At 35.0% G+C, this 108,001-nt stretch carries 97 protein-coding genes and 1 pseudogene; 14 read left to right on the forward strand and 84 right to left on the reverse strand.

Annotated features, from left to right (window positions below; translation table 11 throughout):
* Nucleotides 1–171 precede the first annotated feature (171 nt).
* The 6 genes from murC to pepA form a co-directional block, all read right to left on the reverse strand.
* Nucleotides 172–1,500, reverse strand: a complete 1,329-nt coding sequence (murC, locus tag J7E16_RS01195) for a UDP-N-acetylmuramate--L-alanine ligase (protein WP_214887758.1) — start codon at nucleotides 1,498–1,500, stop codon at nucleotides 172–174.
* Between the two features lie 411 nt (nucleotides 1,501–1,911).
* The gene (locus J7E16_RS01200; RefSeq protein WP_214887761.1) at nucleotides 1,912–4,773 is read right to left on the reverse strand and encodes a DNA translocase FtsK; all 2,862 of its coding nucleotides are present in this window, start codon (nucleotides 4,771–4,773) and stop codon (nucleotides 1,912–1,914) included.
* A 200-nt stretch (nucleotides 4,774–4,973) separates the two neighbouring features.
* The gene (gene ytpR, locus J7E16_RS01205; RefSeq protein ID WP_214887764.1) at nucleotides 4,974–5,582 is read right to left on the reverse strand and encodes a YtpR family tRNA-binding protein; all 609 of its coding nucleotides are present in this window, start codon (nucleotides 5,580–5,582) and stop codon (nucleotides 4,974–4,976) included.
* Nucleotides 5,575–6,069, reverse strand: a complete 495-nt coding sequence (locus J7E16_RS01210) for a universal stress protein (protein ID WP_214887766.1) — start codon at nucleotides 6,067–6,069, stop codon at nucleotides 5,575–5,577. Before J7E16_RS01210 ends, ytpR begins: the two co-directional genes overlap by 8 nt.
* 34 nt (nucleotides 6,070–6,103) lie before the next feature.
* A complete protein-coding gene (locus J7E16_RS01215; RefSeq protein ID WP_214887980.1) occupies nucleotides 6,104–6,385 on the reverse strand; it encodes a thioredoxin family protein in 282 nt (93 codons plus the stop codon).
* A 60-nt stretch (nucleotides 6,386–6,445) separates the two neighbouring features.
* Nucleotides 6,446–7,525, reverse strand: coding sequence for a glutamyl aminopeptidase (pepA, locus tag J7E16_RS01220; RefSeq protein WP_214887770.1), 1,080 nt, complete (start codon nucleotides 7,523–7,525; stop codon nucleotides 6,446–6,448).
* A 176-nt stretch (nucleotides 7,526–7,701) separates the two neighbouring features.
* Here pepA and J7E16_RS01225 point away from each other — a divergent pair, with 176 nt between their 5' ends.
* Entirely contained in the window at nucleotides 7,702–8,040 is a 339-nt protein-coding gene (locus J7E16_RS01225) for a PepSY domain-containing protein (RefSeq protein ID WP_214887774.1), read from the forward strand.
* Between the two features lie 53 nt (nucleotides 8,041–8,093).
* Here J7E16_RS01225 and trmB read toward each other — a convergent pair whose 3' ends face one another.
* From trmB to J7E16_RS01250, 5 genes are all read right to left on the reverse strand, one after another.
* Nucleotides 8,094–8,738, reverse strand: coding sequence for a tRNA (guanosine(46)-N7)-methyltransferase TrmB (trmB, locus tag J7E16_RS01230; protein ID WP_214887776.1), 645 nt, complete (start codon nucleotides 8,736–8,738; stop codon nucleotides 8,094–8,096).
* A 122-nt stretch (nucleotides 8,739–8,860) separates the two neighbouring features.
* Nucleotides 8,861–9,661 (reverse strand): phosphotransferase family protein, encoded by an 801-nt coding sequence (locus tag J7E16_RS01235; RefSeq protein ID WP_214887779.1) that lies wholly within the window; start codon nucleotides 9,659–9,661, stop codon nucleotides 8,861–8,863.
* Nucleotides 9,662–10,076: 415 nt separating this feature from the next.
* Nucleotides 10,077–10,937, reverse strand: a complete 861-nt coding sequence (gene dat / locus J7E16_RS01240) for a D-amino-acid transaminase (protein ID WP_214887782.1) — start codon at nucleotides 10,935–10,937, stop codon at nucleotides 10,077–10,079.
* A gap of 107 nt (nucleotides 10,938–11,044) precedes the next feature.
* Nucleotides 11,045–12,271: an ABC transporter permease gene (locus J7E16_RS01245; protein WP_214887786.1), complete on the reverse strand. Its 1,227-nt coding sequence runs from the start codon at nucleotides 12,269–12,271 to the stop codon at nucleotides 11,045–11,047.
* Nucleotides 12,268–13,005 carry an ABC transporter ATP-binding protein gene (locus tag J7E16_RS01250; RefSeq protein WP_214887789.1) on the reverse strand — a complete coding sequence of 246 codons (738 nt, stop codon included), beginning with the start codon at nucleotides 13,003–13,005 and terminating at the stop codon, nucleotides 12,268–12,270. The genes J7E16_RS01245 and J7E16_RS01250 overlap by 4 nt, the downstream gene beginning before the upstream one ends.
* Before the next feature lie 194 nt (nucleotides 13,006–13,199).
* Here J7E16_RS01250 and J7E16_RS01255 point away from each other — a divergent pair, with 194 nt between their 5' ends.
* From J7E16_RS01255 to J7E16_RS01265, 3 genes are all read left to right on the forward strand, one after another.
* Nucleotides 13,200–13,631, forward strand: coding sequence for an HIT family protein (locus J7E16_RS01255; protein ID WP_214887792.1), 432 nt, complete (start codon nucleotides 13,200–13,202; stop codon nucleotides 13,629–13,631).
* Nucleotides 13,631–13,978: a YtxH domain-containing protein gene (locus tag J7E16_RS01260; RefSeq protein WP_034548006.1), complete on the forward strand. Its 348-nt coding sequence runs from the start codon at nucleotides 13,631–13,633 to the stop codon at nucleotides 13,976–13,978. Before J7E16_RS01255 ends, J7E16_RS01260 begins: the two co-directional genes overlap by 1 nt.
* Nucleotides 13,979–14,250: 272 nt before the next feature.
* On the forward strand, nucleotides 14,251–15,192 hold the full coding sequence (locus J7E16_RS01265) for a peptidylprolyl isomerase (RefSeq protein WP_214887794.1): 942 nt from the start codon (nucleotides 14,251–14,253) through the stop codon (nucleotides 15,190–15,192).
* A gap of 98 nt (nucleotides 15,193–15,290) precedes the next feature.
* Here the strand turns inward: J7E16_RS01265 and J7E16_RS01270 are convergent, their stop codons facing one another.
* From J7E16_RS01270 to J7E16_RS01290, 5 genes are all read right to left on the reverse strand, one after another.
* Nucleotides 15,291–16,256, reverse strand: coding sequence for a 3'-5' exoribonuclease YhaM family protein (locus tag J7E16_RS01270; RefSeq protein WP_214887799.1), 966 nt, complete (start codon nucleotides 16,254–16,256; stop codon nucleotides 15,291–15,293).
* Between the two features lie 34 nt (nucleotides 16,257–16,290).
* Nucleotides 16,291–19,137: an ATP-binding protein gene (locus J7E16_RS01275; RefSeq protein ID WP_353049846.1), complete on the reverse strand. Its 2,847-nt coding sequence runs from the start codon at nucleotides 19,135–19,137 to the stop codon at nucleotides 16,291–16,293.
* Nucleotides 19,118–20,362, reverse strand: a complete 1,245-nt coding sequence (locus J7E16_RS01280; protein ID WP_214887802.1) for a metallophosphoesterase family protein — start codon at nucleotides 20,360–20,362, stop codon at nucleotides 19,118–19,120. Before J7E16_RS01280 ends, J7E16_RS01275 begins: the two co-directional genes overlap by 20 nt.
* A gap of 120 nt (nucleotides 20,363–20,482) precedes the next feature.
* Nucleotides 20,483–20,827, reverse strand: a complete 345-nt coding sequence (locus J7E16_RS01285) for a YlbF/YmcA family competence regulator (RefSeq protein WP_214887806.1) — start codon at nucleotides 20,825–20,827, stop codon at nucleotides 20,483–20,485.
* 115 nt (nucleotides 20,828–20,942) lie between these two features.
* Nucleotides 20,943–23,075 carry a PBP1A family penicillin-binding protein gene (locus tag J7E16_RS01290; RefSeq protein ID WP_214887809.1) on the reverse strand — a complete coding sequence of 711 codons (2,133 nt, stop codon included), beginning with the start codon at nucleotides 23,073–23,075 and terminating at the stop codon, nucleotides 20,943–20,945.
* 492 nt (nucleotides 23,076–23,567) lie between these two features.
* On the opposite strand from J7E16_RS01290, the gene J7E16_RS01295 reads away from it, so the two are divergent.
* Nucleotides 23,568–24,905 carry a hemolysin family protein gene (locus tag J7E16_RS01295; RefSeq protein ID WP_214887812.1) on the forward strand — a complete coding sequence of 446 codons (1,338 nt, stop codon included), beginning with the start codon at nucleotides 23,568–23,570 and terminating at the stop codon, nucleotides 24,903–24,905.
* 94 nt (nucleotides 24,906–24,999) lie between these two features.
* Here J7E16_RS01295 and J7E16_RS01300 read toward each other — a convergent pair whose 3' ends face one another.
* The 35 genes from J7E16_RS01300 to J7E16_RS01470 all read right to left on the reverse strand — a co-directional run bounded on the left by J7E16_RS01300 (nucleotide 25,000) and on the right by J7E16_RS01470 (nucleotide 68,279).
* Nucleotides 25,000–25,950, reverse strand: coding sequence for a DHH family phosphoesterase (locus J7E16_RS01300; RefSeq protein WP_251006011.1), 951 nt, complete (start codon nucleotides 25,948–25,950; stop codon nucleotides 25,000–25,002).
* 12 nt (nucleotides 25,951–25,962) lie between these two features.
* Nucleotides 25,963–27,294 (reverse strand): DRTGG domain-containing protein, encoded by a 1,332-nt coding sequence (locus tag J7E16_RS01305; RefSeq protein WP_214887815.1) that lies wholly within the window; start codon nucleotides 27,292–27,294, stop codon nucleotides 25,963–25,965.
* Nucleotides 27,295–27,309: 15 nt separating this feature from the next.
* Complete coding sequence (locus J7E16_RS01310; protein WP_214887818.1) at nucleotides 27,310–27,999, reverse strand: metal-dependent hydrolase; 690 nt, start codon at nucleotides 27,997–27,999, stop codon at nucleotides 27,310–27,312.
* A gap of 102 nt (nucleotides 28,000–28,101) precedes the next feature.
* A complete protein-coding gene (gene dinB, locus J7E16_RS01315; protein ID WP_214887821.1) occupies nucleotides 28,102–29,235 on the reverse strand; it encodes a DNA polymerase IV in 1,134 nt (377 codons plus the stop codon).
* A 172-nt stretch (nucleotides 29,236–29,407) separates the two neighbouring features.
* The gene (locus J7E16_RS01320; protein ID WP_034547978.1) at nucleotides 29,408–30,319 is read right to left on the reverse strand and encodes a metal ABC transporter permease; all 912 of its coding nucleotides are present in this window, start codon (nucleotides 30,317–30,319) and stop codon (nucleotides 29,408–29,410) included.
* Nucleotides 30,320–30,321: 2 nt separating this feature from the next.
* Nucleotides 30,322–31,233: a metal ABC transporter permease gene (locus J7E16_RS01325; RefSeq protein ID WP_214887824.1), complete on the reverse strand. Its 912-nt coding sequence runs from the start codon at nucleotides 31,231–31,233 to the stop codon at nucleotides 30,322–30,324.
* On the reverse strand, nucleotides 31,234–32,004 hold the full coding sequence (locus J7E16_RS01330; protein ID WP_214887827.1) for a metal ABC transporter ATP-binding protein: 771 nt from the start codon (nucleotides 32,002–32,004) through the stop codon (nucleotides 31,234–31,236).
* Nucleotides 32,005–32,030: 26 nt separating this feature from the next.
* Nucleotides 32,031–32,963 (reverse strand): metal ABC transporter solute-binding protein, Zn/Mn family, encoded by a 933-nt coding sequence (locus J7E16_RS01335; protein WP_214887831.1) that lies wholly within the window; start codon nucleotides 32,961–32,963, stop codon nucleotides 32,031–32,033.
* Between the two features lie 14 nt (nucleotides 32,964–32,977).
* On the reverse strand, nucleotides 32,978–33,625 hold the full coding sequence (locus tag J7E16_RS01340; protein ID WP_214887834.1) for a metal-dependent transcriptional regulator: 648 nt from the start codon (nucleotides 33,623–33,625) through the stop codon (nucleotides 32,978–32,980).
* Between the two features lie 154 nt (nucleotides 33,626–33,779).
* Complete coding sequence (adhE, locus tag J7E16_RS01345; RefSeq protein WP_214887836.1) at nucleotides 33,780–36,407, reverse strand: bifunctional acetaldehyde-CoA/alcohol dehydrogenase; 2,628 nt, start codon at nucleotides 36,405–36,407, stop codon at nucleotides 33,780–33,782.
* Nucleotides 36,408–36,637: 230 nt separating this feature from the next.
* Entirely contained in the window at nucleotides 36,638–36,925 is a 288-nt protein-coding gene (locus J7E16_RS01350) for a post-transcriptional regulator (RefSeq protein WP_214887839.1), read from the reverse strand.
* Between the two features lie 154 nt (nucleotides 36,926–37,079).
* Complete coding sequence (gene yajC, locus J7E16_RS01355) at nucleotides 37,080–37,412, reverse strand: preprotein translocase subunit YajC (protein ID WP_214887841.1); 333 nt, start codon at nucleotides 37,410–37,412, stop codon at nucleotides 37,080–37,082.
* Nucleotides 37,413–37,512: 100 nt separating this feature from the next.
* Nucleotides 37,513–38,658 (reverse strand): tRNA guanosine(34) transglycosylase Tgt, encoded by a 1,146-nt coding sequence (gene tgt / locus J7E16_RS01360; RefSeq protein WP_034547960.1) that lies wholly within the window; start codon nucleotides 38,656–38,658, stop codon nucleotides 37,513–37,515.
* 256 nt (nucleotides 38,659–38,914) lie between these two features.
* Nucleotides 38,915–39,511 carry a TetR/AcrR family transcriptional regulator gene (locus J7E16_RS01365; protein ID WP_034547958.1) on the reverse strand — a complete coding sequence of 199 codons (597 nt, stop codon included), beginning with the start codon at nucleotides 39,509–39,511 and terminating at the stop codon, nucleotides 38,915–38,917.
* A gap of 481 nt (nucleotides 39,512–39,992) precedes the next feature.
* Complete coding sequence (queA, locus tag J7E16_RS01370; RefSeq protein ID WP_214887844.1) at nucleotides 39,993–41,024, reverse strand: tRNA preQ1(34) S-adenosylmethionine ribosyltransferase-isomerase QueA; 1,032 nt, start codon at nucleotides 41,022–41,024, stop codon at nucleotides 39,993–39,995.
* A 10-nt stretch (nucleotides 41,025–41,034) separates the two neighbouring features.
* Nucleotides 41,035–42,048 (reverse strand): Holliday junction branch migration DNA helicase RuvB, encoded by a 1,014-nt coding sequence (gene ruvB, locus J7E16_RS01375; RefSeq protein ID WP_034547952.1) that lies wholly within the window; start codon nucleotides 42,046–42,048, stop codon nucleotides 41,035–41,037.
* A 32-nt stretch (nucleotides 42,049–42,080) separates the two neighbouring features.
* Nucleotides 42,081–42,695 carry a Holliday junction branch migration protein RuvA gene (gene ruvA / locus J7E16_RS01380; RefSeq protein ID WP_214887846.1) on the reverse strand — a complete coding sequence of 205 codons (615 nt, stop codon included), beginning with the start codon at nucleotides 42,693–42,695 and terminating at the stop codon, nucleotides 42,081–42,083.
* 185 nt (nucleotides 42,696–42,880) lie between these two features.
* Nucleotides 42,881–43,318, reverse strand: coding sequence for a peptide-methionine (R)-S-oxide reductase MsrB (msrB, locus tag J7E16_RS01385; protein ID WP_034547947.1), 438 nt, complete (start codon nucleotides 43,316–43,318; stop codon nucleotides 42,881–42,883).
* An 82-nt stretch (nucleotides 43,319–43,400) separates the two neighbouring features.
* Entirely contained in the window at nucleotides 43,401–45,371 is a 1,971-nt protein-coding gene (gene mutL, locus J7E16_RS01390) for a DNA mismatch repair endonuclease MutL (protein WP_214887848.1), read from the reverse strand.
* 28 nt (nucleotides 45,372–45,399) lie between these two features.
* Nucleotides 45,400–48,024: a DNA mismatch repair protein MutS gene (gene mutS, locus J7E16_RS01395; RefSeq protein ID WP_214887850.1), complete on the reverse strand. Its 2,625-nt coding sequence runs from the start codon at nucleotides 48,022–48,024 to the stop codon at nucleotides 45,400–45,402.
* Nucleotides 48,025–48,079: 55 nt separating this feature from the next.
* Nucleotides 48,080–48,886 carry a TIGR00282 family metallophosphoesterase gene (locus J7E16_RS01400; RefSeq protein ID WP_214887852.1) on the reverse strand — a complete coding sequence of 269 codons (807 nt, stop codon included), beginning with the start codon at nucleotides 48,884–48,886 and terminating at the stop codon, nucleotides 48,080–48,082.
* Between the two features lie 165 nt (nucleotides 48,887–49,051).
* Nucleotides 49,052–50,611, reverse strand: coding sequence for a ribonuclease Y (gene rny, locus J7E16_RS01405; RefSeq protein WP_214887854.1), 1,560 nt, complete (start codon nucleotides 50,609–50,611; stop codon nucleotides 49,052–49,054).
* 305 nt (nucleotides 50,612–50,916) lie between these two features.
* On the reverse strand, nucleotides 50,917–51,963 hold the full coding sequence (gene recA / locus J7E16_RS01410; RefSeq protein ID WP_214887856.1) for a recombinase RecA: 1,047 nt from the start codon (nucleotides 51,961–51,963) through the stop codon (nucleotides 50,917–50,919).
* 139 nt (nucleotides 51,964–52,102) lie between these two features.
* Nucleotides 52,103–53,383: a competence/damage-inducible protein A gene (locus J7E16_RS01415; RefSeq protein ID WP_214887858.1), complete on the reverse strand. Its 1,281-nt coding sequence runs from the start codon at nucleotides 53,381–53,383 to the stop codon at nucleotides 52,103–52,105.
* A 193-nt stretch (nucleotides 53,384–53,576) separates the two neighbouring features.
* Complete coding sequence (gene pgsA, locus J7E16_RS01420) at nucleotides 53,577–54,158, reverse strand: CDP-diacylglycerol--glycerol-3-phosphate 3-phosphatidyltransferase (RefSeq protein WP_214887860.1); 582 nt, start codon at nucleotides 54,156–54,158, stop codon at nucleotides 53,577–53,579.
* A 90-nt stretch (nucleotides 54,159–54,248) separates the two neighbouring features.
* Nucleotides 54,249–55,115, reverse strand: coding sequence for a helix-turn-helix domain-containing protein (locus J7E16_RS01425; protein ID WP_353049847.1), 867 nt, complete (start codon nucleotides 55,113–55,115; stop codon nucleotides 54,249–54,251).
* An 81-nt stretch (nucleotides 55,116–55,196) separates the two neighbouring features.
* Nucleotides 55,197–55,922 carry an elongation factor P 5-aminopentanone reductase gene (gene ymfI / locus J7E16_RS01430; protein ID WP_214887862.1) on the reverse strand — a complete coding sequence of 242 codons (726 nt, stop codon included), beginning with the start codon at nucleotides 55,920–55,922 and terminating at the stop codon, nucleotides 55,197–55,199.
* Entirely contained in the window at nucleotides 55,919–57,220 is a 1,302-nt protein-coding gene (gene yfmH / locus J7E16_RS01435) for an EF-P 5-aminopentanol modification-associated protein YfmH (RefSeq protein ID WP_214887864.1), read from the reverse strand. Before yfmH ends, ymfI begins: the two co-directional genes overlap by 4 nt.
* Entirely contained in the window at nucleotides 57,220–58,482 is a 1,263-nt protein-coding gene (gene yfmF, locus J7E16_RS01440; protein WP_214887866.1) for an EF-P 5-aminopentanol modification-associated protein YfmF, read from the reverse strand. Before yfmF ends, yfmH begins: the two co-directional genes overlap by 1 nt.
* Nucleotides 58,483–58,592: 110 nt before the next feature.
* Complete coding sequence (locus tag J7E16_RS01445; protein ID WP_214887869.1) at nucleotides 58,593–59,552, reverse strand: ABC transporter permease; 960 nt, start codon at nucleotides 59,550–59,552, stop codon at nucleotides 58,593–58,595.
* A 1-nt stretch (nucleotide 59,553) separates the two neighbouring features.
* A complete protein-coding gene (locus J7E16_RS01450; RefSeq protein ID WP_285439360.1) occupies nucleotides 59,554–60,621 on the reverse strand; it encodes an ABC transporter permease in 1,068 nt (355 codons plus the stop codon).
* Complete coding sequence (locus J7E16_RS01455) at nucleotides 60,614–62,161, reverse strand: ABC transporter ATP-binding protein (protein ID WP_214887991.1); 1,548 nt, start codon at nucleotides 62,159–62,161, stop codon at nucleotides 60,614–60,616. The genes J7E16_RS01450 and J7E16_RS01455 overlap by 8 nt, the downstream gene beginning before the upstream one ends.
* 252 nt (nucleotides 62,162–62,413) lie before the next feature.
* The gene (locus tag J7E16_RS01460) at nucleotides 62,414–63,466 is read right to left on the reverse strand and encodes a BMP family lipoprotein (protein ID WP_214887872.1); all 1,053 of its coding nucleotides are present in this window, start codon (nucleotides 63,464–63,466) and stop codon (nucleotides 62,414–62,416) included.
* Between the two features lie 258 nt (nucleotides 63,467–63,724).
* The gene (locus tag J7E16_RS01465) at nucleotides 63,725–66,073 is read right to left on the reverse strand and encodes an FtsK/SpoIIIE family DNA translocase (protein ID WP_353049849.1); all 2,349 of its coding nucleotides are present in this window, start codon (nucleotides 66,071–66,073) and stop codon (nucleotides 63,725–63,727) included.
* Between the two features lie 127 nt (nucleotides 66,074–66,200).
* Entirely contained in the window at nucleotides 66,201–68,279 is a 2,079-nt protein-coding gene (locus J7E16_RS01470) for a DNA topoisomerase 3 (RefSeq protein ID WP_214887997.1), read from the reverse strand.
* A 306-nt stretch (nucleotides 68,280–68,585) separates the two neighbouring features.
* On the opposite strand from J7E16_RS01470, the gene J7E16_RS01475 reads away from it, so the two are divergent.
* The gene (locus J7E16_RS01475) at nucleotides 68,586–68,861 is read left to right on the forward strand and encodes an acylphosphatase (protein WP_251006012.1); all 276 of its coding nucleotides are present in this window, start codon (nucleotides 68,586–68,588) and stop codon (nucleotides 68,859–68,861) included.
* A gap of 68 nt (nucleotides 68,862–68,929) precedes the next feature.
* On the forward strand, nucleotides 68,930–69,853 hold the full coding sequence (gene yidC / locus J7E16_RS01480) for a membrane protein insertase YidC (RefSeq protein WP_214887878.1): 924 nt from the start codon (nucleotides 68,930–68,932) through the stop codon (nucleotides 69,851–69,853).
* Nucleotides 69,854–69,895: 42 nt separating this feature from the next.
* Here yidC and J7E16_RS01485 read toward each other — a convergent pair whose 3' ends face one another.
* The 3 genes from J7E16_RS01485 to gnd all read right to left on the reverse strand — a co-directional run bounded on the left by J7E16_RS01485 (nucleotide 69,896) and on the right by gnd (nucleotide 73,870).
* Complete coding sequence (locus tag J7E16_RS01485; protein WP_214887881.1) at nucleotides 69,896–71,293, reverse strand: sensor histidine kinase; 1,398 nt, start codon at nucleotides 71,291–71,293, stop codon at nucleotides 69,896–69,898.
* A gap of 146 nt (nucleotides 71,294–71,439) precedes the next feature.
* Entirely contained in the window at nucleotides 71,440–72,132 is a 693-nt protein-coding gene (locus tag J7E16_RS01490) for a response regulator transcription factor (protein WP_214887884.1), read from the reverse strand.
* Nucleotides 72,133–72,436: 304 nt separating this feature from the next.
* Complete coding sequence (gene gnd, locus J7E16_RS01495; RefSeq protein ID WP_214887887.1) at nucleotides 72,437–73,870, reverse strand: NADP-dependent phosphogluconate dehydrogenase; 1,434 nt, start codon at nucleotides 73,868–73,870, stop codon at nucleotides 72,437–72,439.
* Between the two features lie 281 nt (nucleotides 73,871–74,151).
* On the opposite strand from gnd, the gene J7E16_RS01500 reads away from it, so the two are divergent.
* The 3 genes from J7E16_RS01500 (at nucleotide 74,152) to J7E16_RS01510 (ending at nucleotide 76,037) form a co-directional block, all read left to right on the forward strand.
* Nucleotides 74,152–75,108: a magnesium transporter CorA family protein gene (locus tag J7E16_RS01500; RefSeq protein ID WP_214887890.1), complete on the forward strand. Its 957-nt coding sequence runs from the start codon at nucleotides 74,152–74,154 to the stop codon at nucleotides 75,106–75,108.
* Nucleotides 75,109–75,160: 52 nt separating this feature from the next.
* Nucleotides 75,161–75,313: a DUF4044 domain-containing protein gene (locus tag J7E16_RS01505; RefSeq protein ID WP_143298351.1), complete on the forward strand. Its 153-nt coding sequence runs from the start codon at nucleotides 75,161–75,163 to the stop codon at nucleotides 75,311–75,313.
* Nucleotides 75,314–75,467: 154 nt separating this feature from the next.
* Nucleotides 75,468–76,037: a peptide-methionine (S)-S-oxide reductase MsrA gene (locus tag J7E16_RS01510; protein ID WP_251006013.1), complete on the forward strand. Its 570-nt coding sequence runs from the start codon at nucleotides 75,468–75,470 to the stop codon at nucleotides 76,035–76,037.
* 87 nt (nucleotides 76,038–76,124) lie between these two features.
* Here J7E16_RS01510 and recN read toward each other — a convergent pair whose 3' ends face one another.
* The 20 genes from recN to J7E16_RS01610 form a co-directional block, all read right to left on the reverse strand.
* A complete protein-coding gene (gene recN, locus J7E16_RS01515; protein ID WP_214887893.1) occupies nucleotides 76,125–77,840 on the reverse strand; it encodes a DNA repair protein RecN in 1,716 nt (571 codons plus the stop codon).
* Between the two features lie 34 nt (nucleotides 77,841–77,874).
* Complete coding sequence (gene argR, locus J7E16_RS01520; protein WP_034547908.1) at nucleotides 77,875–78,324, reverse strand: arginine repressor; 450 nt, start codon at nucleotides 78,322–78,324, stop codon at nucleotides 77,875–77,877.
* Nucleotides 78,325–78,463: 139 nt separating this feature from the next.
* On the reverse strand, nucleotides 78,464–79,291 hold the full coding sequence (locus J7E16_RS01525; RefSeq protein ID WP_214887896.1) for a TlyA family RNA methyltransferase: 828 nt from the start codon (nucleotides 79,289–79,291) through the stop codon (nucleotides 78,464–78,466).
* Nucleotides 79,292–79,309: 18 nt separating this feature from the next.
* The gene (locus tag J7E16_RS01530) at nucleotides 79,310–80,209 is read right to left on the reverse strand and encodes a polyprenyl synthetase family protein (RefSeq protein WP_214887900.1); all 900 of its coding nucleotides are present in this window, start codon (nucleotides 80,207–80,209) and stop codon (nucleotides 79,310–79,312) included.
* Nucleotides 80,210–80,224: 15 nt separating this feature from the next.
* Nucleotides 80,225–80,461 (reverse strand): exodeoxyribonuclease VII small subunit, encoded by a 237-nt coding sequence (locus J7E16_RS01535; protein WP_214887903.1) that lies wholly within the window; start codon nucleotides 80,459–80,461, stop codon nucleotides 80,225–80,227.
* Nucleotides 80,458–81,798: an exodeoxyribonuclease VII large subunit gene (gene xseA, locus J7E16_RS01540; protein WP_214887906.1), complete on the reverse strand. Its 1,341-nt coding sequence runs from the start codon at nucleotides 81,796–81,798 to the stop codon at nucleotides 80,458–80,460. Before xseA ends, J7E16_RS01535 begins: the two co-directional genes overlap by 4 nt.
* A gap of 39 nt (nucleotides 81,799–81,837) precedes the next feature.
* The gene (locus tag J7E16_RS01545) at nucleotides 81,838–82,704 is read right to left on the reverse strand and encodes a bifunctional methylenetetrahydrofolate dehydrogenase/methenyltetrahydrofolate cyclohydrolase (protein ID WP_034547898.1); all 867 of its coding nucleotides are present in this window, start codon (nucleotides 82,702–82,704) and stop codon (nucleotides 81,838–81,840) included.
* Nucleotides 82,705–82,962: 258 nt separating this feature from the next.
* Entirely contained in the window at nucleotides 82,963–83,406 is a 444-nt protein-coding gene (gene nusB, locus J7E16_RS01550) for a transcription antitermination factor NusB (RefSeq protein ID WP_214887910.1), read from the reverse strand.
* On the reverse strand, nucleotides 83,406–83,831 hold the full coding sequence (locus tag J7E16_RS01555; protein ID WP_214887913.1) for an Asp23/Gls24 family envelope stress response protein: 426 nt from the start codon (nucleotides 83,829–83,831) through the stop codon (nucleotides 83,406–83,408). The genes nusB and J7E16_RS01555 overlap by 1 nt, the downstream gene beginning before the upstream one ends.
* A 52-nt stretch (nucleotides 83,832–83,883) precedes the next feature.
* Nucleotides 83,884–84,441, reverse strand: coding sequence for an elongation factor P (gene efp / locus J7E16_RS01560; protein WP_214887916.1), 558 nt, complete (start codon nucleotides 84,439–84,441; stop codon nucleotides 83,884–83,886).
* 89 nt (nucleotides 84,442–84,530) lie between these two features.
* Nucleotides 84,531–85,562: a M24 family metallopeptidase gene (locus J7E16_RS01565; RefSeq protein WP_251006025.1), complete on the reverse strand. Its 1,032-nt coding sequence runs from the start codon at nucleotides 85,560–85,562 to the stop codon at nucleotides 84,531–84,533.
* A gap of 165 nt (nucleotides 85,563–85,727) precedes the next feature.
* Nucleotides 85,728–86,117: a hypothetical protein gene (locus J7E16_RS01570; RefSeq protein ID WP_214887919.1), complete on the reverse strand. Its 390-nt coding sequence runs from the start codon at nucleotides 86,115–86,117 to the stop codon at nucleotides 85,728–85,730.
* Nucleotides 86,110–86,616 carry a competence type IV pilus minor pilin ComGF gene (gene comGF / locus J7E16_RS01575; RefSeq protein WP_214887922.1) on the reverse strand — a complete coding sequence of 169 codons (507 nt, stop codon included), beginning with the start codon at nucleotides 86,614–86,616 and terminating at the stop codon, nucleotides 86,110–86,112. The genes J7E16_RS01570 and comGF overlap by 8 nt, the downstream gene beginning before the upstream one ends.
* Entirely contained in the window at nucleotides 86,561–86,911 is a 351-nt protein-coding gene (locus J7E16_RS01580; RefSeq protein WP_214887925.1) for a type II secretion system protein, read from the reverse strand. The genes comGF and J7E16_RS01580 overlap by 56 nt, the downstream gene beginning before the upstream one ends.
* A complete protein-coding gene (comGD, locus tag J7E16_RS01585; RefSeq protein ID WP_214887928.1) occupies nucleotides 86,889–87,326 on the reverse strand; it encodes a competence type IV pilus minor pilin ComGD in 438 nt (145 codons plus the stop codon). The genes J7E16_RS01580 and comGD overlap by 23 nt, the downstream gene beginning before the upstream one ends.
* On the reverse strand, nucleotides 87,326–87,646 hold the full coding sequence (gene comGC / locus J7E16_RS01590) for a competence type IV pilus major pilin ComGC (protein WP_034547878.1): 321 nt from the start codon (nucleotides 87,644–87,646) through the stop codon (nucleotides 87,326–87,328). Before comGC ends, comGD begins: the two co-directional genes overlap by 1 nt.
* Nucleotides 87,643–88,701: a competence type IV pilus assembly protein ComGB gene (gene comGB, locus J7E16_RS01595; RefSeq protein WP_214887930.1), complete on the reverse strand. Its 1,059-nt coding sequence runs from the start codon at nucleotides 88,699–88,701 to the stop codon at nucleotides 87,643–87,645. Before comGB ends, comGC begins: the two co-directional genes overlap by 4 nt.
* Nucleotides 88,655–89,722 (reverse strand): competence type IV pilus ATPase ComGA, encoded by a 1,068-nt coding sequence (comGA, locus tag J7E16_RS01600; RefSeq protein WP_214887933.1) that lies wholly within the window; start codon nucleotides 89,720–89,722, stop codon nucleotides 88,655–88,657. The genes comGB and comGA overlap by 47 nt, the downstream gene beginning before the upstream one ends.
* A 161-nt stretch (nucleotides 89,723–89,883) precedes the next feature.
* Complete coding sequence (locus J7E16_RS01605; RefSeq protein WP_214887936.1) at nucleotides 89,884–90,609, reverse strand: YebC/PmpR family DNA-binding transcriptional regulator; 726 nt, start codon at nucleotides 90,607–90,609, stop codon at nucleotides 89,884–89,886.
* A gap of 102 nt (nucleotides 90,610–90,711) precedes the next feature.
* The gene (locus tag J7E16_RS01610; RefSeq protein ID WP_214887939.1) at nucleotides 90,712–91,242 is read right to left on the reverse strand and encodes a VanZ family protein; all 531 of its coding nucleotides are present in this window, start codon (nucleotides 91,240–91,242) and stop codon (nucleotides 90,712–90,714) included.
* A gap of 213 nt (nucleotides 91,243–91,455) precedes the next feature.
* Between J7E16_RS01610 and J7E16_RS01615 the strand changes: the two genes are divergently transcribed.
* A complete protein-coding gene (locus J7E16_RS01615) occupies nucleotides 91,456–93,267 on the forward strand; it encodes a M3 family oligoendopeptidase (protein WP_214887942.1) in 1,812 nt (603 codons plus the stop codon).
* A 41-nt stretch (nucleotides 93,268–93,308) separates the two neighbouring features.
* Here the strand turns inward: J7E16_RS01615 and J7E16_RS01620 are convergent, their stop codons facing one another.
* The 3 genes from J7E16_RS01620 to J7E16_RS01630 all read right to left on the reverse strand — a co-directional run bounded on the left by J7E16_RS01620 (nucleotide 93,309) and on the right by J7E16_RS01630 (nucleotide 96,627).
* Nucleotides 93,309–94,217 carry a diacylglycerol/lipid kinase family protein gene (locus tag J7E16_RS01620; protein ID WP_214887945.1) on the reverse strand — a complete coding sequence of 303 codons (909 nt, stop codon included), beginning with the start codon at nucleotides 94,215–94,217 and terminating at the stop codon, nucleotides 93,309–93,311.
* A gap of 253 nt (nucleotides 94,218–94,470) precedes the next feature.
* Nucleotides 94,471–95,943 (reverse strand): C40 family peptidase, encoded by a 1,473-nt coding sequence (locus J7E16_RS01625; RefSeq protein WP_214887948.1) that lies wholly within the window; start codon nucleotides 95,941–95,943, stop codon nucleotides 94,471–94,473.
* 138 nt (nucleotides 95,944–96,081) lie between these two features.
* Entirely contained in the window at nucleotides 96,082–96,627 is a 546-nt protein-coding gene (locus J7E16_RS01630) for a DNA-3-methyladenine glycosylase I (RefSeq protein WP_214887951.1), read from the reverse strand.
* A gap of 151 nt (nucleotides 96,628–96,778) precedes the next feature.
* On the opposite strand from J7E16_RS01630, the gene trhO reads away from it, so the two are divergent.
* Nucleotides 96,779–97,744 (forward strand): oxygen-dependent tRNA uridine(34) hydroxylase TrhO, encoded by a 966-nt coding sequence (gene trhO / locus J7E16_RS01635; RefSeq protein WP_214887954.1) that lies wholly within the window; start codon nucleotides 96,779–96,781, stop codon nucleotides 97,742–97,744.
* 41 nt (nucleotides 97,745–97,785) lie between these two features.
* On the opposite strand, the gene J7E16_RS01640 is transcribed toward trhO, so the two are convergent.
* From J7E16_RS01640 to J7E16_RS01650, 3 genes are read right to left on the reverse strand one after another with little or no spacing between them, the layout of a single operon-like run.
* A complete protein-coding gene (locus J7E16_RS01640) occupies nucleotides 97,786–98,589 on the reverse strand; it encodes an ABC transporter ATP-binding protein (protein WP_034547853.1) in 804 nt (267 codons plus the stop codon).
* On the reverse strand, nucleotides 98,586–99,476 hold the full coding sequence (locus J7E16_RS01645; protein ID WP_034547851.1) for an ABC transporter permease: 891 nt from the start codon (nucleotides 99,474–99,476) through the stop codon (nucleotides 98,586–98,588). Before J7E16_RS01645 ends, J7E16_RS01640 begins: the two co-directional genes overlap by 4 nt.
* Before the next feature lie 26 nt (nucleotides 99,477–99,502).
* Nucleotides 99,503–100,489: an ABC transporter substrate-binding protein gene (locus tag J7E16_RS01650; RefSeq protein WP_214887956.1), complete on the reverse strand. Its 987-nt coding sequence runs from the start codon at nucleotides 100,487–100,489 to the stop codon at nucleotides 99,503–99,505.
* Between the two features lie 580 nt (nucleotides 100,490–101,069).
* Here J7E16_RS01650 and J7E16_RS01655 point away from each other — a divergent pair.
* Nucleotides 101,070–103,916: a transglycosylase domain-containing protein gene (locus tag J7E16_RS01655; protein WP_214887959.1), complete on the forward strand. Its 2,847-nt coding sequence runs from the start codon at nucleotides 101,070–101,072 to the stop codon at nucleotides 103,914–103,916.
* 92 nt (nucleotides 103,917–104,008) lie between these two features.
* Here J7E16_RS01655 and ccpA read toward each other — a convergent pair whose 3' ends face one another.
* On the reverse strand, nucleotides 104,009–105,019 hold the full coding sequence (ccpA, locus tag J7E16_RS01660; RefSeq protein ID WP_034547845.1) for a catabolite control protein A: 1,011 nt from the start codon (nucleotides 105,017–105,019) through the stop codon (nucleotides 104,009–104,011).
* A 229-nt stretch (nucleotides 105,020–105,248) separates the two neighbouring features.
* On the opposite strand from ccpA, the gene J7E16_RS01665 reads away from it, so the two are divergent.
* Complete coding sequence (locus J7E16_RS01665; protein WP_214887962.1) at nucleotides 105,249–106,343, forward strand: M24 family metallopeptidase; 1,095 nt, start codon at nucleotides 105,249–105,251, stop codon at nucleotides 106,341–106,343.
* A 90-nt stretch (nucleotides 106,344–106,433) separates the two neighbouring features.
* Here the strand turns inward: J7E16_RS01665 and J7E16_RS01670 are convergent, their stop codons facing one another.
* The 3 genes and pseudogenes from J7E16_RS01670 to J7E16_RS11605 all read right to left on the reverse strand — a co-directional run.
* A complete protein-coding gene (locus J7E16_RS01670) occupies nucleotides 106,434–107,072 on the reverse strand; it encodes a YtxH domain-containing protein (protein WP_214887965.1) in 639 nt (212 codons plus the stop codon).
* 58 nt (nucleotides 107,073–107,130) lie between these two features.
* Entirely contained in the window at nucleotides 107,131–107,565 is a 435-nt protein-coding gene (locus tag J7E16_RS01675; protein WP_214887968.1) for a DUF948 domain-containing protein, read from the reverse strand.
* A 277-nt stretch (nucleotides 107,566–107,842) separates the two neighbouring features.
* A pseudogene (locus tag J7E16_RS11605) lies at nucleotides 107,843–108,001 on the reverse strand (IS30 family transposase); the annotation flags it as partial.

Consider the following 108,001-nt stretch of genomic DNA (forward strand, 5'->3'; position numbering starts at 1 on the left):
CCAACTATTTTAGTCTGTTCTTTTTTTAAAATCTATTTTCTGATCTTACTTAGCGTTATTATTTTAACAAAAAAACAGGCAGATAGCCAACACGCTTGAAATCATCTTCAGCCAAAAAAAACAGAAAAATATTGTTTAAACAATATTTTCCTGCTCTCATTTTTTATTTCATTAATTTGTTAATGATGAATGGCTTAACAATGTTTCATAGGCCAATTCAAATTTTTGAACATCTCCAGCACCCATAAAAATAGCTACTGCATCATGGTGTTCCAATAATGGTGACATATTTTCTTCACTTAATATGACCGCTCCATTATCGATTTTATCAACCATATCTTGAATTGTAATATCTCCTTGATTTTCGCGTGCTGATCCAAAAATATCACATAAATAAATCGAGTCGGCCAAATTCAGTGACTCCGCAAATTCACTCAGCAATGCCACTGTCCTAGTGAATGTGTGTGGTTGGAAAATAGCGATAATTTCTTTATCTGGATATTTTTGACGAGCTGCATCAATTGTTGCTCGAATTTCAGATGGATGATGTGCATAATCATCAATGATCACCATATCCAACATTTGTTTTTCAGTAAATCTGCGCTTAACGCCTTTAAATGTCTTTAAATTTTCTATTACACCCTCTTTATCAATATTTTCATATTGACAAATAGCTATCACACTAAGTGCGTTTAATATATTGTGTTTACCAAATATAGGGATATCAAAATGTCCGTAGAACTCATCTCGTACATAAACATCAAAAGTAGAGCCCGTTGTTGAACGAGTCATATTTTTGGCTTGAAAATCATTATGATCTCCAAAACCATAGTATAGAATTGGCACATTAGCTTGAAGTTTTTCAAGTTGTTCATCGTCTCCACAAGCTACTATAGCTTTCTTCACTTGATTAGCCATTGATTGGAAAGCATCAAAGACATCATCGATACTGCTATAGTAGTCAGGATGATCAAAATCAATATTTGTCATAATAGCATAATCTGGTTGATAGGCTAAAAAATGACGACGGTATTCACAGGCTTCTAATATAAAGAAATCTGCATCAGGTACACCATGACCTGTTCCATCTCCTATTAAATAACTTGTGTTTTTAAGTGAACTTAACACATGCGCCAATAAGCCTGTAGTACTTGTTTTACCGTGTGAACCAGTAACAGCAACACTATTGAATTGACCAATAAACTGTCCAAGAAAATCATGGTAACGTATAACAGTTAAACCTATTTCATTTGCCTCAACAATTTCTTCATGGTCGTCTGAAAAGGCATTTCCAGAAATAACGGTTAAGCCTGGCTTGATATTTTCTTTACTAAAATTTAAAATTGGAATTTCAGCTTCTTCTATATTTTTTTGAGTGAAGAAATATTTTTCTATATCAGAACCTTGAACTTTGAATCCTTTATCGTGCAAAATCAAAGCAAGAGCACTCATACCTGAACCTTTAATACCAACGAAATGATAAATTGTTTCTTTATTCATTACTTTATTTCCTCCATATTCGTAAATTCAACTTTTTCTTTCTGACTGCTACCATTTAAGAGCATTTTTTTTGTGTAACGCCCCAGTTTGTTCTTTTAAGTTTGCGTAAAAAGATGCAATAAAATAAATTTCCATCTTGTTTCATAAATTGATGGCTAAGCTGAACCACTTGTTATTAGTCAAAAAAGACAAAATTACAACGAATTTAGTATACCATGAAATAATTTAATAGCACACTTTAAACCTTTAATTCCTCTCACTCTTAATAGAATGAAATATTGTGAACGGATTCAATTAAATAATTGACATATCTTTTTAATATAATTTTTATAACTGAAATTTAGTACACTTATATTTAAAAATGACAAATAAAGGAGAAAAAATTAATTTTCTCACCTTTACTTAACTTATTTATAGAAATTTTTCTTCATAATCTACCTTAGTCAAAAATACTTCTCGCGGTTTTGATCCTTTATGTCCTGATATAAGATTCTGGCTTTCTAACGACTCAATCAAATTAGCTGCTCGATTGAATCCTATTTTAAATTTACGCTGAAGTGCTGAAGCCGATACCTGCCCTTCTGAAACAATATATGGCAGTACATCTTCAAACAAATCATCTTTACCTTCTACTGATTCTAATTTTGCCATCAGAGATTCTGGTTCAAAAAGATACCTTGCGGGCCGTTGATCTTTTACATGTTTGACGATTCGTTCTATTTCTTTTTCAACATACGTACCTTGCACACGTATTGGACGCCCTGAACCATTTTCTTGGAACAACATATCTCCTCTACCAAGTAGTTTTTCAGCTCCACCAGTATCTAGAATGGTGCGTGAATCTACTTGGCTAGATACCATAAAGGCTACTCTAGTTGGAATATTATTTTTTATTGTACCCGTAATGACATCCACGCTTGGACGTTGTGTGGCTACAATTAAATGAATACCTGCTGCTCTAGCCTTTTGCGTAATTCGTGCAATAGAATCTTGCACATCGTTACTAGCAACCATCATTAAATCGGCTAACTCATCGATGACAATCACTATATAAGGCATTTTCAAACCAAATTCTTTATGTTCTTTCGCTTTTTCATTAAATCGTTGAATATTTCGAACACCGGCTGCAGCTAATTTTTGGTAACGCTCTTCCATTTCATTTACTGCCCATTTTAAAGCTTCACTTGCTGCTTTAGGTTCAGAAATAACCGGTGAAAGTAAATGAGGAATTTCATTATAAGGAGCCAACTCAACTGCTTTTGGATCAATTAAAATTAATCTCACTTCACTTGGCGTAGCTTTATACAGTAAGCTTATTAAAATTGAATTTATAAAGACACTTTTACCTGAACCAGTTGCACCAGCAATCAGTCCATGAGGCATCTTATCAATAGTAGAAACTACCGCATTTCCTGCAATATTAACCCCGATGGCTACCGTTAAAGGAGAATCACTTTCTTTAAACTCTTTACTTTCCATAACTTCTGATAGCATGACCGGTCTAGATTTTTTATTTGGAATTTCAATGCCTACTGAACTTTTTCCTAAAATTGGAGCTTCAATACGAATATCTTTTGCAGCTAATGCAAGTTTCAAGTCGTCCGATAGGTTTGTTATTTTATTAACTTTTACACCACGACCTAATTGAAGTTCGAATTGAGTAACTGCTGGTCCAATCGTCCAACCGATAACTTGAGCATGAATATTGAATGCATCTAATGTTTCATTCAATATTTCTGCTTGACCTAACACCCAGTCATCAATTGCATTCGGTTCGAGTTTCACAGGGCGAAGTAAAAGATCTACTGATGGAAACATATAATTCTCATCATATATTTCTTCACTCATCTCTATTGATTCATTGCTACTTCCCACTATATCTTCTATCTCTTTCTCGGCTGCTATTACTTCTACACTAGCACTAGTAATATGATTTTCTTCTTTAACTATTCCGATAAGAGTTTCAGCCATATCATTTGTATCCATTTGTACTTCTGGTTGTACTTCTGGTTGTACTTCTGGTTGTACTTCTGGTTGTACTTCTGGTTGTACTTCTGGTTGTACTTCAATTGACTGCTCTAGTTTTTCTGATTGTTCTATATCATCGCTCGGAAATGTCTGCTTATCTAGATAATTCATTCGACTTAAAGCAGCCATTAGTTCCATGTTTTCAATTTCTTCAGAATTCTCAGGCCTAATTTTATTAGAAATCCGAGTTGGACTAATAGGTTGTCTGACTTTTTTTGGTATAGCGGTTCCTTCACCAAAATATCTTGCAATATTTTTCCCACGGTTAAGGCGAATGTTTTGCTCGTCCTCAATCATACCTGCTAATGAACGAGATAATCCACGCTTTTTCTTAGCAGGACGTAAAGTTTTAGTTGGAACTATTAATTTAGACTTATTGACAGTATCTTCTTCATTTCCTGAAATTTCATCCATTTTTTTAATTTCTTTCGGTTCTGATTCTTGTAACGCTTCTGCTACTTGGATAACTTCCGATTCTTCTACTTCTTCTGTTTCTTGGATAACTTCCATTTCTTCTTCTTGCATGACTTCCAATTCTTCTGCTTCTTCTGTTTCTTGGATGACTTCCATTTCTTCTTCTTGTATAACTTCAAATTCTTCTACTTTTTCTGTTTCTTGCATGACTTCAAATTCTTTTACTTCTGCTACTTCTTGGATGACTTCTATTTCTTGTACCGCTTCTTCTTTTTGATCAAAAAACAAATATTTTTTATCTAATAGATATTCTTCAAATAATAACCGATCTTCCGGCTCTTTTTCTAACTCTGTAAGAATTTCCAAATAATCCGTTTCTTCATCCTTTTCAGTTGATCTTTCTTGAAAACCATAATAAGGAGAAGGAACCTTTTGAACTTTAAAAGGAGTCGAACTTCTTCCTTCTTGAAAAGGTGTAGCCACATGTTTTAAAGATTCTTTTGAATAAGTCGTTTGCTTAATTCTTTTTTCAAATTGCTTTTTTTGTTTTTTCAGTTCATTCTGTTTCTTTTGTTCCTCTCTGCTAATGGTGGAGAGGTAATTTCTAACGGACGTGTTGTCTTTTTGAAAAGTTATAAAATCAACTTCCGAACTTTTTTTATTCTTTTCTATTAATTGTTTAGTTGACTGAATGTCATTATTTTTTAAATGGGAAGTTTTAAAAGACTCTTCCTCACTTTTTACTTTCTTTACGTCACGATAGAAAGGAAATTTGAATTTTTTTTGACTATCTTTATTATTTTGATAACTAGGTCCATCATATTTAGGCATGATGACCCTCCTTTCCTACCTCAATCCAAATCTTAGTTTACCATAAAAAATAAAGTGATTATAGGTGCATTCTTTAAGAAACATACAATATTCTTTCAATTTACTCATAAAAAAAGACATTATAAAAAGCTATCTTTCAAAAAATACATTTCTATTTTTTGAAAGATAGCTTTTCAAGTCTTTTTATAGACTAATTCGAGTTAATTTATTTGAAATATTTCACCTGTGGTAACAGAATCTGGCAGAACTAAAATACCTTTTTCCCCTGAAGTATTTTTCACATTCAATTCTTGAGCTGAACAAATCATACCATGACTCGGCTCTCCTCTTAACTCGCCATCCCAGATAGCCATCCCGTTAGGCATCATAGCACCCACTTTGGCAACTACAACTTTTTGGCCTTGAGCAATATTTGGTGCTCCACAAACGATTTGAAGAATCTCCCCATTATCTACCTCAGTTTGTGTAATTGATAAATGATCTGAATCGGGATGTGGAACACATTCTTTCACTTCACCGATAACAAACTTGGGGGATTGCTCCGTTTCTAAAACATCAGAGAATCCCGCAGAAATAATCGCTTCATTTATTTTTTTTGCTTGTTCTTCAGTCAGGCTAACTTGTCCAGTTCTAACATCAATTAAATTTGAACAATTAAAAAAATTATATCCAACTGTTTGATTTGTCTCTTCTTTAAAAATTCGAACGATATCATTTTGTTTTTCAAAATTTTGTTCTTTAGATTCACTAGTATCTAACATGACAATAAGTGTATCCCCAATACCTTCTTTATTATAAATGCTAATCATTATTATCTTCCTCATCTTGTGTTTTATTTCTTACTATTAAGACATCACATGGAGCATTGCGAATTATATATTCACTTACACTGCCCATCATCCATCTTTCAACAACATTCAAACCTGTTTGTCCAACCACGATTAAATCAATATGGTATTCATCAGGTATTTCTTTTGCTAGAATGATTTTTGGCTTTCCTTGTGCCATAATTGCTTGAACGTTTTCTATGTTATATTCTTTAGCTTTTAGTTTGTGTTCTTCTAACATTTTTCCCATTCTTTTCCTATCAATATCTATTACTGTTGCATCTAGCGCACTTATCCCTACATTGTCTATCATCCCTAAAGCATAGGCATTCACATCAAATACATGAGCAATAATCAATTCGCCCTTGTTTCTTTCGGCTATCTTAACGGCCTTAGTAAATGCATTTTCTGAAGATTCACTTCCGTCTAGTGCAATCAAGATACGTTGGTATTGTTGTGTATCTAACATAATAACATCTCCTTTTATTTTTTTAGGTAATCAATCAAAGGGTAGCTATAAATTTTTGTATTTCTTCTTTCGTTTTACGGTTTTTACTTACGAAGCGTCCAGCCTCTTCTCCGTTTTCAAATGCCACAAAACTTGGTATTCCATAAATTGATAAATCACCGCATAAATCAATAAATTTATCACGATCGACTTCTACAAAATCGATTTCAGAATGATTTTCGATAATTTCAGGCATAACGGGTTTGATAAATTGACAATCTCCGCACCAATCTGCTGTAAAGAAGAAAATCACCTTTCTTGTGCTTTCTTTACTCATTATATAAAATTCTTCAATCGTACTTAATAATTCCAATTTATTTCCCCTTTCTATTTCTAATTAATTATTTTTCATTATTGTTTCAAATGCACTTCGATCTAGCGTACGGGCAACTTGAATGACCATTTCTTTTGCAGCAGCATAATCATCAATGTGAAAAACGGTTTGATGAGTATGGATATAACGAGCACAGACTCCGATGACTGCACTTGGTACTCCATTGTTCATTTGGTGAGCTGCTCCAGCATCTGTGCCGCCTTTAGAAACAAAATATTGATAGGGGATATTATGTGTTGCTGCAGTATCGAGTAAAAACTCGCGCATTCCTTTTAGCGTAATCATTCCTGGATCTTGGATCCTTAATAAGAAACCTTCTCCAAGATGGCCAAATTTAGTTTCATCTCCTGTTAAATCATCTGCAGGTGAACAGTCTACAGCGAAAAATAAATTAGGTTTGAATTGGTGAACAGCACCTTTCGCTCCACGTAAACCTACTTCTTCTTGAACATTAGCACCGGCAATCAGGGTGTTTGGCAATTCTTCACCATGTAATTCTTTTAAAGCTTCGAGAACAACTGTCGTTCCATAACGATTATCCCATGCTTTACTTAAGATTTTCTTGCCATTCGCCATTTTAACTGTTTCAACTGATGGAACAATTGCGTCACCTGGACGAACACCAAAAGACTCGGCTTCTTCTTTAGAATCAAAACCAGCATCAAATAAAATATCAGCGATATCTAATTTATTATTCTTACCATCTTTATCTCTTAATAAGTGTGGTGGAACAGATGAAGAGACGCATGGATAATCTCCTTTAGCTGTTTGAAGAGTGAATCGTTGTGCCGATACAACGTATGGATTCCAACCGCCTAATGGAACCACTCTAAACAAACCCTGTTTTGAAATACTAGCTACCATGAAACCAACTTCATCCATATGAGCCGCTAACATGATTTTTGGTGCATTTTCAACTTTACTTTTACGTATCCCAAAAATACCTCCAAGTCCATCTTGTACGACTTCATCTACTAAAGGAGTTATTTCTTTACGCATAATTTCTCGTATGCGTTGTTCAAATCCACTTGTCCCTTGCGCTTCGGTTAATTTCTTTATCAAATCAAATGTTTTATCTTCCATTATTGTCTACCCACATAGTTTTTTTGTTGCTGCCTATGTGATCTATCCCCCTTATAAGCTTTATTTATTCCATTATACCTTAAATCATGCTAATTTTAATTGGGAATGCTTTAATTTCATTTATTTTTAAACATGGTATACTATAAAAAAATATATTAAATAGGGGAGTTTATCATATGGCTTGTAAAACTAAAGAAACAACACCTTATATTTTAGCTAGCGGCTTACTTTTTGGAGCAGGATTAACCTGTGGTTATTTTCTTCATAAGCTAATCACTAAAAAGAAAACCATCCATGGAGACACCATTTTAAAATACGTTAAACAGTTATTTTTAAAAGAAGGCCCAATAGAAGGCTCTTGGATCGAGTTGCAAAAAGTCCCTTTACAAAGATTCGCTCTTAAAACTGATGTTTATTATGGTGGTATTTCAAGAATTGAAGAAGACCAATTGATTCAATATGAATTCATTGCGGATGCTTACACTGGAAGCATTTTAGATTTATACCGTGTCTAACATAAAAAGCGTTAAAACAAGAAAATCTTCTTGTTTTAACGCTTTTTTTTACTTTATTTTTTAGGGAATTTCGCAACTACGCGATAAATTCGACTGCCGCGAGAAGAAAATTTCTCTTCATACTCAGTCATAACATTCCCTTCAAAATCACTTTCATGCAAATTTAGCCATACTTGTTCAAGTATCATACCATATTTTGAGAAACTAACTAAAGAATATTCGAATAATCCCTGATTATCTGTTTTAAAATGGATCTCTCCTTCAGGAACAAGAATTTTTTCGTAGCTTTCTAAAAAGCTTTTATACATTAACCGTCTTTTTTCATGACGTTTTTTTGGCCACGGATCAGAAAAATTCAAGTAAACTTGATCAACTTCTCCTTCTGCAAAATATTGTGTCACTGAACCTCCATTAACATGCAGCAATTGAAGATTTGGCAATTTTTCTTCAACCAATCTGTCTAACGCAACAACTATGACACTCATTTGAATTTCAATACCAATATAATTGATTTCTGGATGCAGCTTTGCCATTTCAGTAATAAAACGTCCTTTGCCTGTACCAACTTCTATATGGATTGGACGGTCATTGTCAAATCTTTCTTGCCATTTACCTACCCAATTATCGGGTTGTTCTGGTATATATTGAGGGAATTCAGCAATTTTTTGTGGTGCATTTGGTTTATGTCTTAAACGCATGTCTTAATTCTCCATTCTGTTTGTCTGTTTATTTTTGCATTACTCTTTTCACCGTTTTACATAGAAAAATCCTCTTCAAAAACAGAAAGAGGATTTAAATAACTGCAAGAAACTTCTAAGTTTTATCTTTTCTCAAAAAAATTCTTCCCTTGATAAAGACTTTGTAACATGATGATATCCTTATTCATTTCATGAAACCAAGTGTCTTGATGGTGTTTTTTTGTTTGAAGCAAATAATTCATTAAAGCATACCATACTATACGGTTTTTTAACTCTTCAGTCATTTCCGTATCATAATGTTCTAACCAGTCTACCCAACTATCTTTTGAGACATATTGGCAAAGTAACATGCTTACATCCATAGCTGGATCGCAAAGCATAGCAGAATCCCAATCGACTAAATAAAGTCGATTTTGATCTGATAGAAGCCAATTCTTCCGGTAAATATCTCCATGACAGACTTTTGTTTCAACTGTGCTCATTAAATCTACTTCACTTTTTAATTTTTTTAAGATAACTGATAATAAAGGATGATCTTGTAGATCTAATGATAGTTTTTCTTCATATTTTTGAATTAACTGTTTTGGTGTAACAACTTCGCCGCCTACACGGGCGAGCATTCTTCTTAATGTCGCAGAATTATGTATTCGACCAATGAGTTTTGCTACCTCTGGTGAAGACATTTCTTTCTTTGTAAGAACTCTTCCATTCAACCACTCTTGAGCGGTCAGCACATCGCCATTGCCAATACGTTTCGTCCACATTAACCTTGGAGTAATTCCTTCAACAGATAATGCAGCTAAAAAAGGTGAAGAATTTCGCTTTAAAAAAAGCTTTTCTTCTGCCCTTGTACCCATATAAGCTTGACCAGTGTCACCACCAACGGGATGCAACTTCCATCCAGAATCTATTTCAAAATCCATACCGAATCATTCCTTGCTTTATATTCTGAAACATTTCTACACAGACATGAAAAGCAGAACGGGATCGTAAAGTCCTTTTCGAAAAACAAAAAGCTTAGACCCGTCAAACTAATAGAACTAAATTCTTATTTAGTCTACCTGCAACTTAAGACAAAAAAAGGATAGATATCACAAAAGACATCTATCTTTCTGTTCCTTTTCTATTTTAGATAGATTTTCTTGATACGTCAAGCGTATATACGTTCTTTTTCTACAAATACTTATTTGATTTTCTAACAACTGATGGTACGAACCCACAGAAGCAGTTTTCGACGTATTTTATTTCATATTTCTAAATTTTTATTTTTATTAAATTATAATTTTTTCATAAAAAATCAGCCAAACAGAATATTTGGCTGATTATCTTAGTTGTTTTCTATCTTATTTTTCCACACTGTTCTTCTACAGCATCTACATATAATTGTTGCAGTCTTTCTACTACTGATCCGCGTTTTCCTTGTCCTACAGGATTCCCATCTATAAAGGTTATCGGCATTGCTTCCATAGTAGTACTAGATGCAAATACTTCATCTGCTTTCTTCAGATCCTCAATAGTAAAAGCTTCTTCTTTAACGGATAGTCCTGCTTCTCGAGCAACCTTTAACAACATTATTTTGGTAATACCCGGTAAAACAAGATTTCCATCTGGGTGAGTATAAATCGTATTATCTTTGATCATCCAAACATTTGAAGAGGAGCATTCTGTAACTACTCCATCACGATGAAGGATCGCTTCGTCCCCACCCTTTTTATGCGCCTCATGCTTAGCCATAATATTTCCAAGCAAACTGATCGACTTAATATCGCATCTCAGCCATCGCATATCAGGTACGGTAAAAGCAGACATTCCTCGATCCATTTTTTCTTGATCTCGCGGAACAATTGTAGTTGTAGCTGTAAAAACTGACGGAACTAACTCAGGATCAGGATATGAATGATTTCTTGGAATCCCAATACCTCTAGTTAATTGCATGTATATATTGCCAATATCGATATTGTTTACTTCGATCAATTTGGTTAACAACTGTTTCAATTTCTCTTTTGTGAAGGGTAAAATCAAATCGATTTTTTCAGCACTGGAAAATAATCGATCTACGTGTTCATTTAAAGTGAAAAATTCACCATTATAAGCTCGTACAACATCATAGATCCCATCCGCAAATTGGTAGCCTCTATCTTCCATATCGATCTTAACTTCACTACGTTCAACGATTTCATTGTTCCAAATTACTTTCATTTTTTTTACCTCTTTCTTCAAACTAAATAGATTTATTTTTTTTCTATCATATCAAAAAAAAGTGCATTACGCATTTGAAATTTTAACTGATTGTCTTATTTGCTCTACTATTGCTGTGATTTCATCATTTTATTTATTCGAATAGGCAAATAAAATTGGCAAAATCCTAAATTGAAAACTACGCTACTTATCAATAAGACAAGCACTTCTATAAATGATAAGTGTATAGCAGATGTAGCGGTAATCAATAATCCTTCGAACATCATTAATAATGACAATAGTTTTTTAAGTGATTGAAGTTTATCATTTTGTTTTATAGGATATAACACAGCTGACGATAAGTTATCAAAATGAAAATATAACGGCAATAATTGAAAACCTGTTAAATACAAAAAGATTGCTGTGAAGAAAACACTTAATATGAAGGAACTGCCTAAACCACTAAGTAACATAGCAATCCCAACTAAACGAATGTACAAGCCACTGTATTCAGTACCTCTCAAAAAGGCTCTAGCATAGAGATAGTAAAATACATTGCTCTTGTTTTTTTGGATCTTTTTCAAAAAACCATCCAAGTAAGCCCTTCTTTTAACAGAACCTTTTAATGCTGGAATATCTGTAAATAAGTTAATAAATTGGTAAATTCTTTTCATTCTATTCGATTCATCTTTTAGCATCTTTTCCCATTGATAGGTTTGAGCATTACTTTTTCGACTGAGTGCTGCTCGATAACTTACAGTCACAACAACAGCTCCTACTAGTCCCATTATAGGACTGATTAAAAGAGCAAAGCCCGACACAATAAAATAAATCCCGAATAAAAGAAGGCGTATTTTGATCCACTCTTTTGATTCTTTTATTTTTAAATTTAGAACTTGAGCGTTGAGATCTGTTTCCTTTAAAATAATTAACATTAGAACAAAATAAAACATATCGGAAAACGCAAAGCCAGACATTGCAACTAGTAATGGCATTAACACACCAACAGTTACTATAATGATAAAACTAGGCAGCCACAAACTTCTCCATTTTGCTTGTTCAAAATACGCTCCCATAGCTTCTTCTTTAGGCAGCATAAATACAGCATCAGCTGCTTGAATAATTGTAGCTAACTTTCCAATACTTAGTACTCCTGTAAAAATAATTATTCCTATTAATTGACCTTTTACATCATAAGACGTTATTGTTTTCAAATAATTTGAATAGGCGTATCCCATAGCCCCGACTAAAAATAAACAAACAATTACAAAATGATCATTAAATATATACTTTAAATATTTCATCATTTTCTTTTGGTGTTGTCTAACTCGTCGCTTCCATAATTCTATCATCATTTGCTATCCTCTTCTTTTGTTAATTGAATATATAGTTCATCTAACGTTGCATTTGGCATGTTAAAAGTCATTCGCAAATCTTCAAGAGTACCTTCAGCTTTAACTTTACCATCATGCAATAAAACAAATCCATCACACTGTCTTTCAGCCGTCGCTAAAATATGAGTAGACATCAAAATAGAAGCTCCCTGTTTTTTCATCTCTTCCATTAATTCCAAAAGCGCATTAATACCTAGTGGATCTAAACCTACAAAAGGTTCATCTATAATGTATAAGCTTGGTTCTACCAAAAAGGCGCAAAGAATCATAACTTTTTGCTTCATTCCTTTAGAAAAATTAGCTGGAAACCATTCTACTTTATTTTCCAATCTAAATTTTTTTAATAATTTTTTTGCACGCTCATGAGCAATTTCAATTGGTATATCATAAGCCATTGCTGTAATTTCAATGTGTTCTTTTAATGTGAGTTCTTCATATAAAACAGGCGTTTCAGGGATGAACCCAAATTTTTTCCGGTAGGCTTCTTTATCCTTACCTAGTGTCAAACCGTCTATATTGATTTCCCCTTTTTGAGGTTGCAAAAGTCCAATAATATGTTTTATTGTCGTACTTTTACCAGCCCCATTTAAGCCAATCAACCCAATCAATTTTCCATCACCTACTTCAAACGATACCTCTTTTAATACAGGAATTTGGCTATAGCCTCCTGTGATATTTGATACTTTTAAACTCATAATTATTTTAGTCCCTTCTGCACAAGTTATTGTAGTTATTGTACCATAAGAATTGGAGAGAATCTTTTCTCTTTTAATGCGTTACTGTTTCACTTTCTTTAACTTTTATGATACATTTATTAAACAAGAGAACCTATTTCTCTGTTCACTTTACCTTATATATAAAGATTTAATAGTAGAAAGAAGGATACTAAATGACAGATTGTATTTTTTGCAAAATTATCAATAATGAAATACCAAGCAGAAAAATTTATGAAGATGATGATGTAGTAGCCTTTTTAGATATTACTCAAGTTACACCCGGTCATACACTAGTGGTCCCAAAAAAACATGTATCCGATATTTTTGAAGTCGATGAAGTTTTAGCAGCTACTGTTGCTGGTAAGATCCCAAAAATTGCAAAAGCAATCAAGAAATCCAATCCTAAAATCAAAGGAATGAATATTATAAATAATAATGGTAAAGTAGCTTACCAATCTGTTTTCCATTCACATATACATATCTTGCCTCGTTTTGATGAGCAAGATGATTTTTCTATTCACTTCGGTGATCATTCTAAAAATTTCACATCTGAAGAATTAGATAGCATAGCGTTAACAATAAAAAGCAAATTGGAGGGGTATTAATGTCTAAACACTTTATGAATGGCCTATTTTTAGGAGCTGCTGCTGGAGGAATTTACGGTCTACTTAAATCTCCACATACTGGTAAAGAAAACAGAGTTGTATTAAAATCTTATATCGATGACACGACGGTACTCGTAAATGATGTTTCAAAAAGTGTCAATGACTTAAAAGGAGCTATTGCTCAATTAACAAATGAAGGAAAAACACTGGCTGAAGAATTTACACAGGATATAAAAGAATCTGTTGATGAATTTTCATATGAAGCTGAGCCTCGTATGCACCGCATCCAAGAACATACTGAAAAGTTAACAGCTGATATGGAAGATTTAACCCAAAGTATGAAATAAAGTAGCACTATTGTATTATTTTTTAGTCGGATTGGGATATTAGTCTCAATCTTTTTTTCGTCTCCTGATGCAATTCTGGTCCAATTTATGAAAAAATCTCATGATCATCTGCGATTTATTCAGGTTTATGATTTTTGTGTGATTTTTAATTGACTTTAAATTAAATATTGGAATTTTAGTTTTTTTTATGCAAATGAGTATGGTATATTTATAGCTGTTATTATGAAAAATTTATTTTTACAGTAAATCAAAAGAAATGGATGTGTTAAGGAATGAAAAAATCATTACTAGTTACAATTACTATCCTAGCAGGACTTACAATTGCAGGATGTTCTGATAGTACTGTTGCATCTTCAACTGCAGGAAAAATCACGGAAGACGATTTTTATGAAGCAATGAAAGAAACTGTTGGAACAAGCATGTTGCAACAATTAATTATAGAAGATGTTTTAACAGATCTATATGGTGACGTTGTTACAGATGAAGTAGTAGATAAACAATATACTACTGAAGAAAAAGCTATGGGTGGAGCTGATGCATTTGAAAATATTATGCTACAACAAGGTTACACCCCCGATAATTATAAAGATACGATCCGTTTAAATCTTTTAATTGAAGAAGCAGTAAAAGACAAAACTAAATTATCTGAAGAAGAAATAAAAGCCGCTTATGATGCTTATACACCTGCAGTCACTGCAGCTCATATTCTTGTAGAGGATGAAGAAACAGCAAAAGACCTTATTACTCAATTAAATGATGGTGCTGATTTCGCAGAACTTGCTACTGAAAATTCAACAGATACTGCTAGTGCAGCTAATGGCGGAGAAGTGACTTTCTCATCCGGTGAAATGGTTGCTGAATTTGAAGAAGCCGCATTTGCTTTAAAAGAAGGCGAAATAACAACTGAACCAGTTGCTACAGAGTACGGTTACCATATTATCAAAATGATCGAAAAACCTGAAAAAGGAACACTTGAAGAAGAAACAGATACAATCGAAGATCAATTATTAACAACTAAATTAGCTGATAGTGCATATATTCAAGAAGTTATTTCAGGAATTATGCAAGATGCTAACATTATCATCGAAGATAAAGACTTGTCTACTGCAATGGACACTTACTTGGTAACTGAAGAAGAGTCTGCTACTGAAGAGTCTGCTACTGAAGAGCCTGCTACTGAAGAGTCTGCTACTGAAGAGTCTGCTACTGAATAATCAGTCAGGTCTTTGGCCGCTCAATGAAACAATCAATTATATTAAATAAGCAAAAAGGGTTTAGGACTAATGTCCTAAACCCTTTTTGCTTTAGCTATTTAATTTTCATTTGCCTTTTCAGATTCCTTAGGCTTATAAAAAGAACGATTATCTAAACCAAAAATTCTCTCTGTAAACAAACCTGGTTCTGTTCTACTCAACGTAGAATTCAACATAGTGATAGTCGCATCCAAATTATCGATCATAAATAAAATTTCAGCTTCTCTTAACTTTGGTCTGACTGGTGAACCATATTCAAGTTGTCCATGATGGGCTAAAACCATATGTTTTAAAAGGAGTACGTCTTCATTTTTTTCATCAATCTTAAGTGCCATACATGCTTTTGTGATTTCTTCATCTACTATAACAATATGCCCTAAAAGATTTCCTTCTAGAGTATATTCAGTAGCGATTGCTCCAGAAAGTTCAATAATTTTACCTAAGTCATGCAAGATAACTCCCGAATAAAGTAAAGGTTTATTGATTTCTTCGTATTGATCGGCTAACGTTTTCGCAATCCTTAACATTGATATAGTATGAAAAGCTAACCCACCAGTAAAAGCATGATGGAACCTTTTTGCTGCTGGATGCTGAAAGAAAGATTTTTGATATTGATTTAATAAATAACGTACAATACGATTCATGTTAGCATTCGTTATTTCAAATAAGGTATCATTTATTTCTTCCATCATATCTTCTTTTTTTAATGGGGCCCTTTCAACATACAAATCTGGATTATCTGAATCGCCTGATTTTATTACTGAAATTTTAAACACTTTGATTTGAGGGTTTCCTTGGTATAATTCTCGTTTTCCTGAAACCTTCACAACTTTTCCAGCAGTAAAGGCAGCAATATCTCCCTCTGGTGCGTCCCAGTATTTACCATCCATTTGACCACTTTTATCTTGAAATGTAAAAGCAATAAATTTTTTACCATTTTTTGCAACCCTAATATCTGCCGATTTAATTAATAGATAGATTTCAAATGTCTCATCGTTCGTATACTCAAATAATTTTTTTTCCATTCGAATCCCTCTTTCTATTCAAAACTTTTCTTTATTATAACATTTCTACCTGTTCTTTTCGAAAAATATCTGTAACAGATTCATCAAATGTAAAATAAAACACCTGCACATCTTCACTAATTTTTTCTAACAGTTGGTACATCTCTTTTTTACGTTGTTTATCAAAATTCACAAAACCATCATCGACCAATAATGGCAATTGAATTAAGTCGCTAGCATTTTTTACAAATGAAAAACGTAAAGCGACATAGAGTTGTTCAGCCGTTGCTTGAGACAGTTCAAAAGCTTCGAATAAAGTACCATCTTTACGTTGAACCGTAATTGCCTGATCTTTTAGGAAGACCTTCTCATAATTACCTTGTGTTAAGATATTGAAAAAATATGTGGTATCTCGAATAGTAGCTGGGAAACGATCTTTCCTGGCTTTAGTTAATGTTCGCTCAACGAGTTCAGCCGCTATCTTGTATTTAGTCCATTCATCGACTAGCGTTTGTATTTCGCTTTTTAAATTAGCGTATTCTTGCAATAATTCAGAATACGCTCCACCAACTTCTAGATTTTTCAAAGCGACGTCTATTTTAATTTTTTTGTTTAATTTACTTTCAATTGTTTCTTTTAAGTGTTGAAGTTTAATTTTCATACTTTGAATACTTTCCAGTAAAGCAGCCTTGTCGCGATACGTTTCGAGTAACTCACTGTACTCGCCAACTTGCTGTTCTAATAGATTTAATCGAGCTATTTTTTTTGTAAGTTCTTCATTTAAAACATATTTCTTACGAAATTCCTCTTCAGTTTTTGCTTTAACAGAATGTAACAGACGGATACGTTTTTGTTCAAATTCTTTTTGTTGCATAATAAATTGTTCAATATATTGGTGTACTGCTTTTTGCTGTTTTGCACTAGTTCTGATTCTTTCTTCATCAGCTGTAGCTTCTTTGAAAAAATGTTTTATTCCTTCAATCAACTGTTCATGGTTAGTCCAATCAACAAAAATTACAGGTTCCAAGTAAGTGACTTTCTCTTTCCAAATAGCAACTCTTTTTTCTTTTTTTCTTAATTGTTTTTGTTTTTCATGTATGCTGCTAGCTTTTTCTCTTATCCCTTCAAAGACATCAACTTCTTGTACTAATTCTTTTATTAAATAATGTGATGGATAACCATATTCCTGTTTCAATAATCGAAATTCATTTTCATTATTGGCTTTTTCACTCTCAGTTTTTTCACTTTGAGCCTGTTTTTCATTTGATTCAAGAATCACTTGATCAATTTCTGCAAGCTTTTCTCTCCATTGTTTTCGAATCTCCGTTTGCTGAATATATTCTTCAAATGAATATGAAGACTCTCTAATTTCTTCTATTTTATTCACAATTCCACTCTTTTTAACCATTGACCATATACTGTATAAAACTGATCCTAAACCGGCTGCTACGAGAATCAAACCAATTTCATTAGAAAGATATTGACCTAATACGCTTATAAGCAATCCAACTATCAATCTAACAAGATTTTTTTTGCTTAATGGCCTTACTGTTTTCTTTGCTACTTTAGTATCCGCACGTTGGTCAAGATTACTTTTTTCTAATTGATCATTTACTTCTTGATAAGTTTGATTATTCCATAATCGTTTTTCTAATTTATCAAGTTGATCTCCTAATGATTCTTGCTGAAAATTCAAAAATGCTATGCGCTCAGTTAACTGTTTTTCTCTTAAAATAACTTGATTTTGTTTATCTTGTAATCGATTTAATTTATTTCGACAGTCTTCAGTTAGAACAGCAGGTATATCTTGCTGCTCTTGCAGTCCTAATTGTTGCTTTTCACGTAAAAATTGATGTCGAGTCTCTAAAAGGTTTTTTTTAATAAACTCTGCCTCTTGTAACGTTGCTTGGATATCATCTAACTCATGCATCAATGAAGCAATTTCATCCCTATGTTCAATCAAGACTTTCAGCAGTCGTGTTTCTTCAGTCTTGTTATTAAGATAATTCAGTCTTTCTTGTTGCTGATTAATGGTTAATTTTAGTTGATTAATTTCTTGATTATAGTGGTTCAGCTGATATAATCCATCTTTAGGCAGTTCCACAGTCTGTTCTTTATTTATTTGACGCTGAATATCTTGCATTTCACTAAAAAGTATCCAGTTAACTTCTAATTGGTTTAACTTAATCAATTTATCTTCGTAGTGCGTTCGTTGTTCTCTTAAGCTAACTAACCTTTTTTCTAAATCATCTTTTTCAAGAAGCCAATCCATGTACTGACTGTTTTTTTCTTTAGCTATTTTCATTTGTTTTCTTTTTGATTCAACTTCAGCCATTTTTTTATTAATAACCGTCACTCGTCCATTAGGTTTAAATAACTTGCTTGCTTCTGTTTGAAACTTATCTGCAACCTTTAATAACTGCTCGTTTCCAATTGTTCCTACACTTAAAAAATAGCGATTTAATTTTTCACGATTTAATTGTTGTACTTTTTGAAGGCCAGCTAGGTTAAAAGAAAATAAAGCTTGATACGTTGCTTTATCCAATCCAGATAAGATTTTTTCAAGATATTCTTCTCCACCCGTTTCCCCGTTAGCAAAAGTTATTGTTACGTTTCCATTAGCCTTTCCTCTCACGCGTTCAATTTGGACATCCCCATATTGTGTTCCAGTTAAAAAGAGCCTTCCACCATACTGGCTGCTGCTTTTAGGCTCGTATCTTAACTCAGAACTTATTTTAGAAGGGAAACCAAAAAGAATGCTATGAACAAATGACATAATGGTTGTTTTTCCTGCTTCATTTTTCCCATAGAATAATTGCAACTTATTTATATTGTCAATTTTATAATCTACCCATTTTCCATAGCCATATATCTCAATTGATTCAATCTTCAAGGTTATCACTTCTTTCAAATCCTAGTTGATTACGGACCAATTCTATAGCTTCCAGTACAATCTTTTTCCGATACTGTTCTTCACGCGTTTGTACAACGTCTTCCATTCCTGGAAAATCAAAAAGAGCATTGGTTGAATCGTTAAATAAGTCCTCTTTTTCAATTTCACTCTGAACTTTATTCCATTCATCTGGAAAGAGCTTCTGGATGGCTGGTATCTGATTCTCAACTATTGTTTGCAACTCTATCTTGTGGACCCAAACAAAAGTATCTGTTTTCGAGATTTGCTGCAGAGCTTCCAGTAACTCACCCTGCTTAATTTTCTTTATAACCCCTTCGAGTAACTGTTCATTGTCCGTTAAATGGATTGAAAGAAAAAGACTGTGATCCTCATTTTTTTGTTCTTCAATAGTTGTTCTCAATGCTTTATAGACTTCATCTAAATTTTTCATTTCTTTGACAGAGAGTTCAATGGTTCTCCATTGAATTGCTGCAGTAGAACAAAATTCAGCTGCCACACCAGATTCGGTCAACTTTACTAATTCAAATCCTTTTTCTCCACTTTCTTTGCTGCTTCTTCCTTGAGTATTTCCAGGATAAATAATCGGAGGGTTTTCACCTAATTGCTGTCTTTTATGAATATGACCCAAAGCCCAATAATCATATTTTTTGCTTCTTAACTCAGATAATGTGAAAGGAGCGTAATTTCCATGTTCTGAATTTGATCCTTCTGAGAAGCCATGTAATAATCCTATATGATAAGTTGCTCGTGGATGTTTTTCAGGGTAATCTTTGATTTTCCTTTCAAGAACCCATCTTTTATCATAACTAAAACCAGTGATGGCAATTTGTTCATCTTCCTTAGTAGTAAACCATTTTGTTTCCACCATTTCATTAAATAAAACAACATTTTCTGGCATGTCTAAATGCAATCCAGTATTTTCTATGTAATCATGATTGCCATGCAATAGATAAACTGGTATTTTCATTTTATTTAACCGTTCCATTTCATTTCGCAAATAAGCTTGAGCTTTAACACTTCGTTCATCATTATCATAAATATCGCCAACTAAACAGACAAAATCCACGTTTTTTTGAATCGCTTTATCCACTATTTTAGTTAAAGCTGAAAATGTAGATAGATAAATAGCATTCCAAATAAATTCGGGTAAAGTTTTTAAGCCTATAAAAGGGCTGTCTAAATGTAAATCAGCTGCATGAATAAATTTAACCATTTTGGTCATTCATCTCCTTTCTCATATATTCCATTTAAAAGGGCACATACGTTCCGTTAACACCAGAAAAAAAGAACTCACCACTCTTTATAATAGTGAGTTCTTTTTGATCATTCATCTTTATCCTTGGTATACATCTTGAACAGGTTTCATAATGATACGGTTTAAGTCTTCAATCAATGTGCTTAAACGTTGTTCAGACTCCATTAGCGCCTTGATAACTTCATTATCACCAGAAGTTTGAGCTAAGTTTTGAGCTTCAGTAATTTCCTCTTCAGTAATTTGTTCGCCTGCCATTTGTTTTTGTTGTAATTTCATTTGAACTTCTTGAAAATCATGGTACATTTTGCTGGCTGATTCATCTTTTTTCACTTCACCAAAAGCTGCTACTAATGTAACATATTCTTCACTATCTCTTAATTCTTTTTCTAAATTATTAGCTGTATCATAAATATTTGTACTCATAATAAACTTCACTCTCCAATTCGAATTTTGTTCTCATCCTAACTAACTATATCATTTTATACATTTTTTTTCCATTATTCTTGCCTGAATTATTAGAATTTTTCTGTTGTGGTACTCAATTTGTAAATCCATCCAATAAACTTCCAACCTTATCCTTCAAAATATCTGATCCTTCTTTGACCTTCCCACCTATTGAATCAACTGTATCTTTTATTTCTTGCTTCCAATCATTAGAACCTGTTGCATTCTCTTCTTCTGCAGCGACAATTTTTTCAGCACTTTCTGTATTAAAAGCTGTTGATTCTGTGTATGGTAGAATGTTTTCCATTTGTAGTTTAAACAATGGACCTACACCTGTAGAGCTGCCTGTCGCCATATAATGTTCCTCGTCTGTCGGATCAAATCCCATCCAAGTTGCAATCACGATATCAGGTGTGTAACCGACTGTCCATTGATCCGTTGTACCGCCTTTGTCATTAAAGGATACTTCGGTACTCCCAGTTTTACCAGCTATTGTGTAACCTGATGGATCATTGTTTCGTGCTGTTCCATTTGAAAATACTCCCATCAGCATACTAGTCATTTGATCTGCCACTTCTGGCGTAGTAACTTTGTTCTTTTCAGGCTCAGTATTATCAACAATCACTGCGCCTGTAGCATCAACGATTTTAGTAATAAAGTGCCCCTCACTCATGAATCCTTCGTTTGCAAACGTTGTGTAAGCACTCGCCATCATGAGTGGCGATACACCTTTACTCAAACCTCCTAATGCCAACCCTAAGTAGCCATCCCCTTCAGGGCCCTCAACAAGAGGTATACCGAATTCTTCAACTTTTTCAAATCCATTATCTAGTCCAATTTCATCTAGAAGCCATACCGCAGAGGTGTTTTTGCTTTCTGCCAATGCTTGATACATAGGAACTTCGCCTTCATACTGATCATCAACATTTTCAGGAGTATAATTATCCTCACCATATGAAAGCGGCTCATCAACAAGCATCGAATCAATCGTATAACCTTGTTCCAAAGCCTCGGTGTATACGGCTAAAGGTTTCATAATAGAGCCTGGCTGTCTAACAGTTTGAGTAGCGTAATTGAAACCTCTAAATGTGTGCTCTTTCCGTCCTCCATAAATTGCAAAAACGCCGCCCGTCTCTGGGTCTAAGGCAACAGAACCACTTTCTAGAAGTGTTGCATCTGATGCGTCTTGGAATAGATAATCATTTTCATAGGTTGTATCCATTGCTTGTTGATAATCTTGATTTAATGAAGTATAAATTTTATATCCTTTATTTAAAACTTCTTCTTCACTCAAACCGTATGTGTAGATTGCTTCATTTACTACCGCATCGAAGTAAGAAGGGTATTGATACCCTTCTCTGTCCGAATAAGTATCTACTAATATCAACCCTTTAGCTTTTAATGCATTAACTTCTTCTTGGGTCACAATTTCATTTGTTGCCATTAGATCCAAGACTGTATTTCTTCGAGAAATAGCATCGTCGTAATTATCGATAGGATTATAATTTGTAGGTGCTTTTAACATTCCAGCTATTGTTGACGCCTCTGATAGAGTAATATCTACTGCGGACTTTCCAAAATATTTTTGAGAAGCATCTTCCACACCCCATACTCCATTTCCAAAGTAGGAATTATTAAGGTACATTTCTAAAATTTCATCTTTTGTATAAACTTTTTCGATTTCGATAGCCAAAAATAGTTCCTTCAATTTTCGAATAACAGTTTGATCTAGCGTTAAATAAGCATTCTTAGCTAACTGTTGGGTAATTGTGCTCCCGCCCCCAACAATATTCCCACCATTAATAACATATCCAACAGCTGCTCTTGCAATACCGATCGGATCGAATCCTGAGTGTTTATAAAAACGTTTATCTTCAGTTGAAATAACAGCTTGTTCGATTGATCCGGATATCTCTTCAATTGAAACGAACGTTCCTTTTTGTGAATAAAGTGTCCCAGCCTCTTCGTCGTTAACATCATAGATCGTCGTTGTTTGTTCCAAACCTGCTTTTAGTGTAGAAACATTTGCTGTTTTTGCTAAAAACAATAAATACGCACTTGCAACTAAAGCTATAGTCAACATAGCCAAAATGATTAGTTTATTGACATGGTACCTTTTCCAAAATCTTTGCCGTTTTTGATGGAACTTTATTAAATAGGGTTTAGCCCATTTCCAAAATATAAGCAGAATTTTTTTTATCTTAGTTAAAAAAGAGGATTCATCCATTCGCATTCATTCCTTAATAATATTTTTTTAAATTGACCATTATTTTACCTAGTGTAGCAAAAAAATAATGAAGACACATCCTACTTAGGTAGGACATGCCCGAGATCAATTAGTTTGAAAGTAGACAATTTAATCAGTTTTTATACTTTTTTCTTTATCATTTTACCATATTGATGTAGAGTAAAGTTAAAGACTTTATTAAAATAAAAAATGGAATTTTAATGTTTAATACAAGTTTTATACATTAAGGATGAGGTGAGACCTTGGGACAGAAAATAAAATATGGGTATTGATCTATCAAAAGAATAGTTTAGTCTATAAAGCTATTTCTTTTGGTCTTTTTCAGCCTTGTATTCCCTCTCATCCTGAGGATATTACTGTTTGGCCACTGAAATAATCTTTGTATAATCAACAATTATTAGCACATATCATTTAGAAACTATATTATAAGGAGGTGAAGTCTACGTTACCTTATTCAACGTAGACAACAATTTGTCAATTATAACCGGAATTATTGTATTCTTTATTATTTTATTTCTTGCGTCACTATTCGTGATGTCAGAATTTGTACTGGTTCGTATCCGCCCGTCAAGGCTGGATTACTTGATTGAGAATGGCAATAAAAAAGCGATTTTATTAAAAGAAATGACTCAAAAATTAGATACTTATCTCTCAGCTACCCAATTAGGTGTGACGATAACTTCATTAGCTATTGGTTGGTTAGGAGATCCTACCTTTGGTCGCTTATTTAAACTTATGTTTTCATCTTTTGCTATCCCCTCTTCTGTCTCAACGGTTGCTTCAATTATTTTATCTTTTACCATTTTAACTACTCTTCAAGTTATTATTGGGGAATTGGTACCTAAAAATATCGCAATCAATAAAACAGAACAAATCGGGCTATTCATTGCTAAACCACTACAGATGTGGTATCGCATCATGTATCCTCTAGTTTATATATTGAACCGTACTGCAAATGGTGTTTCACGCCGAATCGGTATGAAAAATATCAGTGAACCTGAAGAAGGTGTCTCTGAAGAAGAACTGCGCATCATCATGGGTGAAAGCCTAAAAAGTGGTGAGATCAATCGTGATGAATACCAATTTGTAGAAAATGTATTTGCATTTGACGATCGAATGAGTCGCGAAATCATGGTACCTCGTACGGAAATGGTGACCGTATCAACGTCAATGACCCTAAGAGAAATAGCGCAATTGGTTAGTAAAGAACGCTTTACACGTTATCCAGTAATCAAAGATGGCGATAAGGATATTGTCTTAGGCATCATAAATACAAAAGAAATTTTTGCCGTCTATGTAGATGCCGTAGAAGCGAAGCTATCTGAGACATTTAGCTTTGCAGAATACATTAGACCCATTATTTCAGTTATTGAAACGATCCCTATCAAGGAACTTTTAGTGAAAATGCAAAAAGAACGCAATCAAATAGCCGTTCTTGTAGATGAATATGGTGGAACTAGCGGTATTATTTCAATGGAAGATATTGTAGAAGAAATCGTCGGAGATATTAGCGATGATTATGAAGTTGTTGGTGAACCAGAAATCAAAAAAATTGGCGACCATCATTACCGCGTGAGTGCAAGAATGTTGATCGATGATGTAAATGACATTTTTGGTCTTTCTATTGAAGAAGAAGATGCCGATACCATCGGTGGTTGGATGATGAACCAAAAATACGATATTTCTATCGGTGAAGAACTAACCTATAATAATCACGGATTTATCGTTATCACAGCTGGAAATGGAACACTTGAAGTCATTGATATTATAAAGAAAACGCCACAAGTTGCTACGAATGAAATAGATTGATTTATTTTCAAATAGACAAAAGAGCACAGCNNGCTGTGCTCTTTTGTCTATTTTATAGCTAACAATCTTTCTCATTACTATCTTTTAGCCTTCTTTAGCGTTGTTCAGCTACTTGGATCAATTGTTGGATAATTTGATTCACTTCATGTAAATCTTTTGCATTGGCTCCACTCGCTAGCGGATGCCCGCCGCCATCATGTTCTTTAGCTACCTCATTTATAATAGGCCCTTTAGATCGCAATCGGCAACGATAATGACCATCAGGCTGTTCGACAAATATGCCCCACAAAACAATTTCTCCTAATGCACTAGGTAAAGAAACAATTGCAGAAGTTTCAGAATCTGTTACCCCAAATTGTTCCATAATAGCTTTAGTAAGAACAACTATTCCTACACCAGAGGGATGGATATCTATATTTTGTAAAACATACCCTGATAACTGTGCTACTTTTTGCGACATCTCGGTCATCTTACGATTGATTTCATCAGGCTTAAAAGAAAATTCCATTAAATCAGCAACGATCCGCATGGTTTTAGGTGTAGTAGCTGGGTATAAAAATCGGCCAGTATCTCCTACTATACCTGCATACAATAATTTAGCAGCTCTAGTTGTCATTTTTAATTCTTCTTTATGATAAAAACAAAAATCTGCAATTATTTCACTTGAACTACTAGCATTCGTATTCACTAATACAATATCCCCATAAGCATCATCATTTGGATGGTGGTCTATTTTAACTAATATCTTTCCTTTACTATAACGCTCATCACTAATACGGGGTGTATTAGCTGTGTCCATCACGATCACTAAAGCTTCTTGATAGGACTCGTTTGGAATATCATCCATTTCAGCTAAGTAGCCTAAATCACCTACTGGACCACCTGCTTTTAAAACGTTTTTAGTTGGAAAACTAGCTTTTATAATTTCTGATAATCCACCTTGAGATCCAAGAGCGTCTGGATCAGGATTTTTATGTCTATGAATAATAATCGTTTCCGATTCTTTAATTGCCTCAAGTATTTGATTGTATAATTTTATAACCATTCTCTCTCTCCTTTAGGTTTTTTGCATCAACTGGCAGGCTACTGTTGCTTTCGCTACTAAAACAGTATCTGTGTAAACTTCAATATCCAATTTTGCAGTCCTTCTGCCTATTTCAAAGACACGAGGCCTGATTTCTATTTCACTTCCAAGTTGAACTAATTTCAAATAATATAGATTCATTTGTTCAAGTATAGCGTTCTTTTTTTGAAAAACCACTAACGTATTCTTTGTCACAGTAGTGATAACTTCACTCAATAATCCAAATGAAAGTGTTCCAACATCATCGGTCATCTGTGGGGTTACTTTAAATTTATAATAAGGAATGTCAGAACAATCAGATTTTGAAGAAAGTGCTGAAACCTCTATATTTTCATTGATTTGATCAGACAACGTATCCCCCATCTGTGGTTGATGTTGAGAGGATTGCATAGATTTCATGACATCCTGCCTTGAAACAATCCCCATAAGTGTTAAATCGTCTTCAACGATAGGAATAACTTCTAAACCATCCCAAATCATCAAGTGTCCAACACTTGCCACACTCATATGCGTTTTTGCAAATGTAGGATTTTTTGTCATTACACGTTCAATACTGACATGGTCTTGCTTACCAATAATATCTCTAGCCGTAACCATCCCTATCAAACGATTCTTTTTATTTACTACTGGAAAGCGTGTATGCTGGCTCTGATCATTTAGCTTACGGTAATCTAAAACTAATTGATTAGCCGTTAAATAAAGTGTTTGATCAGCTTTTGTATAAATATCATCCACAAGCATAATTTCTTTTTTGATCAGTTGATCTGTGATTGCTCTGTTGATCAATGTCGCTACAGTAAAAGAATCATACGTTGTACTTAATACAGGCATTTTTAATTTATCTGCTAATAAAATAATTTCTTCGTTTGTCTTAAAACCACCAGTGATCAAGACTGCAGCACCGTATTCAAGAGCTAGTTTTTGTGCGTTTTCGCGATTCCCTACGATCATCAAAGAACCTGGTGTGATATAACGAACCATTGCTTCCTCGGTCATGGCCCCAATAATAAACTTACTTAGATCTTTATCTAATCCTTCTTTACCGCCCAAGATATCGCCATCTATGATCTTCACGACTTCTCCATAAGTCAACGTTTCAAACGTTTCTTTTATTTTACGTTCAATACGAATGGTCCCAACTCTTTGGATTGTTGAAACTAACCCGTTTGTTTCGGCCTCTTTAATAGCTCGATAAGCCGTTCCTTCACTCACACTTAAATTTTTTGCGATCGATCGAACTGAAATTTTTTCTCCAACCGGTAACGTTTCAATATATGCTATGATTTGGTCATGTTTTGTAGCCATTCTCTTACCTCCATACTACACATAAGATACATCGAATACCTCTCCTACTTTTAATAATAGCCCCTGATTTTCCGGTAAACTGATACAAAATTCTTCAGCATTCTGTTTAATTAACGGGAATGTATCATAATGAATGGGAACAACTTTTTTTGCTTGAACGTAGCTTGCAGCACTAGTTGCATCTTCTGGTCCCATAGTAAAATTATCGCCGATCGGCAAAAAGGCTACGTCTATCATCTTATAAGCTCCAATTAACTTCATATCAGTAAACAAAGCTGTATCCCCTGCGTGGTAAATCGTTTGTCCATCTACACTAAAGACGATTCCAGCAGCAAGTCCCAAGGTAAGGGCTTCTCCTTCTATCTCATAAGTAGAACCATGGATAGCTTGTGTCATTTTGACTTCACCAAAATCAAATTGATGTTTTCCACCCATCTGCATACCATGCGTTTTAAAACCTCTTCGTTTAAAAAAAGTCGCGATTTCTACGTTCGCAACAATTAATGCTCCTGTTCTTTTTGCAATAGGTTCTGTGTCCCCTATGTGATCATTATGTGCGTGTGTCAAAAATATCACATCTGCTTTAACAGTATTAGGATCTAAATCACTTTTAGGATTTCCAGTAATAAAAGGATCAATCAAAATAGTAACTCCTGAATTTGTCTGTATTTGTACACAAGACTGTCCGTGCCAAGAAATCTTCATATTTTTGTTCCCCTTTCATCATTAACTACAAGTTAACAGCAGATAATTTTATTATACAGTTGAGAAAAAGAGATTGCAATTGGTGTTGTTATATAACAACAGTCAATAACTAATCTCTTTATCCCATAATGGTAAGACGATATTTTCGTAGGACAATGGATCCAAATTGGTTACTGTAATGCCTAATAATCGTATACCTCTGTCCATTATTCCAATTTCATCCCAAAGATTCTGAGCATGAAAAAAGATTTCTTCGCCATCTTTAACATAATTGGGTAATGTTAGACGCTTCGTCACCGTTTCAAAATTAGAATACCGCACTTTTAATACAACCGTTTTACCGTGCTTTTGATTTTTTTGGAGCGATAGTTGGACTTTATTTGCAATAAATCTTAATTCACTTAAAATTTCTTGTACTGTTGTTAGATTTTTCCCATAAGTCAGCTCTCTGCCAACCGATTTTCTCTCACGACTTACTTGGACCGGGGAATTATCTATTCCTCTAACTTTACGGTAAAGAGAATATCCCATTCTTTTGAACCCTTGAATCAGTTCCATTTCATTTTTTTGATACAAGTCTTCTCCTGTATAAATAGCTGCTTCATGCATTTTCTCAACCGTCTTTTTCCCTACTCCATAAAATTTTTCAATGGGCAGCTCTCGTAAAAAAGCTAAGGCCTTATCAGGAGGGATAACCGTTATTCCAGCAGGTTTATGGTAATCAGAAGCCAGCTTAGCGATGAATTTATTATATGATACTCCAGCTGAACTAGTTAATTGTATTTCTTGCCAGATATCTCTTTGAATGAGTTTAGCGATACGCGTTGCACTTGCTATTTTTTTTTTATTCTCCGTAACATCTAGGTAAGCCTCATCTAGAGAGAGAGGTTCAATTATATCCGTATATCTCTCGAATATTGCACGGACTTCTGCTGATACTTCTCGATACAATTCATAATGACCAGAAATAAAATTCCCATGCGGACATAATTCAAAGGCTTTTTGAGCACTCATTGCAGAATGAACACCAAATTTACGAGCCTCATAATTTGCTGTCGCGACAACTCCTTTTCCACCTGTTTCTTTTGGATGTCGCGCAATGATCACAGGTTTTCCTTTTAGATCAGGATTCTCTCGTTCTTCTACTGAGGCAAAAAAAGCGTCCATGTCAATGTGTATGATTTTCCTCGTTGTGTCTCTTTTTGGTTCATCAAATCTTACTACACCAATGTCCATCCCTTTCACCTCCTCCAATCCATTATAAGGGAACACACATTCTGAATCAAGATTTCTAATCAATAAGGTATAAATAGCGCACGTCTTGAATCTTTTATTAGAACACATATTAAACTAACGATTTGAATATAAAGAAGGAGCTGAAGTAATTTCCTCAGCTCCTTGAATTTTTTTAGTTTAAATTATTTTCCAACGCTTTTTTCAATATTTTTTGCTGCCTTTTTTTACGATGCATTTCATTAATAAGTCCATTTTTTGGAGAAAAAACAAAAATCACTGCAAATGTTAAACCAGTAGTGACTGCAATCATACCAGCTATGGAGACGTCAAAGTACATCGATAATTGAAAACCAATCAAACTATTAAAAGCTCCTAAAGCAGCACTGATTCCCAACATGTAACTTAGTCGATTTGTTAAAAGGTACGCTGAGACTGGCGGTCCTACCATGAAGGCTACTACCAATATTGATCCAACTGCCTCAAATGCTCCTACTGCTGTGACGGATACTAAAGACATTAATGCATAATGTAGTAAAATAGGCGAAAAACCTAACGATGCTGCCAATAAAGAATCAAATGAAGTCAGTTTGAGTTCTTTGTAAAAGAATCCAATGAACAAAAGTAGTATAACAAGTATGATAGACATTGAATACACAGCCTGCGGACCAATATCGATCCCAAATAGAATCAATCGGTCAAAAGGAGCAAATGCTAATTCTCCCAATAACACTGAATCTGTATCTAAATGCACATCACCCGCATACCGAGTAATCAAAATGATAGCTATACTAAACAATAAAGGAAAAATAATCCCAATAGAAGCATCTTTATCCAGTAATTTTGTTTGATGGATCAATTCAGTTAACCACACAGTAAGAATCCCTACAAATGCAGCACCTAAAATCAGGAACGGCGAATTTAAATCTTGGGTAATAAAGAAAGCTACGACGATCCCCAACAAAATCGTATGAGTGATGGCATCTGCCATCATGGCCATCCCGCGTATCACCAGAAAGACACCTGGTAATGCACAAGCTACAGCAACTAAAACTGCAATGAGCTGTATTTCAAAAACAGGGTTCATACTTATCCGCCTTTCTTTAATTGCATCGCAAATTCTTTTTCACGTCGTTTATTTTTAACTACTTTCCAAATGATCCCTCTATTTGGGGAGAACAAAATACTGACTAGCACAATCAAGCTGATCACTAATACAATTGTTGGGCCCGTTGGAATTTGTTGGCCTAATGAACTGATCATCGTTCCGATGATCCCGGAAAGAGAACCAAATAATGCTGCCAATCCGACCATGATTGATAAATGATTAGTCCATTGTCTAGCGGCTACAGCTGGTCCAATCAAAAGAGAACTCATTAAGATAACTCCTACTGATTGTAACCCCATTACGATAACGATCACCGTTAGTGTGGCTAAAAGACTATTCAACCAATAGACCGGTAGTCCAATACTTGTAGCAAATGTTTGATCGAAAGCCATTAGTTTGAATTCTTTCCAAAATGCACCTACTAGGATCAACAGTACAACTCCTGCTAAGAACATAATTCTCACATCACGCTCTAAAAGAGTCGACGATTGCCCAAAAATAAAACTTTCTAAACCAGCTTGATTAGAGTTTGGACTTTTTTGGATAAAGGTCAGCAAGACTAAACCAAGCCCAAAGAAAATTGCCGTGGTCAGCGCTAGTGCACTGTCAAATTTAACTTTAGAGTGTTTGACAATCACCATGATCAACCAAGTAGCAAGTAAGCCTGAAATAAGCGCCCCGAGTAAAAGAATTTCCATTTGTTTGTTTGAGGTAAGGATAAATGCCAAACAGATTCCTGGCAAAGCTGCATGACTCACTGCATCGCCAAGTAAACTCTGTTTGCGTAAAACAGTAAAACTTCCAATAACACCGCTTAATAGACCTAAAATACTCGAACCAAACACGACTACTTGAAAAGTATAATCAAAGAAAAGAGTCTTTAGTACATCCATTTACTCTTCCTCCCATGGTTTTGTTTGATTTTGGCGGTAAGTTTTAGCAATCAATTTTTTAGTAAAAGTTGTTTCAACTGGTCCACTTCCAATCAATTCACGATTAATTAAAATAACTTCATCAAAGTATTCTGGAACAGTTTGTAAATCATGGTGGACAACGACTATTGTCTTTCCCTCTATTTTCAATTCCTTTAATAATTGAATAATAATTTTTTCGGTTTGGGCATCCACACCTTGAAAAGGTTCGTCCATCAAGTAAATTTCTGCTTCTTGAACCAGTGCACGAGCTAAAAATACCCGCTGTCTTTGTCCACCCGATAATTGACTGATTTGTTTATGTTTGAAATCCGCCATACCTACTTTTACAAGCATCTCATTTGCTAAGGCTTTATCTTTCTTCTTGGGCCTTTTAAACCATCCTAAGTGACCATATCTTCCCATTACAACCACATCTAAAACAGTTGTTGGGAAATCCCAATCTACACTTCCATTTTGAGGTACATACGCAACTAAATTTTTATTTTTCCCATACTTTTCATCTGTTGTCTGCTCAAAAGTAAAATCTACTTTACCAGCAACGGGTTTGATCAAATTGATCAAAGATTTGATCAATGTCGATTTACCCGCCCCATTCGGTCCAACGATTGCGGTCAATGTACCTTTAGGAATATCAACTGAAATATTCCACAAAACCGGCTGTGCTTCATACGCTACCGTTAATTGATTTAAACGTATTGCAGTTGTTTTTTCTATTCGCTCGATCTCCATACATTATGCACTCCAGTCTCTTTGTTTTATTTCAATGCATCTACAATAGTATCTACATTAGATCTCACTGTTTTTATATAAGTTTCGGTGTCATTTTCTTGATCTCCTAAAGAATCAGAATAAAGCTCTCCACCAATTTCAACATCAAAACCTTTTGCTTTAGTAGCCGCCTGTAAGGATTCTATGGTCCTTGTTGGAACAGAAGACTCAATAAAAATAGCTTTTATACCATTCTCTACAATAAAATCTGCTAATTGGCTAATATCGCCTGTACCAGCTTCAGCTTTTGTATTTAATCCTTGAAGTCCAATGACGTTAAAACCATACCCTTTACCAAAGTAACTAAAAGCATCATGAGCTGTTACTAATATCCGATCTTCTTCTGGTATTTCATTTACACGATTGGTTACATATTGATTTAATTCTTCTAATTCAAGCAAATAACTTTCTACATTTGACTGATAACTCAATTTATTTTCAGGATCAGCAGCGATCAATCCCTTAGATACTTCTATAGCTGCTTTTTTCCATAGCTCTACATCAAACCAAATATGTGGATCAATCGATTTACTGTTTTCTCCAGTAGAAATAACATCATTTTCATTCAAACCATTTTCTAATGCTATAACAATTTTTTTCTGTTTTTCAAGTCCTTGGAATATTTCACCCATTTTCCCTTCAAGTTCTAGTCCACTATAGGCTACTACATCTGCAGATTGCATAAAAATAACATCTCTTGCGCTTGCTTTATATAAATGAGGATCTACCCCTGAAGACATCAGTCCGTTTACATCGACATGTTCGCCACCTATTTCTTTCAATAAATCAGTTAGCATAGTCGTAGTCGCTACAACTTGCAATTTTTCCGAAGCCTGATCCGAGCTAAAATTATAACAACCGACTAAAAAAATTAGTGCAATAAACAATGATCCAAAAAAAATGCGCTTAGTTGTTTTCATCTTTCTCCTACTTTCTATACTGGTTCAATAAAAATATTTTCAGCTGCTTTGTAACTAACTACAAGTTGTTTGCCTTCTGTTTCGAGGGTTATAGGTCCTTCATACGCGCCTATATCAATAATCTTAAATACGTCACCTATATCAACCTCTAAGGATGCTAAATAATCGAGCAGCTCTTTCTCATCAGTTACTCTTTTAATTTTCACTACATCATAAACTTGTTTATCTGCTAAAGTCGGAAGTATCTTTTCATAAACAATTTCTTTTTCAGTTGGGATCATTCCTCCATGAGGACAAACTGTTGGAAAATCTAAGTACTTATCTAAGTGCCTCGCTAATTCAATAGAAGTAACATGCTCCAATACTTCAGCTTCTTGGTGGACCTCATTCCATGCGTAGCCCAAATGATTTACTAAAAAGACTTCCCAAAGTCGATGTTTCCGTACTAATGTGCTTGCTTTTTGGAGTCCCTCTTCGGTCAAATGAATTCCATGATAAGGAATATGTTTAACAAATCCCTCTTTTAATAACTTAGTGATCATTTCGCTTACAGAAGCTGCAGATACTTTAAGTCCTGAAACAAGCTGTTTATTTGTTACTTTTTTAGTTGTTCCACCAAGCTCATAAATCATTTTCAAGTAATCTTCTTTATTTGGCGTCATAATTTTCCCCTACCTTTTTTTAGGCTAACCTAACTTATGTTAAAAGTATACCTTGAAATGAATTAATTACAAGTCTTTAATGACAATTAATCAGATATTCACAATAAAAAAACAGAAACTAAGGCAAGCCTTAGTTTCCGTTTTTTATTTTCTATTATATTTCTTCAAATGCTTCAATGATAATTTGTTTTAATTCACTGATCAATGGTTGTTTTGGATTTGCTGTTGTACATTGATCTTCAAAGGCTAATTCTGCCAAATGATCAACTGTATCATGTAATGTTTCAGAACTTACTCCTTGATCTTTCAAACTCATGTTGATTCCAACATCTTTACCTAATTTGTTGATCTCTTGGACTAATGATTCTACTAACTCTTCTATAGTATTCCCTTTGAATCCCATGAATCGAGCTATTTCAGCGTAATCTTCATGTGCGTGGAAATATTCGTATTTTGGAAATAAAGCATGCTTCGCAGGATCCTTAGCATTATATCGAATAACATGAGGTAACAATATTGCATTGGTACGTCCATGAGGGATATTATATGCAGCTCCAATTTTATGGGCAATGGAATGATTGATTCCTAAGAAAGCATTTGCAAATGCCATTCCAGCCATAGTAGATGCATTATGCATTTTTTCGCGAGATTCCTCTGTAGCATATTCGTACGATGTGCGTAGATTTTCAAATACAAGTTTGACTGCTTGAAGGCTTAGACCTTTTGTATAATCACTAGCCATTACGGAAACATAAGATTCGATCGCATGCGTTAATACATCCATACCTGTATCAGCTGTAACAGATTTCGGTACACTCATTACAAACTGTGGATCGATTATTGCTACATCAGGAGTCAATGCATAATCTGCCAATGGGTACTTGACGTGAGTTTCACTATCCGTTATAACTGCAAATGGTGTAACTTCTGATCCTGTACCAGATGTAGTTGGTATGCAGACAAATTGTGTTTTTGTTAAATTTGGAATTTTATACGTTCTTTTACGGATATCTAAAAACTTCTGTTTAGCCCCAAAGAAAATTGTTTCAGGTTTTTCATAAAATAACCACATTCCTTTAGCAGCATCCATTGCTGAACCACCACCGATTGCGATAATGGTGTCTGGTTGGAAATGATTCATTGCTTCTGTTCCAGCTTTAACAGTATCAGTAGATGGATTTGGTTCTACATCTGAAAAGATTTCAACTTGAACTTTATTTGTTCGTTTCATCAACTCTTGTGTAACCTTATCTGCATAACCAAATTTAACCATACCTGGATCACATACTAGAAATACGCGTTTGATGCCTTCCATTTCTTGTAAATAAGCAAGAGAATTTTTTTCAAAATAAATCTTTGCTGGCAATTTAAACCACTGCATATTATTTCTCCGTTTCGCAATTGTTTTAATATTCATTAAGTTGATAGCTGTAACATTTTTAGAAACTGAGTTTTTACCATATGATCCACAACCTAATGTTAATGAAGGAATCATGTTATTGTATAAGTCACCTATTCCTCCTTGAGCTGTTGGTGAGTTAACTAAAATACGACAAGCCTTCATTTCTTCACCAAATTTTTCTGCTAAAGCATCATTTTGAGTATGGATCGCTGCTGAATGACCTAACCCACCTAATTCTAGCATTTGTTGAGAAAGTTCGAATGCATGTTTAGTAGAATCTGCTTTGATCATAGCTAGAACTGGAGATAACTTTTCGCGAGATAGAGGATATTCTGCACCTACTCCGTTTAATTCTACAACAATCATTTTTGTTTCTTTTGGAATTTCTATACCTGCTAATGCAGCAATTTTGTATGGAGACTGCCCAACAATTCCTGGATTAACAGCAACTTTTGCTTCATTCATTACCGCATTTTCAAATTTCTCTAATTCATTTGGTTTAGCAAAATAAATATTATGTTGTTTGAATTCTTCTTTTATTTCATTGTAAATTTCTTTATCTACAATAATGGCTTGTTCTGAAGCGCATATCATCCCATTATCAAATGTTTTTGATGCAATGATATCGTTTACCGCACGTTTGATTTTTGCGGATTTTTCAATATAGCTTGGCACATTTCCTGGTCCAACTCCTAATGCTGGTTTACCAGTTGAATAAGCTGCTTTTACCATAGCAGCTCCCCCAGTTGCAAGTACGACAGCAACTCCTGGATGTTGCATCAAACTATTTGTTGCTTCTAAAGAGCCTTTCTCGATCCATTGAATGCAATTTTCTGGTGCTCCAGCTTTTATAGCTGCTTCTTTCAAAACAGTTGCTGCAGCTATAGAACATTTTTGAGCACTTGGATGGAAAGAGAAAATAATTGGATTACGTGTTTTCAAAGCAATTAACGCTTTGAACATTGTTGTAGATGTTGGATTAGTAACCGGTGTGACCCCACATACTACGCCCACTGGAGTGGCTACTTCTATCAAATCTGTTTGGCTATCTCTACTAATGATCCCCACTGTTTTATTATCTTTTATCGAATTCCAGATTGATTCTGTTGCAAACATATTCTTGATACATTTATCTTCATAGATCCCTCTACCTGTTTCTTCTACTGCCATTTTAGCTAAAGGCATATGCTGATCCAAACCAGCCATTGCCATTTGATGAACAATAAAGTCGATCTTTTCTTGATCAAAAGTTTCTAAAATACTTAACGCTTCTTTTCCTTGGTTGACCAATAGCTCGATATCATCAGATACACTAGTTTGATTGTTCAAATTACTTTTTTTACTAGTTTTAATTTTTTCTTTAGTATTAACTTCCATCATATTGAACCCTCCTGTTATTGTTATCTATTTCACAATCATCATACTTCATTTTCTTTTTTTTGTAAAGAATTAATTCGTTTTTAATTGAAAAAAAGATGAAAAAGCCTACTAAACAACCATTAAATGATTATTTTTTTTTGATTTTTTTTTCAAATTTTCAATATAATATGATAATAATTTCACATAAAACCACTAAATAAAAGGAATCAGAACAAATCATCTGATCCCCTTTAAAATAAACCTTCGAAATTCATATCATCAAGTGAAGTAACTTTATAAACTTGCGCTTCTACCGCAGCATAATCTAAGTAATGATTGGGCGTAATTTTCATAATATCACTAATTTGTTGATAGTAATGCGCTGGAACATTCCTTTTCCAGCACAAATTAACAACATATTTCCACAAATCTTCTTTATTTATTTGATGGTACCCTAACTGGTTAAACTCTTGAATTTTCAAATTTAACCAAGGTTCATACTTAGCATAGTAAGTAATTGATTCATTGATCAAAAGCATAGCCTCCCTCCTTATTCGAAACTATCTTATTCCCATTTTATTTATATCTGATTACTGTAGAACTTTAAAATAAAACTGAAACACTAAAAAAGGTGCCGCCAGTTTTATTCTGATAGCACCCTTTTTAAGCTCTTGATTGCCTATATTAAAGTTTTTATTCGTTATCTTCTTCTACTGTATGTGATGGCGTGTTCGTGCCAAGATCTTCGACAGCGTTTGAAACATCAGTAGTTACCACACGGGCAATAGCTTTCTTTTCAAATGTTAAAAAGATTCCATCACAATCAATTACGACAGTATTATTAGTAGTGTTTACTTCATCAATAACGCCGTGTAGACCACCAATGGTAACGACAGAGTTCCCTTTTTTCATAGCATTAAGCATATTTTGTGTTTTTGTAGCTGCCTTTTTTTGCGGACGGATCATCATAAAATACATCAAAGCCATAATCGCGATAAAAGGTAGAAAATTAAGAATTATTTCCATTTTTTTCACTCCATTCTTCTTTTAAATCATCTTTTCATTCATTACTTTACCAAAGATTCAGTTTTATTGCTATCTCTTAACAGATAATCTTATAAAACCTTCAGAAATTTCTAGCATTTGGTTTATTAAAACCATATTCTTCAAAGAAACTTTCTCTATATTCTAGTAGATTATCATCCATAATAGCTTGTCTGACTTCTTTCATTACATTTAATAAGAAATACAGATTATGGTAACTTGTCAGGCGTAAGCCAAAAGTTTCATTAGCTTTGATCAAATGGCGTATATATGCTCTTGTATAATTGCGGCAAGTATAGCAATCACATTTAGCATCTAATGGCCCAAAGTCTCTTTCATATTGCGCGTTTTTAATTACAACACGGCCTTTGCTCGTCATACATGTTCCATTACGAGCAATACGAGTGGGTAGCACACAATCAAACATGTCTACTCCTCGAATAACACCATCGATCAGCGAATCCGCAGTTCCTACACCCATCAAGTACCGTGGTTTGTCTTCAGGTATAAAAGGTGTCGTGTACTCTAATACTCTATTCATGCTTTGTTTGGGCTCTCCAACAGATAATCCTCCAATGGAATAACCTGGGAAATCCATTGATACTAAGTCGCGTGCGCTTTGTTGACGAAGTTCCTTGAATCCAGCACCTTGAATGATTCCAAATAGCCCTTGACTATTTGGTTTCCCATGAGCTTTTAACCCTCGTTCAGCCCAACGACTCGTTCGTTCAACTGATTTTTTTACATAATCAAAACTCTCGTCAAAAGGTGGGCACTCGTCAAAACTCATCATAATATCTGGACCCAATTTATTTTGGATATTGATCGCTTTTTCTGGTGACAAGAACATTTTAGAACCATTCAAATGATTTCTAAAATGAACACCTTCTTCTTCAATTTTTCGCATATCACTTAATGAAAATACCTGGAATCCGCCTGAATCTGTCAAAATACCTTTATCCCAGTTCATGAACTTATGAAGTCCGCCTGCTTCTTCTACAATATCTTCACCTGGGCGCAGCCATAAGTGATACGTATTGCTTAAAATAATATCTGCTCCCATTGATTCTAACTCTTCTGGTGCAATACTTTTGACCGTTGCCAACGTGCCAACCGGCATAAACATAGGCGTTTGAAAAGTTCCATGTGGAGTAATAATTTCTCCAAGTCTTGCGCCTGTATGTTTCTCTTTTTTTATTAATCGGTATTTAATTGCTGGTTCTGTCATGCTTCCATTCCTACTTTCGTTCAACTGAGGTTACTCATTTATTTGGATCTATAATTTTTAGTGTTGATAGATTTAATCTAATTGCACTACTTACCTAAAATTTCTAGAGGAATAGACTTGCTTGCGGCCATGTATAAGATTCAATGGCCCCACAAGCAAACCCTCCCATTCCAGAAGAAATTTCCATTTTGAAGTGTCCACACCATTTGATATAGAACCATTTATTTAATTGGTTTTTTAATTACGCTCAATAAAATCAACTCACTGTTTTTAATATCAACTCGATCACATCATCTAAGTGGATCGTCATAGATTGTTCATCATCCGAATATTCTTTTCTAGCTTTATCAACTAGAAGACTCATGATCGCACTATTAAAAATAAAAGCAATCGTTTCATACTGTTGATCTGTTAATGAATGGTCATTTGAGCATTCTTTTAACTTATTGCACAGTTGTTGTTGGATATACTCTTGTTTATAGGTGAAAATCGTTTTTGTTTGTTCATTTCCTACTTCTTTAATAGTCCCAATAACAATTTGTCGATGTTTATCAAAAATAGTTGCAATAAATCGTCCAGATTGGTTCATTAAATCTGTGGTATTTTCAAAACTTTGAGAAAAGAATTCATCTACTTCTTTGGTGATTTGTACAGTATGCTGTTTAAATGCTGTGTCCATCAAAACTTGTTTAGACTGAAAATTTTTAAAAATGGTTGTTTCATTAACTTCGGCTTTCTGTGCAATCATTTTAGTTGTGGTACTTTTATACCCCACATGTGAAACTAAATCTAACGCTGCGTCAATAATTCGTTGTTGCGTATTTGTTACAGCTTCCTCGTTTACGTTTGCCACTTACTTAGACCTCCAAATTCAACATCTCTTAAATCAAGTACGTGCTCACTCAATATAATAGTTTATCACACTATTTTTAGAAAATAAAACTTTTTTTAAATTTCGAGACACATAAATGGTAACCGCTTTCTAAATGTGGTATATTATAGGTGGATAGAGAGATGCTTATAGAAGTGAATTGGTCGAATTTCTTTAGTGTTTAGATTCAGAAAAAACATTTAAAATCAACATTCTGTTTTGAGTTACCAGATTCACTGTCACATTTATTTGAAAAACCAGCTTCAAATTAGTACCGTTAACAAATTTAAAGACAGTTTTAAAAAAGTAGTAAAGAAGCTGTATGTCGTTTTTAGAAGAAGTTCAAATAAAAAGTTTCGTTTCAACGATTCGCTGATTCGCTTCTATCCTCTCTAAAAACCAATAGAAGTTGGCCTAAAAAGCCAACTTCTATTTTTTATTTTGTTTAAGGGAATAAAGTCATTTATTTGATAAACATGGCATCTCCAAAGCTAAAAAAACGATATCTTTTATCAATAGCATGCTGGTAAGCTGATAAAACATTTTCTCTTCCTGCGAAAGCACTGATCAACATCACCAATGTTGATTTTGGCAAATGAAAATTAGTTGAAAAAGCATCAACAACTTTAAATGTATACCCCGGTGAAATAAAAATACTTGTCCATCCGCTATCTGCCTTTATCTCGCCATTAAACTTTGTACCAATCGTTTCCAGTGTCCGAATAGAAGTTGTCCCAACTGCAACTATTCTTCCACCATTATTTCGAACAGCAGTTAAAATAGCTGCTGATTCTTCTGTTAAACGATAAAATTCTGAATGCATTTCATGGTCTTCAAGCGAATCAACACTAACTGGTCTAAATGTACCTAATCCCACGTGTAACGTTAAGAAAACCAACTGTACACCTTTTGATTTGATCTGCTCTAATAATTCTTCAGTAAAATGCAACCCTGCTGTCGGTGCAGCTGCCGAACCATTTTCTTTTGCGTAAACCGTTTGGTATCGTTCGCCATCTTCTAATCTTTCTTTGATATAAGGTGGAAGTGGCATTTCACCTAATGACTCTAAAACTTCTAAAAAGATACCTTCATAAGAAAAATCAACGATTCTTCCGCCATGATTTAACTCTTCTGTTACTGTAGCTTTCAGTCTTCCATCTCCAAAAGAAATAACGGTCCCTACAGTTGCTTTCTTAGCTGGTTTAACAAGTGTTTCCCATTGATCATTTTTTGTATTTTTTAATAATAATAGTTCAATATGTGCACCAGTTTCTGGTTTTATGCCATGCAAACGTGCAGGCAACACGCGTGTATCATTCATGACTAATGCGTCACCTTTGTTCAATTCATCAAGGATGTCCGTAAAGTACTTATCTTCTACTTTACCCATTTCTTTGTCTAAAATTAATAGTTTTGAACTTGATCGATTTGCTAAAGGGGTCTGAGCGATTAATTCTTCTGGTAAATTAAAATCAAAATCTTTTGTCGTTAACATAATCATACTCCTAATCTGTATAAGTAATTGGGTAACCCAAGTGAGCATAGCCTAAACGGGTTACGATTCTTCCACGTGGTGTGCGTTGAAGAAAGCCTGCCTGCAGTAAAAAAGGCTCAACCATATCTTCAATCGTTTCAACTTCTTCTCCAATATTAGCTGCAATCGTAGACAGCCCAACCGGTCCGCCATTATAGTTTTCAATCATCGTTTTCAATAGTTTTTGATCAACGAAATCGAGTCCTTCTTGATCGATTCGCAGCATAGCTAATGCCTCATCTGCTATTTCTTTTTTTATCACACCATTAGATCTTACTTGTGCATAATCTCTTACACGCTTTAATAGACGATTTGCTACACGAGGCGTTCCCCTAGAGCGTCTAGCTATTTCGATTGCTCCTGATTCGATTATTTCAGTATTAAATATATCAGCTGAACGTAAAACAATATCGCTCAATTCTTCTACCGTGTAATATTCCATATGCGATACGATCCCAAAACGATCTCGCAAAGGTGCTGATAAAAGTCCTGCTCTTGTAGTTGCACCCACTAGAGTAAATGGTGGTAAAGGAAAATGGACAGGATGTGCAGTTGGTCCTTGTCCCACGATGATATCCACAAAATAATCTTCCATAGCCGAGTACAACATCTCTTCAATAAGTCTTGGCATCCGATGGATCTCATCGATAAAAAGGACATCTCCCGCTTCTAGTTCATTCAAAAGAGCAACTAAGTCTCCTGCTTTCTCGATTGCAGGGCCGCTAGTCGTTCGTATAGCTACATCCATTTCATTTGAAATAACCATTGCCATAGTTGTTTTTCCTAATCCAGGAGGGCCATAAAGCAAAACGTGATCTAAGGCTTCTTCGCGATTATTTGCTGCTTCTATATAAATCGACAATTCTTTTTTTACTTTTTCTTGGCCAATATATTCTTTTAAATAAAGCGGACGCAACGATTTTTCTAATGACATCTCTTCTGTCGTGCTGCTGTCGCCGGAAATGATTCGTTCTTCTGGATTCATTGTTTTCACCACTTTTCTCATTTACTTATCGGTTATTTCTTCATCAATAGTCGTAATGCTTCTCTTAAATAAGCATCTGTAGATTCTTTATTTAATTTACGGATTTGTGGTTCGATTTTTTTGATTTCTTTTACACTGTACCCTAGCGCTTCTAAAGCCTCGATTGCTTCAGTAACATGACTATAATTCGTTGGTAAAACCAATTCTTGTTGGTAATCGACCGTATTTTCTGATTGTGTATGGGTTAAATCAGCTAACTTCCCTTTCAAATCTAATACAATTTGTGAAGCAGTCTTTTTACCTACTCCTGGAAATTTAGTTAAGTAAGCTGCATCTTCATTTTCAATTGCTTGTACTAAACCTTGATGATCATCATTTGCCAAAATAGCCAATCCGCTTTTTGGACCTATTCCTGAAACACTAAGCAACTTTAAATACAATTGTTTTTCAGTGTAATCCTTGAAACCATATAACGTAATAGCATCTTCTCGAACAGCTTGATGGATATAAACTGTTACTTCTTCGTTTAATTTACTCGAAAAACGAAATGGATTAGCCATAAACAATTGATACCCTATTCCATTCGTTTCAAGGACGATATACGCAGGACTAACAAATGTTACTATCCCCTTAATGTATTCATACATATTATTTTCTCCATTCATTCACTCATTTTACTAGGCGGAAAAAGGCACACCTGTTCGCTTTTTAGTTTACCACATTTGTATAGAAAAAAGGAGTTGCCGCCAAAAAAAGCCTATGTAAAAAAATCATAAGCACTCTTTAGCTGCTTATGCAGCTAGAGAGTGCTTATAAAAATTAACAAAATAGATCAAACAAATAATTTACGGTAACTACCATAACCTTCTTCATCTAACTTATCAACAGGTACGAATCTTAATGCTGCCGAGTTAACACAGTAGCGTAGACCGCCTTTATCTTGAGGGCCATCTGTAAAAATATGTCCTAGATGAGAATTCGACTCTGAGCTTCGCACTTCAGTACGACGCATACCAAATTTAGTATCCACTTTTTCAATAACTTCTTTTTCTTCTATCGGTTTTGTAAAAGATGGCCAACCGCATCCTGCATCGTATTTATCGTTTGAAGAAAATAGCGGTTTTCCACTTACAACATCTACAAAAATGCCGTCTTCATAAAAATCGTCATACTCTCCTGTAAACGGACGTTCAGTAGCTTCATTTTGAGTTACTTCAAATTGAATATCTGTAAGTTTATCTTTCAATTCGTTTTTATCATAGCTATTCATGAAAATCCTCCTTTTTGTATCTAACTTACATTTTACACTTTTTAAGGAATCGCTACAATTTATTGAATTTATTTTAGGTAATTCAATGCGGATCTTGTATCCGTTTGAACATTTTCTCCATATCTTTATTGGTGAAATGGATCACTACCGGTCTTCCATGTGGGCAGTTATAAGGATTTTCCATCTTTTTAAGATCCTTTAGCAGTGCCCTAGCTTCCGCATCATTAAGGTAATGGTTTGCTTTGATCGACCCTTTGCAACTCATCATTATTGCCGTTGCTTCTCTAAATTTAGCAACGCTCACACTTCCATGATCCAACAGTAAATCGATCATCTCGCTTACAATCGTTTCTTCTTCGCCCTGATTAAACCATACCGGATGACTTCTCAACAAAAAACTATTTTGGCCAAACGGTTCTAAGAAAATACCAACCATTTCTAATGCATCGCTATTTTCTTTGATTTTAATGGCATCGCTATTCGGATAATCCAACATAATGGGTACCAATAAATCTTGTAAGTCGGTGCTGACCTCGCCAATTTTTTCCCGGAAATATTCGTATTTTATTCGTTCTTGAGCAGCATGCTGATCCAAAATATACAAGCCTTTTTCATTTTGAGCAAATAAATAAGTGCCGTGCATTTGACCAACGTATTCTAATGTTGGAAATTGATCAATGGATTCTTCAACTGTTGCTTGTTTCTTCATTAGTTTATCCGCTGCCTTTAAAGGGGACTCTTGATGGTAATCGATTAATTCACTAATTGTTTCATCATGAAACTCACTGATCTTATTTTTCTCCGACAGCTCTACAAGTGTATCTTCTTGCTCTTCTTGCAATAAAAAGGGTTCTTTTTCAATTTCATGATCCGTTCCACCTTCAAAAGAAAGAGACTGTTGCTTTGAATAATGGGATTCTGGTAATGGTTGAAAGTTTTCAGATTCTTTTTTTTCTTTTTCAGGAGTTCTTTCTTGCTGGAACCTAAATGTTGTTTGCTCATTCTCTTCCATGGGTAGATTTATTTTCTTTTTAAATGATAAATTTTCTAGTCCATCTGGAATCAATTGTTCCTTACTTAAACAGTCATGGATTGCTGATTCTATCAGTTGCATCAATTCTTTTTCCTTGCTGATCCGAACTTCTTGCTTTGTCGGATGAACATTTACATCTACTAGTAAAGGATCCATATCGATTTTAATAGCAACGATTGGATAACGTCCAACCATTAATTTAGATCGGTAACCTGAAATAATAGCTTTATTTAATAAATAATTTTTAATATAGCGTCCATTAATAATAATTGAAATATAATTCCGGCTGGCTCTCGTAAGTTCTGGTAATGAAATGAACCCAGATACTCTAAAATCCAAATCTTCTTTTTTTATTTCTCTCATTTTTTTGGCTGTAGCTACTCCATAAATTCCTGCAAGTGTTTGTTTTAAATCACCGTTACCAGCTGTTCTTAAAAGTTGATTGCCATCGCTAATTAAACGAAAAGCAATCTTCGGATGACTGATAGCCAATCGATTTATTATATCTGTTACATTCGATAGTTCTGCTTGTAGACTCTTTACATATTTCAAACGTGCAGGTGTATTAAAAAAAAGATTTTCAATAGTGATCTTACTGCCTTTTCTTGCTTCATTTGGTCTTTCTTCGATTATTTTTCCGCCTTTTAGAGAAAGATACGTCCCACGTTCTCCACCAGTTGACGTCTCTAAAACAACTTCTGAAACAGAAGCAATACTTGGTAAAGCTTCACCACGAAAACCTAGCGTACGGATCCGAAAAAGATCGTCTCGTGAATAAATTTTACTGGTTGCATGACGCTTAAATGCATTTTGAACCTCTTCTGGTTCAATACCCATTCCATTATCAATGATCTGTATTTTTTTTAATCCAGCTTCTTCGATAAGAATGTCAATCTGGCTGCTTTCTGCATCAATTGCATTTTCAATCAATTCTTTTACTACAGAAGCCGGGCGTTCAATTACTTCTCCAGCTGCAATTTGATTGGCTAATACATCTGAAAGTTCTAGGATTTTTGCCATCTATTCCATTCCTTTCCACTAACTAAGATCAATTCAATTTTTGTTGCCACTCATTAATGCAATTCATTGCTTCTAAAGGCGTCATCGTTAATAGATTCATTTTCCGAACCGCTTTAACAACTTCGGACTCAGAACCTTCAAGAAGCCCAAATAAAGAAAGTTGACCATCATCCATTGCTTTATTTTTTTCCTTTTGTGAAATCTTGCTTGGAATTTGAACTTCACTAATTGGATCTATTTGACCTATATGATTTAACACAATTTCTTCTTTTTGTTCCAGTTGTTCTAATATAACGGTTGCGCGTGACAATAATTCGTCTGGAAGGCCAGCCAGTTTAGCGACTTGTATCCCATAACTTTTATCAGCAGGACCAGGAAGCATTTTGTGTAAAAAAACTAACTCTCCCTCTTCTTCTACTGCACCAACATGGACATTCTTCAAACGAGGCAAACGTTCATCCAGAAGCGTTAATTCATGGTAATGGGTTGAAAATAACGTTTTCGCATGAACCTTTTCATGAATGTATTCAATGATTGCTTCCGCTAAAGCCATTCCATCATAGGTTGCTGTACCACGACCTATTTCATCAAATAAAATCAAACTATTTTTAGAAGCGTATCTTAGAGCCTCATTCGCCTCCATCATTTCGACCATAAACGTACTTTGTCCGGCAATCAAATCATCTGCTGCACCAATACGAGTAAATATTTGATCGAATATCGGTATTAATGCTTTATCAGCAGGGACAAAACAGCCCATCTGAGCCATAATAACCGTTAAAGCTAGTTGCCTCATATACGTACTTTTACCGGACATATTGGGTCCTGTGATAAGTAAAATCTCATTTTCTCGATTCATTTCAACACTGTTTGGTACATACGTCTGCTGACCTAGTACTTTTTCAACAACTGGATGCCGTCCTTCTATTAAGTCAATTTCTTGACTATTGGCTGCCATAACAGGACGAGTATAGTGGTATTTTTCACTTACTGTTGCAAAACTTTGCAATACATCAATAGCTGCTACTGTTTTTGCTAATTTTTGTAATCGTTCAATATACTGTTTGATTGTTTCTCTAACTTCCGTAAATAAAGTGTACTCTAGAAGCATCGACTTCTCTTCCGCTTCCAGTATTAAAATCTCTTTTTCCTTTAAAGCTGGCGTAATAAATCGTTCGGCATTCGCTAGCGTTTGTTTTCGCTCGTAACGCCCTTCCGGCAAATTGACAAGGTTAGCTTTAGTGATTTCGATGTAGTAACCAAATATACGGTTATATCCAATTTTCAAGTTTTTGATTCCGGTTGCGGCTTTTTCTTCTGCTTCTAACTGAGCGATCCACTTCTTACCATTGCGCATAGCATCCCGGTAAGTATCTAATTTCTCATTGAAACCATCTTTAATGATCCCACCATCTTTTATAGAAAGAGGCGCATCTTCATCTACTGCTAGATCAATTAACTCAACAACTTCAGGAACTTGATCCAATTCGGTGATGAATTGATCCCACTCACCTTTGTTCATCAGCTGTATGACCTCAATCAGCTGAGGGATCTGGCGCAGGGAGGCTTGGAGTTGAATTAAATCACGCCCATTAACATTGCCGAACGCTACCCTTCCAGCTAACCGTTCTAAATCATATACTCTTGTCAAAGCTTCATTTAAATCGGTTCTTTCAAAAAAATGATTGATTAAACTTTCAACAATATTTTGTCTCATAGAAATTTGCTGTTCTTGAATGAGAGGACGATCGATCCACTGCTTTAGAAGTCTTCCTCCCATGGCCGTTTTAGTTTCGTCCAGTAACCACAATAGCGTTCCTTTTTTTTGCCCTGTACGAAGCGAAGAAACCAATTCTAAATTACGCTTAGAATAATGATCCATTTTCAAATAATTGGCAGGAGAATAGACTTCCACTTTTTGAAGATGACCTAGGTTCCTTTTTTGAGTAACGTATAAATAGGACAATAGTAATTTTACAACATTGATCGATTCGCTATTTTCTATCTCATCCGTCAAATAAGAAAATTCTGCACTTTCAACCATCTCTTCTTGCGTTGATACCATGATCCCTAATGTTGTTTTTAATTTCGCTTGTAATTCTATTTCCATTGCTTCTTTAAAAACAACTTCTTTCGTTTTCAAGCTCATCAGTTCACTCATCACAGATTCTATTGAATTTAACTTCGTCGTTTTTAATTCCCCAGTACTTAAATCAGCATAGGCTAAATAATAACCGTCTGTTTCGGTACTCATCAAGGCAGCCAAATAATTATTTGTTTTAGCATCCATTGATTTAGTGTCCATAGCTGTCCCCGGTGTGATCAATTGGACGACTTCTCTCTTCACCATACCTTTTGCTGTTTTAGGATCCTCCACTTGTTCACAAATAGCTACTTTGTATCCTTTTTCTATCAAATTATCAATGTATCCTTTAGCAGCATGATAAGGCACACCACACATAGGGATCGGCTCATCTGCATTGCGATTACGGCTTGTTAATGTTACTTCTAACAGTTGTGAGGCTTTGACAGCATCTTCATTGAACAGTTCGTAAAAATCTCCCAAGCGATAAAATAAAAAAGCATCTGGGTAGTTTGCCTTTATTCCTAGGTACTGTTCCATCATAGGCGTTTGTTTTGTTTTTTGCGGCATCTTTTTCGCCCCTTTGTGATTATTTATTATTCAGCACTCTTTTATTTCTACTAATTTATTCAAATCCGCCATTAAATGGATGATCGTCATTGATAACAATGTTTTCAATTTTTTTAGCTTCGCCAGTAACATCATCAATTTCAATAAAACAACCTGAAAGAATTTTCCGGCCTTCTTTAGGCACTTCAAAACGTGTCGGCATTTGGGTCAAAAACCTTCTTAACACAGCATCGCGGTCCATTCCTAATGCTTCATCATAAGGACCCGTCATTCCAGCATCTGTCAAATAAGCAGTACCATTTGGTAAAATACGTGCATCATTTGTTTGCACATGAGTATGGGTTCCAACCACTGCCGATACTCTGCCATCTAAATACCACCCCATTGATTGTTTTTCACTTGTCGTTTCTGCGTGAAAATCAACAAAAATCAAAGGTGTCCGTTTTAACGCTTCGTCTATTAATTCATCAGCTTTTCTGAAAGGATCATCGACATCCGTCATGAAAACACGCCCATGCAAGTTTATAACGGCCAATTCAAGTTGATTGACTTTTATATAAGAGATTCCTTTACCTGGTGTTCCTTCAGGATAGTTAGCTGGACGAATCATTTTTTTAGCTTCATCAATAAATTCAAAGATATCCCGGTTATCCCATGTATGGTTTCCCATCGTTACGATATCCACACCATCTTGTAAAAAACCTTTATAAATTTTTTCTGTGATCCCGCGACCTGCTGCTGCATTTTCGCCATTTAAAATCGTTACTTGTGGTTTATACATTTTTTTCAGTTTAGGTAAATAATCATGAACCATTTCGCGACCCATCGAACCTACAACATCTCCAATAAATAATAATTTCATACAGTTATTCCTCTTCTCTTTTTCATCTTACTTATTTTAACAATAAATGGTCTAAAATAAAAGCTGGCCTTTTATTTTAGTTAGAATTGATTTTTAAAGATTGCAATAGAAAAACCGATACGAGCCAGATTTATCATTGGCTCGTATCGGTTAGTTCAACTAATCTTATTTAGCATATTCAATTGTTCTTGTTTCACGAATAACAGTTATCTTAATGTGTCCAGGATAATCTAGCTCACTTTCGATACGTTTTCTAACGTCACGCGCTAATTTACTTGCTGCTAAATCATCTAATTTTTCAGGTTTGACCATGATTCGAATTTCGCGACCTGCTTGGATAGCAAAACTTTGTTCAACCCCTTCAAAATCATTAGAAATACTTTCTAATTTTTCAAGACGATGAATATAGTTTTCAAGTGACTCGCTTCTTGCACCAGGACGTGCTGCAGATATTGCATCTGCTGAAGCTACTAAAACAGAAATGACAGATGTTGCTTCAACGTCACCATGATGTGAAGCAATTGAATTCACAACTGTTTCATTCTCTTTGTACTTCATCGCAATTTCTGCACCAATTTCAACATGGGAACCTTCAACTTCATGATCTAGTGCTTTACCAATATCGTGAAGCAAACCAGCTCGTTTAGCTAATGTAACATCTTCGCCTAATTCAGCAGCCATCACACCTGCTAATTTAGCAACTTCAATAGAATGGCTTAAAACATTTTGACCATAACTTGTTCTGAATTTCAGGCGTCCTAAAATTTTGATCAAGTCTGGATGTAACGAATGGACTCCTACATCAAAAGTAGCTTGTTCGCCAATTTCTCTGATTCTTTCATCCATTTCTTTACGTGATTTTTCCACCATCTCTTCAATTCGAGCTGGATGGATCCGTCCATCTTGGATCAATTTTTCAAGAGTCATTCGAGCGATTTCTCGACGTATTGGATCAAATCCACTAAGTACAACAGCTTCTGGAGTATCGTCTATGATTAGATCCATACCAGTCAGCGTCTCTAGCGCTCTAATATTACGCCCTTCACGACCTATGATACGACCTTTCATTTCATCGTTAGGCAAGGTTACAACGGATACTGTTGTTTCTGAAACTTGATCAGCTGCAGAACGTTGAATGGCTAACGCGATTAAATTCTTAGCTTTACGATCAGCTTCTTCTTTTGCTTTTTGTTCAGAATCTTTTACCATTACGGCTACTTCATGAGAAAGCTCATTTTCTGTTTCTTGTAAAATCAATTGTCTTGCTTCTTCTCGTGACAAAGCAGCAACTCGTTCTAATTCACTTTCTTGTTCTTTCACCAATTCAATGGCTTTCTTCTCTAAATCGTCAACATGTAGTTGTCTAGAACTTAATTTTGCTTCATTAGCTTCAAGTGTGCGTTCACGCTTTTCTAAGCTATCGTTTTTGCGATCAATATTATCCTCGCGTTGCAGCAAACGATTTTCTTGTCTTAGAACTTCATTCCTTCTCTCTTTCAGCTCTGCTTCAATTTCAGTTCGATATTTGTGGCTTTCATCCTTCGCTTCTAACATCGCTTCCTTTTTCATGGTTTCTGCTTCTCTTTTTGCTTCTTCCAATATTCCAGTTGCAGTGTTTCTAGCACCAGCTAACTCTTTTTCGTGGGTTGCTTTGCGGATGAGATATCCAACAATAAGACCGACAACTAAAGTAACGATAGCGAAGGTAACACTTCTAAAATCCATTCTTCCACCTCCGTATCATCTATTTAATTTGTCATTTATCATTTATCCATTATTTGGTAGATTATGCATAGCTTTGTACCAATAAAATCTACCCGATATTTAATTGTAAAGTAATAGATAACTTAATTTTAATTGTAGTGACGAGACATGTCAACTTAAATAATGGTTTTGTAGCCCTTTCATAAACTTTCATTAGCCTTGGTTGATTTATTTATGTATCTTTTTCCATTCAATCTCGGAAAAATATTCAAATAAAACCAACAAGCATAGTGCTTATTGGTTTTATTTGATCTTATTTCTTCACTTTAATCTTCTAATGACTCTTTTCCAGACTTTTCTACTTCTGGCTCTTTAGTTCCAGGTTCTCCAAAACCATAAGCAGCACGAACTTTTTTCTCAACTTCAGTTCTTAATTCAGGGTTTTCTTTGAAGAATTTTTTAACATTTTCACGGCCTTGACCAATTCGTTCGCCATTATAAGAGTACCATGCACCAGATTTATCGATAATATCTTTGTCAGAACCCATATCTACTAGCTCTCCTACTTGAGAAATACCCTCTCCATACATGATATCTACTTCGGCTACTCTGAATGGTGGAGCAACTTTGTTTTTTACAACTTTAATTTTTGTACGGTTACCCATGATTTCTGTACCTTGTTTAATTTGCTCAGCTCTTCTAACTTCCAAACGAATCGTAGCATAGAATTTCAAAGCTCGACCACCCGGTGTAATTTCTGGATTACCAAACATTACTCCAACTTTTTCACGAATTTGGTTGATAAATAACGCAATTGTTTTTGTTTTATTGATCGATCCGGATAATTTACGTAAAGCTTGAGACATCAGACGAGCTTGCAGCCCTACATGAGAGTCTCCCATTTCTCCTTCAATTTCTGCACGTGGTACCAATGCAGCAACTGAGTCGATCACAACGATATCTACTGCTCCACTGGAAACCAAAGCGTCTGCAATTTCTAAACCTTGCTCACCTGTGTCAGGCTGAGATAGCAATAACTCATCAATATCTACACCAAGAGCAGCTGCATATTTTGGATCTAAGGCATTTTCAGCATCAATAAATGCAGCTATCCCACCTTGTTTTTGAACCTCTGCGACAGCATGCAATGCTACTGTTGTCTTACCTGAACTTTCAGGGCCGTACACTTCAATAATTCTTCCTCTTGGAAATCCACCTACACCTAATGCTACATCTAACGCTAATGAGCCACTAGGAACGGTTGAAATACGCGTATCTACTTTCTCGCCTAATTTCATAACGGAACCTTTACCAAAGTTTTTTTCAATTTTTTTTAATGCTGCATCTAATGCTTGTTTACGATCGTCTGCCATTAATTAAATCCTCCTCAAGTCTCTTTTATCCATTGATTAATCATTCATAATTTCATCTGCTACAACAAATATCATACCTTTCTTCCATAAAAAAAGCAAGGAAAAAGCGAACAAACATTCGGTCTTTTTTCCTAAATAGTTAATTATTTATTGTTTCAAAAACTTTTTGTTGTATAGGGAGATTTAACAGCACTCTTCTGATCAAGTCTAAACCGGACATGATCGATTTCTCTCGATTGTTGTCGCGTCCTTTACCTAAATGATACTCTTTAGCAAAGGCTGCTTTTCCATTGACCGCAATCCCGATCCAGACCGTACCCACTTCCTTGTTTTCAAGCCTATTAGGACCTGCAACTCCTGTAAATGAAATTGCAAGATTTGTACCAAACATCCGTTGTGCATTTTTTGCCATTTCGATAGCACATTCAGCACTAACTGCGCCAGATTTTTCAATTATTTCTTTAGAAACTCCTAGAACAGCTGTTTTTATTTCGTTGCTATATGTTACAATGCCGCCTTTGAAATAATCACTGGCACCTGAAATACTTGTCATAGAACTTTGAAAGGCACCACCGGTCAGACTTTCGGCAGCTGTAAGAGTCATTTTTTGTTCTTTCAATAAATCAGCAACTACATTTACTAATCGAGTATCCTCTCCATATCCATAAAAATAGCTTCCTATACGCTGTTGTATGATAGCTTCCATATTGTCCAATAATAGAAAACAAGCTACTGCTGTGCTTCCGTTTGCTGTTATACGCAACCTTACTTCATGCTTACCAGCGTAGGTAGCAAGAGTAGGATTTTGCTGATGTTCGATCAAATCATCTAATTCAGCAGCTAATTGAGATTCACCAATATCAAAAAAACGCAACACTCTCGATATGAGATGAATATCTTCTTTGGATTCACCCATTAATAATGGTTTGACCTCATTTATAAACATTGGTTCTAATTCACTGGGTGGACCCGGTAACAAGATAAAAGCTTTGCTTTTTTGTTTTAAAAACATTCCTGCTGCAAGTCCTGTCTTATTTTTTAAAATAGTAGAGCCTTCAATAACCATGGCTTGCAATCGATTATTATCTGTCATAGTTCGTTTTCTATTTTCATGAAAAGTAATTATTTTTTCCATTGTAGTTTCATCTAAAATTAGTTTTTTAGTCAAATGATCGGCTAACACTTGCTTTGTAATATCATCTTTTGTAGGTCCTAAACCTCCTGACAGAATTACTAAATCACTTCTTTGCTCTGCAACCTGTATAACCTCTAATAGTCGTTTCGGGTTATCTCCAACAACTACTTGATGATAGACATCTATTCCTAATAAGGATAGTTCGCGAGACAGAAAAGATGCATTTGTGTTTATTACTTGTCCCATTAATAGTTCTGTTCCAATTGCTATGATTTCAGCATTCATTTGCTCACTCCTATCTTTATAATACGCAAAATTTTTTCTTGATTTTTATTTTGTAGTTTCTTTGAAAAGAGGATAAAAAAGTCCATCGTTCGGTAAATTGATTTTAACATACTTTTATAAGCAAAAAAAAAAAAGAAGGTATTTTGAAATCAACTTCAAAGCACCGTCTTTTCTAATTATTTTTCAATTTTTATTATTTTGGACCTTTAAATACTGCACTGTTTTTCACGAAATAGTCTACACCAGAATAAATAGTAAAGAACAAGCAAATATACAACATGATTGAAGCAAGTGGTAAACCGATTCCTTCAAATGGCAGATTATCAACAAATAATAAAATAATAGCTATCATTTGAGTAGCGGTTTTAATTTTCCCCGGCCATGCAGCAGCCAAAACTGTTCCACCTTGTTCCACTAATAATAATCTTAATCCAGTGACTGCTAATTCTCTACAAACAATAATAGAAACGACCCAAGAAGGAGCTAGATTTTGTCCAACTAAAATAATTAAAGCAGTCATAACTAACATTTTATCAGCTAAAGGATCAGCAAATTTACCAAAATTCGTTACTAATCCTTGCTTGCGTGCAATTTTCCCATCTAGCCAATCTGTGAAACTTGCTAAAGCAAATAACACAGCTCCTATCAATTGAGTAACTTCAATTGTAGAACCTAATAGATGAATAACGCCCCAATCAAATGGTGCTAATACGATGATAACAAATATCGGAATCATAAAAATTCTAAATACAGTAAGTTTATTCGGCAAGTTCAACTTTTTTGCTTCCTCTCTCTAGTGATATATGTTAAATATTTGTAAGGATGTTCCTATCAAAAACTTTTATCAGCCAAGCATTAAAATATTTCATTCAAATTGAAATTCAATTTCTTGTCGAACAGAATTTTCTGATTCTGGAGCGTATGGAACATCTTCCCCATTAAGATTTACCTTCGTTGCAGGCGTATTTCCAATTACAATAACTAAGGATGACGTACCATCTGGAATTTTTGATTCTAAATTAGATCCATCTGTTATTAACTGAGCGTCAATCATTGCCCCGTCTCCTTCAACACTGATCCAAGAATCCCCACCTGTTGCTGTTAATGTCAAAATGCTGCCTTCAGAAGTTCCGGTAACAGAATAAGTTGTAGTCGATCCAGTAGAAGATAAAATTTCTATTCCTTGAGCGTCCTCTTCACTTTCATCGGACTCTACTGATTCCGTTGTTGGCTCTGATTCGCTTTCCGAGATAGATTCAGCACTAGAGACAGATATTGCTTCAGAATCTTTTGTGATCATGGCTTCCTCACCTTGATTACTTGTTTGGATCACAGCAAAATAAATAGCTGCCACAATTGCTACTGCTAGGATACCAATCAAAATTGTAGGCAGATTATTTTGAACTTTTGTCAAGAATTCATTCTCAATATTCTTTCCAGAACGTGTTTGACCCGTGTAAACTTTTTCGACAAATTCTTCATCATGGGCATGTGGCACTGCATCTGTATATTCTTCTAGTAATTGGTCCCCATTTAAGCCAACAGTATCTGCATATTGTTTAATAAATGCACGAGCATAAAATTTCCCCGGCATGACATCGTAGTTGCCTTCTTCGATTGCTATTAGGTAACGTTTTTGAATCTTTGTTATTTGTTGCAAATCATCTAATGTATATCCTTTTACTTTTCTTGCTTCTTTTAATTTTTCACCAATTTCATTCAACTGTCTCACCTACCTATTCTCTTGCTTAAAGAGAAAATCTCATATCATTTGCATTATAACATACCTAATACTTTAGAAACATTAATTTTTCTATTTTAACCAACCACCGCTGATGACCATCGATTGACCTGTCATGTAGGCACTTCTTTTATCGACTAGTTGAAGAACCCAAAAGCTGATTTCAGATATACTTCCTAATCGTCCTAATGGTATCTCACTTTCCAAATCCTTCACTTCTGCTGAAGTGAATTCTTGGTTCATTTTAGTATCAATAGCCCCTGGAGAAATAGCATTTACTGTTATCCCTAAGCTGGCTACTTCTTTGCTATAAGCTCTAACAAAGGCCAGTTGAGCACCTTTTGTTGTACTATAAAGGACTTCCATTGCACTTCCTGTTTCGCCATAAATAGAACTGATAAAAATAATTCTTCCATGTCTCGAACGGGCTAGTTTATCTTGCAACTGTTGAATTAAAATGATGGGGGTTTTAACATGTACTGCCCACATGCGCTCCATATCCATAGAAGACTCTTCTGTCAACAATTGATAAGTCGTGAAGCCGCTAGCAAAAATAACGACATCTACCTGGTAGACTGACTTAAGAAAAAAAGGAATATCTTCTTCCTTAGTCATATCTAAAGATATTGCATAAAAATCTTGTGTATGGTAACGCTCTTGGTAATCCCGCAGCTGAGCTGTAACACTTTCTGTATTCGAATGATAATGCAAATACAGGGACCAACCTTTTTCTGCTAATTCCTGAGCAATCCCTTTTCCAATATCACCGCTTGCTCCCATGATCAAGGCAAATTTCACGCTTCATTCGCCTCTTTTGGTAAAATATGAAAAGTAGTCATATGCTCTTCAATCATAAAATTTTCGGCAGCTTTTTTAATATCTGTCAGTGTGATGCTTTCGATAATGGGAACAACATCAAATAAAGTTGCTTCTCCATAAGAGGGTTGACTAAATTGATTAGCAATATATTCTAACGAATTTAAAGACTGAAGTTCCTGGCCAATCATTCGTTTTTTAACTATCGCTAAATTTTCTTCAGTTAATTCTGAACTATTTTTAGTATCAAGTAACAACTTTTTAATTTCATCACTGAAAATGGCAGAATCTTTTGTATCTCCACTAATATCAACGAAATGGAATGTACGATCCAAACTAAACTCATAAGAGAAACTATCATCTATTATACCCTTATCGTATAGCTCTAAATAATTTGCTGATGTAGGACCAAACAATAAAGTCAATAGTAAATCCATGGTCGTTTTATATTCCAAAGCTTTTATACCATTTGGTATTATATCTATTCCTTTTACTCCAACAATGCTTTTTGGTCGATTAACAGGCATTTTAATAAAGTCATATGCCTTAATATCATGTATGGTTTCTTCAGGAAAGATACGCTCAATTGTTTTGACTGGGAGATAGTTTTTCTTTGCCTGATTTTCTCGAATCAACTGTATCATTTCTTCAGGGTCTAATTTTCCTACTACAAATAAATTCATATTGCTAGGATGATAAAAAGTTGCATGATTCTCGTGCAGCAATTCAGGTGTGATATTCATAATACTATCTACTGTTCCAGCAATGTCGATGTGTAATGGATGCTTCGGGTACATATTACCTAAAATACCAAAATATAAACGCCAATCTGGTTCATCTTCGTACATTTGAATTTCTTGAGTAATGATACCTTTTTCTTTATTAACGGTCGCTTCTGTAAAATAGGGATCTTGAACAAAATCTAATAACGTCTTTAAACTTTCTGAAACATGATCAGTGCTAGAAAAAAGATACGCTGTTCTAGTAAAACTTGTAAAAGCATTAGCTGAAGCACCCAACCGACCAAATGTATTGAATACATCTCCGTCTTCTTTTTCAAATAGTTTATGCTCTAAAAAATGAGCAATACCATCTGGTACAGTGATCATTTCAGTTTTTCCACGAGGGACAAATTGATTATCGATCGAACCAAAATTTGTTGAAAATAAGCCATAGGTTTTATGAAAATCATTTTTAGGCAATAAAGTTACTTGTAAGCCATTGTCTAGCGTTTCTGTATAAATTGTTTCTTGTAATTGTTCGTAATTTTTTTTCTCCATTATTTCGCCTCCGCTGTTAAAAAGAATGTTGCTTTTAACTTTACTTTATTAGCTACTTCAATTATATCTTCTTTAGTAGCTTTCTCAATTCTCGCTACCCATTCATCAATTGAAAGAATCTTTCCTTTAGCTAACTCTAGTGCATAGATACGTTCGATAACGGATCCAGGGTTATCTTCTGATTGGAAGAGTTGGTTCTTTAACATTTCTTTTGTTTGAGAAATCGATTCATCTGTAAAGTTTCCGGCTTGCATTTCTTCCAACTGCAATGCAATAATTTCTCTGACCTGATCTACTTTTTGAACATCGATCCCTGTTTGAACAGTCATCATCCCTCTAAATGTATCCATGGAGCTAGAAGCATAGTAAGCTAGACTTTCTTTTTCACGTACGTTTATAAATAATTTTGAATGCGGAAAACCACCAAATAGACCATTGAATACTTGTGCTGCATAATACGTCGGATCGTGATAAAAAACATTCGTTGTATAACCTAGATTGAATTTGGCTTGGGTAATTTCTTGTTGCTCCGTCTTATTTTCTACTTCACTAGCTGCCGGTTCATCATAAAAACTGCTTGTTTTTATTGATTCACGAGGAGCAAAAGCGAATTGCTCAAAAGCAGACTGAATTTCATTTTCATTAACATCGCCTAGAACATAGATATCGATTTTATCTTGATTTAGTACATCTTGATAATAGTCATGCAATGATGTAGCCGATATTTCTTTTAAGTCTTCTTTTGAACCGACACTTGGTATTTGTTGATCGACACCTTTAAAGAAGAACTCTTGCAAAGAAAGGCTCGCGTATGTTTGTTTGTCATCAAGAAGTGAATCATAATAATCGACTAAATTTTCTTTTTCTCTCTTAAAGGTTTTTTCATTAAAATGACCATTTTCTGCATTTGGTTGGAAGATAACTTCTTTTAAGAAATCAATTCCTTCTTGTAAGACATTATCCCCTTTTGAAAGATATTTTTCATTGACTAGATTTAAACTGATAGAGAAAATATGAGTATTCCCTTTTTTGCTGACAGCTGTTCCAAAGTTAGCTCCATACATATTTGAAAGGGCACTTCTTAAGGCAGTTTGTGTAGGGTATTTTTGGCTGTTTGTTTCTAATAAATTTGCTAGCATAGCCCGTTTTGTAATTGTTTTTTTATTTAATGGGGCACGAAATTTCAACATGATACGGATTGTTTTATACTTTTTAGTGGGGAGTACGTGTAAATGAACTCCTTCATTTAATTGAATAGACATACTTTTATTCCTCCTCTTACTTAAAAAATGTTCATTGTCTATCTTAAAATAAAAAGTGCTAAAAAGAAAGCAACAACAGACATATCCGTCTGTTGTTGCAAAAATAATGCTTATTTTGATTTAATATATGTTTTGCCACCCGCTGCTGGCCCTTCAGATTTACCAATTACTCCAACCAATACAATGATCGTGATAGCATATGGTGCGATTTGCAACCATACACTTGGAATGTCTTGAATAATCGGAATATAGTTTCCAATCACGCCTAGGCTTTGAGCAAACCCAAAGAATATGGCTGCTCCCATTGCACCTAAAGGATTCCATTTACCAAATATCATTGCAGCCATAGCAATAAACCCTTGACCAGCAATCGTTGAAGCTGAGAAACTTAACGAGATAGACTGAGCTTGAATAGCTCCCCCCATACCGCCTAGCAGACCAGATAACATAACACCGGCATACTTCATTAAGTAAACATTAATTCCTAATGTATCTGCTGCTTGAGGATGTTCCCCTACGGATCTTAATCGTAATCCAAAGCGAGTCTTAAAGATCACTACCCAACAGATAACAGCAACTAATATTCCTGCAAAAGCAGGGGCTGAAGTTCCTTTGAAGAAAATATCGCCAATAATTGGGATACGATTTAATAAGGGGACCGTTACTTTACCAAAGCTTTCTGTAATTCGATCTGTTTGTCCAGCACCATTATACAATACTCTTGTAAAGAAAATGGCTAAGGCTGGAGCCATTAAATTAATTACTGTACCAGAGATAATATGATCTGCTCTTAGATTAACTGTCGCTACCGCATGGATCAATGAAAAAATCACACCGATCAGTCCACCAACTAAAGCGGCGATCCAAGGAGTCCAATCACCAAAAACTCCTGCAAATGTTAAATTAAACACAATTGAACTAAATGCTCCTATAACCATTATTCCTTCTAATCCTACGTTAACGATACCACTTCGTTCAGAGAATGTTCCACCAAGGGCCGTTAAGACAAGAGGAGCTGAGTAGACAAGCGATGAGGCAACTATTAATTGAAGTAAGCTTATGATATCCATCCTATTTCACTCCTCCTTTATTCACTCTAGCTCGTTTGTCAATAAAGTAGCGAATTAAGTAATTAGCTCCTACAAAGAAGATAATAGATGAAATAACAATATCAACAACTTCAGTTGGAACTCCTGAGATCATTGGCATACTGTTTCCGCCAATTTTCAATGCGCCAAACAAAATAGCTGAAAAGATGATTCCTACAGGGTTACTTAGCCCTAACAAAGCTACAGCCATACCATCAAATCCAATTGTTGGCATTGCACCTTGTGTAAAGATATTTTGGAAATTTCCCAGTCCTTCCATTACTCCACCTAAACCAGCTAAACCACCACTGATAAGCATAGATATAATAATGTTACGTTTAGAACTCATACCAGCATATTCAGAAGCACTCGGATTTAATCCAACTGTTCTGATTTCAAATCCAGTAGTTGTTTTTTTCATTAAGAACCAAACAACTACCGCCATAACTAATGAAATAAAGATCCCAGCGTGGAGTGTAGAATTACTTGTTAATTCGGTTATCCATCCAACTCGTAAACTAGCACCTTCTGAAATACGCGGCGTTGCATCTGCTGAATCCGTCAAAATATTTCGAATCAAATAATTTGTTGTATAAAGAGCTATATAATTTAGCATGATCGTAACAATAACTTCACTAGTATTAAAATATGCTCTTAAAAATCCAGCGATCCCTGCCCAAAGTGCACCAGCTACCACTCCTCCTAATATACTTAAAGGAAGTAAAATAAATCCTGGCAGATCCGCAAATATATTAGCCACCCAGACAGAACAGAGCCATCCTAGTAAAGCTTGACCTGCGACCCCAATATTAAAGAATCCAGCAGTATAGGCTACAGAAAAACCTAATGCCGTTAAAATAAGCGGTGTTGCTTGCCTCAACGTTTCACCAATATAAAAGGTTGAGCCAAAAGCGCCATTGACCATCGCTGAATATCCACTTATCGGGTCATACCCAAAAATGACCATGATGATAGCACCAAGAATAAATCCCATGACGACAGATAATAAAGGCACTAATAAATTATTTAATGTTTCTCTTTTATTAGTCAATTTTGACACCCTCCTTTCCCTTTTCTTGCTTGATCAAAGAGCGCGCTTTTTCAAGCGATGTACCTGCCATCAATAAACCAAGTTCTTGTTGCGTTGTTTCTTTAGGGTCTACAATGGCAACAATATTTCCTTCATACATAACAGCGATTCGATCAGAAACATTTAAAATTTCATCCAATTCAAAACTCATCATCAATACAGCTTTTCCATTGTCCCGTTGTTCGATCAAACGTGAATGTATGTATTCAATTGCTCCTACATCAAGTCCACGAGTTGGTTGAGCAGCAATCAACAAAGACGGATCACGATTGATTTCTCTAGCAATAATAGCTTTTTGCTGATTCCCACCTGATAGTGATCCGGCAGGAGCAGATTCGCTTTGCGTACGTACATCAAACTCTTCAATCAATTTCAAAGCAAATTTATTTATTTCTTTTTGATTTAGAATCCCATACTGGCTCAAAGGTTTTTTATAGTAGGTTTGCAATACCATATTTTCTTCTAATGACATTGGTAAAACAAGTCCATATTTTTGACGATCTTCTGGAATATGGCCTAATCCTACCTCTGTAATTTTACGTGGTGATTTATTTTGGATCTCTTGCCCGTTTAGTTTGATTTTCCCACTTTCAGTCTTTGTTAAACCTGTTATCGCATGAATCAATTCACTTTGTCCGTTTCCATCGATTCCAGCGATTCCAACAACTTCTCCAGCCCGAACTTCTAAGCTTAGTCCTTTAACGGCCTCTAAACCACGATTTTCCTTTACAACAATGTTTTCGATCGATAACACTGTTTCTTTTGGTTGCGAAGCTTTCTTTTTTGTTTTAAAAGATACAGATCGCCCTACCATCATGTCTGCTAACTCTTGTGGAGATGTGGTGGAAACATCTACCGTGTCAATACTTTTCCCACGACGGATAACTGTACAACGATCTGCAACTGCTTTAATTTCGTCAAGTTTATGTGTAATTAAGATGATGGATTTTCCTTCTTTTGTTAGGGCTCTCATGATATTGATCAATTCATCAATTTCTTGAGGAGTCAACACTGCTGTTGGTTCATCAAAGATCAAGATATCAGCTCCACGATAGAGCGTTTTTAAAATCTCTACCCTTTGCTCCATCCCCACTGAAATAGACTCGACTTTTGCACTAGGATCGATCAACAGACCATATTTTTTAGACAATTCTTTTATGTCTTTTTTTGCCGATTCTCTATCCAAGAAACCATTTTTTGTTTGTTCCATTCCTAAAATGATATTTTCAGTCACAGTAAATTTTTTAACCAGCATAAAATGTTGGTGAACCATTCCAATACCTAATTTATTTGCGACACTCGGTGAACTTATGTTTACTACTTGTCCATTCACTAAAATTTCTCCTGAAGTAGGTTCTAACAATCCTGAAAGAATATTCATTAAAGTCGATTTACCAGCACCATTTTCTCCTAAGAGAGCATGTATTTCTCCCTTTTTAAGCTGCAAATTAATATTATCATTAGCCTTGAAAACACCAAATTGTTTTGTAATGCCCTTCATCTCGATGACATTTACTGATTCTGACACGATAGTTTCACTCCTTTTCTCTTGCTTAGTCCATTATCCATTATAGTTGTTTTACAGACAAGCAATTATCAAATTTTCTCTTTTAATTTTAATAGAAAAAATAAATGCTAACTTATAGAAAATTTCAAACCTCATTTTATAACCCAATAGAGACTAAAAGACCGGTATATAATTACCCGGTCCTTTTATCTTTATCTATTCCTTAAACTATTGTCTACTATAAAATTATGGTTTTTCTGGAACGGTAATATCACCATCAATAATTTGTTGTTTGTAATCTTCAACAGTTTTGATTGCTTCTTCAGATAAAGCACCTTCTGTAATACCTACACTATCTTCAGCTAAACCAAAGTTGCTGACTTCACCGCCTGGGAAGTTTCCTTCCATTGATGCATTTGCGATATCTTGAACAGCTTGACCTACACCTTTAAGTGTTGAAGTAAGAGTTAAGTTTCCACCATCGTATTCACCTTCAGCAGTTTGATCACGGTCAACACCGATTACCCATAATTGTTCATCTGGGTTAGCGTTCATGCGGTCAATAGCTTCAGAAAATACACCATTACCTGTATCTCCAGATGCATGATAAATGATATCTGCTCCTGAACTATACATTGCAGCTGCTAATTGTTTGCCTAAAGCAGCATCTCCAAATGAACCAGCATATTCAACATCAACTTTGATATCTGGGTTAACGGCTGTAACACCTGCTACAAAACCGGCTTCAAAACGGTCGATAACGGCACTTTCTTGTCCACCAATAAATCCAACATGGTCTTTTTCAGTTGTTTCTGCAGCAGCAACACCTGCTAAAAATGCAGCTTCATGATCTTTAAATAATACAGAAGCAACGTTATCTGCTTCAATCATTTCATCAATGATCACAAAATTTTGATCTGGATTTTGAGTAGCGACATCTGTCATCGCTGGTTGTAATTTATATCCAATTCCATAAATCAAGTCAAAATTATTATTTACAGCTGTATTTAAGTTTGTAACAAATTGAGAATCTTCATCAGATTGAATGTAGTTATAACCTTCAGGTCCTTCTTCAAGTCCCTGCTCTTCTCCCCATGCTTGCATACCTTCCCATGCAGATTGATTAAATGATTTATCATCTACTCCACCTACGTCGGTAACCATGACAATTGAATAATCTTTTTCTGAACCTGAAGAAGTTGAGGCAGTATCACTTCCTTCATCAGCACCACACGCTGCCAATGTTAAACTTGACAATAAACCTAGTGTTAATAAACTCTTGAAATTTCTACTCTTCACTCAAAAAACCCCCATTTTTTTTTTAGTATGAATCAATATCTCATTAATCCATCCTCGTATTTATATTACCACCTTTGTTTTAATAAATAAACAACAAAAGTGATTGTTGAAAACGTTTTAGTCGAAAAACGTTCAGTTTTTAATCTACTTTTAATGTACTGCACTCGATTTAGTCTGCATTCGAGCCTTTCATTTGTTTAAAAAGACATTTTCTAAAAAAACATTCTTAAAAAGTTGATTACTTAAATGATACTTTTACTAATGTTGCTCTACTTCTATTTCTGATAATTGATCATCACCGGGAACTTGAGTAATATTTACCTTACGAGGTTTACTTCCTTCAGATGGGCCAACAATACCGCGCATTTCCATTTCATCAATTAACCGAGCGGCTCGATTGTACCCAATTCTAAAGCGACGTTGCAATAAAGAGATGCTAGCTGTTTGCATTTCAACGATCAGGGCTACAGCATCATCATAAACTTCGTCTTGGACCTCACTCTGTGTCGTTTTAGCTTCTTCTGTGGGCATCATTTCCTCAACGTAGTTTGCCCCTTGTTGATCGGTCACAAAAGTAACAATATGCTCAACTTCTTCATCTGAAATAAATGCACCCTGGACACGAACCGGTTTATTTTCTCCCATTGGCAAGAACAGCATATCTCCTCTACCCAACAATTTTTCTGCTCCGCTACCATCTATTATTGTTCTAGAATCTACACCACTCGAAACAGCAAATGCAATACGCGAAGGTACGTTAGCTTTGATAATACCAGTGATGACATCAACACTTGGTCTTTGGGTCGCTAGAATCATATGGATCCCAGCAGCTCTAGCCATCTGCGCTAAACGAATGATGGCATCTTCAACTTCATTACTAGCTACCATCATTAAGTCTGCCAGCTCATCAACGATTACCACTATAAAAGGCAATATCGGATAATTTTCTCCATTTTCTTCATTGTGCGTTTTTAAATGCTGATTGTATCCCGTAATGTTACGCATTCCACTAGCAGCAAATAGTTCGTATCTTCTTTCCATTTCAGTAACTACTTTTTGTAAAGCCTGAGCTGCTTTTTTAGGATTAGTCACAACCGGTGTCAATAAATGTGGGATGCCATTATAGACATTCAATTCTACCATCTTAGGATCTATCATCATTAATTTCACTTCATTTGGCTTAGCTTTCATCAATAAGCTGGTGATAATACCGTTAATACAAACCGATTTCCCACTACCTGTAGACCCTGCAACAAGCAAGTGAGGCATTTTTGATAAATCGGCCATCGTAATATTGCCGGATATGTCTCTTCCAAGAGGCACTTCTAGCATCTTTTCTTCATTATGAACTTGACCTTCAATAACATCCCTAAAAGAAACTAAGCTCACTTCATTATTTGGAACTTCAATGCCAATAAATGATTTCCCTGGAATAGGTGCTTCAATTCGAATATCTTTCGCTGCTAACGCTAGTGCAATATCATCACTAAGGCTGACGATTTTACTTACCTTCACCCCAATAGCGGGCTGAACTTCATATTTTGTCACGGCAGGACCTAAATTTGCTTTAGTAACTTTTGCATCTACTCCAAAACTCTTAAATGTTTTTTCCAATTTTTGAACATTCTTTTGAATAAGAGCGTACTCGTTGGTCTGATCATTTTGCGGTATTTCATTTAACAAATGAGAAGGCGGTAACTGATAATCTATATTTTCTCTTTCAGTTCCTATCTCGAAATCGATTGTTCCTCCTTCAGTATCCTCAAGGCCAACTTCTGCTATTTTCTCTGTCATAGGTTTTTCAACACGACTCTGATAGTTTTCAATCTCTAACTTCAATTGTTCATTTTTATCTTCTTCAACTGATTGATTCCTTGGATCTTTGTTTATTACTGTTTTTATTGTATTTTTCTTTTCTTTCGTTTCTTTCTTATTTTTTTTTGTATCAGCTGTTTCAGATGCTTTTTTTACATATTTTATTTTTTGTTGGATAGCGATTTTGAATTTGCTCGTTACAGACTTAAATTTTTGCCAAATAAATATCGCTATATGACCTAATTTTCTCAAAAATGATTTAAAAGATAATTGAAACAATAGAAAGATTCCAAAAAAGCAGCTGAGTCCTGCGATGAAATACGTACCCCATTGTGAGAATAAAAAATAACTAGCCGCATAAAAAGTGGCTCCGATCATCCCTCCGCCAAGTTGTTGTGTGATTTCATTATTTGCCATATCTGTTATAAAAAAACGAAAAGTAGCAGAGATCACATTAATATCTGAATGGATAATTGGTGCAAACAAACGGGCGTGTAGAACTAACAGCAAACTACTGTAAACAAGGGAAAAACCTATGATTCGTTTATTTCTAAACAGAGGCTCCTTACCTTTAAAAACTAAATAGACTCCATAGATCCCCACTAAAATTGCTGCTATGATAAAAGTATTTCCCACAAAAAAACGGAATAAATTCGCACTAAAAATTCCCGCAAAACCAGTTTGCGAGATTGAAAAAACACTTAAAATAATAAAAATCAAACCAATAATTTCAAAAGAAAGATGGTATTCTGCATTTTTTTTGATTGTTTTATTCTTTTTTTTCACTGCCACGATTTTCTTCCCTCCTTGCATTCCTCTTTGATTATACACAAAATAACGCTCAAACGGAATGCAGTAAACGAAGGAAGGGATAAGACAGCCTTTGCTGCCTTATCCCTTCCTTCATTAAAATTTAATTTTAATCATTCTTTTTCTCCATTGCAGCTTTCATCGCTAAAGCCAATGGACTCTCTACTTCTTCTTGCTGCTTATTTATTTTTTGCATTAATTTATTTGTTTCATGTTTACTAGGTTTTTTACTAGTTTTACCTTCTATTTTTTCAGAAATATTGCAATATTTACACTTGAAATAATTCCCGCTTTTCCCCTCATGGATTTCCATTTTACGGTGACACTGTGCACATCGGTGATTAGAAACTTTTGGGTCTTTTCTCCGTTTATAAGAACACGTTGAGCTACTACAAATAAGCAATTTCCCATCACGACCACTTCGCTCTTTCAGTAATTCACCACAGTCAGGGCATATCTTATTTGTTAATGCATGATCTTTATACGTTTCTGTACTTTGTTTAATTTCTGCTACTAATTGGGCGGTTTCTTTTTTTATTTGTTTTAAGAAATCCTCTTTTTTCAACGTACCTTTTGCAATTTCTTCTAATGACTTCTCCCATTCGCTTGTGAGTTCTGGAGTCACTAGTGCCGGATTTACTAATGTTAGCAGTTGTTGCCCTTTAGGTGTTGTACTTAATTTATTTTGGTTCCGTTCCATTAAATCACTCTTAATGAGTTTTTCAATGATTTCAGCGCGGGTAGCAGGTGTTCCTAATCCATTTTTTTCCATATTCTGAAGGAGTGCACCTTCAGATAAGCGAGCGGGTACTTCTGTTAATTGTTTTTTTATTGTATAAGTTGGATGCATTATTTGCTCATTTAATGCATACACACTTTCCGATTGTTTTTGGATATCCTTTTTCCATCCTTTTTCGAGAACTTCTTCTTGCTGCAGTTCAAATAAGATATTAGCTGCCGAAAAAACAATGGTCGTCTTAGAAACTTTATACGCCGGTAAAAATAGTCCTATAAATCGTTCAACAACCATGCGATAAATTTTCAACTCGTCGGCTTCCATTTTTTCAGGACGCGGACGTTCTTCGGTTGGGATAATACCATGATGGTCCGTTACTTTTGCAGTATTAAAAACACCTTTTTGAGTTACTTTGGTTCCATTTTTAAAAATTCCCTTAACTTCCTGAGGAGCAAAATTTTGGATAGCCATTACTCTTTCTTTCATTGTACTGATCATATCTTGGGTTAAATATTTTGAATCTGTTCTTGGGTAAGAGAGCACTTTATGGCGTTCATATAACGTTTGCATCAAACTAAGTGTTTTCTTTGCTGAAAATTGATAGCGCTGGTTTGCTTCACGTTGAAGTTCAGTCAAATCATAAGGCAATGGAGCTTGTTGAACTGTTTGCTTTTCTTTTATAGCTACAACAACAACTGGGTTATTTTTTAATGAAGCTACTAGAGCTTCTGCTTTTTCTCGTTCACTAAATTTACGGGGTGCACCCTCTTGCACTACTGCCTTTTTTCCATCAACTATTAATTGAACAGTATAAAAAGTTTCTGGAACGAAAGACTGTATTTTAGCTTCTTGCTTACGTACCATGGCTAACGTAGGTGTTTGGACCCGTCCAGCAGATAAACTATCTTGGTATTTCACAGTCAATGCCCTAGTAACATTTAAACCGATCAACCAGTCTGCTTCTGAGCGTGCAACAGCAGAATCATACAATGTATCATATTTTTTGCTAGGCTGTAATTGATTAAAGCCATCTTTGATTGCTTTATCCGTTTGCGAAGAGATCCAAAGTCTTTTTACTGGTTTATTAAAGTGAACATACTCTAATATCCATCGTGCAACTAGTTCCCCTTCACGCCCGGCATCGGTAGCAATAACGGCTGATCCAATATCTTTTCGATCAGCCAGCTGCTTGATTGCTTTTAATTGACCTCTTGTATTTTTTAATGGTGTGATCAACATTTTTTCTGGGACAAGCGGCAGGGTGTTTAGATCCCAAGTTGCCCATTCTTTTTTATACTCTTCAGGCATTTTCAACCCTAATAAATGGCCTAATGCCCACGTTACGATAACGTCTTTTCCTTCAATATGCGTTTTACTTTTTTGTGTTGCTCCGAGTACTCGTGCAATTTCTTTTCCTACACTTGGTTTTTCGGCGATAATCAATGTCTTCATGATCGTTCCTTTCTTAAAACCGCTTATCATTTCTCTTTTTTCTATGAAACGCTGTACAGTCATTGTAAATTATCTATATACTCAATGCAACAATCCCAAAGTGAATGCTATTCTTTTATGTTCAGAACAAAGAATGTTTGACCAACTTCAAGGTAATCGTTAAAATAGACTAAATAAGCAAACTATTTTTTGGAAAAGGATGGGATATTAATGACCTCATTTTTTCGAACAATCAAACAGTTTCTTTTTCCAATAAGCAAATCATACGATTCTTCAAATAATCAGATAACTAATGGAGGGATTTCTATGAAAAAAGTTTCTATTCGTGTAGTAGGATCGGTACAAGGTGTTGGCTTTCGTTTCTCAACTAAACTAGTGGCCGATCAGATAGGTGTCTATGGTATTGTTCGAAATGAACCTGATGAAAGTGTCTATATAGAAGCCAATGGGGACCCGGAAAAAATCGACCTCTTTATAGAAAAAATAAGAAACTCACCTTCACCAAGCGGCTATGTTGATTCTATAATAGTAGAAGAACTCCCTTCCTTGAAAATTAGAGACAAGTTCACAATAAGCAATTGAAAACCGTACAAGAATCCTGTATAGTAAGTGATGTTACTTAATTTAAAAAAAATGAAGGATCGTGAACAATGAAAAATTTTAAAAAATTACTTTTATCGGGAACGCTTTTAAGTGTCATGATTTTTTTGTCAGGTTGTATGGGTCATGACTCTGATGGTAACCCTAGTGGTACAATTTATGAGTTATTAGTAGTTCCAACGCAACGAGTGATCATTCAATTGGCTGATTTATTTGGAGGTAGTTATGGCTTGTCTATTATAGCTATTACATTAGCTGTGCGTTTAATTATCTTACCTTTAAACTTAAGTCAATCTAAAAAATCGATCATTCAACAAGAAAAAATGGCTTTGATCAAACCAGAAATGGATGAAGTCCAGAAGAAACAAAAAGCTGCTGTTACTGCTGAAGAAAAGGCGGCTGCACAACAAGAACTTATGAGCTTATATAAAGATAACAACATGAGTATGTTAGGTGGTATTGGTTGTTTACCCTTATTGATCCAAATGCCTATCTTTACTGCTATGTTCCAAGCTATTAGTTTGTCTAAAGAAATCGGAAGCAGTACTTTCTTAGGTTTTAGTTTAGGAGATCAAAATATCGCTCTTGCTATTGCAGCCGGTGCAGTTTATTTTGTTCAATCTTATGTTTCTATGATTGGCCTTCCAGATGAACAAAAGAAACAAATGCGTACAATGATGTATGTTAGTCCGATAATGATTTTGATGGTTTCATTTACCTCTCCTGCTGGATTAGGATTGTATTGGTTCGTCGGAGGAATTTTCGCGGTATTCCAAACGCTTATTACCAATTTCATCTTTAAACCAAAAATAAGAGCTCAGTTAGAAGCAGAAGCTAGAAAACGTCCCGCTAAACCAAAACGGACGATTAAACAGGCCGAGCCGGTTGAACAACAAACTAAAGTTTTAAGCCAGCCTTCCAACAATAAAAATATTAATAGAAGAAACGCTGGCAAACAGCAAAAGAAACGTTGAAATAAAAAATACCTGCTCAAATGAGCAGGTATTTTTTTGTTGTTATGATTCTTCTCGGTAGATAGGTAATGATATTCTAAAGATTGTTCCATGATCTAAAACACTTTCAACTGTTATATTTCCGTTATACCCATTTAACAATTCTTTTGCAATAGCTAATCCGAGGCCGTTTCCGCCTTTATGCCGACTGCGAGCTTTATCGATACGATAAAAACGATTGAAAATTTTTTCTGTATCTTCTTGAGTCATTCCTTCACCAAAATCTTGAATAGCAATTTGAACTTCTCTATCATCAGTTGCAACTGAAATATGAACTTCCTTACGCTCATTAGAATATTTCACGGCATTGTCTAATAAAATAACTAAAATCTGTTCAAGATGATTTCGGTAAATAGCAACATAAATATCATCGTAAATATCATCATCTAAATTAAAAATAAAATCAGGATGGATCATACTAAAATTATTATATGTTTGCTGAATAACCGCTTTTATAGCTGTTTTTTCATTTTTATAATGAATTTCTACTTGTTCAGCTCTAGATAAATCAAGCATTTCCTGGACCAGACTTTTCATTCGTGTGATTTCTTGTAATGAAGCAGAAAGTGATTCATCTAATATTGCAGGATCTTTTTTTCCCCATCGATCTAATAACTTCAGATGCCCTTCCATAACGGCGACTGGTGTTCTTAACTCATGAGAAACATCTTCTACAAATTGTTTTTGCTGCTCAATATACTTCTGCATCTTATCTAACATATCATTAAATACCATTGAAAGATGATCCAATTCATCATTTCCTTCTGTAACTTCAATCCTAGAAGTCGATTGCGTATCTTGACGAAGATCATTCATTGTATTAGTAATGGTTTTTATTGGCTTTAAAAAGTTAGATGCCAACAAGTAACCTATAATACCACTAGAAATAAGAGCAGCAAAATTCATCGCTACTAAACTGATGATCGTGACATCGATCATCTTATGATAATCAGTCATACCATCAATCACTTGCACATAACCAATAATTTGGTTTGTTTCATCAGAAATAACAGGCATGACCCCGTAATAGCCTTCTTCACCATTTACTTCTATCCTTTTGATAACTGGTTCTGAGCTTCCTTCAAAAGAAAAATCACCCAATTTAGACTCAAAAAGTAGTCGCGATGTTGGAGTATAGACTCTTACGATTACATCTTCCTCATTCATTTTTGCATATAACGTATCTTGGTAATTTCCAGCATCTTCAAAAGTTGTATTTCGCTGATCGTATTCTTCCGTTGATCTCATTGTATCTGGAGAGTATGAAGGATTAAAAGCAGAATAAACAGTTGCTTTTGATAAAGCGGTTGAGTCACTATCCGTTAGTTTATTTTCATCAACTAGACGTTTGGAAGCTCCAAATAAAACTTCTCTAAAATTTTCTTCTTCTTGCGTAAACATAATCTGCCTAAAACCTACAAAAATCACAATAGAAAAAACTGAAATTGTTAAGAAAATTGCAAGCGTAGCCCCAATAGTCCACTTCCATTTTAACGAAAATCGTTTTATTTTCTTTCTATTCTTTTTTTTGTCATTAAACGGGAATTTCACGAACGCATCACGTAACCCGTACCACGAACAGTTTGAATATAGCTGTCAACATTAGGAACGTCTATTTTATTCCGTAAATAACGAATATAGACATCTACCACGTTCGTTTCAACTTCAGTTTCGTATCCCCATACTTTATTTAATAATACATCACGAGCTAAAACGACATTCACATTTTCCATTAATTCCAATAATAATTCATATTCACGTTTTGTTAATTCGATAACTTCTTCTCCACGGCGCACAACGCGATTTTCTTTTTCAACCTTTAGATCTCTGTACGTAACGGTTGTTTGTTTTGTAATGTTTTGTTCACTCTCAATTTCAATACGACGGAACAAGGCACGTAATCGTGCTAATAATTCTTCAATAGCAAATGGTTTAACAATATAGTCATCTGCACCATGATCTAATCCAGAAACTCGATCGATGACAGAATCTCTAGCCGTCATCATGATGATAGGCACATTGCTTACTTGTCTAATACGACGACAAACATCTATTCCATTTAATTCTGGTAACATTAAATCTAATAATATAACATCCCAATGTGCATCTTCTGCAACTGCTGCTTCTAATCCACTGCGTCCATTGTAACGGACCTCTGTCGCGTAACCTTCATGTTTTAATTCAAGTTCTACAAATCGAGCTAAATTCTTTTCATCTTCAATAATTAAAATTTTATTCATGCTATTGCACACCTGCTCCTCTAAAATCACTTTTTTTCTATTTTGCTCTTGTTACGATACCACGATAAATAGTTTTTCACAATCAATTTTTAATGTGTCCGTTATCATTTTACCATAAATTAAAAATAAATGAGAGCATTGAAACTTAAATTTAAGGGATACTTAAGCCTTTAAACAGTTTACTATTATATTTCGCTATTTCCAAACTAAATCACGCTATTTCAGACCACAAAAAGAGACTAAATTCAAGTTTTAGTCTCTTTTTGTTATTACATTTATTTAGATTCTTTGATAGATTCAATAATTACAGTTGTTCTTCTCCTTCATTACCATACCAATCAAAATGGAATGTTCCTGCTTTATCTGTTCTTTCGTAAGTATGTGCACCGAAATAATCCCGTTGAGCTTGGATGATATTTGCTGGCAAATCAGCCGTACGATAAGAGTCATAATAAGCAATTGCTGAAGAGAATGTTGGGATAGGGACACCTGATTTAACCGCAATACCAATAACGTCACGAACAGAATCCTGGTAATTTTTAGCGATATCCATGAAGTAACCATCCAGCATTAAGTTTTTAAGATCTGGTTTATGATCGTAAGCATCAGTGATTTTTTGTAAGAATCGAGCACGAATAATACAACCGGCACGGAATATCTTAGCTATTTCACCGTATTGTAAATTCCAGTCATACTCTTCACTAGCTGTACGCATTTGCGCAAATCCTTGAGCATAGCTCATAACTTTACTGAAGTATAAAGCTTGTCTAATTTTTTCGATTAGTTCAGCTTTGTCTTCTTCAACTATATAACTAGCAGGCTTTGGTAAAACTTTACTTGCTTCAACTCGTTCTTCTTTTAGTGCTGAGATATAACGCGCGAAAACTGACTCTGTAATCAGTGGAAGTGGAACACCTAAATCTAATGCACTTTGTGATGTCCATTTACCCGTACCTTTATTTCCAGCACGATCCAAAATGATATCGACCATTGGTTTACCCGTTTCAGGATCTTTTTTAGTCAAAGCAGTTGCTGTAAGTTCGATCAAGAAACTATCTAATTCGCCTTTATTCCATTCAGTGAATACTTCAGCTATTTCTTCAACAGATAAGCCAGCAACGTTGCGTAATAGGTGATACGATTCAGCAATTAATTGCATATCTCCATATTCGATACCATTGTGTACCATTTTAACATAATGTCCCGCACCATTTGGTCCGATGTAAGCTACGCAAGCTTCGCCATCTTCGGCTACAGCAGCAATCTCTTCAAGGATAGGAGCAACTAAATCATAGGCTTCTTTTTGTCCGCCAGGCATAATTGCTGGTCCTTTTAAGGCTCCCTCTTCTCCACCGGAAACACCCGTTCCAATAAAGTTAACTCCTGATTCAGCGAGTTCTTTACTACGGCGAATCGTATCTTTAAAGAACGTATTTCCTCCGTCAATCAGTACATCACCTTTATCAAGATGCGGCAGTAAAGATTGAATCGTTGCATCTGTTCCCTTACCAGCTTGCACCATTAATAAAATACGTCTTGGTTGTTCAAGAGACGCTACAAATTCTTCGACTGTACGAGTCAATACTAATTTTTTGCCTGGATTCTCTGCAACAACTGCTTCTGTTTTAGAAGTTGTTCGATTGTAAACCGATACAGAATATCCTCTGCTTTCAATATTTAAAGCTAAATTTTTTCCCATAACAGCCATTCCAACTACACCAATTTGTTGCTTACTCATATTTATTTAAACTCCCTTCAATTAAAAACTATTTTTATTTTAATGGTATTTCTCTGTTCTCTACTATCGTAGCAAAAAAAAGAGGAAATTAAAAGTTGTTTCATTTAATCTAACGACTTTAAAAAATAATTTTATAGACCTTTTGGCTAAACTGGGTCAATTTCTCTATAATTACCACAGGTTTCACCTATTTTATACCTAATTGGTGTAAAATAGGTGATAAAGTAGACTTTATCGCTTAATTGTAATTTTTATCAATCAAATTTTAAGGAGCGTTTGCAATGATCCAGTCCTATTACACAACAAACCAAGGTAAAATTATTCAAGATACCGAATTTACCCATGGAGAGTGGATCCACCTTTCCGATCCAACAGCTGATGAAATTCATCAAGTAGTTAGTCAGTTTAACTTTCCAAAAGATTACCTCGATGGTGTGTTAGATCCAGACGAAGTTTCCCGTTATGAAAATTTGGAAATGGAAGAAAATCAAAGTTCATCATTGGTTATGTTCCTTTATCCAATAAAAATAACAAGCAACCCAAATGATAGCGAATATATTACAAGACCATTAGCTGTCATTTTAACACCCAATACAATCATTACAGCTTCTGTTCATACACCCTTTTTCATTTCAAATATGATTGAAAATAAGCTAGATTATCTAATTGATAGTTCAAATCAAGAACGTTTTTTACTAGAAATTGCTTGGCACATTTCTTCTGATTACATCTCTTATTTAAAAGAAATCAATTCTAAAGTTGAAATACTAGAAAAAAACTTAACCACCACGACAAAGAACCGTCAATTATTTTCTCTGATGGCTTTACAAAAAAGTTTAGTCTATTTTAGTACAGCTATCGAAAGCAACCATCCGATTTTTAAAAAGCTAAAGTCGATTGAGCGTTTCAATTCAAATAAAAATAATCTTTCCTTTTTGCATGATGTCGTGATTGAAAATCAGCAAGCAGAAGCTATGATAAGACAATCCAGTAAATTACTAAGACAGATTAGTACCGTTTTTTCTTCAGTTATTTCAAATAACTTGAATAATATCATGAAAGTTTTGACTTCAATTACCATAGTGTTAACTATTCCAAATATTATTGGCGCACTTTGGGGAATGAATGTCTCTTTACCGCTAGAAAACACATTCGGTGTTTTTTGGATCATTTGTTTGATCATCATCGTTATCTGTGCTATAACGGTCTGGATGTTAAGAAAAAAAGATTATTTTTAATAGCCTATTGATTCTGCCAGCTTCTTTGTTGTAAACTATAAGAAATAGGTACATGAAAGTGAGGGATCACCTCGTGGCAACAAAAAACAAGAAAAAAGCATCTAAAACGCAGCGCTTCACGAAGGCGTTTGTTTGGATAATGCTTGTTGCAATGTTAGGTTCAGGTTTTTTTTCTGTTCTCTATACACTAGTTACAATGAATTAAAGTCAACCCTAGGAAATGATTTCGCTAAATCGACTCCTAGGGTTTTTATTATAAAATTTGGAGGTTCAATAAATAATGGATTTGAATAGACGTTCAACTAGTTTTCAAACAGCTACCTTTAGTATGGGGTGCTTTTGGGGGCCAGATAGTCAATTTGGCCCATCTACCTGTTGTGATTCGTACGCGTGTTGGATATGCCGGAGGGACTACGCTTGATCCTACCTACCATTTGATGGGAGACCATACTGAAACTTTAGAAATCGATTTTGATCCTGAGGTTATTTCTTACCCAACTATTTTGACTTTATTTTGGGACAACCATGATGCTGCTAAAGATCGTACTTATAAAGGACGCCAGTATCTTTCTCTTTTATTCTATCATGATGCCGAGCAACAAAAAACAGCTCACCAAGTTAAACAAGACTGGGAAAATAAACATCACAAAAAAATACAAACAGAAATCCATCCCTATACTCATTTTTATCAAGCCGAAGACCGCCACCAAAAGTATTTCCTGAAACGTTACCCTAAAGCCCATTGCTCTATTACCTATCTTTTCCCAACTTATTCTGACTATATTGATTCTACTATCGCTGCACGTCTAAATAGTTTTGTTAGAGAATTTGGACTTCTAGCAGATATCAAGCAAGAACTGGAATTTTGGGGTCTAAATGAAAATGAAAAATATATCTTAGAAGAATTACTTGATACTATCCGTTGGTAAAATTAATTGTAACTAGTTTTAAATAAAAATGATCTTGCAATACATCAGACCTTAAAGTCCGATTGATTGCAAGATCATTTGTTTTAACTAATTTTTTTTTTGCTTTTGTTTTTCTATTTTAGCTAATACCGTTAATTCTTTCGCATGTTCTAATGTTAGTTTTGTAATTTCGGTTCCCGCTAACATACGAGCAATTTCCTCAACCTTTTCTGTAGTTTCCAAAGCATTTACATGCGTTTTTGTTCGGTCATTTTCAACGCTTTTTGAAATATATAAATGATTATCTGCCATCGCCGCTACTTGAGGTAAATGAGTAATACACAGAACTTGAGAATGAACAGCTACCATATAAATTTTATTTGCAATAGCTTGTGCAACTCGTCCGCTCACACCTGTATCTACCTCATCAAATATAATACTTGTGATACCCTGAGATTTAGAGAATATTGTCTTCATCGCTAACATCATACGAGACAATTCTCCTCCAGAAGCTACCTTAGCTAAAGGTTTTAACGGCTCACCCATATTTGTAGCAATATAAAACTCAACCGCATCAAAGCCGGATTCATGTGCTTCTTCACTCAAAAATTCTTTAATTGGTTTAAAGAATTGAACTTCAAAAACTACTTTTTCCATATATAATTCTTGTAATTGTTCATGAATAGACCGTTCAATGTCTTTAGCTACTGTTCTACGTTTCAAAGAAAGTTGACAGCCTTTTTTTATCAATTTTTTTGATAAATCAGCTAATTCTTTTGTCATATTCGTTAAATGATTTTCACGATTCATGGTTTGATCTAGTTCAGCTGAAATTTTTTCATAATAAATCTTTATTTCTGCAATAGAATCACCGTATTTTCGCTTTAATTGTTTGATGATTTCCAGTCTTTTCTCAATCTCATTTAACCGGTTCTCATCATAAGCCATCTGATCTATTTCCCTCAAAATATCACTAGCCGCTTCTTGGAGCTGGAAGTAACTATTTGAAATAGCTTCTGATAAATTTTTATATTTTTCATCTATCTCTTCCAGAGAGCTCATATCAGTCATTGCATTCCCAACTAAGTCAATACCATTGACCTCATCCCCTTGCAGCACATCATAGCTCAAAGATAAGGCTGACATGATTTTTTGATAATTAGATAAGATGTTTTTTTCTTCTAGCAATTCTTCTTCTTCTCCATCAAGAAGTTCTGCCATTTCAATTTCACTTGTTTGATACTGCAGCATATCTAAACGTTGTGCCAATTCTTGTTCGCCATTTTGCCATTTTTCATAGGCTTTTTCGACTTTTTTATATTGCGTGTAGGTTTCTTGAAAATCTTTTTTTAATCCGACTAATTCTTTATCGCCAAAATGATCTAACATACTTAGGTGGCGTTCAGGATTCATCAATTCTTGATGTTCATTTTGACCATGGATATCAATAATGGATTCTCCAATTAAACGCAACGTTGCTATAGTAACTAATCGGCCGTTAATGCGACAAATATTTTTCCCACTGCGATGAATGTCACGTTGAATGATAACAATACCTTCATCACTATCAATATCATAAGTTTTTAGCAATTCATAAGTAAGCGAATTTCCTTCCAACGAAAACAAAGCTTCTAATACACACTTAGCAGCACCATGTCGGATAAACTCACTAGATCCTCTTCCACCCGCAAGTAATCCAACAGCATCGATAATAATTGATTTACCTGCTCCTGTTTCTCCGGTCAATACGGTCATACCGAGGTTAAAACTAAGATTCAAATTCTTTATGATAGCAAAATCTTTGATCGTTAATTCTTGAAGCACTGTTTAACACCTCCAATACTTCTCTCTTGGACACTTAAATTAATTGTATAAAATGATTTTTTAACTGTACTGCTTCTTCAGGTGAACGACAAATAATAAATACTGTATCATCTCCCGAAATAGCTCCAAAGACACTTTCAAAATTTGAAGAGTCAATCAAACTGCCTAGAGCGAAAGCGTTTCCAGGAATGGTTCGAATGAGTAGAAAACAATCTTGTGTGTCCACTGAAACAAAAGCATCTTTAAATAAACGCTCCAATTTTATTGATGTATCGTATTGGATATCAGGCGGCAAACTATATTGGTATCCTCCTGTTTGTGAGGGAACTTTTACTAATTGCAGTTCCTTGATATCCCGTGAAATAGTTGCTTGTGTGACTTCTATGCCTCTTTCTTCTAACATACGCACAAACTCTTCCTGCTTTTCAATAACATTTTCTCTAATCAACTCTTGTAATAAATGGTGACGTTCTCTTTTCTTCATCTTTCCACCTCATTCTCATAACTGTATTATTCATTTAATACTCCTATCATAGCGTACTTATTTCAGATAGAAAAGAAAAAAATAAAAGATCTTAGAATAAAAATACGAGTGTACTAATTCAATTAGTACACTCGTATTTTTATTTATTTTTGTTTTTTAGTGTGCCATATGCTTCTGTTAAAACTGACTCTATATCTACGGTCTTAGCTAATTCACCGTGCATTTTATCATTCCATTGTAGATGAGCTAAAAATTCGATATTTCCTTCTCCACCAGTGATAGGTGAAAATGTCAAATTTAGTACATCATACCCAATACTTACCGCAAATGACAGCATATCTGTTAGAACTTGTTCATGGACCTTTTTATCACTGACAATTCCTTTTTCGCCCACATCTTCACGACGAGCTTCAAATTGAGGCTTTATCAAAGCCAAAACATCTCCACCGGAAGCAATAATATTTTTTAAAACCGGAAGAATAAGGCGTAAAGAAATGAAGGAAACATCGATCGATGATAAGTTTGGTCTGCCTTTTGAAAAATCTTCTGGCTTACAGTACCTGAAATTCGTTTGCTCCATAACAACGACTCTTGGATCTTGACGAAGTTTCCACGCTAACTGATTAGTTCCGACATCCAAAGCATAGCTCATTTTAGCTCCGTGTTGCAAAGCAGCATCTGTAAATCCACCAGTAGAAGAGCCAATATCTAGCATGATTTTATCTGCAATGGTTACATCAAAAAATTCCATAGCCTTTTCTAATTTAAATCCCCCGCGACTCACGTAACGAGAATGCTTTCCCTTTAAGTGGAGTTGCGTATCGGATGCAATTTTTTCTCCAGCAGTATCGATCCGTTCTTCTTTAGCTGTGTATACTTGACCAGCCATAATCATACTTTTCGCTTTTTCTATAGACTCTACAAGGCCTTGTTCGACTAAGAGGATATCTACTCGTTCTTTCTTCATGTAACGGCTCCTATCTTTTTAATCGATCACCAATAGATCAATAATTTCTTCCAATAAATTAATTTTGATTGGTTTAGCTGAATCCTTGCTAATGTATTCAACGGCCGTCAAATTTTCTTTTGCAGCTGCTAACTCTTGATCCAAAGCCTTTTTTGCTCCTGCAAGTGTTAACAAACCAGGATAAGTGCTTTTATTATGAGCTTCATCCATTCCAATATTTTTACCTATTTCTTCTACATCGCCGATTACATCTAAAATATCATCACGAATTTGGTAAGCTAATCCGATATGTTCAGCATACTTTAACAATTGTTCAGCTACTTCTGGTATTGCATCAGAGATCACACAAGCTGCATAAATTGGGAATTTTAATAATTCACCAGTTTTATTTCTGTGAATAAGCTGAAGTTCTTCCAAGTTAAGGTTTTTGCCTTCTCCTTGAATATCCGCCATCTGTCCTAAGATCATACCTTCTGGACCTGCTGCTTTTGCTAATGCTAAAATTAATTTCAGTTTTTTTTCTAGTTGAATTTCAGATGCTGCAACGATTTCAAAGGCTTGTGTCAGCAAAGCATCTCCAGCTAAAATTGCTATATCTTCACCATATACAATGTGACTTGTTGGTTTCCCTCTGCGTAGATCGTCATCATCCATGGCTGGCAAATCATCGTGGATCAAGGAATACGTATGGATAAATTCCAAAGCTGCACTAGCAGCGTAGCCCTTTTTGACATTGCCGTCCAACGTTTGAATTGTTGCTAAAAGGAGTAAGGGTCTAATTCTTTTTCCACCTGCTGCTAAAGAATAAGACATGGCTTCATGCAGTTTTTTTTTCTTAGTTAAATCTTTCCCTATATATGCCAGCATTTCTTTTTCAAATGACGGCATTACCTTTTTTTTAAACGAATTTAGATCCATGGTCGGCTCACTTTCCTATTCCTTTTCACTATTCTCTTCAAACAATTTCTCTTTTCCATTCTCGTCTACTATTTTAGTCAATGTTTGTTCTGCATTTTGTAAGGTTTCTTTACAAAACTTACTTAGACTTACACCTTGTTGGAATTGATCTAACGCCTCTTCTAATGGAACATCGCCACGTTCTAAATTCGTCACGATTTCTTCTAACTGCTGCATAGCTTCTTCAAATTTCATTTTTTTAGCTGTACTCATTTAGATTCCTCTTCTTTCTTTATCACTTTTGCCTCAAAGTTTCCTTTGTGCAAATGAATGTGTATCTTATCTTCTAATTCAACTTGTTTGCTGTCTTTAATAACTTTTCCGTCCTTTGTCGCATAACTGTATCCTCGGTTCATGATTTTTAACGGGCTCAAATAATCTAGCGACTGTATAGCGTATTGAAATCGTTTAGTTTGATTTTCCATATACCATTCCATTTGCGTCGTCAACTGGCGGTTTATTACACTCAAATCACTAAATTTTTGCTTTACCAATTGCGTTGGATTTTGTGCATTTAGCTGCAGCATTTGTACATTTAACTCATTTTTTAATTGCTGGTTTTTCTCTTCCATTGCTCGAACGAGCCTTTCAGATGAAAGGTCCAATTTTTGAGCATATCCCTCATACAATCTTTGCGGTTGACTGAATATATAAGAGCTTAAATGACTGTTGAGTCGTTGATTTAAAACCTCAACTTTCCGAGCGTAACTTTGAACAAGGCGCAATTTCAACTGATCAATTTTAATCAACTCATCTGACAATAGAGGAACGGATAATTCAGCCGCCGCTGTTGGAGTTGCTGCTCGAACATCTGCTACTAAATCTGCAATAGTCGTATCTGTCTCATGTCCTACAGAAGAGATAATGGGTGTTTGAGCTTCAAATATCGCACGTGCAACTTTCTCCTCGTTAAAAGGCCATAGATCTTCAATCGAACCTCCACCACGCGCAATGATCATTGTATCGAAATAACCTTTTTCTTCTACCATACGGATACTTGATACGATTGCATCAGCAGCTTTATTTCCTTGGACAAGTGTAGGGTAGATAACCAATTGTACAATAGGAAATCGTCTTTTGATCGTGGTCATAATATCTCTTACAACAGCGCCGCTAGGACTCGTTATAACTGCAATTCTTTTAGGAAAAGTAGGAATCAATTGCTTTGGAGCATCAAATAATCCTTCATTTTTAAGTTTTTTCTTCATCTCTTCTAAGGCTTGATATAAAGCCCCAACTCCATCGGGTTCCATATGTTCAATCGTTATTTGGTAATTCCCACTTGCTTCATATAACGAAATATGCCCAATAACTAGTACTTTCATTCCTTCTTCAGGAGTAAACTTAAGTTTTTGAAAAGCTGGTTTAAACATGATAGCAGAAATTTTTGCATGGTCATCTTTTAAGCTGAAATATTGATGTGCATTTGGTCTGTTTCTAAAGTTAGAAATTTCACCTGTCAAATAGATTCTTTCTAAATAAGGATCCCGTTCAAATTTTCGTTTAATGTATCTAGTCAATGCGGTGACCGTTAAGTAATCATCTGACAATTCATTCACTCCTTTAGCGGTATTGCAGCATTAAAGATGTTATCTTTTTTTTGAGCTAGCAGCAATTTTTTTAGCACTTTCAATCGTTTGATACAATAGCATTGTGATCGTCATTGGGCCTACTCCCTTAGGAACTGGCGTTAAGTAGCCTGCAACTTCAGCTACCTCATCACTTTTTACATCACCGATCAATTTGCCATTTTGGTCACGATTCATCCCTACATCAATAACTGCAGCACCTGGTTTTATAAATTCTTTTGTAACAAAGTTGCCTCTGCCTATCGCAACAACTAAAATATCAGCCGTACGAGCTAATTCGGCCAAATTTTTTGTTCTAGAGTGAGCCACAGTCACAGTTGCATTTTTCATCATTAATAGCTGTGCCATAGGCTTTCCAACAATATTGCTACGGCCTATGACTACTGCTGTTTTTCCTTCGATTTCTATTTCATAACGTTCCAATAGTTTCATAATACCATATGGTGTACAAGGTATTTTATCCGGTTGTCCTATAAGTAATTTTCCCATATTCACAGGATGGAACCCATCAACATCTTTTACAGAATCAATAGCATTTAATATTTTATCTGAATCGATCTGCTTTGGCAAAGGCAATTGGACTAATATCCCGTGGAAAGAAGGGTCTTCATTATATCGGATGACTTCATTCAATAATTTTTCTTCTGATATATCTGCTGGATAACGCTTTACGAGCGAGTGAAATCCTAAAGATTTTGCACGCTTTTCTTTATTTCTAACATACGTTTGGCTTGCAGGATCTTCACCCACTAATAATACAACTAAACCAGGGATGATTCCTTCTTCCTTAAGTTTATTGACATTATTCTGCATCTCGATCGTCATTTCATCGGCTAATAGTTTACCGCTCATAATTATTGCACTCATAAGAATCCCACCCTTTTCGTCTCAACTGAAGTAAAAATAATTTCATCATAACTATCTTATCATAAGAATTCGAACAGTTATACCCTCAAATCTCCATTGCGAAAGTTTCTAAAAATAACCTTTATGCATCCAGAAATTTCAAGTAAAGGATTCACCTAATCTACTAACACGAAAAATGGTAGTCCCTTTTTCGTACAAAAATAGGCGTGGATGAATTTCTTCATCCACACCAAAAAGTGTATAGCCTAAAAACAAAGATTATTCAGCTTCATCTTCACTGTTTTCATTTACTATATTTGCTAAAACACCGTTAACAAATTTTCTTGATTTTTCATCACTGTACTTTTTAGTAATTTCCAGTGCTTCATTTAGTGCTACTCTATCTGGTACATCTGAAACGTACATCATCTCAAAAATTGCCACTCGAATAATAATTAAATCCGTTTTAGCAAGGCGATCTAATGACCAGTTTTCTAGATGACTTTTTATTTTTTCATCTATTTCATCTTGTTTTTCCATTACACCTGATACAAGCATATCTAAATAACTTGGTACCAGAACTGTTTCAACTTCATCAACTAATTCATTTTCACTCGTTAAAGCTTGTTGCATCGCTTCTTCTTTTGACAATTCATCATTAACGGAAAGTTGAAAAAGCGATTGTAATGCTTTTTCTCTAATATCACGTCGTGTTAAGCTCACTATTCGTCACCATCTTCTTCTTTATCAAGATCTAATAATTCTTGTAATTCTGTTTTTTCCGGTACAATTCCTACGATGTGAACATTTACTTCAGCTAATTCTATGTCTGTCATTTGAAGTAATTGTTCTCTTACTTTTTCTTGAATTTCTAAAGCAACTTTTGGTACTGATACTCCATAAACAAAGTAACAGTAAATATCTACTTTTAAGCCTTCTTCACTAGATGTTAGATGGACCCCTTTTTTATGGTCTACTCGTCCGAATAACTCAGAAACACCAGAAGATATTTTCCCTCGCATTGCATAGACTCCATCTACTTTGTTTGCAGCAATACCTGAGATCACTTCAATTACTTGAGGAGCTACTTCTATTTCACCCAGAGTACCTTTAGTATCATGTATTGCAACTGTCGCTTCTTCAGCCATAAGGCAAACCTCCTATATTCACTAATTTCTTTTTACCATTGCGATTGAATGACTATGCACGTGATACGTAAGAACCGTCTTGAGTATTAACAATCAATACATCATCCACATTCACAAAGAAAGGAACGTTTACGGATGTTCCCGTTTCTAAGATTGCTGGTTTTGTTCCACCTGAGGAAGTATCTCCGCGAATACCAGGTTCTGTTTCAGCAACACGCAGTTGAACTGTATTTGGCAATTCGACACCTAACACTTCTGTATCGTACATTAAAACATGAACTTCCATATTTTCTTTCAAATATTTTAATTCTTCAACGATCGCATCCCTTGGTAATTCGATTTGCTCATATGTTTCACTATCCATAAATACATAAGCGCCGGCACTTTCATATAAATATTGCATTTTTTTATTATCGATTTGAGCTTTTTTCACTTTTTCGCCTGCACGGAAAGTTTTTTCTTGTACAGCACCAGAACGTAAATTTTTAAGTTTTGAACGCACGAAAGCAGCACCTTTACCAGGTTTTACATGTTGAAATTCTATAACACGCCATATTGAACCGTCTACTTCGATTGTTAAACCTGTTTTAAAAACGTTTACTGAAATCATTTAATTTCCTCCTATGAGTCCGTTCCTATTTTCTATATAAGTGTATCATTTTTTCAGTGTTCTGCCTAATAAATTGTAAATAAATACTGTTACAAAATGATTAATTCTTTTGGAGAATGAGTAATGACCTCATTTCCATTTTTAGTGATCACCAAATCATCTTCAATTCTGACCCCACCAAATCCTGGAAGGTAGATTCCTGGCTCATTAGTAATCACATTTCCAGGTACAAATATTTTTTCTGCTAACTTGGAAACATTTGGTCCTTCATGAATTTCTAACCCAATCCCATGACCAGTTGAATGCCCAAAAGCCTCTCCATAACCATAGCTTGCAATATGATCTCGTGCAACAGCATCTAGCTGGACACCCGACATGCCTGGTTTAGCCGCATCAATAACTTTCAGCTGTGCCTCAAGTGTAATAGCATAGATTTCTTTTAATTTTTCGTTTGGTGTACCCACTGCAATTGTTCTCGTCATATCAGAAACATACCCTTCATAATAACAGCCGAAGTCAATTGTAACGAAATCTCCTGTTTCGATTTTCTTATGGCTGGCTACTCCGTGAGGCATTGCTGAACGGATCCCACTAGCTACGATCGTTTCAAATGACACGCCTGTTGCTCCTAAGCCGCGCATATGAAAATCAAGCAAATTGGCTACTTCAATTTCTGACATACCAGGTTTTATTTCTCCTAAGATAAACTTAAATGCCGCATCAGAAATAGAACAGGCTTTCTTGATCGTTTCAATTTCTGTTTCATCTTTAACTTCTCTTAGTTCTTCAATTAATCCTTTTACTGGAATCAATTCACTCGGAATAATTTTTTCTAATAATTCAAAGGTACTGTATGTGACAAAATCTTCTTCAAAACCTAAAGTTTGAATTTTATTTTTATCTAGCAACTTTGCGACTTCATCGAAAATAGGTCCAACGTTTGTAATAATTTGGAATCCTACAGCTTGTGTTGCCACTTGTTCAGTATATCTAAAATCGGTCACAAAGTAAGCTTTATCTACTGTTATAACACATAGACCAGTTGTACCTGTGAAATTTGAAATATACCGCAAATTATAAGGACTTGTTACCAATAATGCCTCAATACCTTTTTCTTTCATACCTTCACGTAATTTAGTTAGTTTAGTCACTATTCTTCACTCCTTATTTTTGTATGTATTTTAATCTTTTTTTAAGTAGCCGTTTCTATTCGATCATTATATCAAATCGAACCACAAAAAGAAATAACTTCACTTAAGCTTACAATGAAGTTATTTCTCATTTTTTTAATTTTCTGTAATAGCTATTCTGTCTTCTTGTGCTTCCATATCATTTGAATTTTCAATAGGTTGTTGCTTTAGTTGGACTTCCATCTGTTTTGAAAAGACATTTTTAAGTGTTCCTTTTAAAGTAAATGAATCCATGCTTTTTTTTTGGATGGTCACTGTTCCATCAAAAAAAGTAACGATTCCATTTTCTAGTTCTTGATTTAGTTCATACTGATTCTTGAGTTCCATTTTAGAAAGTATCAGCATACTTTCTACATTATAATAATGTTTTGTCATTCTTAATTGGTTCATTTGATTCTCAAAAATTTTATTTGTCCCTAAAAGTATGATACTCATCAATAAGACAAACACCATCACTGAAGGTAAAACAGCTCCCTTTTCATTCATTTTGAACACCTGCTAAATTATCCTCAATAGATAGTTGTGCATGATAGGTTTCTTTATTTAAAAAAGTTACTGTGATCTCTATAAATGAATTATTTTGAACAAAATTTATTGCTTTGACTTTCATTAGCATAGGATGATGTCCTCCAGACCCCGTTCGACGTCTTAGTACTTCAAAGTGTCTTTCATAATAAATCATTTCCTTAAGCTGGCCTTTTTCGTCCAGTAATTTAAACTGTAATTCACTTGGTTTAGCACTAACAAAAACGAGTCCTTCTATATTGTATTCGAATTGGTTCAAAAACATATGCCATTCAAGTTGTCGCTCTTCAAAAGTTTGTTTACGTATCGCTTGGTATTGCATCGTTGCAAAGCTTAAAAGAGAAATGCATAAAACTAGAATAAATAAAGCTGCTAAGGCTTCTATTAAAGTAAACCCTCTTTGGTCAAGGGTTAACCTTTTGAAAAGACAGGATTTCAATGGAAATTTCTTCTTTCTCATGTTTTATACGTACTCCTTTTTGAGCAGTAGTTGTTATTTGTTCGATGGTAAAAACTTTCCCTCCCGTTCTCCAAGTGTTATCCGTTGTTTGAAGCTGCTCAATTTTCTGTACTTGTTCGTACTGGATGCGATACATTTCAACAGCTGTCTTTTCTGCATCAACTTTTTTTAGCATACTTACAATGAAAGGAATATAAATAGCCATACACAAACTTAAAATAGAAAATGCTACTAAACTTTCAATCAATAAATACCCTTTTTGATTCACTTTCTTATTGCCAATTATACCTGCCACTTCCTAACTGAAAAGCCATGGTATGCCTTGTATTGTTAATAAAAAAAACTAAAGTATCAAAATTACGTAAATTCCCGCTGTAGCCGTTAAAATAGTAGGTTTTACGATTAGGAGTGGTTATCGTTTCTGGTAAATGGATCAATTGGTTCAATTCATTCTGTTCATCATCAATAACTTTAAATTGGATCGTCTTGTATTGAGAGGATACAATCATTGTCGCTGTATTCCCAGATAAAATGGCATAATTTTGAATAGCTGTCATATGACTTTGTAATTCTTCAACAAACAACTGGTTTTCTAACGTATTTTTAGTGTTTTTTGTGTAAATAGTTGGAATAAGTAATAAACTAGCAGCAATTAACAAAACAAGGAGCATTTCAAAGAGCAGTATCCCTTTTTCATTTAATGATTCCATTAATTTTGACTCGAACTCACTATGCCGTTCGTAATAGTAATGGATTTAGCGCTTGCTTGCTTAACTTGTTTCGCTGATAGATATCCTTGTTGCTGTAAAGCGTCTAAGGATACTGCCCCCTCTTCACCCTCTAATTCATAAAGCTCAACTTGCGTTTGAATAACGGTAACCAATGCTTCTGTCCCCTGAGCATCGATCGAATCTTTTTGTTTCACTACATTGGGTACAATCAACAGCATCAATACTGAAATAATGAATAGTACCATTACCATTTCAATCAGTGTAAATCCTTTTTGATTCAATTGTTTTTTCATTTTCATAATATTTCCTCCATCATTGTGAACGTTGGTAGTAACAAAGCTAGATAAACACACATAATAAAAAAGGCAATAACTAAAAATATAACAGGTTGGATCCAACTAAATATTTTTTGGATCTGAACCGTCAATCGCAGTTGACAATCTTTTGCATAAACAGCCAGTTCTGTTCCTAAACGGCCAGTTGCTTCACCATGCATAATAATGAATCCAAGTTCACTATTAAAAAAAGAAAAACTGTCCATTGATTCTTTAAAATTCCGGCCCGTTCTTAGCTCTTTTTCCATCTTACCCGCAACCTCTTGCATGAGTTGCGTTGTTTCCTTCGATTGCATGAGTTCAATAATTTTATTCATTTGATGACCACTTTTTAATAATTGACTCCACTCATAACTAAATAAATTTGTATAATACAACCTTAATAACGTAGAAATAATAGGGATTTTCATGAAAAAAGCTGTACGTTGAATAGCTGTCTGTTTTCCTAATTGATAACGAATCGTTAAAATAATCAAGAAGACGATTATTGAACCGATACCTAAAATAGCTGGGAAGTAGTAGACAAAGCCAATCGCAACGCTATTAACAATAGAACCCTTTGTAGCATTCATTTGCTCAAAATTAGGCAGTATCGTATAACGGATCGCCATTAAAATACCTATCATAAATAGCAATAAAAATATGGGGTACTGCAATAATTTTGTCAGCTGGCTTTGTTGTTTCACTTTTTCTTCTAAGTAATTCCCGCTCGCCGCTAAGGCTTCTGTTAGATTACCATGGATAAACGATAAATAAATTTGAGAAGAAACTCGTTCAGAGAATCCTTGTTTTTTTATGCTGCGATCAAAACGCTCTCCATTTTCTAATTCTTCAAGAATGGCTTGGATCCAATGCGCTTCCTTTGGCACTATCATTTTTAAAAATAATAATGCTTCTTTTAAAGAAAATCCCTGTGTCATCAATGCAGACAGTTTAATTAAAAATGAAGCTTGGATAGACAGTGATTTTTTTTTAAGGGATTTGGAACTGAATAAAACTTTTTTCACTGATGTAGCCATATGCATACGCCTTTCTTAACAATAAGTTAAAAGACCTGGTTTGTTTCCCTTGAATTTGTTCTTCTGTTTGAGTCTGGTTAAGATAATGCTTAAGCTCTTCCCTTGATAAAACATCATATAATATTGCTCTTTTTTCATACAAATTTATATGGAGGCATGCCGGTTCACAGTCTCCTTTACAAAAAGGACAATATCTCGGAATCAACTTTTGAAAGACTACCCCGAGTAAAGTTTGCTTTAACTGCTCTTGTGTCACCCCAAGTTCCAATAACCGTGAAATAACTCCAACAGTATTTTTTGCATGAACACTTGCAATGATCATGTGCCCGGTTAAAGCTCCCCTTATAACCATTTTCGCTGTTTCTTCATCTCTTATTTCACCAATAATAATGATATCGGGGTGATGACGCAGACTAGACTTTAAAAGCGTCTCATAAGTAATTCCAGCTTTTTCATTTACCTGTGTTTGTAAAAACAATGGTTCTTCAATCTCAACGGGATCTTCAACTGTTATAACTTGTTGTCTACTTGTTAGATAACTTTCACGAACAAGTTGATACATCGTTGTCGTCTTACCTGATCCAACGGGGCCTGAAAAAATGAGTAACCCACTATTAAATTGAGCCAACTGCTCAATCATTTGAACTTCTTTTTTGAAATAAGTTGTTTTCGACAAAGATAGATGCATCGATTGGTTTAAAATTCTTATAACCATAGATTCTTGAGCGCGAAAATTTGTAATAGTCGAAAACCTTAATGCAGTAGTATTTCCTTCAATTATCAATTGAGCAGCTCCACTTTGCGGTTTTCTTCTTTCACCTACATCCATATTCGCTAAATATTTAAAATAGGAAATAAATCGTTTACCTTCTTCTTCTGGTACAGCATTCCAGAAACTCATTTTTCCACCGATTCGAAAATAAAATCGGTATTGATTATCTTCAGGCAAAATATGGATATCACTTGTGCCTGTTTCTTGAGCTTTTAAAACAACATACTGTGTAAACTCTTCAATTTCCATTATCCACCTCCCTTATCCGCATTTTTGTTATTGTTCTTAATTTAAATATGTGCAGTCAAGTTAGTATTGCGTTATTCTTTTTACTAATTTTTAACAAAAAAAATCCCTACCTTTCTATTTGTGCTAGAAAGGTAGGGATTCTTCAATTTTTAGTTAATCGCTTATAATTCAGCGTTGTGGAAAACTTCAGTTACATCGTCATCTTCTTCAAGTTTATCGATCATTTGATTGAATAAACTTTTTTTATCTTCCGGCAACTGAACCATTGTTTGTGGAATCATAGTTACCTCAGCTTGCGCTAATGTATAACCTTCTTTTTCTAAAGCATCACGTACATCTGGTAAATCAGAAGGATCCGTATAAATTTCAAATACTTCATCTGATGTTTCCATTTCATCTCCGCCAGCTTCTAGGACACTCATCAGCATGGTATCTTCATCAATTTCTAGCCCTTCACGTTCAATTGCGATATACCCTTTACGATCAAACATATAACTAACAGAACCTTTTTCGCCCATAGAGCCGCCATTTTTGTTAAAAGCGACACGAACATTAGTCCCAGTACGATTTAAGTTATCTGTTAAAGTATGAACCAATACAGCCGTTCCTTTTGGGCCATACCCTTCGTAAATCACTTCATCATAATTTTCATTTTCACCTGTTGTGCTTCCTTTTTTTATAGCGCGTTCAACATTATCATTCGGCATATTATTAGACTTAGCCTTATCCATCACCATACGTAATGAAGGGTTAATGTTTGGATCAGGCCCACCACTTTTCACAGCCATGTATATTTCTCTTGATATTTTTTGGAATATTTTCCCGCGTTTTGCATCTTGTGCATTTTTACGCCCTTGGATATTGTTCCATTTTGAATGTCCTGACACTCCAAACTCCCCATTTCATAGTATAAGTGTATTAAGCTAGAATAAATAGCTGCCCTTATTTTATCAAAAAACCCGTTACAGAGCAACTATTCACTAATTTATCTATCGTTTTATCTTTTTAAATAAAGATCTATTTTTTTTCTTTTTAGAATAGAACAGGAAAAATACTATAGCTAGGAAAATACTTGTCAATGCTCCTGTAGCGTCCAAAATGACATCTTCCATCAAAGGAGTCCGATCAGGTGTGATACTTTGATGTAACTCATCAAAAGCTGCATAGCCAGATGCTAATAGCCATGATACAAGCGCTGCTAACCCAATGCTTGTCATTTTATTTTTCAATCCTAAAAACCAACATAACCCTAATAAAAAATAAATTCCAAAATGAGCCAATTTCCGAATAAAAAATTCAATGAACGAACTATATCCTTGTGCAGCAATGCTCACTTCATCGCCTGCATAATTAAATTGAATCAGGCTTAAAAGGTTTTTCAATGGTTCTTTAGCTAAAATTTCATCTAGCATACCTGTCAACGATTGTTCTCCATAAGGCTGAGAAGAACTGTAAAATAATACTGCCATTATTATAAATGCTAGTAGAATAAAAAAATTATCTTTTGTAGTTGAACGCATCTGTATCTTCCTTCTTTCATAACTTTGTATTAACCTTTATTTTTATGTATCATCAAGCTAACTATGTCTATTTTACATTATAGTGAAGTATTTTTGGTGGTTATTTTTAAGTCAGGCTTATTACACTTATTTAGTTTGAATAACTACTGGTTTTAAAACTTTGACAAACTAGAGTATAATGGATTTATTCAAAGTGTGAAAGGGAGTTACAATATGAAATACAATATAAAATGGGATCTTGAATCTATTTTTCCAGGCGGCAGCAGTTCACCACAACTAAAAGAAAAATTAGCTCTTATCCGAAATCAGCTAGATGAATTATCTTCACTTACTACTAAGTGGGATACTGAAAAAGATGGTCCCGCATTTAAAGAGCTAGCCGATATTCTGCTTGTTCAAGAAAAATTAACAAAGGGACTTTCTCAAGTTTTTACTTTTGTAGAAGCTGTTCAATCTGCAGATGTACTTGATAAACAAGCTGGGGCCCTTCTTGGCCAAGTAATCGAATTGAGTAGCGCTTTTAGTACGCTTCAAATTATTTTAACAAAAAAAATGGTCGCTATGCCTGATAATAAATGGAATGAGCTAGTTGAACTACCTGCTTTTAAAGAAATTGAATTCAGCCTAAATGAAACGCGTAGACATGGTAAAGAACTATTAAGCGAAACAGAAGAAGCCTTGATCAATGCTCTTTCCATCGATGGTTTCCAAGGATGGAGCGATCATTACGATTCATTAGTAGCAACTATTGAGATTCCTTTTGAAGATGGTGAAGGTCATATCCATCAGTTGTCAGTTGGACAGGCCTATAATAAAATGAATACTGATCCGGATGCAAAAGTTCGCGAGCAATTATTCAAGAAATGGGAGGAAACCTGGGGGAGCATGGCTCCTTTATTCAGCGACACATTAAATCATTTGGCTGGTTTTCGCCTAGCAGACTATAAAGCTCATGGTGTTAAAGATTTTTTAAAACGTCCTTTAGAATATAATCGGATGAACCAGGAAACCTTAGATACAATGTGGAAAGCCGTTAGCGACAACAAAAAGCCTTTTGTTGATTACTTAAATCGTAAGGCTCAATTGCTGGGAAAAGACAAATTATCTTGGCAAGATACTGAAGCACCAGTGATAATCGGAAATACATCTGCTAAGGTTTATCCATATGATGATGGTGCTGATTTTATTGTAAAAAATTTCCGTAAGTTTAGTGGGAAAATGGCTAATTTTGCTCAATACGCTTTTGACCACAGTTGGATTGAAGCTGAAGACCGTGGTGGAAAAAGACCTGGTGGATACTGTTCAGAGTTGCCAGAAAGTAAAGAATCTCGTATCTTTATGACTTATGCTGAATCGCCAAGTGAAGTATCTACATTAGCACATGAATTAGGTCATGCTTTTCATAGCCATGTAATGACTGATCTACCAACTCTTAACCAACAATATGCAATGAATGTTGCTGAAACAGCAAGTACTTTTGCAGAAATGATCATAGCCGATGCTACCGTTAAAGAAGCGACTTCTAAAGAAGAAAAAATCACTTTATTGGATACGAAAATACAAAATGCCTTAGCCATGTTTCTAAATATACATGCGCGTTTCTTATTTGAAACACGATTCTATAATGAACGTCAAAACGGTATTTTAACAGAGGATCGCCTTGGTGAATTGATGGAAGAGGCTCAAAAAGAAGCGTATCAAGATTCTTTAAGTGAGTATCACCCGCATTTTTGGGCTAGTAAACTCCACTTCTTTATTGCTGATGTTCCTTTTTATAATTTCCCATATACTTTCGGCTATTTATTTAGTTTAGGAATCTATGCTCGTTCTTTAGAAGAAGGAGCTGGTTTTGAAGATAAATACATTGCATTGTTGAGAGACACTGCCTCAATGTCTACAGAAGATTTAGCTAAGAAACATCTAAATGCCGACTTAACTAAACCAGATTTTTGGGAAGCTGGTATTGCCATCATGAAAAATGATGTCGATACTTTTATGTCCTTAACTGAAGAATACGTGAAATAACATAAAAAATAAGACAATCTTTTTAAAGATTGTCTTATTTTTTATTCATTTTTTGAATCTTCTGGAACAAAAATCGTGATGTGACTAGGTAAAACTTGAACGGTAAGAGGAAGTTTGTCTCCCTCATCTCCATCAATATTACTTACCAATTGGATATCTTCTTCTACGACAGCTATTTTACCTGATTTAAATTTTCTGTATAGTGTTTCATCTGCATCAGTTGCGTTTCCTGAAATCACTTTAGGAATTAATTTAACTTTATCCATTAAAGTCTTCCCTTTTAATGCAACTAAATGCAAGTATCCATCATCTATTTTTGCATGCGGCAACATGTTTTCAAATCCTCCGACAGAATTCGTTAATACGATAAGTACTAAACTAGATTCTTGTTCAATGACCTCATCATCTAAGACTAATTTAAAAGGATAGCTTTGATTATCGTTAAAAGCCTTTGCTCCTTCAATAAAATAGGCTAACGATCCTAATTTTGTTTTTTGATCCGCATCTACGTTTTTAACTGCTTCTGGAATTTTCCCAATCGCAATGACATCGATAAAATAGGAATCATTTACTTTCCCAACATCTAGTTTTTTTGTTCTTGCGTTTGTCAACATACGAATGGCTGCTTTCGGATCAAGTGGAACGCCTACTGCACGACCTAAATCATTGACAGTCCCCAAAGGAATGATGCCTAATTTTGGACGATAGGCTTCCTCTGCTAAACCACTTATACACTCATTTACTGTTCCGTCACCACCCATGACAATAACTGCTTCCACGCGTTCTTTAGCAGCTGTTTCAGCAAATTCTTCAGCATCTCCGCCTTTAGCTGTTTCTTTAAGTATGACCTCATCATACATTGATTCTAAAACTTCTAGAGCAAGATCTGTATACTCTTTCCCCTTTTCTCCTCCTGAAGAAGGATTTACGATCAGTACCACTTTTGTCATTTTCCATCAACCCTTCCTATACCTATGTAGAAATCGTCTTTTATAGATTTAGTTTAACTTAAGCTCTATTCAATTGCTAATAAAAGGCTCTTCTTAACGACAAGAAGTGATTTTCTGATTTACTATAACAAACTCTGTTTTTTCCGACTATTTTACTTTCTTTCTGCAAGTTTGACATTAGAAAAGACTGGATGAGAGATTTCTAACAAAACAAAAAAATCGTTACCTAATTGGCAACGATTTTTTCTATTTTTTAATAACGTCCATATCCTACAAGTTTTGGTCCCCAGTATGAAGAACTAACTGAAGTATAAGCAACACCCGTGCTGCTCTGAGATCCAACAAATTGACCATTGCCTACATAGATCCCTACATGAGATATTGATCCCCCGTCTTTGAAGAAAACTAAATCGCCAGGTTGTGGATTTGTAACCTTAGTAGAAGATGCATATTGTGCCGCTGCTGTACGCGGCAGAGTAATTCCTACTTTTGCAAAAACATAAGATGTAAAACCAGAACAGTCAAATCCATTTGTAGAAGTTCCACCCCACAAATAAGGTGTTCCTAAAACTTTAGAAACACTTGGCTGTAAAGATGACCAAGAGGTTCCAGAATTAGAAGGCTGAGTTTGAGTGATTGGTTTAGGTGCTACTGGTTTCGTTTCTGTTTCAACTTTTTTAACTGGTGCTTTAGTTTGTGTAACTTCATTTGTTTTTACTGGAGTTTTTGTTGAAACAATATTAGTTGTTTTTACAGACTGAGTTGGAGCTTTTACTACAGTAGAACTAGTTGCTTTTGAAGATTCACCTGAAGTTTCAGTTGGTTGAGATACTTTGACTGCTGTTTGAGTTTCAACACTTTCTTCAACTACTTCTGTTATTTCTGACGTTTCAATTTCATTCTCAGAAGATTCTTCTATGACTGCTTTTTCAGATTGTTCTACGTCATAACTTGCTAATACAGCCAACTCTGCTGCTTCTTGAGCTGCAGTATATTCTGCCACTTGACTCTCTGCTTCAGCTTTTTGAGCAATATACTTATCTTTATCTGCTTGCGCACCAGCTGTCTCAATAGCTAATTGAGAAACCACTACTTCTTTTTCTAATGATTGTTGTTCCATTTCAGCTTTTGCATTTTCTAATTGAGCAGCAAGAGCATTTTGTTGAACAATTGATTGTTCAGTTTTTTCTTTCTTTTCTACTACTGATTTCTTATCATCTGCTTGCGTTTGAACAAGATCCTTGTTTGCTTTCACTAAATCGGTAACCACATCAACTCGTCCAAGTACATCAGACATAGATTCAGCTTCAATAACAAATTCTATGTAGTTCTTTGTATCACCATTTACTTGTACTGTGCGTGCTTGATTTTCAAGTTGTTCACTGCGTTGTTCGATTTTTTCTTTAAGTGATTCAATTTCTTTTTGTAATGTTTCATTTTCTTTCTGAGATGCTTCAATCTCAGCTAATAATGTAGTTGTTTTATCTTTATTTGAATTGATTGAATTTGTGATTGCTGCTAATTCAGCTTCTGTTTGGCTTGATTGAGCTTGTAGACCATCAACTTTTTGTTGAGCTGCTTTAATTGCTATTTCAGATTGATTTAGTTGTTGTTCAGATTCAGAAACTTGATTTGTAAAAGTTTCAGCGCTAACGGCAGTTGGTAAAATAAGAGAACTAAAGGACATGGTTCCTAGTATTGCAACAGTTAATAGTTTTTTATTCACGTGTTTTACCCTCCAAATAGAATTTCTGTTATTTAAAATCTTACTTTTTTTAAGATTCCTTAATTGAGTTTTATTATAACATAGGACATATGATAGAATCGTATCGTTTAGATTACAACTGTGTGTCAAATAAACGATTTATTTAAATGAACAATCATTGAGGTGATCGTTTATCAAACCTGCAGCTTCCATGAATGCATAACAAGTTACTGGTCCAAAGAATGTAAAACCTCTTTTTTTCATTTCTTTTGATATAGTTATGGACAACTCTGTTTTAGCTGGTACTTGCTCTGTATTATTAAAATGATTGACGATTGGCTTTCCTTTCACAAATGACCATATGTAGGCATCAAATGTACCGTAGTCTTGTTTTACTTTTAAAAATGCCTCTGCGTTCTTTAAAAGAGAGTTGATTTTTAATTTATTTCGAATAATACCAGGATTTGAAAGTAATTCTTCTATTTTTTTTTGATCATAAAGAACGATTTTATAAGGATCGAATCCATCAAGCGCTTTTCGGTAATTTTCTCTTTTATTTAAAATTATAGACCAGCTTAATCCAGCTTGCATCGTTTCAAGAATCAATAATTCAAATAAATCCTGGTCATCATGAAGCGGTTTGCCCCATTCTTCATCATGATATTTCTTCATCAAATCAGTTGTAGCCCAAGTACATCTTTTCATTTGTGCACAGCCTTTACTTTTATTTGATATTATTGCCTTTTGAAGTCTTGCTTTCTATTATTTGGTTAGTGTATAGTGTATTGTTAGTATAGATCAACTTTTAAGGTAGTTCGCCTACCTATTGTTAAGAATCAGATTAGGAGGATTTGCTATGTCTAAAGATTACCGTGTTTTACTTTACTATAAATATGTTCACATCGAAAATCCAGAAGAATACACAATAAAACATTTAGCTTTTTGTAAAGAAGTTGGTTTAAAAGGAAGAATTTTAGTCGCCGAAGAAGGCATCAATGGAACAATTGCAGGTACTTTCGAACAAACGCAACAGTATATCGATGCCATGCATGCTGATCCTTACTTTTCAGATTTAGTTTTTAAAATAGATCAAGAAGAGCGCCCACCTTTCAAAAAAATGTTTGTCCGCTTACGTCCCGAGCTTGTATCCCTGAGCTTATTAGACGATATCGATCCAAATGAAATAACTGGGAATTATTTAGAACCGAAAGAATTCCGTGAAGCTATTCTTGATAAAAATACAATCGTTATCGATGCGCGAAATGATTATGAATACGACTTAGGACATTTCAGAGGAGCCATACGCCCTGAAATTAGAACTTTTAGAGAGTTGCCTCAATGGATCCGTGATAATAAAGAAACCTTTATGGATAAAAGAGTGGTAACCTACTGTACTGGTGGAATTCGTTGCGAAAAATTTTCTGGTTGGTTAGTTAAAGAAGGATTTAAGGATGTTGGACAATTGCATGGAGGAATCGCTACTTATGGAAAAGACCCTGAAGTTCAGGGGGATCTATGGGATGGTCAAATGTACGTATTTGATGAACGCATCAGCGTTCCCGTCAATCAAAAAGAACATGTGATTGTTGGACTTGATTGGTTTGACGGCACTCCATGCGAACGTTATTTAAACTGTGCAAATCCTGCTTGCAACCGTCAAATTTTAGCTTCTGAAAGTAATGAGCATAAATATTTACGTGGATGCAGCCATGAATGCCGCATAACTCCAGCAAACTTATACGTAAAACGCAACAATTTGAGTCAAGAAGATGTTGCAGAACGGTTAGCTGTAATTGGAGAGAAACTTCCAGCATCAGTTTAATAAAAAAAAGGAATTGAGATTTTTCTCAATTCCTTTTTTATTTATCCTAATATCAGTACATCTTCAGTTACCGTTTCTCCACTGTTCTTTTGAAATAATGCTAATAAATCTGGTACAGTTAATTCTTTTTTCTTTTCTCCTGAAATATCTACTACTATTTTTCCGTTGTGTAACATGATCAATCGCGTTCCATGCTTGATTGCATCTTCCATATTGTGAGTGATCATTAGTGCTGTCAACTTTTTTTCGCGGACGATTTTATCCGTTAACTTCAATACCATTTGACTCGTCTTAGGGTCTAACGCCGCTGTATGCTCATCCAATAGAAGTAATTTTGGTGGAACGATCGTTGCCATTAATAACGTCAAGGCTTGTCTTTGGCCGCCTGACAATAATCCGACTTCCATTTTCAATCTGTCTTCTAAGCCTAACTCCAGTAATTTCAGTTGCTCCTTGAACAATTCTCGTTGCTTGTCTTTTACACCCAAAGTCAATCCTCTTTTTTTCCCTCTTTTGAAAGCCACCGCTAAATTTTCTTCAATTGTCAGTCGTGTTGCAGTCCCCATCTTTGTATCTTGAAAAACTCGTCCAATGTCTTTTGCTCTTTCATTTGTTCTTTTATAGGTAACGTCCTTTCCATCCAAAAAAACAGCACCCTCATCCACTACATAGGTTCCAGCAACACTATTTAGTAATGTTGATTTTCCAGCGCCATTTCCTCCTATGATCGTAACAAATTCTTCTTTCTCGATCGTTAAATCGATCCCTTTTAAAACATGGTTTTCATTAACGGTTCCTACTTCAAAGCTCTTATGGATAGTCTTTAATTCTAAAATTGCGGTCATACTAATTTGGCTCCTTTCCGGTTGATCCTTTTTACTTTCTTTTTCAATAGTGGAGTAGAAAGAGCAATTGCCAGTATGATTGCTGAGAACAACTTGATATCTTGCGGTTCTACACCTAATTGTAATACCAAATCAATAATTAAGCGGTAGACGATTGCTCCAATCACAATCGTTATTAAACGCTTCGCAAAAGATAAATTATGGAAGATCACCTCACCAATAATAACAGAGGCCAATCCGATCACAATCGTTCCAATTCCCATACTAATGTCTGCATAACCATTATTTTGAGCAATCAGTGCCCCTGATAAAGAGATTAATCCATTGCTCAACATATAGCCTATAATTTTCATAGCATCTGTGTGAATACCATTTGCTTCACTCATTTCTTCGTTATCACCAGTAGATCTTAGTGCTAATCCAGTTTCAGTACTGAAAAATAAGTAAAGCACTAAAATAACTACTCCAACTGCTATTGCACCAACAATTAAAACAGCTAAACGATTTTCTAAACCAAACGATTGCAAAGTACGCATCATTGTTTCTTGCCCCAATAAAGTGACGTTTGCTTGTCCCATTATTCTTAGGTTGATGGAATACAAAGCGGTCATGGTCAAGATCCCTGTGAGTAGAGCGGGGATTTTAAGTTTTGTGTGCAACAAACCCGATACGCTCCCAGCGAGCATTCCTCCTACTAGTGCCAATAAACTGGCAATCAAAGGAGATATTCCGGAAACAATAGCTACCGAACAAATAGCGGCACCTAATGGGAAACTTCCTTCAGCAGTTAAATCTGCGATATCTAGAATCCTAAAAGTAAGGTAAACACCTATCGCCATAACAGACCATAATAGTCCTTGAGAAATACTTGATAATATAATGTCCATTTTAATTCTCCTTTATCTTTTACAGTTTAGTCAGGCAATACAATACTTTCAGAATCTATGCCTAATGATTCGGCCACCTCTTCGTTAATAACAAGTTCTAAGTTATTAGAAGTTTCAACCGGCATTTCTGCTGTTTCTGCACCTTCTTCAATAATTTGGAGTGCCATTTGAGCTGTTTGACGTCCTAATTCTTCGTAATTGATTCCGTAAGTTGCCAATCCTCCAGCTTCTACCATTTCCGCTGAACCTGGTATAACAGGCAATTTGTATTCTAATGCGATCTCACCAACTGTTGGCATTGTGCTCGCTAATGTATTATCCGTTGGAATGTATACCGCATCAACTTCCTGAGCCAATGTGGTCATTACTTGTTGAACGTCATTTGTACTTGTAACAGTTAACGTCTTCACTTCTAAACCTTCTGCTTCAATGGCTTTTTGAGCTAAATCTGCTTGAATTTTTGAATTTGGTTCACTTGAATTATAGATGATCCCAACCGTCTTAGCATCTTTTGCTACCGATAAAAGCAAAGTAACTTGGGCTTCTATCGGAACCATATCACTCGTTCCGGTTACATTCCCGCCTGGAACTTTATTATCAGCAACTAATCCGGCATCAACTGGATCTGTTACTGCTGTAAATAAAATAGGATCTTCTTGTGTCACTGTCGCTAAAGACTGTGCTGCTGGTGTTGCAATAGATAAGATAACATCATTTTCACCTATCAAACTTTCACTCATACTTTGTAAATTTGCTTGATCTCCTTGGGCATTCTGGTAATTTATGGTTAAGTTTTCTCCTTCAATATAATCTGCTTCCTCTAATTCGCTGATAAACCCCTCGCGCGCTTTTGATAATGAATCATGTTCCATATATTGCAAAATACCTACGTTAACATTTGTTTCCTCTGAATCTCCAGTCTCACTTGTGTTCCCACAAGCTGCTAACAATAAGCCTGTTGAAACTGTTGCTAAACCTGTCAGTATTTTTTTCTTCATCCCGTTTGTTCTCATCTTTGTTTCCCCCTATTTTTTTGAATCTATTCTTTTACAAAAAATAAAAACGCCCACTTAGTATTGAAAACTACCTAAGTGGGCGTTTATTTTATGTAAAAATAAACAATAAATTCTTTATGATTCACCACTTAGATAATCTCTATGTGGCAAATACTTAGCAAATCAAATTGCTTTAGCCATATAGATACAAACATTTCTGTTTCCTGTTTGTATCCATAATGAATCTGGTCTACAAACAGCTCCTAAAATAGCTAAAGTAATAATTATTTAATTGTGTTTGGTTAGCTACATGACTGTTCATAATAATCCCTCACAATTTCGATTTGTATTTGTTGTTACAAGTATAAAAAATCAAATGAGAAAAGTCAACAGTTAAATTAAAAAAAACTCATCTAAAATTCATTTGATTATTATAATATTCTTCGATGTAAAAACTATACGCTTTTATACCTTCGTTCTTTATAAAATATTAATTTTCTGCAATGTTTCTTCAAAAATTGCTCTTTCCACTCTCTTTTTGTTATAATAGGCCAAGTAATTAGAGTAATCAAATACAATTTTATGAGGTGACTTAAATTTGAGTAGTCCACGAAATACTAATGGATCAACATTGCTAGAGAAAACAAAAATTGTCTCTCAAAAAACGATACAATTTATGAAGAAACAATGGATTTCTTTCAAGAGAACAGATTTTTATCGATCCATTCGTTTAAAAAGAATAAATCCACATAAAGAAAAATCTCAAGATGAATCATCGTCCTTAACAGCTACTAATGATAAGCAGCAAAATGGTGATCAAAAAAGAGCACTAAATAAAGAAGGGAAAAATTTTACATTAAGCAAATTTTTATTCGGCTTCAATGTCGGCTATAGTGTAATCAAAAACCTATTCATTATGATAGTTATTATTGGACTGATTGGTGGGGCACTTGTAGGTGGGATAGGCTTAGGATTCTTTGCTTCGCTAGTTTCGGGTGAAAAAATCCCAACGTATGAGGAAATGAAAACAAATATTGAGAATGTTTCAGCAACCTCATCCATGTATTACGCTACTGGAGAAAAAATCAGCGATTTAAAGACTGATTTAAAACGATCTGAGATCCCTTTAGGTGAAATGTCGCCTTTAGTTCAAAACGCTATTATTGCTACTGAAGATGAATATTTTTATGACCACTCCGGAGTGGTTCCAAAAGCTGTTGTCCGAGCATTATTCCAAGAGGTTTCCGGTGCAGGTACGACATCTGGCGGATCAACTCTTACGCAACAACTGGTAAAACAACAAATCTTGACAAATGAAGTTTCCTTTAAAAGAAAAGCAAATGAAATTTTATTGGCTTTTCGTATTGAAAATTACTTTACAAAAGAGGAGCTTTTAGAAAACTACTTGAATGTCTCCCCTTTTGGAAGAAATAATAAAGGACAAAACATCGCAGGTTTGAATGAAGCTTCAACAGGTATATTTGGTTTGAAAGCCAGTGAGTTGACTTTACCACAGGCTGCTTTTCTTGCTGGTCTGCCTCAGAATCCAATTATTTATAGCCCTTACACCCAGACAGGCGCTCTTAAAGAAGATTTTTCTGCTGGTATGGACCGTAAAAACGAAGTGTTGTTCAGAATGTACCGTGAACAATACATTACTAAAGAAGAATATGATACTGCTTTAGCCTACGATTTAGCGAAAGACTTTTTACCTCAAGAAATGGATATTAAAGACAGTACTGATTATGTATATAACTTTGTAGAACAACAAGCCAGACAAATTTTAATGGATCAATTATACACAGCTGATGGTTTTTCAGCTAAAGACCTTTCTAATGATCAAGATTTGAAGGATTCTTATTATAACCAAGCAAACGAAGATTTAAGGACAAAAGGTTATACAGTTTATTCAACCATTGATAAAGGCGTTTATGAAGCTATGAATGATGTAGTTAAGCAGTATGCATCACCAGAAATTTCTTATGACGAAAATAACGATCCAATCGTGAACAACACGAGCGATTTGGGTACAGTCAAAGTTGTTGATTATTTTGATGCCGAAACCGGTGAAACAAAAAAACTAGTTGAACCAGTTCAAAATGGCGCAATTTTAAGAGATAACGCTACTGGCAGAATCATCTCCTTTATAGGCGGTGTCGATTATGAAATCACTCAAGTTAATCACGCATATCAAGCTCCACGTTCCCCTGGTTCAACGATGAAACCTTTACTAGCCTTTGCCCCAGCGCTGGAAGAGGGCATCATCACACCAGCTACTATGGTTTTTGAAAGCTCTGCTAAAGTACCAAGCTGGGAAAATGGTTCTTTAGGTACTCATGAGATAACCAACTTCGGAGATGTGACTCCGAATAAATGGACCAATGTGCGTTCAGGTCTATCAAAATCAAGTAATATCGTAACAACAAAAATCTATGAAAAAATGAAAAACACTTATAATATGGCAGAAAAACTTGAATCATATATGCACAAGATGGGCTTTGGATCTGACGTCATCACGACAGAAGAATACCAAGGGGATTATTACACTCTTCCTATCGGTGGAATCACCAAAGGGACTACTGTTTTAGATCAAACAGACGGCTTCTCTACTTTAGCAAATGACGGAAATTATACAGAAGGTCATGTGATCGATAAAATTGAAGCGACTGACGGAACTATCGTCTATCAACATGAAGCAGAACCTGTCGAAGTATTTTCTGCCGAGACAGCCTATCTGACAACCGATATTTTACGTGATGTATTAGAGTCTGGTACTGCGAAAGATATAGAAGGACAATTAAATTTCAAAGCCGATATCGCAGGTAAAACTGGAACATCAGATGGCCAAAAAGATATCTGGTTTATCGGTTATACACCTCAAGTTACCCTAAGTTCTTGGATCGGATATGATAATGCTGTCGATACTTCTGTTAACGACTTAACTAATTCCGGTTCTGAAAGTCCAAGCTTGAGAAACAGAAGACATTGGGCTCGTTTAATGAATGCTATCTACAATGCAAACCCGACCGTTTTAGGCATTGACCAAACGTTCCAAAAACCAGAAGGCATCGTTGAAGAAAAGGTTCTTAATGCAACTGGTATGCTGCCGGGAAAAGTAAAATTAAATGATGGCAAAGAAGTCACTGCATCTGGTGCTACTAAAACAGAAATTTTCAATAAGAAGTTTGCTCCAAAAACAACTATCTACAACTTTGCGATTGGCGCTTCTGAAAAAGAATTAGCAGATTATTGGAATAATGTTTCTAAAACAGCTAGCTCTCAAGAAGCTAAAAAAGCTACAGCAGATAAGAAAACCGCTGAAACGGAAAAAGCTGAAGAAGAAAAAAAAGCTGAAGAAGCTAAAAAGAAAGTAGAAAAAGAAAAAGATAAACAAGCACAAGAAGCAGCTAAGAAGAAAGCTGAAGAAGATAAGAAGAGAGAATAAAAAATAAGACATCGAATTGTAATACGCCTCGCAAAAGTTGGTTTTCTCTAACTTTTAAGGGACACTACAAAATCGATGTCTTATTATTTTTTTTAGTTTTCTTTAGTTGTTCCTCTATTTGCAATGTGGTGAGGTAAAATAATCGTTTTTTCATCTACGTCTTCTTTATTCATCAACTTAGTTAATAAACGCATAGATACGGCACCAATATCATATAATGGTTGAGTAATGGTACTCAATTTAGGTCTTACCATTTCAGATAATTTAGAGTTATTTGCAGTAACGACTTCGAATTCTTCCGGTATTTTAACGAAATGATCTAAAGCTCCGTTCATGATCCCTACAGCAATTTCATCATCACCAGCGAATACGGCAGTTGCCCCCGCTTCAGCTAATTTAGTATAAACTTCTTCTCCAGCTACAAACGTATAGGCTGTTTCAAAAATCAAACTTTCATCATAAGCAATACCCGCAGTTTCTAAGGCCGTTTTATACCCTTTTAATCGGTAAATACCATTGATAGGCTCTTGAGCGATCGATCCAGAAACGAAAGCAATACGTTCATGTCCACTAGCAATCAATTGTGTAATTGTTTGTTCTGTTGCAGCTTCGTAATCAATATTTACACTGCCCATTTGTTCATCTGGATCAACTGTTCCTGCCAAAACAACAGGCGTTTTCGAACGTGAGAACTCTGCTCTTAATTCGTCTGAAATTTTATGACCCATATAAATAATACCATCTACCTGCTTAGCTAGCAGTGTATTCAACACTTGGATCTCTTTAATGTCATTTTGATCAGAGTTAGCTAAAATAATATTGTATTTATACATTGTCGCAATGTCATCGATTCCTCTAGCCAACGATGAAAAATATAAATTCGTTACATCAGGGATAATAACCCCAACGGTTGTTGACTTTTTACTTGCCAATCCACGAGCAACTGCGTTTGGACGATAGTCTAGACGATCGATTACTTCTAATACTTTTTTCCGAGTAGTCGGTTTTACGTTTGGATTGCCGTTTACAACGCGTGAAACGGTTGCCATTGAAACATTTGCTTCTCTTGCAACATCATAAATAGTGATAGTTTGTTTTTCCATGATTAATCTCCTTTAAATAATTAGATTCGTTTACTTTTTGTATACTACTAATCTAGCAAAATCACACCAGCAATGCAAGCGTTTCATTTTCATTTTCATGAAAATTTCATAATTTCTTTCATTAATTATACTTTTCACTATTTTTATTTTTTAGTTTTCTTTAAGAAAATCATTATTAATAGTGCTACAATTACCTTAATACATTCATACGAAAGCAGGGATAATTATTGTGAATACACACCTAAATATATTACAAAGATGGTTAGTCGAACAGAGGATAGATGTTGCTTTTATTAATGAACCTAGTACAATTGCCTATTTAAGTGGCTATGAAAGTGATCCGCACGAGCGTATTTTAGCTTTGGCCGTTTTTGCTACTGGAAAACCTTTTCTCTTTACACCTGAACTTGAAAAAGAAGATGCCTTGAAAAGTGACTGGTCACATGATGTTTATGGCTATTTAGACAATGAGGATCCATGGGCTCTTATTGCAATCCACTTAGCATCTCGTAAAAGTGATCTTAGCAGTATAGCTATTGAAAAAGATTTTTTAACAGTCGGACGATTTGAAAAACTCCAATCTTTTTTCCCCGTCATTCCTTTTTCAGATGTCACTCCTAAAATACAAGCTATGAAGTTGATCAAAACGCCAGATGAGATAAATAAAATGATGGAGGCAGGCAAATGGGCTGACAGAGCTTTTGAAATTGGCTTTAAGGCAATTAAAGAAGGCGTGTCCGAAGAAGAGATCGTGGCAGAAATTGAATATGCCTTAAAAAAAGAAGGCATTAAAGAAATGAGTTTTGAAACGATGGTCTTGACTGGAGTTAATGCCGCTAGTCCCCATGGTACACCTGGAAAAAGACGAATTCAATTAAATGAGTTTGTTTTATTTGATCTAGGTGTCGTTTATAATGGATACACTAGTGACGCTACTCGTACGATTGCTTTTGGAGAACCTTCAAAACAAGCAAAGGAAATATACGATGTTGTATTAGAAGCCTACAACGCTGCATTGACAGCCGTTAAACCAGGCATAACGGCTGGCGAATTAGATGAAATTGCTCGGGATATTATCACTAAAGCAGGTTACGGTCAATACTTTACTCATCGTTTAGGTCATGGTCTAGGAAGTTCAGTTCATGAATTTCCGTCTATCATGCAAGATAGTAATTTTGTTATTCAAGAAGGTATGTGTTTCTCAATCGAACCTGGTATCTATTTACCCGGTATTGCAGGCGTTCGGATAGAAGATTGTGTAGTCGTCACAAAAGACGGTTGCAAAGTTTTCACTCATACGCCCAATACGTATACTTCCATCTAAATCTACAACTTGAAAAATTAAAGCTATTTTATAAAACAAAAGTAAAAAGCAGCGAATCCCTCAGAGGTTCACTGCTTTTTACTTTTGAAGTTAAATTCCTTTATTTGTATTAGTTGTTTTATGCTCATCTTTCTTTCCATCTTCTTCAGTTTGTTCTGAACTAATATTTGTTGTTGAATAATCAAAATCTTCTTCAACTTTTTCTTGATCATTATCAAAATCCATCGTACTTCTTTCAATATCTTCTTTCAAAGAGGCGCTATCATGTTTTACGTTAGTTGCATTATGATTCGCTTCTTCTTTACCTTCTTTTGCAGTCGTTTTAACTTCTTCTAATGTATCTTTTGCAGTTAAATTTACATCTTCTGCTGTTTCAGCAGCTGTTTTTTTCACTTCTTGTGCTACATCTGTTGCTGATTTTTTAAGACTGTTCAGTTCTTCTCCTACATCTTTTGAAGCACGAGTTAACTGTTCTTTTATTTGGGAAGCTGATTCTTTCAAGCTGATTTTAATTTCATCTGATGCATCTTTAGCAACAGTTTTCACTTCTTTTCCTTTTTCCTTAGCGATATCTGCATATTCTTTTGCTGAGCTTTTAGCATCAGTTGTTTGTTGATTCAACTCTTCACGTAATTCTTTACCAGATTTTGGTGCGTACAATAAAGCTGTAACTCCTGCCGTTGCAGCACCTATAATTGCTCCTAAAAGAAATCCACATTTTTTAGCCATCTATACTTCTCCCCTTTTCTTGATCCATTATGAATGTTTTAGTTTCTTATTTGGTAACCTAAACGTTCTCTTTTTTATTTTTGCGCTTTTTATTCATATTTACTGCTGTTTTACCCATTTTGCTTACCATGCCTGCTTGAGCTGTTTTCTTAGTGGCCCCAGTAACATGAGAACTTAAATTACGAGTAGAATCATTTAAACTTGAAACAGTTGCCCCTAAATCACCAATGGCTTTAAACACTGGATCAGTTTTACCTAATTTCCCATTGACATCATCTAATGTCGCATTGGATTTATTTAATAGACCTTCAACTTCGATCAGAAGACTATCAGCATCTTTTGTTAGTATACTAATGCTTTTGTTAGCTTCATTAACCGTTGTTTGGACTTCACCAATCACCTTAGAAACTTTTAATAATACAATGATTAAAAATACAACCAATGCTGCAAAAGCTACAGCAGCTATCAAAGCTGCAATTTCTCCACCTGTCATATAAACTCCTCACTTCCTTCTATCTTTTCATTTTTTATTTAGAAATAAAAAATCTTCTACACGTATAGAATACCATTATTTATTTTTTACATCAAATAATATGAAACCGAATACTTTTATGCTCCTTCTTTTATATTATATTTGTTATTTTTATTCTTTCATTTTCATTCGAAAATTTCAAGTTTAAGTTAGCCACTTGTAGCTATTCTATTTTACGCCTTACTTTCTAGCTATTGAACTGAACTGAGTTGAGCCCTAATTGTTAAATTCTCAAGGATCAAACAGCCGTACGTTCTTGTTGGAATGCCTTCACGAAACAGTCATGTGGTGTCTGATAATCTAGGATTCTTCTAGGATAATCATTCATCCATTGTTGAATCCGTAGACATTGAGCTTTGCTCACATCCGCCATTGACTTGCCTTTGGGAAGGAAACG

Origin of the sequence: Carnobacterium sp. ISL-102 (assembly GCF_018612935.1) — a bacterium.
In the GTDB taxonomy this organism is placed as follows: Bacteria; Bacillota; Bacilli; order Lactobacillales; family Carnobacteriaceae; genus Carnobacterium_B; species Carnobacterium_B alterfunditum.

Coding starts and splice junctions, on each gene's coding strand:
- murC (WP_214887758.1), bottom strand. CDS start 1,500: ATGAATAAAGAAACAATTTATCATTTCGTTGGTATTAAAGGTTCAGGT.
- J7E16_RS01200 (WP_214887761.1), bottom strand. CDS start 4,773: ATGCCTAAATATGATGGACCTAGTTATCAAAATAATAAAGATAGTCAA.
- ytpR (WP_214887764.1), bottom strand. CDS start 5,582: ATGATTAGCATTTATAATAAAGAAGGTATTGGGGATACACTTATTGTC.
- J7E16_RS01210 (WP_214887766.1), bottom strand. CDS start 6,069: ATGTTAGATACACAACAATACCAACGTATCTTGATTGCACTAGACGGA.
- J7E16_RS01215 (WP_214887980.1), bottom strand. CDS start 6,385: ATGAGTAAAGAAAGCACAAGAAAGGTGATTTTCTTCTTTACAGCAGAT.
- pepA (WP_214887770.1), bottom strand. CDS start 7,525: ATGGAAGATAAAACATTTGATTTGATAAAGAAATTAACCGAAGCGCAA.
- J7E16_RS01225 (WP_214887774.1), top strand. CDS start 7,702: ATGGCTTGTAAAACTAAAGAAACAACACCTTATATTTTAGCTAGCGGC.
- trmB (WP_214887776.1), bottom strand. CDS start 8,738: ATGCGTTTAAGACATAAACCAAATGCACCACAAAAAATTGCTGAATTC.
- J7E16_RS01235 (WP_214887779.1), bottom strand. CDS start 9,661: ATGGATTTTGAAATAGATTCTGGATGGAAGTTGCATCCCGTTGGTGGT.
- dat (WP_214887782.1), bottom strand. CDS start 10,937: ATGAAAGTAATTTGGAACAATGAAATCGTTGAACGTAGTGAAGTTAAG.
- J7E16_RS01245 (WP_214887786.1), bottom strand. CDS start 12,271: ATGATGATAGAATTATGGAAGCGACGAGTTAGACAACACCAAAAGAAA.
- J7E16_RS01250 (WP_214887789.1), bottom strand. CDS start 13,005: ATGAGTTTAAAAGTATCAAATATCACAGGAGGCTATAGCCAAATTCCT.
- J7E16_RS01255 (WP_214887792.1), top strand. CDS start 13,200: ATGACAGATTGTATTTTTTGCAAAATTATCAATAATGAAATACCAAGC.
- J7E16_RS01260 (WP_034548006.1), top strand. CDS start 13,631: ATGTCTAAACACTTTATGAATGGCCTATTTTTAGGAGCTGCTGCTGGA.
- J7E16_RS01265 (WP_214887794.1), top strand. CDS start 14,251: ATGAAAAAATCATTACTAGTTACAATTACTATCCTAGCAGGACTTACA.
- J7E16_RS01270 (WP_214887799.1), bottom strand. CDS start 16,256: ATGGAAAAAAAATTATTTGAGTATACGAACGATGAGACATTTGAAATC.
- J7E16_RS01280 (WP_214887802.1), bottom strand. CDS start 20,362: ATGGTTAAATTTATTCATGCAGCTGATTTACATTTAGACAGCCCTTTT.
- J7E16_RS01285 (WP_214887806.1), bottom strand. CDS start 20,827: ATGAGTACAAATATTTATGATACAGCTAATAATTTAGAAAAAGAATTA.
- J7E16_RS01290 (WP_214887809.1), bottom strand. CDS start 23,075: ATGGATGAATCCTCTTTTTTAACTAAGATAAAAAAAATTCTGCTTATA.
- J7E16_RS01300 (WP_251006011.1), bottom strand. CDS start 25,950: ATGGTTATAAAATTATACAATCAAATACTTGAGGCAATTAAAGAATCG.
- J7E16_RS01305 (WP_214887815.1), bottom strand. CDS start 27,294: ATGGCTACAAAACATGACCAAATCATAGCATATATTGAAACGTTACCG.
- J7E16_RS01310 (WP_214887818.1), bottom strand. CDS start 27,999: ATGAAGATTTCTTGGCACGGACAGTCTTGTGTACAAATACAGACAAAT.
- dinB (WP_214887821.1), bottom strand. CDS start 29,235: ATGGACATTGGTGTAGTAAGATTTGATGAACCAAAAAGAGACACAACG.
- J7E16_RS01320 (WP_034547978.1), bottom strand. CDS start 30,319: ATGAACCCTGTTTTTGAAATACAGCTCATTGCAGTTTTAGTTGCTGTA.
- J7E16_RS01325 (WP_214887824.1), bottom strand. CDS start 31,233: ATGGATGTACTAAAGACTCTTTTCTTTGATTATACTTTTCAAGTAGTC.
- J7E16_RS01330 (WP_214887827.1), bottom strand. CDS start 32,004: ATGGAGATCGAGCGAATAGAAAAAACAACTGCAATACGTTTAAATCAA.
- J7E16_RS01335 (WP_214887831.1), bottom strand. CDS start 32,963: ATGAAAACAACTAAGCGCATTTTTTTTGGATCATTGTTTATTGCACTA.
- J7E16_RS01340 (WP_214887834.1), bottom strand. CDS start 33,625: ATGACGCCAAATAAAGAAGATTACTTGAAAATGATTTATGAGCTTGGT.
- adhE (WP_214887836.1), bottom strand. CDS start 36,407: ATGATGGAAGTTAATACTAAAGAAAAAATTAAAACTAGTAAAAAAAGT.
- J7E16_RS01350 (WP_214887839.1), bottom strand. CDS start 36,925: ATGCTTTTGATCAATGAATCAATTACTTACTATGCTAAGTATGAACCT.
- yajC (WP_214887841.1), bottom strand. CDS start 37,412: ATGGAAATAATTCTTAATTTTCTACCTTTTATCGCGATTATGGCTTTG.
- tgt (WP_034547960.1), bottom strand. CDS start 38,658: ATGACAGAACCAGCAATTAAATACCGATTAATAAAAAAAGAGAAACAT.
- queA (WP_214887844.1), bottom strand. CDS start 41,024: ATGTTAACGACAAAAGATTTTGATTTTAATTTACCAGAAGAATTAATC.
- ruvB (WP_034547952.1), bottom strand. CDS start 42,048: ATGAATCCAGAAGAACGAATCATTTCCGGCGACAGCAGCACGACAGAA.
- ruvA (WP_214887846.1), bottom strand. CDS start 42,695: ATGTATGAATACATTAAGGGGATAGTAACATTTGTTAGTCCTGCGTAT.
- msrB (WP_034547947.1), bottom strand. CDS start 43,318: ATGAATAGCTATGATAAAAACGAATTGAAAGATAAACTTACAGATATT.
- mutL (WP_214887848.1), bottom strand. CDS start 45,371: ATGGCAAAAATCCTAGAACTTTCAGATGTATTAGCCAATCAAATTGCA.
- mutS (WP_214887850.1), bottom strand. CDS start 48,024: ATGCCGCAAAAAACAAAACAAACGCCTATGATGGAACAGTACCTAGGA.
- J7E16_RS01400 (WP_214887852.1), bottom strand. CDS start 48,886: ATGAAATTATTATTTATTGGAGATGTTGTAGGTTCGATGGGTCGCGAA.
- rny (WP_214887854.1), bottom strand. CDS start 50,611: ATGGATTTTAGAAGTGTTACCTTCGCTATCGTTACTTTAGTTGTCGGT.
- recA (WP_214887856.1), bottom strand. CDS start 51,963: ATGGCAGACGATCGTAAACAAGCATTAGATGCAGCATTAAAAAAAATT.
- J7E16_RS01415 (WP_214887858.1), bottom strand. CDS start 53,383: ATGAATGCTGAAATCATAGCAATTGGAACAGAACTATTAATGGGACAA.
- yfmH (WP_214887864.1), bottom strand. CDS start 57,220: ATGGAGAAAAAAAATTACGAACAATTACAAGAAACAATTTATACAGAA.
- yfmF (WP_214887866.1), bottom strand. CDS start 58,482: ATGTCTATTCAATTAAATGAAGGAGTTCATTTACACGTACTCCCCACT.
- J7E16_RS01445 (WP_214887869.1), bottom strand. CDS start 59,552: ATGGATATCATAAGCTTACTTCAATTAATAGTTGCCTCATCGCTTGTC.
- J7E16_RS01455 (WP_214887991.1), bottom strand. CDS start 62,161: ATGAAGGGCATTACAAAACAATTTGGTGTTTTCAAGGCTAATGATAAT.
- J7E16_RS01470 (WP_214887997.1), bottom strand. CDS start 68,279: ATGAAGACATTGATTATCGCCGAAAAACCAAGTGTAGGAAAAGAAATT.
- J7E16_RS01475 (WP_251006012.1), top strand. CDS start 68,586: ATGAAAAAAGTTTCTATTCGTGTAGTAGGATCGGTACAAGGTGTTGGC.
- yidC (WP_214887878.1), top strand. CDS start 68,930: ATGAAAAATTTTAAAAAATTACTTTTATCGGGAACGCTTTTAAGTGTC.
- J7E16_RS01485 (WP_214887881.1), bottom strand. CDS start 71,293: ATGTTTACGCAAGAAGAAGAAAATTTTAGAGAAGTTTTATTTGGAGCT.
- J7E16_RS01490 (WP_214887884.1), bottom strand. CDS start 72,132: ATGAATAAAATTTTAATTATTGAAGATGAAAAGAATTTAGCTCGATTT.
- gnd (WP_214887887.1), bottom strand. CDS start 73,870: ATGAGTAAGCAACAAATTGGTGTAGTTGGAATGGCTGTTATGGGAAAA.
- J7E16_RS01500 (WP_214887890.1), top strand. CDS start 74,152: ATGATCCAGTCCTATTACACAACAAACCAAGGTAAAATTATTCAAGAT.
- J7E16_RS01505 (WP_143298351.1), top strand. CDS start 75,161: ATGAAAGTGAGGGATCACCTCGTGGCAACAAAAAACAAGAAAAAAGCA.
- argR (WP_034547908.1), bottom strand. CDS start 78,324: ATGAAGAAAAGAGAACGTCACCATTTATTACAAGAGTTGATTAGAGAA.
- J7E16_RS01525 (WP_214887896.1), bottom strand. CDS start 79,291: ATGAAGAAAGAACGAGTAGATATCCTCTTAGTCGAACAAGGCCTTGTA.
- J7E16_RS01530 (WP_214887900.1), bottom strand. CDS start 80,209: ATGGATCTAAATTCGTTTAAAAAAAAGGTAATGCCGTCATTTGAAAAA.
- J7E16_RS01535 (WP_214887903.1), bottom strand. CDS start 80,461: ATGAGTACAGCTAAAAAAATGAAATTTGAAGAAGCTATGCAGCAGTTA.
- J7E16_RS01545 (WP_034547898.1), bottom strand. CDS start 82,704: ATGAGTGCAATAATTATGAGCGGTAAACTATTAGCCGATGAAATGACG.
- J7E16_RS01555 (WP_214887913.1), bottom strand. CDS start 83,831: ATGGCTGAAGAAGCGACAGTTGCAATACATGATACTAAAGGTACTCTG.
- efp (WP_214887916.1), bottom strand. CDS start 84,441: ATGATTTCAGTAAACGTTTTTAAAACAGGTTTAACAATCGAAGTAGAC.
- J7E16_RS01565 (WP_251006025.1), bottom strand. CDS start 85,562: ATGAAAGAAAAAGGTATTGAGGCATTATTGGTAACAAGTCCTTATAAT.
- J7E16_RS01570 (WP_214887919.1), bottom strand. CDS start 86,117: ATGAATGAAAAGGGAGCTGTTTTACCTTCAGTGATGGTGTTTGTCTTA.
- comGF (WP_214887922.1), bottom strand. CDS start 86,616: ATGAGAAAGAAGAAATTTCCATTGAAATCCTGTCTTTTCAAAAGGTTA.
- comGD (WP_214887928.1), bottom strand. CDS start 87,326: ATGGAATCATTAAATGAAAAAGGGATACTGCTCTTTGAAATGCTCCTT.
- comGC (WP_034547878.1), bottom strand. CDS start 87,646: ATGAAAATGAAAAAACAATTGAATCAAAAAGGATTTACACTGATTGAA.
- comGB (WP_214887930.1), bottom strand. CDS start 88,701: ATGGCTACATCAGTGAAAAAAGTTTTATTCAGTTCCAAATCCCTTAAA.
- comGA (WP_214887933.1), bottom strand. CDS start 89,722: ATGGAAATTGAAGAGTTTACACAGTATGTTGTTTTAAAAGCTCAAGAA.
- J7E16_RS01610 (WP_214887939.1), bottom strand. CDS start 91,242: ATGCGTTCAACTACAAAAGATAATTTTTTTATTCTACTAGCATTTATA.
- J7E16_RS01615 (WP_214887942.1), top strand. CDS start 91,456: ATGAAATACAATATAAAATGGGATCTTGAATCTATTTTTCCAGGCGGC.
- J7E16_RS01620 (WP_214887945.1), bottom strand. CDS start 94,217: ATGACAAAAGTGGTACTGATCGTAAATCCTTCTTCAGGAGGAGAAAAG.
- J7E16_RS01630 (WP_214887951.1), bottom strand. CDS start 96,627: ATGAAAAGATGTACTTGGGCTACAACTGATTTGATGAAGAAATATCAT.
- trhO (WP_214887954.1), top strand. CDS start 96,779: ATGTCTAAAGATTACCGTGTTTTACTTTACTATAAATATGTTCACATC.
- J7E16_RS01640 (WP_034547853.1), bottom strand. CDS start 98,589: ATGACCGCAATTTTAGAATTAAAGACTATCCATAAGAGCTTTGAAGTA.
- J7E16_RS01645 (WP_034547851.1), bottom strand. CDS start 99,476: ATGGACATTATATTATCAAGTATTTCTCAAGGACTATTATGGTCTGTT.
- J7E16_RS01650 (WP_214887956.1), bottom strand. CDS start 100,489: ATGAGAACAAACGGGATGAAGAAAAAAATACTGACAGGTTTAGCAACA.
- ccpA (WP_034547845.1), bottom strand. CDS start 105,019: ATGGAAAAACAAACTATCACTATTTATGATGTTGCAAGAGAAGCAAAT.
- J7E16_RS01670 (WP_214887965.1), bottom strand. CDS start 107,072: ATGGCTAAAAAATGTGGATTTCTTTTAGGAGCAATTATAGGTGCTGCA.
- J7E16_RS01675 (WP_214887968.1), bottom strand. CDS start 107,565: ATGACAGGTGGAGAAATTGCAGCTTTGATAGCTGCTGTAGCTTTTGCA.